The sequence below is a fragment of the Streptomyces sp. NP160 genome (assembly GCF_006335115.1).
GTDB lineage: Bacteria > Actinomycetota > Actinomycetes > Actinomycetales > Quadrisphaeraceae > Quadrisphaera.
The window spans coordinates 55,528-169,825 of the sequence record NZ_VDMJ01000009.1; the positions used below are offsets into that span (position 1 = coordinate 55,528).

At 75.9% G+C, this 114,298-nt stretch carries 108 protein-coding genes, 1 other RNA gene and 2 pseudogenes (2 of these 111 running past the window's edge); 28 read left to right on the forward strand and 83 right to left on the reverse strand.

Going from position 1 to position 114,298, the window contains the following annotated elements; all coding sequences use genetic code 11:
• The 6 genes from FHN55_RS06515 to FHN55_RS06540 all read right to left on the reverse strand — a co-directional run.
• A protein-coding gene (locus FHN55_RS06515) for an acetolactate synthase large subunit (protein WP_139711437.1) crosses the window boundary here: on the reverse strand, positions 1–989 show its 5' portion. The gene continues 874 nt to the left of window position 1, outside the view; 989 of the gene's 1,863 nt are visible here — the first part of the coding sequence; its start codon is at positions 987–989; the stop codon falls past the left edge of the window.
• Positions 990–1,293: 304 nt separating this feature from the next.
• Positions 1,294–2,988, reverse strand: coding sequence for a dihydroxy-acid dehydratase (gene ilvD / locus FHN55_RS06520; protein WP_139711438.1), 1,695 nt, complete (start codon positions 2,986–2,988; stop codon positions 1,294–1,296).
• Positions 2,989–3,052: 64 nt separating this feature from the next.
• Positions 3,053–4,024 carry a 2-hydroxyacid dehydrogenase gene (locus FHN55_RS06525; protein WP_257570744.1) on the reverse strand — a complete coding sequence of 324 codons (972 nt, stop codon included), beginning with the start codon at positions 4,022–4,024 and terminating at the stop codon, positions 3,053–3,055.
• A gap of 39 nt (positions 4,025–4,063) precedes the next feature.
• Complete coding sequence (locus tag FHN55_RS06530; RefSeq protein WP_139711439.1) at positions 4,064–4,711, reverse strand: response regulator transcription factor; 648 nt, start codon at positions 4,709–4,711, stop codon at positions 4,064–4,066.
• A complete protein-coding gene (locus tag FHN55_RS06535; protein WP_139711440.1) occupies positions 4,708–6,147 on the reverse strand; it encodes a sensor histidine kinase in 1,440 nt (479 codons plus the stop codon). Before FHN55_RS06535 ends, FHN55_RS06530 begins: the two co-directional genes overlap by 4 nt.
• Positions 6,148–6,164: 17 nt before the next feature.
• On the reverse strand, positions 6,165–6,893 hold the full coding sequence (locus tag FHN55_RS06540; RefSeq protein ID WP_139711441.1) for a hypothetical protein: 729 nt from the start codon (positions 6,891–6,893) through the stop codon (positions 6,165–6,167).
• A 105-nt stretch (positions 6,894–6,998) separates the two neighbouring features.
• Between FHN55_RS06540 and FHN55_RS06545 the strand changes: the two genes are divergently transcribed.
• A complete protein-coding gene (locus FHN55_RS06545; protein ID WP_139711442.1) occupies positions 6,999–8,279 on the forward strand; it encodes a sorbosone dehydrogenase family protein in 1,281 nt (426 codons plus the stop codon).
• On the opposite strand, the gene FHN55_RS06550 is transcribed toward FHN55_RS06545, so the two are convergent.
• The 13 genes from FHN55_RS06550 to FHN55_RS06610 all read right to left on the reverse strand — a co-directional run bounded on the left by FHN55_RS06550 (position 8,238) and on the right by FHN55_RS06610 (position 25,813).
• Positions 8,238–10,142, reverse strand: coding sequence for a bifunctional diguanylate cyclase/phosphodiesterase (locus tag FHN55_RS06550; RefSeq protein WP_180357684.1), 1,905 nt, complete (start codon positions 10,140–10,142; stop codon positions 8,238–8,240). The genes FHN55_RS06545 and FHN55_RS06550 overlap by 42 nt on opposite strands.
• A 38-nt stretch (positions 10,143–10,180) precedes the next feature.
• On the reverse strand, positions 10,181–12,439 hold the full coding sequence (locus tag FHN55_RS06555; RefSeq protein ID WP_139711444.1) for a bifunctional diguanylate cyclase/phosphodiesterase: 2,259 nt from the start codon (positions 12,437–12,439) through the stop codon (positions 10,181–10,183).
• A gap of 18 nt (positions 12,440–12,457) precedes the next feature.
• The gene (locus tag FHN55_RS06560; RefSeq protein WP_180357685.1) at positions 12,458–13,675 is read right to left on the reverse strand and encodes an aminotransferase class I/II-fold pyridoxal phosphate-dependent enzyme; all 1,218 of its coding nucleotides are present in this window, start codon (positions 13,673–13,675) and stop codon (positions 12,458–12,460) included.
• 148 nt (positions 13,676–13,823) lie between these two features.
• Entirely contained in the window at positions 13,824–15,353 is a 1,530-nt protein-coding gene (gene gatB, locus FHN55_RS06565) for an Asp-tRNA(Asn)/Glu-tRNA(Gln) amidotransferase subunit GatB (protein WP_139711446.1), read from the reverse strand.
• Positions 15,350–16,933, reverse strand: a complete 1,584-nt coding sequence (gatA, locus tag FHN55_RS06570; protein ID WP_139711447.1) for an Asp-tRNA(Asn)/Glu-tRNA(Gln) amidotransferase subunit GatA — start codon at positions 16,931–16,933, stop codon at positions 15,350–15,352. The genes gatB and gatA overlap by 4 nt, the downstream gene beginning before the upstream one ends.
• Positions 16,930–17,250 (reverse strand): Asp-tRNA(Asn)/Glu-tRNA(Gln) amidotransferase subunit GatC, encoded by a 321-nt coding sequence (gene gatC / locus FHN55_RS06575; RefSeq protein ID WP_139711448.1) that lies wholly within the window; start codon positions 17,248–17,250, stop codon positions 16,930–16,932. Before gatC ends, gatA begins: the two co-directional genes overlap by 4 nt.
• Positions 17,251–17,377: 127 nt before the next feature.
• Positions 17,378–18,388, reverse strand: coding sequence for a hypothetical protein (locus tag FHN55_RS06580; RefSeq protein ID WP_139711449.1), 1,011 nt, complete (start codon positions 18,386–18,388; stop codon positions 17,378–17,380).
• A gap of 57 nt (positions 18,389–18,445) precedes the next feature.
• A complete protein-coding gene (locus tag FHN55_RS06585) occupies positions 18,446–19,264 on the reverse strand; it encodes a pentapeptide repeat-containing protein (RefSeq protein ID WP_139711450.1) in 819 nt (272 codons plus the stop codon).
• The gene (ligA, locus tag FHN55_RS06590; RefSeq protein ID WP_257570745.1) at positions 19,257–21,458 is read right to left on the reverse strand and encodes an NAD-dependent DNA ligase LigA; all 2,202 of its coding nucleotides are present in this window, start codon (positions 21,456–21,458) and stop codon (positions 19,257–19,259) included. Before ligA ends, FHN55_RS06585 begins: the two co-directional genes overlap by 8 nt.
• Positions 21,459–21,520: 62 nt before the next feature.
• On the reverse strand, positions 21,521–22,399 hold the full coding sequence (locus FHN55_RS06595; RefSeq protein ID WP_139711451.1) for a type II CAAX prenyl endopeptidase Rce1 family protein: 879 nt from the start codon (positions 22,397–22,399) through the stop codon (positions 21,521–21,523).
• 21 nt (positions 22,400–22,420) lie between these two features.
• A complete protein-coding gene (locus FHN55_RS06600) occupies positions 22,421–23,485 on the reverse strand; it encodes a methionine synthase (RefSeq protein ID WP_139711452.1) in 1,065 nt (354 codons plus the stop codon).
• Positions 23,482–24,609, reverse strand: a complete 1,128-nt coding sequence (mnmA, locus tag FHN55_RS06605) for a tRNA 2-thiouridine(34) synthase MnmA (RefSeq protein ID WP_257570746.1) — start codon at positions 24,607–24,609, stop codon at positions 23,482–23,484. The genes FHN55_RS06600 and mnmA overlap by 4 nt, the downstream gene beginning before the upstream one ends.
• Positions 24,610–24,619: 10 nt before the next feature.
• Complete coding sequence (locus FHN55_RS06610) at positions 24,620–25,813, reverse strand: cysteine desulfurase family protein (protein WP_257570747.1); 1,194 nt, start codon at positions 25,811–25,813, stop codon at positions 24,620–24,622.
• 37 nt (positions 25,814–25,850) lie between these two features.
• On the opposite strand from FHN55_RS06610, the gene glgX reads away from it, so the two are divergent.
• A complete protein-coding gene (gene glgX / locus FHN55_RS06615; protein WP_139711454.1) occupies positions 25,851–28,172 on the forward strand; it encodes a glycogen debranching protein GlgX in 2,322 nt (773 codons plus the stop codon).
• Here glgX and FHN55_RS06620 read toward each other — a convergent pair.
• From FHN55_RS06620 to glgP, 5 genes are all read right to left on the reverse strand, one after another.
• A complete protein-coding gene (locus FHN55_RS06620) occupies positions 28,088–29,233 on the reverse strand; it encodes an ABC transporter substrate-binding protein (RefSeq protein WP_139711455.1) in 1,146 nt (381 codons plus the stop codon). The two genes, glgX and FHN55_RS06620, sit on opposite strands and share 85 nt — an antisense overlap.
• A gap of 184 nt (positions 29,234–29,417) precedes the next feature.
• Positions 29,418–30,101, reverse strand: a complete 684-nt coding sequence (locus FHN55_RS06625; RefSeq protein WP_218974409.1) for an AAA family ATPase — start codon at positions 30,099–30,101, stop codon at positions 29,418–29,420.
• Positions 30,098–30,877 (reverse strand): ABC transporter permease, encoded by a 780-nt coding sequence (locus FHN55_RS06630; RefSeq protein WP_257570748.1) that lies wholly within the window; start codon positions 30,875–30,877, stop codon positions 30,098–30,100. Before FHN55_RS06630 ends, FHN55_RS06625 begins: the two co-directional genes overlap by 4 nt.
• Positions 30,874–31,689 carry an ABC transporter ATP-binding protein gene (locus FHN55_RS06635; protein ID WP_139711456.1) on the reverse strand — a complete coding sequence of 272 codons (816 nt, stop codon included), beginning with the start codon at positions 31,687–31,689 and terminating at the stop codon, positions 30,874–30,876. Before FHN55_RS06635 ends, FHN55_RS06630 begins: the two co-directional genes overlap by 4 nt.
• 18 nt (positions 31,690–31,707) lie before the next feature.
• On the reverse strand, positions 31,708–34,272 hold the full coding sequence (gene glgP, locus FHN55_RS06640) for an alpha-glucan family phosphorylase (protein ID WP_139711457.1): 2,565 nt from the start codon (positions 34,270–34,272) through the stop codon (positions 31,708–31,710).
• 248 nt (positions 34,273–34,520) lie between these two features.
• Between glgP and FHN55_RS06645 the strand changes: the two genes are divergently transcribed.
• The 5 genes from FHN55_RS06645 (at position 34,521) to glgB (ending at position 42,830) form a co-directional block, all read left to right on the forward strand.
• Positions 34,521–36,596: an alpha-1,4-glucan--maltose-1-phosphate maltosyltransferase gene (locus FHN55_RS06645; protein WP_180357695.1), complete on the forward strand. Its 2,076-nt coding sequence runs from the start codon at positions 34,521–34,523 to the stop codon at positions 36,594–36,596.
• Positions 36,593–38,299: a maltose alpha-D-glucosyltransferase gene (treS, locus tag FHN55_RS06650; protein WP_218974410.1), complete on the forward strand. Its 1,707-nt coding sequence runs from the start codon at positions 36,593–36,595 to the stop codon at positions 38,297–38,299. Before FHN55_RS06645 ends, treS begins: the two co-directional genes overlap by 4 nt.
• The gene (locus FHN55_RS06655; protein WP_139711459.1) at positions 38,296–39,813 is read left to right on the forward strand and encodes a maltokinase N-terminal cap-like domain-containing protein; all 1,518 of its coding nucleotides are present in this window, start codon (positions 38,296–38,298) and stop codon (positions 39,811–39,813) included. The genes treS and FHN55_RS06655 overlap by 4 nt, the downstream gene beginning before the upstream one ends.
• A 105-nt stretch (positions 39,814–39,918) precedes the next feature.
• Complete coding sequence (locus tag FHN55_RS06660) at positions 39,919–40,353, forward strand: DUF4383 domain-containing protein (protein WP_139711460.1); 435 nt, start codon at positions 39,919–39,921, stop codon at positions 40,351–40,353.
• Positions 40,354–40,466: 113 nt separating this feature from the next.
• Positions 40,467–42,830: a 1,4-alpha-glucan branching protein GlgB gene (gene glgB, locus FHN55_RS06665; RefSeq protein ID WP_139711461.1), complete on the forward strand. Its 2,364-nt coding sequence runs from the start codon at positions 40,467–40,469 to the stop codon at positions 42,828–42,830.
• A gap of 90 nt (positions 42,831–42,920) precedes the next feature.
• On the opposite strand, the gene FHN55_RS06670 is transcribed toward glgB, so the two are convergent.
• From FHN55_RS06670 to FHN55_RS06690, 5 genes are all read right to left on the reverse strand, one after another.
• Positions 42,921–43,934 (reverse strand): tetratricopeptide repeat protein, encoded by a 1,014-nt coding sequence (locus FHN55_RS06670; protein WP_139711462.1) that lies wholly within the window; start codon positions 43,932–43,934, stop codon positions 42,921–42,923.
• Between the two features lie 23 nt (positions 43,935–43,957).
• The gene (locus FHN55_RS06675; protein ID WP_139711463.1) at positions 43,958–44,926 is read right to left on the reverse strand and encodes a hypothetical protein; all 969 of its coding nucleotides are present in this window, start codon (positions 44,924–44,926) and stop codon (positions 43,958–43,960) included.
• Entirely contained in the window at positions 44,923–45,612 is a 690-nt protein-coding gene (locus FHN55_RS06680) for a hypothetical protein (protein ID WP_218974411.1), read from the reverse strand. The genes FHN55_RS06675 and FHN55_RS06680 overlap by 4 nt, the downstream gene beginning before the upstream one ends.
• 48 nt (positions 45,613–45,660) lie before the next feature.
• The gene (locus tag FHN55_RS06685) at positions 45,661–45,990 is read right to left on the reverse strand and encodes a thiamine-binding protein (protein WP_139711465.1); all 330 of its coding nucleotides are present in this window, start codon (positions 45,988–45,990) and stop codon (positions 45,661–45,663) included.
• A gap of 65 nt (positions 45,991–46,055) precedes the next feature.
• Positions 46,056–46,316, reverse strand: coding sequence for a hypothetical protein (locus FHN55_RS06690; protein ID WP_139711466.1), 261 nt, complete (start codon positions 46,314–46,316; stop codon positions 46,056–46,058).
• Between the two features lie 107 nt (positions 46,317–46,423).
• Between FHN55_RS06690 and nucS the strand changes: the two genes are divergently transcribed.
• Together nucS and FHN55_RS06700 are read left to right on the forward strand one after the other, a co-directional pair.
• Entirely contained in the window at positions 46,424–47,119 is a 696-nt protein-coding gene (gene nucS / locus FHN55_RS06695) for an endonuclease NucS (protein WP_139711467.1), read from the forward strand.
• Between the two features lie 196 nt (positions 47,120–47,315).
• Complete coding sequence (locus FHN55_RS06700; protein WP_139711468.1) at positions 47,316–47,648, forward strand: hypothetical protein; 333 nt, start codon at positions 47,316–47,318, stop codon at positions 47,646–47,648.
• A 32-nt stretch (positions 47,649–47,680) separates the two neighbouring features.
• Here the strand turns inward: FHN55_RS06700 and FHN55_RS06705 are convergent, their stop codons facing one another.
• The 19 genes from FHN55_RS06705 to FHN55_RS06795 form a co-directional block, all read right to left on the reverse strand.
• Positions 47,681–48,124: a DUF2550 domain-containing protein gene (locus FHN55_RS06705; protein ID WP_257570749.1), complete on the reverse strand. Its 444-nt coding sequence runs from the start codon at positions 48,122–48,124 to the stop codon at positions 47,681–47,683.
• A 15-nt stretch (positions 48,125–48,139) separates the two neighbouring features.
• Entirely contained in the window at positions 48,140–48,415 is a 276-nt protein-coding gene (locus tag FHN55_RS06710; RefSeq protein WP_139711469.1) for a F0F1 ATP synthase subunit epsilon, read from the reverse strand.
• On the reverse strand, positions 48,412–49,875 hold the full coding sequence (gene atpD / locus FHN55_RS06715) for a F0F1 ATP synthase subunit beta (protein WP_139711470.1): 1,464 nt from the start codon (positions 49,873–49,875) through the stop codon (positions 48,412–48,414). Before atpD ends, FHN55_RS06710 begins: the two co-directional genes overlap by 4 nt.
• 38 nt (positions 49,876–49,913) lie before the next feature.
• On the reverse strand, positions 49,914–50,813 hold the full coding sequence (locus FHN55_RS06720) for a F0F1 ATP synthase subunit gamma (protein ID WP_139711471.1): 900 nt from the start codon (positions 50,811–50,813) through the stop codon (positions 49,914–49,916).
• A gap of 44 nt (positions 50,814–50,857) precedes the next feature.
• A complete protein-coding gene (gene atpA, locus FHN55_RS06725) occupies positions 50,858–52,486 on the reverse strand; it encodes a F0F1 ATP synthase subunit alpha (RefSeq protein WP_139711472.1) in 1,629 nt (542 codons plus the stop codon).
• A gap of 66 nt (positions 52,487–52,552) precedes the next feature.
• Positions 52,553–53,362, reverse strand: coding sequence for a F0F1 ATP synthase subunit delta (locus tag FHN55_RS06730; protein ID WP_139711473.1), 810 nt, complete (start codon positions 53,360–53,362; stop codon positions 52,553–52,555).
• On the reverse strand, positions 53,362–54,003 hold the full coding sequence (locus FHN55_RS06735; RefSeq protein WP_139711474.1) for a F0F1 ATP synthase subunit B: 642 nt from the start codon (positions 54,001–54,003) through the stop codon (positions 53,362–53,364). Before FHN55_RS06735 ends, FHN55_RS06730 begins: the two co-directional genes overlap by 1 nt.
• Positions 54,004–54,038: 35 nt before the next feature.
• Positions 54,039–54,245, reverse strand: coding sequence for an ATP synthase F0 subunit C (locus FHN55_RS06740; protein WP_139711475.1), 207 nt, complete (start codon positions 54,243–54,245; stop codon positions 54,039–54,041).
• Between the two features lie 79 nt (positions 54,246–54,324).
• Positions 54,325–55,104, reverse strand: coding sequence for a F0F1 ATP synthase subunit A (gene atpB / locus FHN55_RS06745; RefSeq protein ID WP_139711476.1), 780 nt, complete (start codon positions 55,102–55,104; stop codon positions 54,325–54,327).
• Positions 55,105–55,246: 142 nt separating this feature from the next.
• Positions 55,247–55,696 (reverse strand): hypothetical protein, encoded by a 450-nt coding sequence (locus FHN55_RS06750; RefSeq protein WP_139711477.1) that lies wholly within the window; start codon positions 55,694–55,696, stop codon positions 55,247–55,249.
• Between the two features lie 42 nt (positions 55,697–55,738).
• On the reverse strand, positions 55,739–57,031 hold the full coding sequence (locus tag FHN55_RS06755) for an MraY family glycosyltransferase (protein ID WP_139711478.1): 1,293 nt from the start codon (positions 57,029–57,031) through the stop codon (positions 55,739–55,741).
• Positions 57,028–57,690: an L-threonylcarbamoyladenylate synthase gene (locus FHN55_RS06760; protein ID WP_139711479.1), complete on the reverse strand. Its 663-nt coding sequence runs from the start codon at positions 57,688–57,690 to the stop codon at positions 57,028–57,030. The genes FHN55_RS06755 and FHN55_RS06760 overlap by 4 nt, the downstream gene beginning before the upstream one ends.
• A 13-nt stretch (positions 57,691–57,703) precedes the next feature.
• On the reverse strand, positions 57,704–58,657 hold the full coding sequence (gene prmC / locus FHN55_RS06765) for a peptide chain release factor N(5)-glutamine methyltransferase (protein ID WP_257570750.1): 954 nt from the start codon (positions 58,655–58,657) through the stop codon (positions 57,704–57,706).
• Positions 58,658–58,660: 3 nt separating this feature from the next.
• Positions 58,661–59,746: a peptide chain release factor 1 gene (gene prfA, locus FHN55_RS06770; RefSeq protein ID WP_139711480.1), complete on the reverse strand. Its 1,086-nt coding sequence runs from the start codon at positions 59,744–59,746 to the stop codon at positions 58,661–58,663.
• 97 nt (positions 59,747–59,843) lie between these two features.
• Positions 59,844–60,053 carry a 50S ribosomal protein L31 gene (gene rpmE / locus FHN55_RS06775; RefSeq protein WP_139711481.1) on the reverse strand — a complete coding sequence of 70 codons (210 nt, stop codon included), beginning with the start codon at positions 60,051–60,053 and terminating at the stop codon, positions 59,844–59,846.
• A gap of 178 nt (positions 60,054–60,231) precedes the next feature.
• The gene (rho, locus tag FHN55_RS06780; RefSeq protein ID WP_139711482.1) at positions 60,232–62,397 is read right to left on the reverse strand and encodes a transcription termination factor Rho; all 2,166 of its coding nucleotides are present in this window, start codon (positions 62,395–62,397) and stop codon (positions 60,232–60,234) included.
• Between the two features lie 395 nt (positions 62,398–62,792).
• A complete protein-coding gene (thrB, locus tag FHN55_RS06785; protein ID WP_139711483.1) occupies positions 62,793–63,740 on the reverse strand; it encodes a homoserine kinase in 948 nt (315 codons plus the stop codon).
• The gene (gene thrC / locus FHN55_RS06790) at positions 63,737–64,825 is read right to left on the reverse strand and encodes a threonine synthase (protein WP_139711484.1); all 1,089 of its coding nucleotides are present in this window, start codon (positions 64,823–64,825) and stop codon (positions 63,737–63,739) included. Before thrC ends, thrB begins: the two co-directional genes overlap by 4 nt.
• Positions 64,825–66,168: a homoserine dehydrogenase gene (locus tag FHN55_RS06795; protein ID WP_218974413.1), complete on the reverse strand. Its 1,344-nt coding sequence runs from the start codon at positions 66,166–66,168 to the stop codon at positions 64,825–64,827. Before FHN55_RS06795 ends, thrC begins: the two co-directional genes overlap by 1 nt.
• 98 nt (positions 66,169–66,266) lie before the next feature.
• On the opposite strand from FHN55_RS06795, the gene FHN55_RS22580 reads away from it, so the two are divergent.
• Positions 66,267–66,647, forward strand: coding sequence for an SdpI family protein (locus FHN55_RS22580; protein ID WP_180357686.1), 381 nt, complete (start codon positions 66,267–66,269; stop codon positions 66,645–66,647).
• Between the two features lie 15 nt (positions 66,648–66,662).
• On the opposite strand, the gene FHN55_RS06805 is transcribed toward FHN55_RS22580, so the two are convergent.
• The 10 genes from FHN55_RS06805 to FHN55_RS06850 all read right to left on the reverse strand — a co-directional run bounded on the left by FHN55_RS06805 (position 66,663) and on the right by FHN55_RS06850 (position 76,787).
• Positions 66,663–67,160, reverse strand: coding sequence for an SRPBCC family protein (locus FHN55_RS06805; protein WP_139711486.1), 498 nt, complete (start codon positions 67,158–67,160; stop codon positions 66,663–66,665).
• Between the two features lie 32 nt (positions 67,161–67,192).
• Positions 67,193–67,504 carry a transcriptional regulator gene (locus FHN55_RS06810; RefSeq protein WP_139711487.1) on the reverse strand — a complete coding sequence of 104 codons (312 nt, stop codon included), beginning with the start codon at positions 67,502–67,504 and terminating at the stop codon, positions 67,193–67,195.
• Positions 67,501–67,932, reverse strand: a complete 432-nt coding sequence (locus tag FHN55_RS06815) for a hypothetical protein (RefSeq protein ID WP_139711488.1) — start codon at positions 67,930–67,932, stop codon at positions 67,501–67,503. Before FHN55_RS06815 ends, FHN55_RS06810 begins: the two co-directional genes overlap by 4 nt.
• A 178-nt stretch (positions 67,933–68,110) precedes the next feature.
• Entirely contained in the window at positions 68,111–69,994 is a 1,884-nt protein-coding gene (locus tag FHN55_RS06820) for a DEAD/DEAH box helicase (protein WP_218974414.1), read from the reverse strand.
• A complete protein-coding gene (locus tag FHN55_RS06825; RefSeq protein ID WP_139711489.1) occupies positions 69,991–71,454 on the reverse strand; it encodes an MFS transporter in 1,464 nt (487 codons plus the stop codon). The genes FHN55_RS06820 and FHN55_RS06825 overlap by 4 nt, the downstream gene beginning before the upstream one ends.
• The gene (locus FHN55_RS06830; RefSeq protein ID WP_139711490.1) at positions 71,451–71,789 is read right to left on the reverse strand and encodes a DUF3039 domain-containing protein; all 339 of its coding nucleotides are present in this window, start codon (positions 71,787–71,789) and stop codon (positions 71,451–71,453) included. The genes FHN55_RS06825 and FHN55_RS06830 overlap by 4 nt, the downstream gene beginning before the upstream one ends.
• Before the next feature lie 54 nt (positions 71,790–71,843).
• Positions 71,844–72,392 (reverse strand): YqgE/AlgH family protein, encoded by a 549-nt coding sequence (locus FHN55_RS06835; RefSeq protein ID WP_139711673.1) that lies wholly within the window; start codon positions 72,390–72,392, stop codon positions 71,844–71,846.
• Positions 72,393–72,442: 50 nt separating this feature from the next.
• Positions 72,443–72,784 (reverse strand): VanZ family protein, encoded by a 342-nt coding sequence (locus tag FHN55_RS06840; RefSeq protein ID WP_139711491.1) that lies wholly within the window; start codon positions 72,782–72,784, stop codon positions 72,443–72,445.
• The gene (locus FHN55_RS06845; protein WP_139711492.1) at positions 72,781–74,235 is read right to left on the reverse strand and encodes a diguanylate cyclase; all 1,455 of its coding nucleotides are present in this window, start codon (positions 74,233–74,235) and stop codon (positions 72,781–72,783) included. Before FHN55_RS06845 ends, FHN55_RS06840 begins: the two co-directional genes overlap by 4 nt.
• Before the next feature lie 134 nt (positions 74,236–74,369).
• Positions 74,370–76,787, reverse strand: coding sequence for a phosphoketolase (locus FHN55_RS06850; protein ID WP_373995708.1), 2,418 nt, complete (start codon positions 76,785–76,787; stop codon positions 74,370–74,372).
• Positions 76,788–76,868: 81 nt separating this feature from the next.
• On the opposite strand from FHN55_RS06850, the gene FHN55_RS06855 reads away from it, so the two are divergent.
• Positions 76,869–77,480, forward strand: a complete 612-nt coding sequence (locus FHN55_RS06855) for an isochorismatase family protein (protein WP_218974415.1) — start codon at positions 76,869–76,871, stop codon at positions 77,478–77,480.
• Positions 77,481–77,486: 6 nt separating this feature from the next.
• Here FHN55_RS06855 and FHN55_RS06860 read toward each other — a convergent pair whose 3' ends face one another.
• Positions 77,487–78,212, reverse strand: coding sequence for a hypothetical protein (locus tag FHN55_RS06860; protein ID WP_139711493.1), 726 nt, complete (start codon positions 78,210–78,212; stop codon positions 77,487–77,489).
• Positions 78,213–78,340: 128 nt separating this feature from the next.
• On the opposite strand from FHN55_RS06860, the gene FHN55_RS06865 reads away from it, so the two are divergent.
• Both FHN55_RS06865 and FHN55_RS06870 read left to right on the forward strand, forming a co-directional pair.
• Complete coding sequence (locus tag FHN55_RS06865) at positions 78,341–79,543, forward strand: sensor histidine kinase (protein ID WP_180357687.1); 1,203 nt, start codon at positions 78,341–78,343, stop codon at positions 79,541–79,543.
• Positions 79,540–80,208, forward strand: coding sequence for a response regulator transcription factor (locus tag FHN55_RS06870; protein WP_139711497.1), 669 nt, complete (start codon positions 79,540–79,542; stop codon positions 80,206–80,208). The genes FHN55_RS06865 and FHN55_RS06870 overlap by 4 nt, the downstream gene beginning before the upstream one ends.
• A 12-nt stretch (positions 80,209–80,220) precedes the next feature.
• Here the strand turns inward: FHN55_RS06870 and FHN55_RS06875 are convergent, their stop codons facing one another.
• Positions 80,221–80,970: a ZIP family metal transporter gene (locus FHN55_RS06875; RefSeq protein WP_139711676.1), complete on the reverse strand. Its 750-nt coding sequence runs from the start codon at positions 80,968–80,970 to the stop codon at positions 80,221–80,223.
• Between the two features lie 163 nt (positions 80,971–81,133).
• Between FHN55_RS06875 and FHN55_RS06880 the strand changes: the two genes are divergently transcribed.
• The gene (locus tag FHN55_RS06880; RefSeq protein WP_139711498.1) at positions 81,134–82,087 is read left to right on the forward strand and encodes a DUF4349 domain-containing protein; all 954 of its coding nucleotides are present in this window, start codon (positions 81,134–81,136) and stop codon (positions 82,085–82,087) included.
• On the opposite strand, the gene FHN55_RS06885 is transcribed toward FHN55_RS06880, so the two are convergent.
• Positions 82,039–83,184: an esterase family protein gene (locus tag FHN55_RS06885; protein WP_139711500.1), complete on the reverse strand. Its 1,146-nt coding sequence runs from the start codon at positions 83,182–83,184 to the stop codon at positions 82,039–82,041. The two genes, FHN55_RS06880 and FHN55_RS06885, sit on opposite strands and share 49 nt — an antisense overlap.
• A 125-nt stretch (positions 83,185–83,309) precedes the next feature.
• Between FHN55_RS06885 and FHN55_RS06890 the strand changes: the two genes are divergently transcribed.
• Positions 83,310–85,142, forward strand: a complete 1,833-nt coding sequence (locus tag FHN55_RS06890; protein ID WP_257570766.1) for a bifunctional lysylphosphatidylglycerol flippase/synthetase MprF — start codon at positions 83,310–83,312, stop codon at positions 85,140–85,142.
• Positions 85,139–86,002 (forward strand): hypothetical protein, encoded by an 864-nt coding sequence (locus FHN55_RS06895; RefSeq protein ID WP_139711503.1) that lies wholly within the window; start codon positions 85,139–85,141, stop codon positions 86,000–86,002. The genes FHN55_RS06890 and FHN55_RS06895 overlap by 4 nt, the downstream gene beginning before the upstream one ends.
• An 18-nt stretch (positions 86,003–86,020) precedes the next feature.
• Here the strand turns inward: FHN55_RS06895 and FHN55_RS06900 are convergent, their stop codons facing one another.
• Together FHN55_RS06900 and FHN55_RS22585 are read right to left on the reverse strand one after the other, a co-directional pair.
• On the reverse strand, positions 86,021–87,025 hold the full coding sequence (locus FHN55_RS06900) for an endonuclease/exonuclease/phosphatase family protein (protein WP_180357689.1): 1,005 nt from the start codon (positions 87,023–87,025) through the stop codon (positions 86,021–86,023).
• Positions 86,995–87,405 (reverse strand): YchJ family protein, encoded by a 411-nt coding sequence (locus FHN55_RS22585; protein WP_180357690.1) that lies wholly within the window; start codon positions 87,403–87,405, stop codon positions 86,995–86,997. The genes FHN55_RS06900 and FHN55_RS22585 overlap by 31 nt, the downstream gene beginning before the upstream one ends.
• On the opposite strand from FHN55_RS22585, the gene FHN55_RS06905 reads away from it, so the two are divergent.
• Complete coding sequence (locus FHN55_RS06905) at positions 87,404–87,916, forward strand: pyridoxamine 5'-phosphate oxidase family protein (protein ID WP_139711506.1); 513 nt, start codon at positions 87,404–87,406, stop codon at positions 87,914–87,916. The two genes, FHN55_RS22585 and FHN55_RS06905, sit on opposite strands and share 2 nt — an antisense overlap.
• An 88-nt stretch (positions 87,917–88,004) precedes the next feature.
• On the opposite strand, the gene ssrA is transcribed toward FHN55_RS06905, so the two are convergent.
• Positions 88,005–88,376: a transfer-messenger RNA gene (gene ssrA, locus FHN55_RS06910) on the reverse strand.
• 102 nt (positions 88,377–88,478) lie between these two features.
• Here ssrA and FHN55_RS06915 point away from each other — a divergent pair.
• A complete protein-coding gene (locus tag FHN55_RS06915; RefSeq protein ID WP_139711508.1) occupies positions 88,479–88,949 on the forward strand; it encodes a DUF6992 family protein in 471 nt (156 codons plus the stop codon).
• 419 nt (positions 88,950–89,368) lie between these two features.
• Here the strand turns inward: FHN55_RS06915 and FHN55_RS06920 are convergent, their stop codons facing one another.
• The 3 genes from FHN55_RS06920 to smpB all read right to left on the reverse strand — a co-directional run bounded on the left by FHN55_RS06920 (position 89,369) and on the right by smpB (position 91,899).
• The gene (locus FHN55_RS06920; protein WP_218974416.1) at positions 89,369–90,046 is read right to left on the reverse strand and encodes an SPFH domain-containing protein; all 678 of its coding nucleotides are present in this window, start codon (positions 90,044–90,046) and stop codon (positions 89,369–89,371) included.
• Between the two features lie 328 nt (positions 90,047–90,374).
• Positions 90,375–91,298: an NADP-dependent oxidoreductase gene (locus FHN55_RS06925; RefSeq protein WP_139711510.1), complete on the reverse strand. Its 924-nt coding sequence runs from the start codon at positions 91,296–91,298 to the stop codon at positions 90,375–90,377.
• A gap of 58 nt (positions 91,299–91,356) precedes the next feature.
• Positions 91,357–91,899, reverse strand: a complete 543-nt coding sequence (smpB, locus tag FHN55_RS06930; RefSeq protein ID WP_139711512.1) for an SsrA-binding protein SmpB — start codon at positions 91,897–91,899, stop codon at positions 91,357–91,359.
• 448 nt (positions 91,900–92,347) lie between these two features.
• On the opposite strand from smpB, the gene FHN55_RS06935 reads away from it, so the two are divergent.
• Both FHN55_RS06935 and FHN55_RS06940 read left to right on the forward strand, forming a co-directional pair.
• The gene (locus FHN55_RS06935; protein WP_139711514.1) at positions 92,348–93,406 is read left to right on the forward strand and encodes a GGDEF domain-containing protein; all 1,059 of its coding nucleotides are present in this window, start codon (positions 92,348–92,350) and stop codon (positions 93,404–93,406) included.
• Between the two features lie 317 nt (positions 93,407–93,723).
• Positions 93,724–93,987 (forward strand): hypothetical protein, encoded by a 264-nt coding sequence (locus tag FHN55_RS06940; protein ID WP_139711515.1) that lies wholly within the window; start codon positions 93,724–93,726, stop codon positions 93,985–93,987.
• A gap of 297 nt (positions 93,988–94,284) precedes the next feature.
• Here the strand turns inward: FHN55_RS06940 and FHN55_RS06945 are convergent, their stop codons facing one another.
• Both FHN55_RS06945 and FHN55_RS06950 read right to left on the reverse strand, forming a co-directional pair.
• Complete coding sequence (locus FHN55_RS06945) at positions 94,285–95,190, reverse strand: DUF4253 domain-containing protein (RefSeq protein WP_139711517.1); 906 nt, start codon at positions 95,188–95,190, stop codon at positions 94,285–94,287.
• 347 nt (positions 95,191–95,537) lie between these two features.
• The gene (locus tag FHN55_RS06950) at positions 95,538–96,347 is read right to left on the reverse strand and encodes an AraC family transcriptional regulator (protein ID WP_257570751.1); all 810 of its coding nucleotides are present in this window, start codon (positions 96,345–96,347) and stop codon (positions 95,538–95,540) included.
• A 49-nt stretch (positions 96,348–96,396) separates the two neighbouring features.
• Between FHN55_RS06950 and FHN55_RS06955 the strand changes: the two genes are divergently transcribed.
• Positions 96,397–96,852, forward strand: coding sequence for a DUF2000 family protein (locus tag FHN55_RS06955; protein WP_139711521.1), 456 nt, complete (start codon positions 96,397–96,399; stop codon positions 96,850–96,852).
• Between the two features lie 150 nt (positions 96,853–97,002).
• Here the strand turns inward: FHN55_RS06955 and FHN55_RS06960 are convergent, their stop codons facing one another.
• From FHN55_RS06960 to prfB, 4 genes and pseudogenes are all read right to left on the reverse strand, one after another.
• A complete protein-coding gene (locus FHN55_RS06960) occupies positions 97,003–98,298 on the reverse strand; it encodes a M23 family metallopeptidase (RefSeq protein ID WP_139711522.1) in 1,296 nt (431 codons plus the stop codon).
• A gap of 8 nt (positions 98,299–98,306) precedes the next feature.
• Complete coding sequence (gene ftsX / locus FHN55_RS06965; protein WP_139711523.1) at positions 98,307–99,221, reverse strand: permease-like cell division protein FtsX; 915 nt, start codon at positions 99,219–99,221, stop codon at positions 98,307–98,309.
• A gap of 89 nt (positions 99,222–99,310) precedes the next feature.
• Positions 99,311–99,988: pseudogene (gene ftsE / locus FHN55_RS06970) on the reverse strand (cell division ATP-binding protein FtsE); the annotation flags it as partial.
• A gap of 123 nt (positions 99,989–100,111) precedes the next feature.
• The gene (gene prfB, locus FHN55_RS06975; protein ID WP_139711525.1) at positions 100,112–101,251 is read right to left on the reverse strand and encodes a peptide chain release factor 2; all 1,140 of its coding nucleotides are present in this window, start codon (positions 101,249–101,251) and stop codon (positions 100,112–100,114) included.
• A 34-nt stretch (positions 101,252–101,285) separates the two neighbouring features.
• On the opposite strand from prfB, the gene FHN55_RS06980 reads away from it, so the two are divergent.
• On the forward strand, positions 101,286–102,218 hold the full coding sequence (locus FHN55_RS06980; RefSeq protein WP_139711526.1) for an NAD(P)-dependent oxidoreductase: 933 nt from the start codon (positions 101,286–101,288) through the stop codon (positions 102,216–102,218).
• Positions 102,219–102,268: 50 nt separating this feature from the next.
• Here the strand turns inward: FHN55_RS06980 and FHN55_RS06985 are convergent, their stop codons facing one another.
• From FHN55_RS06985 to FHN55_RS07000, 4 genes are all read right to left on the reverse strand, one after another.
• Positions 102,269–102,976 carry an AIM24 family protein gene (locus tag FHN55_RS06985; protein WP_139711527.1) on the reverse strand — a complete coding sequence of 236 codons (708 nt, stop codon included), beginning with the start codon at positions 102,974–102,976 and terminating at the stop codon, positions 102,269–102,271.
• A 100-nt stretch (positions 102,977–103,076) separates the two neighbouring features.
• Positions 103,077–103,274 (reverse strand): hypothetical protein, encoded by a 198-nt coding sequence (locus tag FHN55_RS06990; protein ID WP_139711528.1) that lies wholly within the window; start codon positions 103,272–103,274, stop codon positions 103,077–103,079.
• A 41-nt stretch (positions 103,275–103,315) separates the two neighbouring features.
• A complete protein-coding gene (locus tag FHN55_RS06995) occupies positions 103,316–103,573 on the reverse strand; it encodes a WhiB family transcriptional regulator (RefSeq protein WP_139711529.1) in 258 nt (85 codons plus the stop codon).
• A 117-nt stretch (positions 103,574–103,690) separates the two neighbouring features.
• Positions 103,691–103,969, reverse strand: coding sequence for a hypothetical protein (locus FHN55_RS07000; RefSeq protein ID WP_139711530.1), 279 nt, complete (start codon positions 103,967–103,969; stop codon positions 103,691–103,693).
• A 295-nt stretch (positions 103,970–104,264) separates the two neighbouring features.
• Here FHN55_RS07000 and FHN55_RS23600 point away from each other — a divergent pair.
• Positions 104,265–105,251 (forward strand): annotated as a pseudogene (locus FHN55_RS23600) (MFS transporter); the annotation flags it as partial.
• Positions 105,252–105,379: 128 nt separating this feature from the next.
• On the opposite strand, the gene FHN55_RS07010 reads toward FHN55_RS23600, so the two are convergent.
• Positions 105,380–107,524: an ATP-dependent DNA helicase UvrD2 gene (locus FHN55_RS07010; protein WP_139711531.1), complete on the reverse strand. Its 2,145-nt coding sequence runs from the start codon at positions 107,522–107,524 to the stop codon at positions 105,380–105,382.
• 22 nt (positions 107,525–107,546) lie between these two features.
• Here FHN55_RS07010 and FHN55_RS07015 point away from each other — a divergent pair, with 22 nt between their 5' ends.
• Positions 107,547–108,218, forward strand: a complete 672-nt coding sequence (locus FHN55_RS07015) for a nucleoside/nucleotide kinase family protein (RefSeq protein WP_139711532.1) — start codon at positions 107,547–107,549, stop codon at positions 108,216–108,218.
• Here the strand turns inward: FHN55_RS07015 and FHN55_RS07020 are convergent.
• Together FHN55_RS07020 and add are read right to left on the reverse strand one after the other, a co-directional pair.
• Positions 108,208–108,504, reverse strand: coding sequence for a hypothetical protein (locus tag FHN55_RS07020; RefSeq protein WP_139711533.1), 297 nt, complete (start codon positions 108,502–108,504; stop codon positions 108,208–108,210). The genes FHN55_RS07015 and FHN55_RS07020 overlap by 11 nt on opposite strands.
• A 63-nt stretch (positions 108,505–108,567) precedes the next feature.
• Positions 108,568–109,632, reverse strand: a complete 1,065-nt coding sequence (gene add, locus FHN55_RS07025; RefSeq protein ID WP_139711534.1) for an adenosine deaminase — start codon at positions 109,630–109,632, stop codon at positions 108,568–108,570.
• A 100-nt stretch (positions 109,633–109,732) separates the two neighbouring features.
• Here add and FHN55_RS07030 point away from each other — a divergent pair, with 100 nt between their 5' ends.
• Both FHN55_RS07030 and FHN55_RS07035 read left to right on the forward strand, forming a co-directional pair.
• Positions 109,733–109,993, forward strand: coding sequence for a mycoredoxin (locus tag FHN55_RS07030; protein ID WP_139711535.1), 261 nt, complete (start codon positions 109,733–109,735; stop codon positions 109,991–109,993).
• Positions 109,994–110,073: 80 nt separating this feature from the next.
• A complete protein-coding gene (locus FHN55_RS07035; protein WP_257570752.1) occupies positions 110,074–110,616 on the forward strand; it encodes a uridine kinase in 543 nt (180 codons plus the stop codon).
• A gap of 104 nt (positions 110,617–110,720) precedes the next feature.
• Here FHN55_RS07035 and nudC read toward each other — a convergent pair whose 3' ends face one another.
• Positions 110,721–111,683 carry an NAD(+) diphosphatase gene (gene nudC, locus FHN55_RS07040; RefSeq protein WP_139711536.1) on the reverse strand — a complete coding sequence of 321 codons (963 nt, stop codon included), beginning with the start codon at positions 111,681–111,683 and terminating at the stop codon, positions 110,721–110,723.
• A gap of 23 nt (positions 111,684–111,706) precedes the next feature.
• The gene (locus FHN55_RS07045) at positions 111,707–112,063 is read right to left on the reverse strand and encodes a DUF3140 domain-containing protein (protein ID WP_139711537.1); all 357 of its coding nucleotides are present in this window, start codon (positions 112,061–112,063) and stop codon (positions 111,707–111,709) included.
• An 89-nt stretch (positions 112,064–112,152) separates the two neighbouring features.
• Between FHN55_RS07045 and FHN55_RS07050 the strand changes: the two genes are divergently transcribed.
• Both FHN55_RS07050 and FHN55_RS07055 read left to right on the forward strand, forming a co-directional pair.
• Entirely contained in the window at positions 112,153–113,091 is a 939-nt protein-coding gene (locus tag FHN55_RS07050; RefSeq protein WP_218974417.1) for a phosphotransferase, read from the forward strand.
• 3 nt (positions 113,092–113,094) lie between these two features.
• The gene (locus FHN55_RS07055; RefSeq protein ID WP_139711538.1) at positions 113,095–113,916 is read left to right on the forward strand and encodes an endonuclease/exonuclease/phosphatase family protein; all 822 of its coding nucleotides are present in this window, start codon (positions 113,095–113,097) and stop codon (positions 113,914–113,916) included.
• A gap of 12 nt (positions 113,917–113,928) precedes the next feature.
• Here the strand turns inward: FHN55_RS07055 and FHN55_RS07060 are convergent, their stop codons facing one another.
• On the reverse strand, positions 113,929–114,298 hold the end of the coding sequence (locus tag FHN55_RS07060; RefSeq protein WP_139711539.1) for a nitroreductase family protein. The gene runs 422 nt beyond the window's last position; only the last 370 of its 792 coding nucleotides appear in the window; its start codon lies off the right edge, out of view; its stop codon occupies positions 113,929–113,931.

Sequence of the window (114,298 nt, forward strand, 5' to 3'; positions counted from 1 at the left end):
TTGCCGATCTCGGCGGGGTCGATGTCGGCGTGGACGATCGCGGCGCCGGGGGCGAAGCTCGAGAGCAGGCCGGTGACGCGGTCGTCGAAGCGGGCGCCCAGGCTGACGATGAGGTCGGCGCGCTGCAGGGCCGTCACCGCGGAGACGGTGCCGTGCATGCCGGGCATCCCGAGGTTGGCCGGGTGGGAGTCGGGCAGGGCGCCGCGGGCCATGAGCGTGGTGACCACGGGGGCCCCGGAGAGGTCGACCAGGCGGCGCAGCTCGGCCGAGGCGCCGGAGCGGATGACGCCACCGCCCACGTACAGCACGGGGCGCTTCGCCTCGGCGATCATCCGGGCTGCCTCGCGCACCTGCTTGGCGTGCGGGCGGGTGGTCGGGTGGTAGCCCGGCAGGTCCAGCTCGGCCAGCGAGGCCGGCCACTGGAAGGTGGTCATCGCCTGCTGGGCGTCCTTGGTGACGTCCACGAGCACCGGCCCGGGGCGGCCCGTGGAGGCCAGGTGGAAGGCCTCGGCGATGACGCGGGGGATGTCGGCGGGGTCGGTCACCAGGTAGTTGTGCTTGGTGATCGGCTGGGTGATGCCGACGATGTCCGCCTCCTGGAAGGCGTCGGTGCCGATCGCCTTGGAGGAGACCTGGCCGGTCACGGCGACCATCGGGACCGAGTCCATGTGGGCGTCGGCGATGGCGGTGACGAGGTTGGTGGCGCCCGGGCCCGACGTCGCCATGCAGACGCCGACGCGGCCGGTGGCGGCGGCGTAGCCCTGCGCGGCGTGGCCGGCGCCCTGCTCGTGGCGCACCAGCACGTGGCGGAGCTTCGTGGAGTCGAGCAGCGGGTCGTAGGTGGGCAGGATCGCCCCGCCCGGGAGGCCGAAGACGACCTCGACCCCGGCGCTCTCGAGGGAGCGCACGATGCTCTGCGCCCCGGTCATGCGCTCGGTCGTGCGCTCGCCCTGCGGGGCGGCTGCGCCCTCGGTGCTGGCGGTGCTCATCGGTCCTCCTGGTGCTGCTGTGCTGCTGGTCCTGCGTGGACGACGTGCTCTAGCTGAGCGAGCAGCCCGGCACCTCCAACCCGCCGGGCATGGAAAGACCCCCCGGCTCCGGTGTCAGCGGAGTCTGCGGAGGGTCGCGCGCGGCGGGACGTCGACGACGGCGTCAGCTCGCGCGCTGCGCGAGTACGACGACGAGGATGCCCATGCCGCGAGAGTAGACCCGCAGCGCCGTCCCTGTCAGCCACCGGGACGGAGCGTCTCATGATCTGAGACACGCCGTCCCGGTGGCTGAGCCGGCCGGGTCTCAGGCGAGGACGGCGCCGCCGCTGGCCGAGCCCACGAGCTTGGTGTACTTCGCCAGCACCCCGCGGGTGTAGCGCGGGGGCAGCGGCTCCCAGCCCTCGCGCCGCGCGGCCAGCTCGGCCTCGTCCACCAGGACGTCGAGGGTCTTGTTCTTGACGTCCAGGCGGATCCGGTCGCCGTCGCGCACGAACGCGACCGGCCCGGCGTCGACGGCCTCCGGGGCCACGTGGCCCACGCACAGCCCGGTGGTGCCGCCGGAGAAGCGCCCGTCGGTGAGCAGCAGCACGTCCTTGCCCAGTCCCGCGCCCTTGATGGCGCCGGTGATGGCGAGCATCTCGCGCATGCCGGGGCCGCCCTTGGGGCCCTCGTAGCGGATGACCACGACGTCGCCGGCGGTGATGGTGCCGTCCTCGAGGGCGTCCATCGCGGCGCGCTCCCGGTCGAACACGCGGGCGGTGCCCTCGAAGACGTCGGACTCGAACCCGGCCGACTTCACCACGGCCCCGCCGGGGGCCAGCGAGCCGTGCAGGACCGTGATGCCGCCCGTGGGGTGGATCGGGTCGGCCAGGGCGCGCAGCACCTTGCCGTCCGGGTCCGGCGGGGCGATGTCGGCGAGGTTCTCCGCCATCGTCTTGCCGGTCACGGTCATGACGTCGCCGTGGAGCAGGCCCGCGTCGAGCAGGGCGCGCATGACCACCGGGACGCCGCCGATCCTGTCGACGTCGGTCATGACGTGCTGGCCGAAGGGCTTCACGTCGGCCAGGTGCGGCACGCGCGAGCCCACCCTGTCGAAGTCGGCGAGGGTCAGGTCGACCTCGGCCTCGTGGGCGATGGCCAGCAGGTGCAGCACGGCGTTGGTGGAGCCGCCGAAGGCCATGACCACCGAGATGGCGTTCTCGAACGCCTCCTTGGTCATGATGTCGCGGGCGGTGATGCCCTTCGCGAGCATCTCCACCACGGCCTGGCCGGAGCGGCGGGCGAACCCGTCGCGGCGGCGGTCGGTGGCCGGCGGGGCGGCCGAGCCGGGCAGGCTCATGCCGAGGGCCTCGGCGGCGCTGGCCATGGTGTTGGCGGTGTACATGCCGCCGCAGGCGCCCTCGCCCGGGCAGATCGCCTTCTCGATGGCGGTGACGTCCTCGCGGCTCATGAGCCCGCGGGCGCAGGCGCCGACCGCCTCGAAGGCGTCGATGATCGTGACCTGCTTCTCGGTGCCGTCGGAGAGCTTGGCGAAGCCCGGCAGGATCGAGCCGGCGTAGAGGAACACGCTGGCCAGGTCGAGGCGGGCGGCGGCCATGAGCATGCCCGGCAGCGACTTGTCGCAGCCGGCCAGCAGCACCGAGCCGTCGAGGCGCTCGGCCTGCATGACGGTCTCCACTGAGTCGGCGATGACCTCGCGGCTCACGAGGGAGAAATGCATGCCCTCGTGGCCCATGGAGATGCCGTCGGAGACGGAGATGGTGCCGAACTCCAGCGGGTAGCCCTGGGCGGCGTGCACGCCGTCCTTGACGGACTTGGCGAGCCGGTCCAGCGAGAGGTTGCAGGGGGTGATCTCGTTCCACGACGAGGCCACGCCGATCTGCGGCTTGGCGAAGTCGTCGTCGCCGAGGCCGACGGCACGGAGCATGCCGCGGCTGGCGGTGGCCTCGAGCCCGTCGGTGACCTGGCGGGAGCGGGGCTTCATGTCGGCCTGGGTCATGCCCGCGATCCTACGGTCCCGTAGGGAGCACCCCCACCAGCCCCGACACCGCCCCCGCGCGACCTCAGCCGACGACGACGTTGAGCGGGTCCCGTCCCGCCGCCAGCCGCTCCACCTGGGCGCGGAGCAGCCGCAGCGCCCGCGGCCGCATGGCCGTGGTGTTCCCGCCCACGTGGGGGGCGATGAGCACGTTCGGCGCAGCCCACAGCGGGTGGTCGGCGGGCAGCGGCTCCGGGTCGGTGACGTCGAGGGCGGCGTGCAGCCGCTCGGCGCGCAGCTCGGCCAGCAGCGCGTCGGTGTCGACGATCGGGCCCCGCCCGACGTTGACCACGAGCGCCTGGTCGGGCAGGGCGGCCAGGAACGCGGCGTCGACGAGGCCCCGGGTGCTGTCCGTGAGCGGCAGCCCGATGAAGACCACCTCGGTGGTGGGCAGCAGCTCCGGCAGCTCGTCGGTCCCGTGGACCCGGCCGCGCTCGTCCGTGCGGGCGGTGGTGGCCACGCGCACGAGGTCGACCTCGAAGGGCTCCAGCCGGTCGGCGATGGCCCCGCCGATGCCGCCGGTGCCGAGCACGAGCACACGGCGGTCGGCCAGCGAGGGGCGCTGCACGGGACGCCACCGGCCCTGCTCGGCGTCGCGGACGGCGTCGTCCAGGCCGCGCAGCTTCGCCAGCGCCAGGGCGAGGGCCAGCTCGGAGGTGGACGCGTCGTGGATGCCCGCGCCGTTGGCCAGGCGCACGCCCTCGGGCAGCCTGCCCAGCAGGTTGTCGTAGCCCGCGGAGGTCGTCTGCAGCAGCTGCAGGGCGGGCAGGGTCGCCACGGTCTCCAGCGCGCCGGCGGGGTGCATGTACGGCAGCACCACGTAGGCGACGCGGTCGGCGTCGTCCCCGAGCGCCTCACGCGGGTCGGAGTCGACGTCCCAGACGAGGCTGCGGACCCCGGCGGGCAGGTCCGGCGCCAGCGCCTCCTGCCAGTCCGCGTCGGGCAGGGTGATCAGCAGCTCGCGGTCCTGGCTCGTCCGGCTGGTCTGGTCGCTCACGAGCGCCAACCCTGTCAGCCGGGCCGCCGGTCCTGCCACTCAGCGCCCGCGGGCGCCTCCGAGCCCGGCGTCGCGCGCCATGGCCACCGCCTGCGCCCGGTCGGAGGCCCCCAGCTTGGTCAGCACCGAGGACACGTGGTTGCGCACCGTCTTGGCGGACAGGAAGCGGGTGCTGGCGATCACCTCGGTGGACCTCCCCCGCGCGAGGTCGGACAGCACCTCCCGCTCGCGCGGGGTCAGCTGGGGGAAGGGGACCCCGGCCGCTCCCGCGGCCCCGCGGGCGAGGGCTCCCGCGAGCCGAGGGGCCAGGGCCGCGTCGACGACGAGCGTGCCGTCGAGCACGGCCGCGAGCGCCCGCTGCACCGCCTCGCTGCGGGCTCCCTTGAGCAGGTAGCCGTGCGCACCGGCGCGCAGCGCCTCCACCAGCGCGACGTCGTCGTCGACCATGGACAGCACCAGGGCGCGCAGGTCGGGGACGTCCCGCCGCAGCCGCCGCACCACCTCCACCCCGTCGAGGCCCGGCAGGTGCAGGTCGACGACGGCGACGTCGGCGGGCGCCTCCACCGCCACGGCCAGCAGCTCCTCGCCCGTGCCGACGGAGGCGACCACCTCCACGCCGAGCTCGGCAAGCAGCAGCGCCAGCCCGTCGCGGAAGACGGGGTGGTCGTCGCACAGCAGCACCCTCACGGGACGACCACGGGACGCCGGGGTGCCGGGCGGGCGGGGGACGACGGGGCCGACACCAGGGGCAGCACGGCGGTGACGACCGTGCCCGTCCCGCTGCCGGGCTGGCCGACGCCGAAGGCACCACCGCAGGCCGTCGCCCGGTGCTCCATCGACGCCAGGCCCCGGCCGCCGGTGCGCGGTGCGCTGCCCAGGCCGACGCCGTCGTCGCTGACCGCCAGCACCAGCTCCCTCCCGCGCAGCGCCACCTCCACGTCCACCGGGGAGGCGCGGGCGTGCCGCACGGCGTTGGTCAGCGCCTCCGCCGCGATGCGCAGGGCGCACGACGCCACCGCGGGAGGCACGTCGCCGAGGTCGCGGGTGCGCAGGCGGGTCCGCGGGCCGCTGCCCCCGCCGACGTCCAGCGACGCGACCAGGTCGGACAGCGCCTCGGCGAGCGGCCGGTCCGCCGCGGTCGGCGCCAGGTCGGCCAGAGCGCGGCGCAGCGCCACCACCGCCGCCTCGTCGACCGCCCGGATGCGCTCCACCAGCTCCTCGGCGCCCTGGCGGCCGGCCCGCAGCCGGAGCAGGGCGGTGTCCGCGTGGGCGCCGATCGCCGAGAGGAGCGGCCCGAGGTCGTCGTGGAGGTCGTCGCTGAGCCGCTCGCGCTCGACCTCGCGCGCGTGGGCGAGCAGCGCGCGCGAGGCGCGCAGCTCGTCCACGAGGTCCTGCACGAGCAGGTCCGCCACGGCGAGCGGGACCAGCGGCGCAGCGAGCACCTGGAGCAGGGCGTCGAGCGCGGGGACGGCCGAGGCCACCACCAGGGCCAGCGCGCTGGCGGCGGTCGCCGCGAGCAGCGGGAGCCGGCGGCGTCCCCGCCGGTCCGACCGCACCCACGCCGCCACCTGCAGCCCCAGGCCCGCGGTGGTCACGGCCAGCAGGGCGGCGCCGCTGAGGGCCACCACGGCCCCGGTGCCGGTGGCGAGCCCGGCGCACGCCGCGGTGCAGACGGCGACGGCGGCACCGACGAGGCCGCGCCGCACCCGCTCACCCCGGCGCCCCAGGTCGACGGGGTCGAGCAGCAGCAGCGGCACCAGCGCGACGGGGAGCACGGTCGCCGGTGCCCAGGTCCACTCTCCACCCCAGCGCGCCCACGCCCTGCCCGCCTCGGGCCCGGCCACGCTCCAGGCGCTGCCGGTGGTGGTCACCGCGGCGCTCGCGGCGACGACCAGCGCCACGGCCGCGACACCACCGGGCCGCGCGGACCGGGCGAGCACCACGGCCAGTCCCGACCACGCCAGGGCGATGACGACGTCCTCGAGGGTGTGGCCGCCGAGCAGCCCGGCCGGCGCCGTGACGGCCACGACGACGGACGCCGCCAGCGCCCAGGCGCCCAGCACCGCTGCCACCGCGGTGGTGGCCGCGGTGGCCGCCGAGGAGCTGGCGCGCCGGCTGCTCACACGCGACAGGGTGGGGCTCAGCGCTGCTGCCCGACAAGGGCCCGCGCCCTCGACGGGGACCGCAGCAGCACCGCCGCGACGGCGGCGGCGAAGGGCACCAGCAGTAGCCCCGTCAGCAGCCCCGCGGGGACGAGGAAGGCGCCGACGAGACTGACGGCCATGACCACCGGGGCCACCCGGCCGACGGTGCCCGACCGCAGCAGCGCGACGGCGACCACCAGGAGGCCGACGGCGAGCGCGAGGAGCACGTGGTAGCCGAACAGCACGTCCGTCACGCCGGTGTCGAGGTGCTCCCACACGGCGAGCCCCGCCTCGGGGGTGACGTCGGGGTGCGTGGCGCCTGCGGTGACCAGCGCCTGCGCCGTCTGGTACCCGGCGTTGCCCGTCGCTCCCACCACGAGCGGGACGAGGGCGACGCGGAGCAGCACGGCACCGCGAGCGCCGCGAGGCACGAGAGCGACCAGCGGTCCTGCGAGCAGCACGAACAGCAGGGAGCCGAGTCCCGAGACCAGACGCCACGCGATCGTCTGGTCGCGGGCGTCGCGCATGACGTCCAGGGCCGCGGCGTAGTCACCCGGTCCGACGGCGTCCAGCGCGGCCGGTTGCAGGGCGGAGCCGACGAGGTGGACGACGGGGCCGGCCAGGGCGCCGGCGAGGACGACCCGGCCCAGCCGGGAGGGCCGGTCGTGCGTGCGCGGGGTGGTCTGCGGAGCGGTCGGCGCGGGAACGTGCTCTGAGGTGTCCACGGGACGAGGCTCGCGAGCGCGCGACCTGGTCCACCAGGGGCACCCGTCCCGGTCGTCCGGGCGCACCCGACTGGCCGTGCGACCTGCGGCGGGTGAGGCTGGGGCGTGGATCACGGACGACCCTCCCGCCGCCGCGGCGCACCTGCGCCCGCCGTCCTCCTGGCTGCCGCGGCGGTCGTGCTGGCGGGGTGCTCCGGGCAGGACGCCGCGGCGCCTGCGCCGGTGTCCACCGAGCAGCTGCCGGCGCCCTCGTCGTCGTCCTCCCCGGCGCAGGGGCAGGCCTCCCCGCAGGGCAGCGCCGGCGGCACCCTCCCCGCCGCGGTGGCCGCGGGCCACGCGCTGCGCGGGACGCCGGGGGCCGCGCAGGACGTGGTGACCGGCCTCGACGTGCCGTGGAGCGTCGCGGTGCTCCCCGACGGCAGCGCGCTGGTCAGCGAGCGCGACACCGCCCGCGTGCTGCGGGTGGCCGGCGAGGACGGCGGGTGGTCGGCCCAGCAGGTGACCGCGTCCGGGCCGGGCGGAGCGGTGCCCGACGTCGAGCCCCGCGGGGAGGGCGGGCTGCTCGGCCTGGCCATCTCGCCCACCTTCGCCGAGGACGGGTGGGTGTACGCCTACACGACCACCGCCACCGACGACCGGGTGGTGCGGATGCGCCACACCGCCGACCCGGCGGGCGGGCCGGGGTCGCTGTCGGCACCGGAGCCGGTGCTCACGGGCATCGAGTCGGCCACCGTCCACCACGGCGGGCGCCTCGCCTTCGGCCCCGACGGGATGCTCTACGTCACCACCGGCGACGCCAGCGCCCCGTCCACCGCGCAGGACCAGCAGGCCCTCACCGGCAAGGTGCTGCGGCTGACCCCCGACGGGCAGCCGGCGCCCGGCAACCCCGTGGCGGGCTCGCCGGTGTGGACGTGGGGCCACCGCAACCCGCAGGGCATCGGGTGGGACCCGGCGGGGCGGATGTTCGCCGCGGAGTTCGGGCAGAACACCCAGGACGAGCTGAACCTCCTGGAGCCGGGCCGCAACTACGGCTGGCCGCTGGTCGAGGGCGCCGTGGCGGGCCCGGCGGGCGGCGAGCAGGACGTCACCGACCCCGCCTTCACCGCGCCGCTGGTCACCTGGCGCACCGCGGACGCCTCCCCCAGCGGGCTGCTGGTCACGGCCGACGCGGTCTACGTGGCAGCGCTGCGCGGGCAGGAGCTGTGGCGGGTGCCGCTGGCCGACGGCCGGCTGGGTCAGCCGGAGCGGGTCTTCGGCGGCGAGCACGGGCGGGTCCGCGACGTGGTCGCCAGCCCCGACGGGGCGCTGTGGGTGCTCACCGACAACACCTCGCGCGGGACGCCCTCAGCCGGCGACGACCGCCTGCTGCGGGTCCCCCTGGCCTGAGTCCGCCGCTGGGTCCGGCCCTTGGCCCAGGGCGCGCGGCGGGGCGGCGAGGTGCTCGAGCAGCTGCTCGGGCGCCAGCGCCCTCGACCACAGCCAGCCCTGCCCGAGGCGGACGCCGAGGTCGAGGACCATGCGCGCCTGCGCCTCCTCCTCGATGCCCTCGGCCACCACCTCCAGGTCGAGGGAGCGCGAGACGGCCACCACCGCGGACAGCAGGGCCCGGGAGCGCTCGCTGGCCGTCGCCGCCACCACGAGCGACCGGTCGACCTTGACGTACGTGACCGGGAGCCGGTCGAGGTAGCCGAGGGAGGAGTAGCCGGTGCCGAAGTCGTCGATGGCCAGGCGGACCCCCGCTTCCTGCAACTCGCGCAGCGTGGGAGCGGCGGGGTCGTCGCGGGCCAGGAACACCGACTCGGTGACCTCCACGGTGAGGAGGTCGAGCGGGACCCCGGCCTCCCCCGCGGCGGCGCGCACCCCGTCGGCGTAGCCGCAGCGGCGCAGCTCGTGCACCGAGGCGTTGACGGCCACGCGCAGGCGGCGCTCAACGCCACCCGCGGCGACGTGGGCCTGCAGGCCCTTGCGCAGCACGCACCCACCGAGCTGGTGGACGAGGCCGGCGGCCTCGGCGACGGGCACGTACTCCTCGGGCGAGACGACCCCCAGCTGCGGGTCGGTCCACCGGGACAGCAGCTCGAAGCCCGTCGTCGCGCCCGAGGCGATGTCGACCACGGGCTGCAGCCCCACCGCGAGCGCGTCCGCGGCGAGCGCCTCCCGCAGCGCCGCGGCCACCTGGTGCTGGCGCCGCGTGCGCTCCACGAGCGCGGCGTCGTGGACGCCGACACCCCCGTCGCAGCGCGCCTTGGTGGCCCTCAGCGCAGCCGCGGCGTCGGACAGCACAGCAGCGGGGTCGGTGGCGCCCGGGACGGCCTCGGCGACGCCTGCGCTGGCGGTGAGGGGCCGCTCGTCCGCCAGGGACGCGGAGCGCACCGCGGCCAGGGCCGCCTCCGCGCGGACGCGGCCGTCAGCGGCGCTCCCCGGGCCGCGCAGCAGGAACTGGTCACCGCCGGTGCGGTGCACGGTCCACCCCGTCGGGACGGTCTCGCGCAGGACGCGGGCCACGGTGCGCAGGGCTGCGTCACCGCACGCGGAGCCGAACTGGGCGTTGTACTCGTAGAAGGAGTCGAGCCCCAGCTTGACCACCACGGTGGGCCCGTCGGGCGCGGTGCGCTCGCGCTCGAGCAGCTCGACCAGGGCCCGGCGGTTGGGCAGACCGGTGAGGTCGTCGGTGAGCACCTGCCGGCGCAGGTCGCCCACGAGCTGCGCCCGTCCGCGGCGCAGCAGCAGCTCGCGCAGGGCACCGGTGATCACGACCAGGCACAGCAGGGAGCCGCTCGCCGCGTCCAGGTAGGCCCCGCCCGGGCCGGCGGTGAGCGCCACGGCGAGAACGGCGGACGCGGTGACCGCCGCGCTGGTGAGGGCACCGGAGCGGACGGCGCGGTCCTCCGGGAGGAGCGCGCCGCGTCCCGCCCGGCGCCGGGCGAGGGCGACCAGGACCGCGGTGGCGGCCAGGGTGCACACGGCCAGGAGCGCGAGCGCAGCCAGGGCGGAGGTGGCGGGAGGCAGGTGCTGCGCGGACCGCTGGGCGCGCAGGAGCCACACCACCACGGCTGCGCTGGCCCCCGTGACGAGGGCGTCGAGGGCGGTGGTCCGGCGCTCGAGCCGCGGTGAGCGCGGCAGGGCGATGAGCACCGCGGGGACGGCGAGGACGGCGAGGAGCGACGCGACAGCGAGGGCTTGACCGGGTGCGAGCCGTGCGAGGGCGGCGCTCAGCCGGCTCCGCGGGGAGGCGGGGGCTGCGGTCACCCTGCAGTCCTCGGTCTCCCGCGCGAGGGACTTGAGGGCTAGAGCGCGGCCGACCGCTCGGCGACGTGCTGGGCCACCAGCTCGGGCGGGAGCGGGCGCGACCAGTACCAGCCCTGGCCTCGCTGGACGCCCAGACCGCGCACGACGGCGGCCTGCTCGGCCGTCTCGACGCCCTCGGCCACCACCTCGAGGTCCAGCGCCCGGCACAGGGCCACCACGGCCTCCAGGACGGCGCGCGGGCGGGACCTGTCGACGCCGCTCACCAGGGACCTGTCGATCTTGACGATGTGCACCGGGAGGCGCTCGAGGTAGGACAGCGAGGAGTAGCCGGTGCCGAAGTCGTCCACGGCCACGCGCGCCCCGGCGGCGCCCAGCTCGGCCAGGACGGCCACGGCAGGGTCGTCGGTGGTCATGAAGAGGCCCTCGGTGACCTCCACGGTCAGCAGGTCCACGGGGACCCCGGCGTCCGCGAGGGCACCGAGGACGCCGTCGACGTACCCGGGGGCGCGCAGCTCCAGGGGCGAGGCGTTGACGGCCAGGCGCAGGCGGCGCTCGACACCTCCCGCCTGCTGCAGGGCCACGAGGCCGGCGCGCAGCACGGCCGCGCCCACGGCGGGCACCAGCCCGGCCTCCTCGGCCACGGCGATGAACTCGTCGGGGCGCACGTCCCCCAGCTCGGCGTCCCGCCAGCGGGCGAGCGCCTCGAAGCCCGTGGTCGCCCCTGTGGCGACGTCGACGACGGGCTGCAGCGCTGCGGTGACCGTGCCCGCGGCCACCGCCTCCCGGAGGCGCTCGCGCACCTGCAGGCGACGCGCGCTGCGCTCGTGAGCCGCCTCGTCGTGCACGTGGACGCGGCCGCGTCCCGCGGCCTGGGCCTCCCGCAGCGCACCGGTCGCCTCAGCGACCGCCGTGAGCGGGTCCGTCTCGCCGTCGGCGGCCGACGAGACCCCGGCGCAGGCCGTCACCGCCACGGCACCGGCCACGGCCAGCTCCACCGGGGCGGCGACGGCGTCGAGCAGTGCAGCGGCCACCCGGGTGCCGCGGGCCAGGTCGCCGGGTCCCGCGGCGACGAACTCGTCGCCGCCGTAGTGGTGGGCGGTCCAGCCGGCCGGCAGGGCCGCGGACACCCGCTGCGCCAGCACGCGCAGCAGCTGGTCACCGGCGGCGTGGCCGAGGCGCGTGTTGACCTCGCGGAAGCCGTCGACGTCCAGCACCACCGCGGTGACGCGGTCCCCGCGCCCGGGGTCCCCGGCGAGCTCGGGGTCCTGGGCGAGCTCCGCCAGGCGCGCCGAGAGGGCGTGGCGGTTGGCCAGGCCGGTGAGCGGGTCGTGCAGGGCCTGGTGCCGCAGCTCCTCCACGAGCCGGCTCCGCTGGCCCCGGTGGACGAGCTCACGCGTGACGAGGGAGGCGACCACGACACCGAAGAGCACACCGGTGACCGCGTCGACGGGCCGGTCGCTGACCGTGCTGCTGACGAGCGCAGCGAGCACCTGGACGATGACGAGCGCGGTGGTGACCGCGCCGGTGCGCACGTCGGCGCCGAAGGCCTCCAGCCGGGGTCCGCCGAGGCGCTGGCGACCGGCCGCGGCGAAGCCGGCGGCCACCAGCGGCCAGGCGGCGCAGGCGGCAGCGGTCGCCGACCACGGCCAGGTGCCCCCGGGCTGCACGAGGTCGTGGGTGTTGACGAGGTCAGCGCTCACGAAGAGGCCCACGCCGAGCGCCACGAGGGCGGCGCCGCGGTCCAGGCCGGCCACGGCCAGCTGCACGCACAGGCCCAGCACGGCGAGGTCGGCCAGCACCACGGCACCGGCGGTCAGGGCCGCGGTGCCCGAGGGGTCCAGCGGGAGGAAGGCCACGCGCCACAGCAGGGCGGCCCCGGTGGCAGCGACGACCGCGCCGTCCAGGGCCAGCTGCCGGCGGCGGCCCGCGTAGCCGCTGGGCCGCGGCAGCGCCATGACCGCCACCAGCGCCAGGGGCGCGGCGAACGTCTGCAGCGCGTCACCCGGCGTCGGCTGCTGCGGCAGGCCCGGCTGGCGCAGCGCCAGCAGGGCGATCCAGGCCTGGCCCGCGGCCCACAGCCCCACGGCGAGGCCCATGGTGCGCTCGGCGCCCCCAGCACCTCGGCGCAGGAGCATCGACAGGGCGGCGGCCAGGCCGACCAGCGCCGACGCCGCGGCGCCGACCGGGAAGGCGTGGACGGTGCCAGCCGCCCCGGCGACGACCACGGTTGCGGCGGCGAGCACTCCCACCGCGACCAGCGCGACGGCGGTCAGCGACCGGGGCGAGGTTCCTCCCACCCACCAGTGGTCGGCGCGTCAGGCGCCCGTCTTGAGCGCTCCCGCGCCGCGGAGGTCGACGACGCGGGCGCGGGGCGCCGGCAGGCGCTCCGGGCGCGCCAGCCCGGCCGCCACCGCGGCGGCGCCCCGGGCCAGCTGCTCGTCGGTGTGGGTGGACATCACCGACAGGCGCAGCAGCGCCCCTCCGCGCGGCACGGCGGGATGCACCACGGCGTTGGTGGCGGCGCCCGCGGCGAAGACGCGCCGCCAGACCTCGACCACCTCGCGCTCCTCCCCCACCGGCACGCCCACCACGGCACCGCGCGAGGCCACGACCGGCACCCCGGCGGCGGCCAGCTCCTCCCGCAGCTGCGCGGCGCGGTCGGCGAGGGCGGCGACGCGCTCCGGCTCGGCGCGCAGCACGCGCACCGCGGCCAGGGCGGCGGCCACCGCGGCGGGGACCTGCCCGGCGGCGAACAGGTACGGCGCGGCGGAGCCCCGCAGGCCCTCGGCGACGGCCGCGCTGGTCAGGACCGCGCCGCCGCAGGAGGCCAGCGCCTTGCTCGTCGTGAGGGTCACGGCGTCGACGTCACCGAGCACCCCGGCCTCCTCGCACGCCCCGCGCCCGAGCGCCCCGAGCACCCCGACGCCGTGCGCCTCGTCGACCACCAGGCGCGCGCCGTGCTCCCGGCACAGCGCCACCAGCTCGCGCAGCGGGGCGCAGGTGCCCTCCATGGAGTACACCCCGTCGACCACGACGACGACGCCCGCGTCCTCCTCGAGCGCACCGAGCCGGCGCCGCAGCGCGTCGAGGTCGTTGTGCCGCCACCGCAGCACGCGGGCCGCCGAGGCCGCGGCGCCCGCGTGCAGCGAGGCGTGCGCCGCGGCGTCGAGGAGCAGGGCGTCGCCGGGTCTTCCCACGGCTGAGAGCAGGGCGAGGTTGGCGGTGTAGCCGCTGGTGGTGACCACGCAGGCCTCGACGCCGTAGAAGTCGGCCAGCTCCGCCTCCAGCTCGAGCACCAGGTCCGTGGTGCCGTTGAGCAGGCGACTGCCCGACACGCCGGTCCCGTAGCGGTCGACCGCGTCCCGGGCCGCCGCGCGCACCCGGGGGTCGTCAGTCAGGCCGAGGTAGTTGTTGGAGGCGAGGTTGACGCGCTCGCGGCCGTCGGTGAAGACGACGACGGGCCCGGAGGCCCCCGCCGCCGGGACCGCGTAGGGCGAAGCGCCTCCCTCGTGCGACTGCCGGACGTGGCGCACGAAAGGAGCGACGGACGCCGGGGCGAAAGGATCGCGACGAGTCACAAGAGATGACGCTAAGTGACGTGGAGATCGTCCTCCGGGCAACGCCCACGGCCGTCCCCCGGACGACGGGCACGGCGTCGTCCGGGCCCGTCGTCCGGTCCGCCTAGCCTGCGGCGACGCGCTCCAGCACGAGCTCGCGGACGCGGGCCGCGTCAGCCGACCCGCGGGTCGCCTTCATGACCGCGCCCACGATGGCCCCGGCCGCCTGCACCTTGCCGTCGCGGATCTTGCCGGCGACGTCGGGGTTGGCGGCCAGCGCCTCGTCGACCGCAGCCAGCAGCGCGCCGTCGTCGGAGACCACGGCCAGGCCGCGCGCGTCGACCACCTGCTGCGGGTCGCCCTCGCCGTCCAGCACGTGCTCGAGCACCTGCCGCGCCAGCTTGTCGTTGAGCTTCCCGCCGTCGACGAGGCCCTGCAGCTGCGCCACCTGCGCCGGCGTCACCGGCAGCTCCTCGAGGGACGTGCCGCGGGTGTTCGCGGCGCGGCTGAGCTCGCCGGTCCACCACTTGCGGGCCGCGGCGGGCGGCGCGCCCTGGGCCACCGTGGCCTCGACCAGGTCGAGCGCGCCGGCGTTGAGCAGGTCGCGCATGTCGAGGTCCGTTAGGCCCCAGCCGGTCTGCAGGCGGCGGCGGCGCGCGGCGGGCGGCTCGGGCAGCGCGGCGCGCAGCTCCTCCACCCAGGCCGGGTCGGGCGCGACCGGCACGAGGTCGGGCTCGGGGAAGTAGCGGTAGTCCTCGGCGTCGGACTTCACCCGGCCCGACGTGGTCAGGCCGGTGTCCTCGTGCCAGTGCCGGGTCTCCTGCACCACCGAGCCGCCGGCGAGCAGCACGGCGGCCTGGCGGCCGACCTCGTAGCGCACCGCGCGCTCCACCGAGCGCAGGGAGTTGACGTTCTTGGTCTCGGTGCGGGTGCCGAGGCGGCTGTCGGGGGTCTCGCGCAGGGAGAGGTTGACGTCGCAGCGCATGGAGCCCTGCTCCATCTTCACGTCGGAGACGTCCAGGCCGCGGAGCAGGTCGCGCAGGGTGGCCACGTAGGCGCGCGCCACCTCGCCGACGCGCGCACCGGCGCCCGTGATGGGGCGCGTGACGATCTCGATGAGCGGGATGCCGGCGCGGTTGTAGTCGACCAGGGAGTACTCGGCGCCGTGGATGCGCCCCGTGGCCCCGCCGACGTGCGAGGACTTGCCGGTGTCCTCCTCCATGTGCGCGCGCTCGATCTCGACGCGGTGGGTGAAGGCCGGCAGCGAGCCGTCCTCCGAGGCCGGCACCTCCACGTCGAGCCAGCCGTCGAAGGCGATGGGCTCGTCGTACTGGCTGGTCTGGAAGTTCTTCGGCATGTCCGGGTAGAAGTAGTTCTTCCGCGCGAACCGGCACTGCGCGGCGATGGAGCAGTTCAGCGCCAGGCCGATCCTGACGGCGGACTCCACGGCCTTGGCGTTGAGCACCGGCATCGAGCCCGGCAGGCCCAGCGAGGTCGGGTCCACCTGGGTGTTCGGGTCCGCGCCGAACTCCGTCGGGGCGCCGCTGAACATCTTGGTGGCGGTGTTCAGCTCGACGTGCACCTCGAGCCCGACGACGGGGTCGAAGCGGGTCACGGCGTCGTCGTAGGCGATGAGGTCTGCGCTGGTGCTCATGCGGTCGCTCCGGCAGTGGTTCCGGCGGGTGTCGGTGCGGCGGTCCAGGCGGGCACGCGGTCGAGCAGCTTCCCGCCCCACGCGGCGTGCAGGCGGGCCTCGAGGGCGCCGCCCACGCGGTACAGCCGCGCGTCCTCGCGGACCGGGGCCAGCAGCTGCAGCCCGACGGGCAGGCCGTCCTCGGGGGCCAGGCCCACCGGCAGGCTCATCCCGGGGATGCCCACGAGGTTGGCGGGGATGGTGGCGACGTCGCCGCGGTACATGGCCAGCGGGTCGTCGAGCTTCTCCGCCAGCCGGAACGCCGTGGTGGGCGCGGTGGGGCTGACGAGGACGTCCACCTGGGCGAACGCGGCGGCGAAGTCGCGCTGCACCAGCGTGCGGATCTTCTGCGCGCTGCCGTAGTACGCGTCGTAGTAGCCGCTGGAGAGGGCGTAGGTGCCCAGGATGATGCGGCGCTTGGCCTCGGCGCCGAAGCCCTTGGCGCGGGTGGCCGCCATGACCTGCTCCGCGGTGACCTCGGAGGGGTCCACGCCCTCGGGCACCACCCGCAGGCCGTACCGCATGCCGTCGTAGCGGGCGAGGTTGCTGCTCGCCTCGCTCGGGAGGATGAGGTAGTACGCGCCGAGCGCGTGCTCGAGGTTGGGGCAGCTGACCTCCACCACCTCGGCGCCCGCGGCGCGCAGCTGGTCGAGCGCCTCGGCGAAGCGCTGCAGCACCCCGGCCTGGAAGCCCTCGGCGTGGCCGGTGCCGCCCAGCTCGGTGACCACACCGACGCGCACACCGGTCAGGTCACCGCGAGCGCCCTCGCGGGCCGCGGCGACGACGGCGGGGACGGGGTCGGTCAGGGAGGTGGAGTCGCGCGGGTCGTGCCCGCCCATCACCTCGTGCAGCAGCGCCGTGTCGAGGACGGTGCGCGCGCACGGACCGCCCTGGTCGAGGCTGCTGGCCAGGGCGATGAGGCCGTAGCGCGAGACGCCGCCGTAGGTCGGCTTCACGCCCACCGTGCCGGTGAGCGCAGCGGGCTGGCGGATGGAGCCGCCGGTGTCGGTTCCAGTGGCCAGCGGCGCCTCGAAGGCCGCCAGGGCCGCCGCGGAGCCGCCGCCCGAGCCACCGGGGATGCGGTCCGCCGCCCACGGGTTGCGGGTGGGGCCGAAGGCGGAGTGCTCCGTGCTGGACCCCATGGCGAACTCGTCCATGTTGGTCTTGCCGAGGGTCACCAGGCCGGCGGCGCGCATCTTCTCGACGACGGTCGCGTCGTACGGCGGCACCCAGCCCTCGAGCATGCGCGAGCCCGCGGTGCTGGGCATGCCGCGGGTGACCATGACGTCCTTGACGGCCACCGGAACGCCCGCCAGGGCGTGCAGCTGCTCGCCGCGCCCGCGGGCGGCGTCCAGCTCGGCGGCGCGGGCGAGGGCTCCCTCGGCGTCGACGTGGAGGAAGGCGTGCACGCCGGACTCGACCGGACCGTCGACCTCGGCGATCCGGTCCAGGTGCGCCTGCGTGAGCTCGACGGAGGTCACCTCGCGGGCGGCGAGGGCCTCGGCCATCGCGGCGGCGTCGAGGCGCGTGAGGTCGCTCATGCGTCCTCCCCCAGGATGCGCGGCACGCGGAACCTGTCGTCCTCGGCCTCAGGAGCCGCGGCCAGCGCGTCGCTGGCGGTCAGGACGCCTCCGACGACGTCGGGGCGGGTGACGTTGGTCAGCGGCACCGGGTGGCTGGTGGCCGGGACCGGCTCGCCCGTGGCGCGCTCGGCGGCGGCGACGGCACCGGTGACCGAGGCGACCGCGTCCACGATGGCGGTCAGCTGGTCGGCGAGGTGGTCGAGCTCGGCGTCGGGCATGTCGATGCGGGCCAGCCGCGCCAGGTGCGCGACCTCCTCGCGGGGCAGGGCGGGCATGGGAGCCGAGTCTAGGAGGGTCGGCGCACCCCGGTCGCCCGGCCGCCCTCCCCCACCCCCGTCGACGATCGAGGACGTCGCGCACGCGCGGGCGGTCGCGACGTCCTCGATCGTCGGGGACGGGTCGTCAGGACTGCTGGTCGGTCGGCTGCTCGGTCGGCTGGTCGGTCGGCTGGTCGGTCGGCTGCTCGGTCGGCTGGTCGGCGGGCGGGGTGCTCGCCTGCTCCGGCTGGTCGGCGTCGGAGACCCCGGCGGTGGCGATGCCCTCGGGGGCCTCGGGGGCGGCGGTCACCTCGGTGGCGGTGGCGGAGGTGGCGCGAGGACGGCGGGTGCGGGTGCCCGTGCCGCGGGGGGCGCGCGTCGTCGTGCCGGTCGCGCCGGTCGTGCGGCGGGTGCGGGTGGCGCGCGGCGGGGTGTCGGCGGCCTCCGCCTCCGGGGTGTCCACGACGACGCCGGGCTCCCCTGCGCCGGCCGAGCCGGCAGGAGCCGCAGCGGCGCTGGTGCGCCGGCTGCGGGTGCCCGTGCCCCGGGGCGCGCGGGGCGTCGTGGCCCGGGTGCCCGTGGCCCGGGTGCGGCGCGCCGGCGCGGGCGCCTCGGCAGCGGCCGCCGGCTCAGCTGGAGCGTCCGAGGACGACTCCGGGGACGACTCCGGGGACGACTCGGCGGGTGCCGGCTCGGCGGGCGCCTCGGCGACTGCCGGCTCGGTCGCGGCGTCGGCGGCGGTCGCGGCGTCGGCGGCGGTCGCGGCGTCGGCGGCGGTCGCGGCGTCGGCGGTGCCCTGGCGGCGGGCGGCCTTGCGGGCCAGCTGCTCGTGCTCGCGGCGCGCCTCGTCGGCGGCGACGTCGGCGGAGTGCGCCGCCTTCTCGGCCTTCTTGGCCTTGCCCTTGAGGTCCTCGAGGGAGGCCTTGGCCTTCTCCAGCGCCTTCTCCGCGGCGGCCAAGGAGGCGCGGGCCTCCTTGCGCGCCGCCTTCGCGGCGGCGACGGCGGCGGCGGCCTCGTCCCTGCGGCCGACGGCCTCCTCGCGACGCGCCGCGCTGGCGTCCTTGGCGGCCGACGCGCTCTCCAGCGCGCTCTGCGCCGCGCGCACGCGGTCCGCCAGCCCCACCGAGGCGCTCTTGCCCTTGCTCTTCTTGGCCATGGAGGTACGTCCTACACCCTCTGACCTGCGGTGTCGCGCCGGGACCGCTCGTACCGATCAGCGCCAGACGGGCAGCGGGCCCTCCGGCAGGCGCGTGGAGGCGTCGCCGCGCGCGGCGTCGAGCTGGGCGGTGGTCACGAACAGCGCTCCGGTGAGGTCCGCACCGCGCACGTCGGCGCCGCGCAGGTCCGCACCCAGCAGGTCCGCCCGCCGCAGGTCCGCGCCGCGCAGGTCCGCACCCAGCAGGAGGGCTCCGCGCAGGTCCGCCCCGCGCAGCCGCGCTCCGCGCCACCGCCGCCCCGAGAGGTCGGCGCCGCGGTGCCGGGCGGTCCGCCCCGGCACCTCGGCGCGCAGGGCGCGGCTCGCGTGCTCCAGCAGCGGCCCGGCGGCGCGCCTCTGCTCGCCGACGTCGACCGCGGCCAGCTCCTCGCGCCCCGTCCGGGCCAGCTGCTCCACCCGTTCGCGCAGGGCCGCCACCTCGTCGCGCAGCGGTCCGGGCAGCAGCAGGGACTGCGCCTCGGTGAGGTGCCACAGCACCTCGTGCAGGCCGCGCAGCGCCGCGAGGACGCCCGGAAGGTCCGGCGCCTCGGTCAGCAGGTCCGCCGGTGCCGGCGGTCCGCCCGGGCGCTGCCCGAAGACCACCTGCACGGCCCGCTGCCCGGCGCCGAAGCAGTCGAAGGCCACGCAGCCGGGGAACCCGCTGGGCACGAGCCGGGCGTGGATGCCGCACCGGGCGTCGGCGCGCAGGTGGGGGCACGGCGTGCCGGCGGGCTTGTCGACGGCGAAGTCCGCCGACCTGCTGAAGGCCGGCAGCACGCAGCACAGCGCAGCGCACCGGCCGCAGTCCGCCCGCAGGGCCGACCTGCTGTCAGGCACCGGGCTCCCCGGCGGGCTCCTCGGCGGGCTCCTCGGCCTCCTGCGCGGGCGGCGGACCGTCCGCGAGCAGCCGCTCGAAGCCCTCCTCGTCGAGGACGGTGACGCCCAGCTGCTCGGCCTTGTCGGCCTTGCTGCCCGGGCTGTCGCCCACCACCACGAAGGACGTCTTCTTCGAGACCGACGACGACGCCTTGCCGCCGCGGGACAGGATCGCCTCCTTGGCCTCGTCGCGGCTGAACCTCGACAGGGACCCGGTGACGACGATCGTCAGTCCCTCCAGCGTCTTCTCGACCCCGGCGACGGGGGCGTCCTCCATGGACACGCCGGCCCGGGCCCAGGCGTCGACGACGGCGGCGTGCCAGTCCACGGAGAACCACTCGACCACGGCCTCGGCGATGGTCGGGCCGACGCCGTCCGCGGCGGCGAGCTCCTCCTGGGAGGCGGCCCGGATCGCGTCCATCGAGCCGAACCGCTGCGCCAGGGCCCGGGCCGCGGTGGGCCCGACGTGGCGGATCGACAGGCCCACCAGCACGCGCCACAGCGGCCGGTCCTTGGCCGCCTCGAGGTTGGCGAGCAGGCGCACCCCGTTGGCGTTGAGGACGCGCCCCTCCCCCTCGCCCTTCTTCGGTGCGCGGGTGAACAGCGGCAGCACCAGGAGGTCGTCGGCGGAGAGGGCGAACAGGCCTCCCTCGTCGGGCAGCACCTGGCGGCCGTCGTCGCCGGACTCCGTCAGCGCCGTGGCGGCCTCGTAGCCCAGGGCCTCGATGTCGAAGGCCCCGCGCCCGGCCACGTGGAAGACGCGCTCGCGCAGCTGCGCGGGGCAGGTGCGGGCGTTGGGGCAGCGCAGGTCGGCGTCGCCCTCCTTCTCGAAGCGCAGCTCGGTGCCGCACTCGGGGCAGTGCGTGGGCATCTCGAACGCGCGCTCGGAGCCGTCGCGCAGCTCGGCCACCGGCCCGACGACCTCGGGGATGACGTCGCCGGCCTTGCGGACCACCACGGTGTCGCCGATGAGCACGCCCTTGCGGACCACCTCGGAGCCGTTGTGCAGCGTCGCCAGCTGGACGGTGGAGCCGGAGACCTTGACGGGCTCCATGTGGGCGAACGGGGTGACGCGGCCGGTGCGGCCCACGTTGACGCGGATGTCGAGGAGCTTGGTGGTGACCTCCTCCGGCGGGTACTTCCAGGCGATCGCCCACCGGGGGGCGCGCGAGGTGGCGCCGAGGCGGCGCTGCTGGGCCACCTCGTCGACCTTGACCACCACGCCGTCGATCTCGTGGGCGATCGCGGCGGCGTCGTGGCGGTGCTCGCCGTAGTGGTCGATGTACGCCTGGACCTCCTCGAGGGACTCCACGACGCGGTAGGCCGGAGAGGTCGGCAGGCCCCAGGAGCGCAGCAGCTCGTAGGTCTGCGACTGGCTGGCGGGCTCCAGCCCGCCGCGCACGCCGAGGCCGTGCACGATCATCGACAGCGGCCGGGAGGCGGTGACGCGCGGGTCCTTCTGGCGCAACGACCCCGCGGCGGCGTTGCGCGGGTTGGCGAAGGGCGCCTTCCCCGCGTCCACCAGGGAGGCGTTGAGCGCTTCGAAGTCGGCCACGGGGAAGAAGACCTCCCCGCGCACCTCGAACTGCTCGGGGAAGGTCGAGGGGTCTCCGCTGAGCTGCTGCGGCACCGCGTCGATGGTGCGGATGTTGTTCGTGACGTCCTCGCCGGTGCGCCCGTCACCGCGGGTGGCGGCCAGCACGAGGCGCCCGCGCTCGTAGCGCAGGTTCACGGCGAGGCCGTCGATCTTCAGCTCGCACAGCCACCGGACGGCCGGTGCGTCCTCGCGGCCGTCGGACAGGTCCCGCTGCACGCGCCCGGCCCAGGTGGCCAGCTCCTCGCGGGTGAAGACGTTGTCGAGGCTGAGCATCCGCTCGAGGTGGTCGACCGCGGTGAACTCGGTGCTGAAGGTCCCGCCGACCACCTGCGTCGGGGAGTCGGGCACGCGCAGGTCGGGGTGGGCGTCCTCCAGGGCCTCCAGCCGGCGCAGCAGCGCGTCGAACTCGCCGTCGGCGATGGTCGGGGCGTCGCGCACGTAGTAGGCGAAGCGGGCGGCGCGCACCTGCTCGGCCAGCTCGTCCCACTCGCGGCGCGCCTCGGGCGGAGCGCTGGGGAGCTCCTGCACCGTCTCCTGCGCCGTCTCGTGCTCTGTCACCCGCCCAGTCTGCCGAGCGCCTCGGACAGCGCGACCGAGGGCCGGACGCCCAGCCGGAAGCGCTAGCGACGACCACCCCGGCGGCGCAGCGCCACCACGCCGAGCACCGCCGCGGTCAGCGCCAGGTAGCCCATGACCAGCAGCTCGGGGCCCTCTCCGGTGCGCACCGCCAGGCCCGTGGTCGCCGGGTCGCCCAGCAGCAGCCGGTTCACCACGAGGAACGCGAGGTGGTACCCCACGCACGCCCACACCGACCCCACCACCGCCCGCACCAGCAGCAGGACGACGCCGAAGGACGCCACCAGCACGGCGTAGGAGACCGGGTCCTGCCCGCCCGGCGCGAAGGTCGCGGGCGGCACCCCCACCCCTGACCACTCCCCCAGCTGAGCCGTCGCCCAGATCGCGGCGGCCGGCGCGAGCACGAAGGCGGCCGTCGTGACCACTCCCGCCAGCCAGCCCGGCAGGTGCCCGCGCAGCCCGCCGAAGACCCCGCCGCGCAGCGCAAGCTCCTCCGGCACCGCCTCGAGCGCAGCGGCCAGCAGCAGGGTCACCACGAGCCACAGCAGCAGCCGGGGCACGTCCACGCCGGTCACCGCGAAGCCGCCCGCGCCTCCGGCCAGGTGGTCGGCCAGCAGCACCAGGCCGGCCGCTCCCAGCCCGACCGCAGCCCCGGCGAGCGCGAGCACCGGCCGGCGCATCCCGAGCACGGACTGCCAGCGCGAGCGGCCGTGGGCCGCGAGCACCAGCGGCACCGTCACGGCGAGGACGACGACGGCGGGCACCGCGCGCGCGGCGTCGCCCGAGACCCCGGCGCCGCGGGCGGCGGCCAGGGCGACGCCGGACAGTCCGAGGGCGAGGACGAAGGAGACCCAGGAGGCGGCGGCGCGGGCGAGGTCACCCGTCAGCCTGTCCCCTGAGGAGCCGGAGCGAGCGGAGGGCACGGCTCCACCCTGCCGGGTGGCTCAGGCCTCGGCGAGCACCTCGCCCAGCGCGTCGGCCGCGGCTCGCAGCCGTCCCAGCGCCGCCGTGGCGGCGGCCGGCGGCAGCGCGGCGAGCCCCGTCGTCGTCGTCACCACCACCTGGGCCAGCTGCGAGGCGGGCAGCCCGAGCCGGTCCCACGGGGTCCGCACCGCCTCCAGCAGCGCGGACACCTCGGGCAGTGCCGCACCGCCCGCGAGCGCGGGCACGTCGAGCACGCCGAGGTGCAGCTCGTGACCGGACTCGAGCGCCTCGGCGAGCTCCTCCCACGCGGCGCTGCCCAGCGGCCGCGACACCGGAGCGGCCACGACGAGGGCGTCCGCGCCGGCGGTGCGCAGCAGCGGCCAGACGCCCGAGCCGCCCGAGGGCGACGAGGGCGCGGTGCAGCGCAGCGCGGTCCGCACGCCCGCGGCGCGCAGGGCGCCGGTGAGGTCTCGCAGCCCGTCGCGCGCCCGCTGGGCGTCGACGGCGCGCAGGCGCCCCCAGCCGCTGGCCGTCGGCACGCGCCCCTCCAGGACGGCGGGCAGCGACGGCTCGTCCACCTGGACCAGCAGCTGCGCCGCGGGCACGAGGCGCTGCACGTCGGCGGCGTGCTGCAGCACGCCCTCCACCAGCGAGCCGAGCAGGTCGCGCGCCGCACCCTCGTCGACCACGGCCCGCTCGCCGCGGGGCAGCCAGACGGACGCGGCCAGGCTCCAGGGCCCGACCACCTGCAGCTTCAGCGGGCCCTCGTAGCCGTCGGCGGCCTCGGCCAGGGCGTCGAGGTCGGCGGTGCGGAAGGAGGCGGCGCGCTGGGCGTCGCGGCCCGGGTGGTCGACCAGGCGCCAGCCGACGGGCTGCAGGTCGACCGGCATGTCCACCAGCAGCGCCGCCGTCCGGCCGGTCGGGTCGGCGCCGGGCCCGCGGGCGGGCAGCTCGGGCGCGAAGGGCAGGTGCCCGCCGCCCAGCTCGCCGAGGACGGCGCGGGCGGCCTCCAGCGGGTGCTCCCCCGGCCAGGCGCCGGTCGCCGTGGCGCGAGGAGCGGTGGGCGCCGGAGGCGAGGAGGTCATGCCCCCAGGGTCGCGCGCTCCGCCCGGACCGCCGCGGCCAGGGTGGCCGAGCCCACCACGCGCGTGCCGTCGTAGAGGGCCAGCAGCTGGCCGGGGGCCACGCCGCGGACGGGCTCGTCGAGCCGGACGCGCACGCCGTCGTCGTCCAGCGCCTCGACGGTGCAGGCCAGCTCCGCGCCGTGGGCGCGCACCTGCGCGCCCAGCCGCTGGCCCGGCTCGGGAGCCGGGCCGCACCACACGGCGCCGTCGCCGGAGAGGACGTCGACGTCGAGGTCCTCGGCGGGGCCGACCACCACGCGGCGCTCGGCGACGGACACCGACAGCACGTAGCGCGGCTTGCCGTCCGCGGCGGGCACGCCGAGGCGCAGGCCGCGGCGCTGACCGACGGTGTAGCCGGCGGCGCCGTCGTGCGTGCCGACGCGGCGGCCCGAGCCGTCCACCACGTCCCCGGGCTCCCGCGCGCCCTCCGGCAGCCGGGCGCCGAGCCAGGCGCGGGTGTCGCCGTCGGGCACGAAGCAGATGTCGGTGCTGTCGGGCTTGTCGGCCAGCGCGAGGCCGCGCGCGGCGGCCTCGGCGCGCACCTCGTCCTTGCTGGTGGCGGTCCCGAGCGGGAACAGCGCGGTGGCCAGGCGCTGCGGCGGCAGCACGGCCAGCACGTAGGACTGGTCCTTGGCGAGGTCGTGGCTGCGGTGCAGCTCCCGGCCGCCCGTGGTCGTCCCCGGTCCGTCCTCGAGCCGCGCGTAGTGGCCGGTGGCCACCGCGTCGAAGCCGAGCGCGAGCGCCCGGTCGGCCAGGGCGGCGAACTTCACCTTCTGGTTGCAGCGCACGCACGGGTTGGGGGTGCGCCCGGCGGCGTACTCGGACACGAAGTCGTCGACGACGTCGCGGCCGAAGCGCTCGGACAGGTCCCACACGTAGAACGGCACGCCGATGACGTCGGCGGCCCGGCGCGCGTCGCGGGAGTCCTCCACGGTGCAGCAGCCGCGCGCCCGGCCGGGCGTCGCGCTGGGCGACGCGCTGGCCAGCGCGAGGTGCACCGCCACGACGTCGTGCCCGGCGTCCACCGCGCGGGCGGCCGCCACGGCCGAGTCGACGCCGCCGGACAGCGCCGCCAGCACCCTCACCGCGCCGCGCTCACGAGCCGGCGAGCGCGAGGCCCGCGGTGCGCGCGCGCTCGACCACGGGGCCGAGCACCTCGGCGACGAGCGCCACGTCGGCGGCGGTCGAGGTGCGGCCCAGGCTGAACCTCAGCGCCCCGGCGGCGTCGGCGTCGGACAGGCCCATCGCCCGCAGCACGTGGCTGGGCTGCGGCACGCCGGCGGTGCACGCCGAGCCGGTGGAGCACTCCACCCCGCGGGCGTCGAGGAGGTAGAGCAGCGCGTCGCCCTCGGCGCCCGGCACGGTGACGTGCAGGATGCCGGGCAGGCGGTCCTCGGCGCGCGAGGCGCCCCGCACCACGGCGTCGGGGACGGCGGCCAGCACGGCGGCCTCGAGCTGGTCGCGCAGGGCGCGCAGACCCGCGGAGCGCTCGGCCAGCGTCGAGACGGCAGCGGTGGTGGCCACCGCCAGGCCGCGCGCGGCGGCGGCGTCGACGCTGCCGGAGCGCACGCCGCCCTCCTGCCCGCCGCCGTGCAGCACGGGCACCAGCGAGGTGCCGCGGCGCAGCACGAGGCCGCCGACCCCCGTGGTGCCGCCCAGCTTGTGACCGGTGAACGACAGCGCGGTCAGGCCGGAGGCGGCGAAGTCCACCGGCACCTGGCCGACGGCCTGCACGGCGTCGGAGTGCACCGGGACGCCGTGGCGCGCGGCCAGCTCGACCACCTCGGCCAGCGGCTGCAGCGTGCCCACCTCGTTGTTGGCCCACATGACGCTGACCAGCGCCACGGAGGCCGGGTCGCGCTCGAGGGACTCGCGCAGGGCGTCCACGCGCAGCCGCCCCTCGCCGTCCACGGGCAGCTCCTCCACCTGGGCGCGCAGGCCCGCGGGGTGCTGGCCGAGCCAGTGAGCCGGGTCGAGCACGCCGTGGTGCTCCACGGAGGAGACCAGCACGCGCGTGCGCCGCGGGTCCTCCCCCTGCCGGGCCCAGAACAGGCCCTTGACCGCGAGGTTGTCGGACTCGGTGCCGCCGCCGGTGAGCACCACCTCGCCGGGGCGCGCGCCGAGCGCGGCCGCGACCTCCTCGCGGGACTCCTCCACCACTCGCCGCGCGGCGCGCCCCGAGCTGTGCAGGGCGGAGGCGTTGCCCGAGCGCGTGAGCTCGGCGAGCACCGCCTCGGCCGCGGCGGGCAGCACGGGCGTGTCGGCAGCGTGGTCCAGGTACGCCGTCACGCACCGAGGGTACGTCCATGCGGCAGAGTCATCCCCCATGACCAGCGCGGAGACCACGGCCCTGGGCGTCCACCCGACGCCGGCGGGGGCGAGGGCGGCCGTCGTGGCGTCCCACGCCGACGCCGTCCACGTCTGCCTGCTCGACGACGACGGCGCCGGCGGCTGGGCGGAGCGGCGCGTGCCGCTCACCCGGAGGCCCGGCGGTCTGTGGACCGGGGAGCTGCCGGGCGTGCGCGCGGGGCAGCGGTACGGCCTGCGCGTCGACGGCCCCTGGGACCCGCGCGCCGGCCTGCGGCACGACCCGGCCAAGCTGCTGCTCGACCCGCACGCCCTGGCCGTCGAGGGCGAGCTGCGCTGGGGGCCGGAGCTGTTCGCGCACGAGGTGGACGGGCCGCAGTGGCTGCCCCGCACCGGCGACCCCGCCGCCCAGCGGCGCAGCGGGCTCGACAGCGCGGGGTCGGTGCCGGTCGGCGTCGTCGTCGAGGCCCCGGTGGCCGACCAGGCGGCGCGGCCGCGCACCCCGTGGTCGCGCACGGTCGTCTACGAGGCCCACCTGCGCGGCCTCACGCAGCGGCACCCCGACGTCCCGCCGGAGCTGCGCGGCACCTGGGCGGGCCTGGCGCACCCCGCCGTCCTCGAGCACCTCACGCGGCTGGGCGTCACGGCGGTGGAGCTGCTGCCGGTGCAGGCGGTCGGGAACGAGGTCTCGCTGGCCCGGCGCGGCCAGGCGAACTACTGGGGCTACTCCACGCTGAGCTGGTTCGCCCCGGAGCCGCGCTACGCCAGCGCGGCCGCGCGCGCCGCGGGACCGGCGGCCGTGCTCGCCGAGGTGCGCGACGCCGTGGCGGCGCTGCACGCGGCCGGCCTGGAGGTGCTCCTCGACGTCGTCTACAACCACTCCTGCGAGGGCCACGCGCACGACGGTCCGTCGCTCTCGCTGCGCGGGATCGACTCCGCCGGCTACTACCGCCTGGACGGCTCCGGCCGCGACGTCGACTCCACCGGCTGCGGCAACAGCCTCGACTTCGGCCGGCCGCAGTGCGTGCGCCTCGCCATGGACTCCCTGCGGCACTGGGTGACGGCGTTCGGGGTGGACGGCTTCCGCTTCGACCTGGCCCCCACCCTCGGCCGCGGCCTGGACGGCGCCTACCGCCCCGACGCCCCGCTGCTCCTCGCCATGGGCGCCGACCCCGTGCTGTCCGACGTCAAGCTGGTCTCCGAGCCGTGGGACCTCGGGCCCGACGGGTGGCGCACGGGTGACTTCCCGCAGCCGTTCGCCGAGTGGAACGACAGGTTCCGCGACGGCGCCCGGGAGTTCTGGCTGGCGGTGCCGGGCAGGGCCTCGCGGGGTGAGCCCACCGGCTCGGGCCTGGGCGAGCTGGCGCTGCGCCTCACCGGCTCGGCGGACCTGTTCGGCGGCGGGCCGAACGACCGCGGGCCGATGGCCTCGGTGAGCTTCGTCACCGCGCACGACGGGTTCACCCTCGCCGACGCCTGCGCGTTCGACCACAAGCACAACCTCGCCAACGGCGAGGACAACCGGGACGGCACGGACTCCAACCGCTCCTGGAACCACGGCATGGAGGGCTGGCCCGGCGAGGGCGGCACCGCCGCCGGGCCGCTGGCCGACCTGGACGACGCCCACCCGGTCGACCCGGACGAGCTCATGGTGACCGCCCTGCGGCGCCGCTCGATGCGCAACCTGCTCGCCACGCTGGTGCTCTCCGCCGGAGTCCCGATGATCACCGCCGGTGACGAGCTGGGCCGGAGCCAGGGCGGCAACAACAACCCCTACTGCCTCGACGACGAGACCTCCTGGGTGGACTGGCACCTGGCGCCCTGGCAGGAGCACCTGCTGGAGACCACCCGCCAGCTGCTGGCGCTGCGGGCGGCGCACCCGGTGCTGCACGCCGAGCAGCCGCCGCGCCCCGCCCGCGCGGCCGCGGTGCCGGGCGCCCCGCAGCTGACCTGGTGGGACGCCGAGGGCGGGCCGATGGACCCCGAGGACTGGCAGGACCCGCAGAACCGCACCGTGCAGGTGCACCTGGGCGCCGCGCAGACCGGCGGGGAGGACCTCCTGCTCGTCCTCGCCGGGGACCTCGACGACGGCGACCTCGTGCTGCCGCCCCAGGCGGGCGTCGCGGGCTACCGGCTGCTGTGGGACAGCGCCGTCGAGCGCTACCCCGCCGGCGCGCTCGGGGCCCTCGACGCGGTGGGGACGAAGGTGCCGGTCAGCGCGCTGTCGACCCGGCTGTACCGGCCGGTCGCCTCACCTCAGGACGACGCCGACGCCGACGAGGTCGAGCCGGCCGAGGGCCAGACCACCGCGCCGTCGGAGCCGACCACGGCCCGCAGGTAGGAGTCGTCGAAGACGCTGGCCGGGTCCGGGACGCTCTCCAGCTCCCCGGACCCGACCAGCACCTGGCCCTCGGCCGTCAGCGCCGCAGGGTCGACGTAGCCGATCGGCTCGCCGGCCGGCGTGGAGTCCGCGACGAGCTTGGACTCGGTGGTGAACACCTGCTCGTTGTGGGTGACGTCGAACCCGCTGCTGCCGCCGGACTTCTCGGCAGCGGCCTGCACGCACTGCTGCAGCTGGGTCTGGCAGACCTCGTGGGCGTGCAGCAGCGCGCGGACGAAGTCCTGCACGGCGGTGGGGTGGGCCTGCGCGAAGGCCGGGTTGGCGATGAGCTGGCCGAAGGACCCGACCACGCCGTAGTCCTCGGGGTTCCACTGGGTGACCTGGTCCCCCATGGCCGCCAGCGTGAGCGGCTCGTTGGACTTGTACCCGGTGAGCGACTGCACCTGGCCGCGCACGAGCACCGTCGGGTCGTAGCCGACCTTCACCTGCTGGACCGAGTCCAGGTCGACGCCGGCGGTGACGAGCATGGCGCGCAGCGGCGCGGGCAGGCTGCCCTTGTGGCCCAGGGTGGTGCCGTCGAGCTGCGTGAGGTCGGTGACGCTCGGCTCGGTCATGAGGGTGGCGATCGGCACGTGCCCGAAGGTGGCGACGCCGACGACGTCCGCCCCACCCGCCACCGCGAGCATCGCCTCCGCGGCGCTGCCGACGCCGGACAGCTGCGCGCGGCCGGCGGCGGTGAGCTGGGCGCCCTGGGCGGTGTCGCCGCTGCCGGGCTGCAGCTGCACGTCGAGGCAGACGTCCTCGAAGAAGCCCATCGACTCCGCCGCGACGGCCTCGAGGATGGTGGTGGACGCCTGGTACTGGTAGCCGGTGAGGTAGGTGACCGTGCCGGCGTCGCGGTTCTGGGCGCAGCGGTCGGCGTCGATGACGCCGCTGCCCGAGGCCGAGCCCCCGGGCGCGGCCGGCGCGTCGGACGAGCCCGAGCAGGCGGACAGCAGGAGCACGGCGGTGCACGCCGCGGCCAGGGCGGCGAGCGGTGAGCGGCGTCGGAGCGTGGTCACAGCGCCGATTGTCGGGCCTCGCTCCCCCTCGCGGCGCCGCGGACGCTCGCGAGTGCGGAGTCCGGGGTCNNGACCCCGGACTCCGCACTCGTGGAGGTGCTGGGCTCAGCCGGGGATGCCGCCGGTCAGGAGCCGGCGGAGCCCGCCGTGGCCACCGCGCGCTGCGGGAGCCGGAGCAGGGCCCTCAGCCCTGCCGACGTGGTCGTCCTGACCGGACGGCAGACCCGCCTGTCCCCGCGATCCAGAGCGCCGCGCCCACGCGGCCGGCCAGGGCCTCCACCGACAGCGAGCCGCTCACCTCCAGCACCGGGAGGCGCAGGTCAGCGCACTGGCCGCGCAGCCGGTCGGTGAAGAGGGCGTCGCGCGCGAGCAGGTTCGCCAGCGCCCGCGGCGGATCGCTGGTGCGCCACGCGACGTCGTCCAGCGAGCCCCGCTCGGCGAACGCGCGCCGGCGGAACGCCGGGGTGGGGAGCAGCCACAGCGCGTGGGACGGCTCGGCGAGCAGCGGTGCGACCAGCGGCGGCAGCAGGCGGAAGCCCTCCACGAGCACCGGACGGTCGCCGGGCAGCGCGGCGACGTCGTCGAGGAGCAGGTCGAACGCCTCCCCGCGGTACCAGTGGAAGCTCTCGAGCATCTGCTCCGGCGTCCTGCCGAGCCACCGCGCGTCCAGCGTCGCGGCGGCGAAGCGCGCCAGCTCGGGGCTGCCGGCGGGGTCGGCACGCCGGGCGTGGTCGGCCATGAGGGCGTCGCTGTCGACGACGACGAGCGACGGGTCCCTCGCCGCGAGCGCCCGGGCCACCGTCGACTTCCCGGCGCCGCTGCCCCCGCCCAGCCAGCGCACGTGCCCGAGGGCGGCCGGCACGCTCACCGGCGGCCGGGGGCGTAGCGCGCGAGGACGCGGCGCTCGACGAGCACCACGGCGCCCAGCAGCAGCACGCCCATGACCGCCAGCACGATGATCGCCGCGTACACGGGCGCCAGCTGGTAGCTCGCCGCCGAGGTGGTGATGAGCGTGCCGAGCCCCGAGGACGAGCCCGCCGCCACGAACTCGGCCACCACCGCGCCCACCACCGACAGCGGCAGCACCACGCGCAGCGCCGTGAACAGGGCCGGCAGCGCGGAGGGCAGCCGCAGCCGCAGGAGCACCTCGCTGCGGGAGGCGCGCAGCGACCGCAGCACCATGAGCGCGTCCGGCGGTGCCGCCCGCAGGCCCTGCAGCAGCGTGACGAGCACGGGGAAGAACACGACGACGGCGGTGACCAGCACCTTCGGCGTCCGGCCGAAGCCGAACGCCACCACGAGAGCTGGGGCGAAGGCCACCACGGGGGTGGTGTTGAGGACCACCGCCAGTGGCAGCACGGCCCGCGCCAGCAGCGGCACCTCGCTGAGCACCACCGCCAGCGCCGCGGCCAGCACGCCGCCGAGCAGCACGCCCAGCAGCGCCGTCGACAGCGTGGTCCAGGCGTCGGCCAGGTAGGTGCCGGGAGCTCCGGCCAGCTCGGAGAGCACGTCGGCGGGCAGCGGCAGCAGGTAGGTCTGGCCCTGCGCCACCAGGTGGGCGGCCAGCAGCTGCCAGACCGCCGCGAGCACCACGAGCGCCACCACCGCGGGTGCCCAGGCGGACGGGCGCCACCAGCTCCTCACGAGGCCTCCGACGGGCGGCCCGCCGACCAGGCGGCGGCCAGCTCGCGGCGCAGGCGGTCCTCGACCGCGTGCATCGCCGGGCCACCCAGGTCCCCGCCGGCGCGCGGGCGCGGCAGCCCCACCTCCACGACGTCGACCACGCGCCCCGGGGGCCCCGCCATCACCACCACGGTGTCCGACAGCACCACGGCCTCGCGCACGGAGTGCGTCACGAAGAGCACGGTGGTGGGCACGTGCTCCCACAGGGCCAGCAGCTGGCGCCGCAGCGCCTCGCGGGTGATCTCGTCGACGGCGCTGAACGGCTCGTCGAGCAGCAGCACCCGGGGCCGCATCGCCACCGCTCGCGCGAGGGCCACGCGCTGCTGCATGCCGCCGGACAGCTCGTGCGGGTACGCCTCGAGCACACCGCCCAGGCCCACCTCGCGCAGCACCTCGACGGCGTCACCGCGCTCGGCGCTCCCACCGCCGCGGCGCAGGCGCCGGTCGGCGGCGCGGTTGACGCGCCGCGGCAGCTCGACGTTGCCGCGGACGGTCAGCCACGGCAGCAGCGCGGGGGTCTGCGGCACCAGGCCGATCTGCTTGTCGGCGGCGGCGGCCCCGGGCGGGCGCCCGCAGACCAGCACCTCGCCGTCGTCGGGGTCCTCCAGGCCGGCGACGGCGCGCAGCAGCGTGGACTTCCCGCAGCCGCTCGGCCCGATGAGGCTGGTGAAGCTGCGCTCGGGCACGTGCAGGTCGAGGCCCGCCACCGCCTCGACGGACCCGCGGCCCGCGGCACCCGGGTAGGAGCGCCGCAGGCCGCGGACGTCGATCACCGCTCGGTCAGCCGTCGGTCAGGCGCTGGTGACGAGCGCGGTCTCGGCCGGGCTCGCCTGCGCGCCGTGGCGCGGCAGCACGCGCACGGTGTACCCGAACGCGCCGGAGCGCCGCAGCACCACGGTGCCGCTGAACAGGTGGCGGCCCTCCTCGTAGCTCTCCTCGAGCGCCAGGGCCGCGGTGGAGGTCTCGACCAGCTCGTCGTCGACGTCGACGCGCCCGTGCACCACCTGCACCTCGACGTCGGACGGCGAGAGCTGCCCGAGGGAGACGTACGCGGCCACGCGCACCTCGTCGCCCACCTCCGGGGAGTCGCTGACCCCGCCGGACTCGACGTGGTCGACGCGCACGCCGCCCCAGGTCGCGCGGACGCGGCCCTTCCACGCCGCAAGGTCGCGGGCCCCGGCGAAGTCGCCGGCGGCGAGCGCGGACCCCGAGGTGGCCGCAGGCACGTAGAGGGTGTTCACGTAGTCCTGCACCATGCGCGTGGCCTGGACCTTGGGCGCCAGCGTGCCGAGGGTGTGCTTGACCATCTCCAGCCAGCGGCCGGGCAGGCCGTCGGCGTCGCGGTCGTAGAAGCGCGGCGCCACCTGCGTCTCGATGAGGTCGTACAGCGCGGCGGCCTCGAGGTCGTCGCGGCGGTCGGGGTCCTCGACGCCGTCGGCGGTGGGGATCGCCCAGCCGTTCTCGCCGTCGAACCACTCGTCCCACCAGCCGTCGAGGATCGACAGGTTGAGGCCGCCGTTGAGGGCGGCCTTCATGCCGGAGGTGCCGCACGCCTCGAGGGGGCGCAGCGGGTTGTTGAGCCACACGTCGACGCCCGGGTACATGGTCTGCGCCATCCGGATGTCGTAGTTGGGCAGGACGACGATGCGGTGCCGCACGCCGGCCTCGTCGGCGAACTGCACCATGCGCTGCAGCAGCCGCTTGCCGGAGTCGTCGGCGGGGTGGCTCTTGCCGGCGATGACCAGCTGGACCGGGCGCTCCGGGTGGGTGAGCAGCGCCCTGAGCCGGTCGGGGTCGCGCAGCATGAGCGTCAGTCGCTTGTAGGTGGGCACCCGGCGGGCGAACCCGATGGTCAGCACCTCGGGGTCGAGCGCGCCGTCCACCCAGGCCAGCTCCGCCGGGGAGGCCCCGCGGCGCAGCCAGGAGGAGCGCACGCGGCGGCGGGCGTCGGCCACCAGCTGGGCCCGCAGCTCCCCGCGCAGGGCCCACAGGGCCGCGCCGTCGAGGGAGGCCGCGCCGCCGGACTGGTTCGAGGCGTCCTCGCCGCCGCCGGAGGCGGCCAGCAGCTCCACGACCTTGCGGTCCACCCAGGTGGGCGCGTGCACGCCGTTGGTGATGGAGGTGATGGGCGTCTCGGCAGCCTCGAAGCCCGGCCACAGGCCGGCGAACATGCCGCGGGAGACCTCGCCGTGCAGGGCGGACACGCCGTTGGCGCGCTGCGCCAGCCGGAAGCCCATGACGGCCATGTTGAACACCGACGGGTCGCCGCCGGCGTAGTCCTCCGCTCCGAGCGCCAGCACCCGGTCGAGCGGGACGTCGCCGAGGAAGCCGGAGCCGCCCAGGTGCTCGGACACGGCGTCGCGGCCGAACCTGTCGATGCCCGCCGGCACGGGGGTGTGGGTGGTGAAGACGGTGGCGGCGCGGACGGCCTCCACCGCCTCGTCGAAGGTGAGGCCCTCCGCCGTCAGCTCGCGGATGCGCTCCACGCCGAGGAACCCGGCGTGGCCCTCGTTGGTGTGGTACACCGCCGGCTCGGGGGCGCCGGACAGGCGCGACCACAGGCGCAGCGCGCGCACGCCGCCGGCGCCGAGCAGCAGCTCCTGCTGGAGGCGGTGGTCGCCGCCGCCGCCGTAGAGGCGGTCGGTGACGTTCGCGGCGGCCTCGTCGTTGCCGGTGACGTCGGAGTCGAGCAGCAGCAGCGGGACGCGGCCGACGTCGGCCTTCCACACGTGGGCCAGCAGCGTGCGGCCGTGCGGGAGCGGCAGCGAGATGACGGCCGGAGTGCCGTCCTGCTCGCGCAGCTGCGTCAGCGGCAGCCCGTCGGGGTCGGAGACCGGGTAGGTCTCGGTCTGCCAGCCGTCGCGGGTGAACGCCTGCTTGAAGTAGCCGGCCTTGTAGAGCAGACCGACCCCGACGATCGGCACGCCGAGGTCGGAGGCGGCCTTGAGGTGGTCGCCGGCGAGGATGCCCAGGCCGCCGGAGTACTGGGGCAGCACCGAGGTGATGCCGAACTCCGGGGAGAAGTAGGCGATGGCGGCCGGACCGCCGGAGGAGGCGACCTCCTGCTGGTACCAGCGGTCGCCGGTGAGGTAGGCCCGCAGGTCCTGCTCGGCCGCGCGCACGGCCGCGACCACGGAGCGGTCGGCCGCGAGCTCGGCGAGGCGCTCGGGCGACAGCGAGCCGAGCAGCGCGACCGGGTCGTGGCGCAGGGCCCGCCACTTCTCCGGGTCGAGGCTCGCGAAGAGGTCCTGCGTCGGGGCGTGCCAGGACCACCGGAGGTTGGTGGCCAGCTCGCCGAGGGGCGCCAGCGCCTCCGGCAGGGCGGTGCGGACGGTGAACCGTCGGATCGCTCTCACAGCCGCCGAACCTATGCCAGCGCGTGCCGGGACGGCGAGGGGTGATCAGGCCGGGGTGCGGTCCGGGGCCCCCGCGGGGGAGGTGCGCGGGCGCGCCGCCGGGACCCGTGCCGCCCCGGGATCTCGGCTGTCGTCCGCACCAGCGCCTCGATAGGTTCGCCGTCGTGACCGCTGAGTCCCCCGCCGACACCAGGGCCGACACCGCGGCGCGCCCGCAGCAGCCCCCGCAGCAGCCCGCGCAGCCGCTCATCGGCCCCTCCCCCAGCGGGCTGGGGCGCATCCCGGTGATCGACACCAGCCCCTCGGTGGACGGTGGCCGCTGGGCCGCCAAGGCCGTCGTCGGCGAGGCCGTGCCGGTCCGGGCCACCGTCTTCCGCGAGGGCCACGACGCCGTGAACGCCTCCGCCGTCCTGGCGCGCCCGGACGGCTCGGTGCGCACCCGCACCACCATGACCCCGCTCGGCCCCGGCACCGACCGCTGGGAGGCGTGGGTGGTCCCGGACGCCCCGGGCGACTGGACGTTCTGGGTGGAGGGCTGGAGCGACCCCTACGGCACGTGGGACCACGACGCCACCATCAAGGTGCGCGCCGGGGTGGACGTGGAGCTCATGCTCGTCGAGGGGGCGATCCTCCTGGAGCGCGCCGCCGCCCGCGACGACCTGCCCGAGCATGTGGTGCAGACCCTGCACGGCGCCGCGTGGGCCCTGCGCGACACCGGCCGCCCGGCCGAGGTGCGCCTGGCCGCGGGCACGGCCGAGGAGGTCAAGGCGGTCCTCGCCGACCACCCCCTGCGCGACATGGTCTCGCCCGGCCCGCGGATGCAGCTGCGCGTCGAGCGCGAGCGCGCCCTGGTCGGCGCCTGGTACGAGATCTTCCCGCGCTCGGAGGGCGCCTGGCGCGACGAGTCCGGCGCCTGGCACAGCGGCACCCTGCGGACCGCGACCGCGGCGGTCGACAGGGCCAAGTCGATGGGCTTCGACGTCATCTACCTCACGCCCATCCACCCGATCGGCACCACCAACCGCAAGGGCCGCAACAACACCCTGACCACCGAGCCGGGAGACCCGGGCTCGCCCTACGGCATCGGCTCCGAGGCCGGTGGCCACGACGCGATCCACCCCGACCTGGGCACCTTCGACGACTTCGACCACTTCGTGCGGTACGCGAACGACCGCGGCCTGGAGGTGGCGCTCGACATCGCGCTGCAGGCCTCACCGGACCACCCGTGGGTGCGCGAGCACCCGGAGTGGTTCACGCGCCGCTCCGACGGCTCCATCGCCTACGCGGAGAACCCGCCCAAGAAGTACCAGGACATCTACCCGGTCAACTTCGACGACGACCCCGAGGGCATCTACGCCGAGGTGCTGCGCGTCGTGCTCCTGTGGGTGGAGCACGGGGTCAAGCTGTTCCGCGTCGACAACCCCCACACCAAGTCCGTGGTGTTCTGGGAGTGGCTCATCGCGAGGGTCCGCGAGGTCGACCCGGACGTGCTCTTCCTGTCCGAGGCCTTCACCAAGCCGTCGATGATGCGGGCGCTGGCCAAGGTGGGCTTCGCGCAGAGCTACACCTACTACGCCTGGCGCAACACCCGCGAGCAGCTCACCGACTACCTGCTCGAGCTGACCACCGGGGGCGACGAGCCGGGCGAGGGCGACGCCGCGCACGGCGGCACCGCCGACTACCTGCGGCCCAGCTTCTGGCCCACCACCCACGACATCCTCACGCCGTACATGCAGTACGGAGGGCCCGCCGCGCACGCGCTGCGCGCCGTCATCGCCGCCACCGCCGTGCCCACCTACGGGATCTACTCCGGCTACGAGCTGGTGGAGAGCGTGGCGCGCCCGGGCGCGGAGGAGCACGTCGACAACGAGAAGTACGAGTACAAGCAGCGCGACTGGGACGGCGCGGCCGCGTCCGGCCGCTCGCTGGCGCCGCTGCTGGCCAAGCTGAACTACGCCCGCCACCACCACCCCGCCCTGCAGCGGCTGCGCGGCCTGTCCTTCCACACCGCCGACGACGACGACGTGCTCGTCTACTCGCGCCGCGTGCCGGCGGAGCAGTCGCCCACCGGCGCGGAGGACGTGGTCCTCGTCGTCGTCAACCTCGACCCGCACTCGACGCGCGAGACCACGGTGCACCTCGACATGGCCGCCCTCGGCCTGGCCCCGTGGGACCCGTTCACGGCGCGCGACCTGGTCAGCGGCGACACCTGGACCTGGTGGGAGAACACCTACGTCAAGCTCGGGCCGGACACCACCCCGTTCCACGTCGTGTCGGTGACCCGCGTCGCGCCGGGTGACGGGGGCGAGGGAACCGCCGCGTGAGCGTGCCAGGGCTCAACCTCACCTCCACGGGGCTGCGCCACGACCCGGCCTGGTACAAGCGGGCCGTCTTCTACGAGGTGCTCGTCCGGGGCTTCGCCGACTCCAACGGCTCCGGCGCGGGCGACTTCACCGGGCTGCTCGGCAAGCTCGACTACCTGCAGTGGCTCGGCGTCGACTGCCTGTGGCTGCCGCCGTTCTACGCCTCGCCGCTGCGCGACGGCGGGTACGACATCAGCGACTACCAGCAGGTCCTGCCCGAGTTCGGCACGCTCCCGGACTTCGTGGAACTGGTGACGCAGGCGCACGCCCGGGGGCTGCGCGTGGTGGTCGACCTCGTCATGAACCACACCAGCGACCAGCACCCGTGGTTCCAGGCGTCGCGCTCGGACCCCGACGGTCCCTACGGCGACTTCTACGTGTGGTCCGAGACGGACGAGGGGTACTCCGACGCGCGGATCATCTTCGTGGACACCGAGACGTCCAACTGGACCTTCGACCCGGTGCGCCGGCAGTACTTCTGGCACCGCTTCTTCAGCCACCAGCCGGACCTGAACTTCGAGAACCCGGCCGTCATCGAGGCGATGCTCGACGCGGTGCGGTTCTGGCTGGACCTCGGGATCGACGGGTTCCGCCTCGACGCGGTGCCCTACCTCTTCGAGGAGGAGGGCACCGACTGCGAGAACCTGCCGCGCACCCACCAGTTCCTGCGGCAGCTGCGCTCCGTCGTCGACTACGAGTACCCCGGCCGCGTGCTGCTGGCGGAGGCCAACCAGTGGCCGCGCGACGTGGTGGAGTACTTCGGCACCGAGGAGGAGCCGGAGTGCCACATGTGCTTCCACTTCCCGGTGATGCCGCGCATCTACTACGCGCTGCGCGACCAGCGGGCCGCCCCCATCACCGACATCCTCGCCGACACCCCGCCGATCCCGTCCACGGGCCAGTGGGGCACGTTCCTGCGCAACCACGACGAGCTGACGCTCGAGATGGTCACCACCGAGGAGCGCGCCGCCATGTACGGCTGGTACGCGCCCGACGCCCGCATGCGCGCCAACATCGGCATCCGGCGGCGCCTGTCCACGCTGCTGGACGGCTCGCGCCCCGAGCTCGAGCTCATCACCGCGCTCCTGCTCAGCCTGCCCGGCAGCCCGTGCCTGTACTACGGCGACGAGATCGGCATGGGCGACAACATCTGGCTGCCCGACCGCGACGCCGTGCGCACCCCGATGCAGTGGACGCCGGACCGCAACGCGGGCTTCTCCTCCGCCGACCCGGGCAAGCTGTACCTGCCGGTGGTGCAGTCGCTGACCCACCACTACCAGCACGTCAACGTGGAGGCGCAGCTCGCGCAGCCCTCCTCCCTGCTGCACTGGACGCGCGCCATGCTCGCGCTGCGCCGGGCGCACCCCGTCTTCGGCCTGGGGTCCTTCGAGGCGCTGAGCGCCGACAACCCCGCCGTCCTGGCGTTCCTGCGGGTCCTGGACGCCGGCACCCCGGGCATCGGCAGCGACGCCCCGGAGACGGTGCTCTGCGTGATGAACCTGTCGCAGACCCCGCAGGCGGCGGTGGTCGAGGTGCCCGGCCTGGCCGGCGCGCACCTGGTGGACCTCTTCGGCGGGGCGCGCTTCCCGGGCGTCCCCGAGACCGGCTCGGTCCAGCTGACGCTGGGCTCGCGAGACTTCTACTGGCTGGGGGTACGCACGTGACCGCTTCTCCGCACACGGGGACCGCACCGACGACGGGCACGCACCTGCACGACCTGCTGGGGCCGTGGGTGCCGCACCAGCGCTGGTACCCGGCCAAGGGCCGGGAGGCGCGCACCGAGGTGGTCGGCCGCATCCTGCTGCCCTGGGCGGACCCCGAGGACGTGCGCGTGCTGGTGCACGTGGTGCGGGTGACCACCGCCGCCGGCGGCCCGCCCGGCTCCTCGGGCCACGTCGACGTCGTGCAGGTGCCGCTCGTGCACCGCCGCGCCCCCCGCACCGGGCCCGACGCCGCCGCGTCGCTGCTGGGGGTCCTCACCGACCCCGACGGCATCGGCTGGTACGTCTACGACGGCCCCCACGACCCCGCCTACGTCGAGGCCCTGCTCGCGCTGCTGGCCGGCCAGATCCGCGGGGTGGCGCTGGACGCCTCCGGCGAGCAGGCCGACCACGCCGGCACCGCCGTGGGGCACCACCCCGAGGGCAGCGCTCCCCCGGAGCCGGGCAGCGCCGCGCGCGTGCTGCGCGGGGAGCAGTCCAACACCTCGATCATCGTGGAGCCGGAGGACGGCTCCGCCCCCGTCATCGTCAAGGTCTTCCGCACCCTGCACCAGGGCCGCAACCCCGACGTCGAGGTGCAGGCCTCGCTGGCCCCCGCCGGCGTCTCCGCCGTCCCGGCGCTGGCCGGCTGGGTGGAGGGCACCTGGCCGGCCTCCCCCGACGCGTCCGCCCCGCTGGTCTCCGGTGACCTGGCGGTCGCCTCGGAGTTCCTCGTCGGCGCGCAGGACGCCTGGCGCGAGGCGACCGCGGCCGTCGTCGAGGGCACCGACTTCTCCGAGCGGGCCCGGGCGCTGGGCGCCGCCACCGCCCAGGTGCACGCCGCCCTGGCCGAGCAGCTCCCCAGCCGTCCAGCCGCCGACGACGACGCCCGCCGCCTGGCCGACGGCTGGCGCCAGCGCCTGGAGTGGGCGCTGGCGGAGGCCGACGTGCTGGCCGACCGGGCGCCGGCGCTGCGCGAGCGCGTGGGCGCCGCGGGCTCCCTGGACGCCGCGGCGCTCGGCGTGCTGCAGCGCGTCCACGGCGACTACCACCTCGGCCAGGTGCTGGACGTGCCGCAGCGCGGGTGGGTGCTGCTGGACTTCGAGGGCGAGCCGCTGCGGCCGCTCGCGGAGCGGACCCTGCCCGACCTCGCGCTGCGCGACGTCGCCGGCATGCTGCGCTCCTTCGACTACGCCGCCCGGCAGACGACCGTCGGCCTGCCCGACGGGCCCGGCGCCGACGCCGCGCGCGAGGCGGCCGCCGCGTGGGCCGAGGCCTCCCGCGCGGCCTTCTGCGAGGGCTACGCCTCGGTGACGGGAGCGGACCCGCGCGGAGCCGGGGCGCTGCTCGACGCGCTCGAGCTCGACAAGGCCCTCTACGAGGTGGTCTACGAGGTGCGCAACCGCCCCGCGTGGGTGGCCGTGCCCCTGGCCGCCGTCGACAGGCTCCTCGCCGGCCCGGTGCGCGCAGACGGGTGACCTCCGGCGGCGCACCCCGGCGCCGCCCAGTCCCCCGCGGGTGGCCCTCCGAACCCCCTCCGAGAGCGGCGCACGCCGCTCGCACCCTTGTGGAGGGAGACTCCCGTGTCCCAGAGCACCACCACCGGCGGCCGCGGCACGAACCGCCTGGTCGCCCTCGTCTTCGGAGCGGTCTACCTGCTCGTGGGCCTGGTCGGCTTCGCCCTGACGGGCCTCAGCGGCTTCGCCGACCCCGCGGGCGGGCGGACCCTCGTGGTCTTCGAGGTGAACCCGCTGCACAACGTGGTCCACGTGGCCATCGGCGCCGCCCTGCTGCTGGCCTCGCGCCGGCTGTCGGCGGCCCGCGCGACCAACGGCACGATCGGCGCCGTGTACCTGCTGGTCGGCGTGCTGGGGCTCTTCATCGCCTCCCCGACGAGCCACCTCAACCTGCTGGCGCTCAACCACGCCGACAACGTGCTGCACCTGGCCAGCGCGGTGCTGCTGCTGGGCGTCGCGGTCGGCGCGGACCGGCGCGCGCGGGTCACGGCCGCCGCGTGAGGCCCACCGCGGCGACCGCCTTCCCGGCGGTCGCCGCGGCCGCGGCCCGAGGTCGGCGCCGGCGGCGGACCACGGCGTAGCAGCGACGCTGACCTCGTGCCAGGGTGAGGGTCATGGACACCAGCCCGGCTCCCTCCAGCCTCGACGTCGAGCTCCTGCGCCAGGTGGCGCGGGGTGAGAGCCCCTTCCCCCACGACGTCCTGGGAGCCCACCAGGCGCCCGACGGCACCATCACCGTGCGCACCCTGCGGCCGCTGGCCGAGCAGGTGGTCCTGCTGACCCCGGACGGCGTCCGCACCCCCTTCGCCCACCAGGCCGACGGCGTGTGGGCGGCGGTCATGCCGGGCGACGCGGTCACCGACTACCGGGTGGAGGTGACGATGCCGGGCGAGCAGGCCCAGCTCCTGGACGACCCCTACCGCTTCCTGCCCACCCTGACCCCCTTCGACCTCCACCTCATCTCCGAGGGGCGCCACGAGGACCTCTGGACCGTCCTGGGCGCCCACGTGCGGCACTGGCCCGGGGCCATGGGCGCCGTGGACGGGACCTCCTTCGCCGTCTGGGCGCCGCGGGCGCGCGCCGTGCAGGTCGTCGGCGACTTCAACGGCTGGGACGGTCGCCAGAGCGCGATGCGCTCCCTGGGCAGCTCAGGGGTGTGGGAGGTCTTCCTGCCCGGGGTGGGCGTGGGCACCCGCTACAAGTTCCGCATCCAGACCCAGGCCGGGGGGTGGGTCGAGAAGGCGGACCCGATGGCCCGCGCCACCGAGGTCCCGCCGCTGACCGCGTCGGTGGTCACCGAGTCGACGTACTCCTGGACCGACGACGAGTGGCTGGCCCAGCGGGCCCGCACCGACGCGACCGCCGCTCCGATGAGCGTGTACGAGGTGCACCTGGCCTCCTGGCGCCCGGGCCTGGACTACCGCGAGGCCGCCGACCAGCTGGCCGAGTACGCCTCCGCCGCGGGCTTCACCCACGTCGAGCTGCTGCCCATCGCCGAGCACCCCTTCGGCGGCTCCTGGGGCTACCAGGTCACCGGCTACTACGCCCCGACCTCGCGCCTGGGCACCCCCGACGACGCCAAGTACCTCGTCGACAGGCTCCACCGGGCCGGCCTCGGCGTCATCCTCGACTGGGTGCCCGCGCACTTCCCCAAGGACGAGTGGGCGCTGGCGCGCTTCGACGGCGAGCCGCTGTACGAGTACCCGGACCCGCGCAAGGGCGAGCACCCCGACTGGGGCACCCTCGTGCCGGACTACGGCCGCCCCGAGGTCCGCAACTTCCTCGTGGCCAACGCCGTGTACTGGCTGCAGGAGTTCCACATCGACGGCCTGCGCGTCGACGCCGTCGCCTCGATGCTCTACCTCGACTACTCCCGCCAGAGCGGGCAGTGGGTGCCCAACCGCTTCGGCGGCCGCGAGCACCTGGAGGCCATCGAGTTCCTCCAGGAGGTCAACGCCACCGCCTACAAGCGGGTGCCCGGCATCGTCATGATCGCCGAGGAGTCCACGGCCTGGCCGGGCGTCACGCGTCCCACCGACGCCGGCGGCCTGGGCTTCGGCTTGAAGTGGAACATGGGCTGGATGCACGACTCGCTGCGCTACCTCGGCGAGGACCCGGTCAACCGCAGCTGGCACCACGGCGAGATGACCTTCGCCATGGTCTACGCGTACTCCGAGAACTACGTGCTGCCCATCAGCCACGACGAGGTCGTGCACGGCAAGGGCTCGCTGCTCCGCAAGGCCCCCGGTGACCGCTGGCAGCAGGTGGCCACGCTGCGCGCCTTCCTGGCGTTCATGTGGGCCCACCCGGGCAAGCAGCTGCTCTTCATGGGCCAGGAGTTCGGCCAGGAGGCCGAGTGGTCCGAGGGCCGCGGCCTGGACTGGTGGCTGCTCGACCAGCCGCTGCACGCGGGCGTCCTGGCGGCCCTCACCGACCTGAACCGGGTCTACAAGGAGACCCCGGCGCTGTACGAGCTCGACACCGACCCCGCGGGCTTCTCGTGGATCAGCGCCGACGACTCCTCGCACAACACGTTCTCGTTCATCCGCTGGGACACCCAGCGCCGCCCGCTGGTCTTCATCGTCAACTTCGCGGGCGTGCCCCACGAGGACTACCGCCTCGGCTTCCCGGGCGCGGGGCGCTGGACCGAGGTCATCAACACCGACGACAGCCGCTACGGCGGCTCCGGCGTGACGAACGGCGGGTCTGTCGAGGTGGCGCCCGAGCCGCACTGGGGCCAGCCGGCCTCGGCGCTGGTGCGCATCCCGCCGCTGGGGGCGGTGTGGTTCACCCCCGAGCAGTGGCCGCCGGCCGAGGGGGCCTCGGCCGTGGCGGCGTCCGAGCCGGCCGAGGAGGAGCAGCCGACGGCTGACGTCTCCGAGGCGGAGGCCCGTGAGACCGACGGCGCGGCCCTCGACGAGCTCGTCGTGGCGGCAGACCCGCCGGAGTACCTCAAGAACGAGGACGAGAAGGCCTGACCTCCCCGCCCTCCCGAACGACGAGGCGGCCGCACCCCCCCGGGGGTGCGGCCGCCTCGTCCGTCGTGCTGGGGTCGGGCCCGGCCGGGCTCAGTAGAGCGCGGCCGCCAGGCTGCGGCGGGCCGCGGCGACGCGGGGGTCCTCGGCCCCCACCACCTCGAACAGCTCCACCAGGCGAGCCCGCACGGCGTCCCGGTCGTCGCCGTGGGAGGTGCGCACGAGCGCGACCAGCCGGCGGAAGGCCCCCTCGGCGTCCCCGGCCAGCACCTGGTGGTCCGCGGCGAGCAGGCCCGCCTCGAGGTCCGCGGGGGCGGCGTCGGCGGCGGTGAGGGCCTGCGCGGCCTGGGTCCCGCGGGTGCGGCGGCGCAGCTCGATGCTGGCCAGGCCGACGGCGGCCTCCGCGTCCGCGGGCGCCTCGGCGAGCGCCCGGCGGTAGGCGTCGGCGGCGGCGTCGAGGTCGCCGCGGGTGATGGCCTCGCGCGCCTCGGCGTGCAGCGGCGGCACGGGCGGCTCCGCGGGGAGGCCGGCACCGTCGGCGCCGTCGGCGCCACCACCGCCGGCACCGGGCACGCGGCCGGTGACGCCGTTGGCAGCGGCCACCTTGAGCAGCTCGTCGAGGACCTGGCGCACCTGCGGCTCGGGGTAGGCGCCCTGGAACAGCGGCACGGGCTGGCCGGCGAGCACGGCGACCACGGTGGGGATCGACTGCACCTGGAACGCCGCGGCGATCTGCGGGTTGGCGTCGACGTCGACCTTGGCCAGCAGGAACGCCCCCGCGTACTCCTCGGCGAGGCGCTCCAGCACCGGCGAGAGCTGCTTGCACGGCCCGCACCAGGTGGCCCACAGGTCCACCACCACGGGCACCTGCGCCGACAGCTGGACGAGCGAGGCGAACTCGGCGTCGGTGACGTCGAGGACCACGCTCGCAGCCCCTGCCGGGACCTGGCCCTCCGGGGGCGCCGCGCCGTCCGCGGGCGCGGCCGTCGGGGCGGCCGCGGAGGCTGCCGGTGCGGCCGGGCGCTGGGGGCGGTTGGCCAGGCCAGAGAGGTCGACGGCGCCGCGCAGGTTCAGGCGCGGGCCGGGGCGGCTCGCCGGGGTGCTCATGCCCCCATCCTCCCCCAGGCGCCTCAGCGCACGACCACCCCGGTGGTGCCCCGCTGGCCCGCCACCAGGGCCGCCTGGCCCGAGGTGGGGACCCGCAGGACGACGACCTCGGACGTGCTCACCTCCAGGCCCTGCGGGGCCGTGTCGCGTCCCGCCAGCGCGGCGAGGTCCGGCGGCAGCGTCTGGCTCACGCCGGCCGCCCGCGGGGTGAAGCTGCGCCTGCCGGACAGCACGCCCACCACGAGAGCGCCGCCGTCGGTGGTCCGCAGCGACCACAGGGCGCCCTCGCGCGGGGTGTGCGACGCGGCGTAGTCGACGTAGGCGGACACGCCGTCCCGCTCGGCCTGCTGCTCGCTGAGCACCTGCGCGCGCAGGGGGTCGTCGGCGAGCGACGCGGCAGCGGGCGCCTCGGCGCCGCGCGTCAGGACGTCCGCGTAGCCCTCGAGGGCCTGCGCGGGCGTGAGGGCCAGCCCCGCGGCGTCGGCGGCCAGCGGCACGGCGGCGCCGCCGGTGGTCGCGGGCTGCGGCAGGGAGGCCCCCGGCAGGACGGCCGCGGACGCCACCACGCGGTACGGGTCGCGCGGGCCGTCCTGCACGAGCACCACCACCTGCGGGACGGCACCGCCGCCCGGCTGCAGGGCGGTCAGGAACCAGCGCGGCCACTCCCCCGGCGGCGGGACCGCCGTGAGGAGCCGGTCGCCCGCCAGCGGCGCCGGCTCGGGGCTGGTGGGCACCTGCGCGCGCACGGTCAGCGCGGCCCGGCGCACCTCGAGCTCCGCGCCGGCGAAGCGGGCGTCCAGGCCGTCGGGGCGCACCTGCGCCACCGCGCCGAGGATGCGCGCCAGCTGCGGCGCGGCCACGGCGGCCGACGGTGCCCCGGTCCCGTCGGAGGTGCCTCGCCCGGCCTCGTGACCGCTCGTGCAGCCGACCGCCACCAGGAGCAGCGCCACGGCCGCGCTGAGACCGGCGACGACGACGCGGGCGCGCCTCACGCGGGGGTCCCTGCGCCGCGGCGCGCGCCGACCGCGGCGACGGCGGCGCAGGCCGCACCGGCACCGAGGACCACCCAGGCGGGCGGCGGCACCGGCCGGCTGCTCCAGGTGACCTCCACGCGGGCCGGGGCGGGCGAGGCCCCGTCGGAGGCCACCAGCACCGCCTGCGCGCCGGCGCCCAGCGCGCTGGAGGGCCCGAGGCGAAGCTGCGCCCGTCCCTCCCCGCGCTGCTGGGCGGTCCAGAGGTCGCTGCCGGCGGGGTCGGGCGCGGACGCGGCGCCGTCGGCGCGCTCCACGCGGACGCCGCCGTCGTCGTCGAGCCCCGTCGCCGAGGAGCTGGTGGTGCCCCGGGCCCAGGCCGCCACGTCACCGGCTCCGCCCCGGGCCAGGAGCACGGGACCGTCCCCGCGGGCGGTGACCACCACCTGCCCGTCGCGGGAGGCCAGCAGCTGCGGCGACAGGACGACGAGCGGTGTCGCGGGTGCGAGCGGGAGAGCGGCGCTGACGCTCTCCACCGGGCGGGCCACCGTGGCCAGCAGACCGCCGGCGCCCAGGAGCAGCACCGCCAGCAGCGCCAGCAGCGCCGTCCGCCGGCGCCCGGGGCCGCCGGGTGCCGCACGAGACGCCCGGAGCTCGCGGCGGGTGCCGTGCCCGGCCACCGGCGCCTCCCCCGAGACCCCCGCCACCTCCGACACCCCTGCCACCGGCACCGCACCGGTCACCGGGTCACCGCGTCACTGGCCGCGGCCGGGCTCGCCCTCGGCGCGCTCGACGGCGGCCTCGAGCCTGTCCAGCTTGCCCTGCAGCTCGCCCGTCCGTCCGGGGCGGATGTCGGCCTTGAGGACGAGGGACACGCGGGGGCTGCTGGCGGCGACGGCCTCGCAGGCGCGGCGCACGACGTCCATGCACTCGTCCCACTCGCCCTCGAGCGTGGTGAACATCGCGTCGGTGCGGTGCGGCAGCCCGCTGGAGCGGACCACCCGCACCGCCGCGGCGACCGCCTGGGTCACCGAGCCGTCAGAGTCGCTGGCGGCGGTGGGCGCGACGGAGAAGGCGACGAGCATGCGGCCCACGGTAACCACGCGACGCCGCCCGCGCGGGTGGATCGGCGACCGGGTCAGCGACCGGGTCAGCCGGGCCGGCGGTGCGCCCGGGACCGCCAGCAGGACCGGTGCCAGTGCCGGCGCTCGGACGGCCCGACGCCGGGAGGCGCGTCGGCGGGCCAGGCCACCACGTGCGCCGTGCCGGGCGGGATCAGCTGGTCGCACCCGGGGCAGCGGTACGGCTTGAGCGCGGCGGCGCCGGGCACCGCCCGCACCAGCCAGTCGCCGTCCGGGGCGCTCTCCCCCGTGGCCCACCCGACCGGGCGGGTGGGCTCGGGCGCACCCACCTGGCGCGCCTGCGACCGCGCGCCGCGCCGGCCGGCGGAGCGCTGGACGGGCTGAGGACGACGGCGCGGCACCACCCCATCTTCGAGGCTGGGTAACCTGCGCGCTCGTGCGCCTCGTCATCGCCCGCTGCTCGGTCGACTACGAGGGGCGGCTCAACGCCCACCTGCCCCTCGCCACCCGCCTGCTGCTCGTCAAGGCCGACGGCAGCGTGCTCGTGCACGCCGACGGCGGATCGTACAAGCCCCTGAACTGGATGAGCCCGCCGTGCTCGCTCGCGGTGGGACCCGCCACGGGCCCCCACGCCGAGGCGGGCGCCCAGGAGGTCTGGACGGTCAGCGCGTCGAAGACGGAGGACCGGCTCGTGGTGGCCGTGCACGAGGTCCTGCACGACTCCACCCACGAGCTCGGCACCGACCCCGGCCTGGTCAAGGACGGCGTGGAGGCGCAGCTGCAGAAGCTGCTGGCCGAGCAGGTCGAGCTGCTCGGGGAGGGCCACCAGCTGGTGCGCCGCGAGTACCCCACGGCCATCGGCCCGGTCGACCTGCTGGTGCGCTCCCCCCACGGCGGCACGGTGGCGGTCGAGGTCAAGCGCCGCGCGGAGATCGACGGCGTCGAGCAGCTCACCCGCTACCTGCAGCTGCTCAACCGCGACCCGCTGCTGGCGCCCGTCGAGGGCGTGCTCGCCGCCCAGGAGATCCGGCCGCAGGCCCGGGTCCTGGCCACCGACCGGGGCATCCGCTGCCTCGTGCTCGACTACGACGCGCTGCGCGGCGTGGACGACGTCGAGTCCCGCCTCTTCTGACCCCCGCCCTCTTCGCACTTTCCGCGGAAAGTGCGCCACACACCCCCGCCCGTCGCGCACTTTCCGCGGAAAGTGCGCTACAGACCCCCGCCGATCCCGCACTTTCCGCGGGAAGTGCAAGAAGACCCGGGGCAGCGGCGCCACCGGCGCGGGGGTCCCCCTGGTGCGCCGTGTGCGGCTGTCGCACCATGGGCGGATGGGTGTGAGCGCGAGCGGCACGGCGCTCGGGGCGTGGACGACGTTCGGCCTGTCCCTGGTGATGCTGGGCGTCCTGGTGCTCGCCCTGCGCTGGACCTTCTCCCGCGGCCACTCCCTCGTGGCGCGCCAGCCCCGCGCGGGCAAGGCCAGCGAGTACGGGCTGCTCGTCGTGGTGAGCGAACCGGGCACGTTCGTGGAGGCCGAGGTGGACCGCCAGCGGCTGGTCTCGGCGGGGCTGCGCGCGACGCTCGCCCCCACCACCGACGGGCCGCGGGTGCTCGTCTTCCCGGAGGACGCCAGCATCGCCAGGGCGCTGCTCGAGGCGGCCTGAGGGCCGCCTCGGAGCGCCAGGACTCCGCGCGCTCAGAGCGCCGGGTGCCCGGGCGCCCCCGGTGGCGCCGCCTCCAGCCAGGACGTGAAGCCCGTCGCCGCGTCGGGGCTCATGCCCAGCTCGAGGCAGGCGCCGCGGTGGGTGCACCGCACCACGACGTCGCCCGGCTGCAGCGCGAGGCCCTCCTCCGCGCCGGGTGAGCGGCGCCCGACCACCTCGAGGTCGGTGCGCGCCCAGGTCGAGCGCGGTCCCGGCCGCAGCGACAGCACGCTCCACCACTGCACGTGGTGGCTCCCGAACCTGCCGATGCCCACCGTCCACGCCCGCCCGCGCCGGCGCACCGCGCACTCGAAGCTGCCGGGCACCTTGACCAGCGCCCGGCGCCGCAGCGCCACCCCCACGAGCAGGAGGGCGAGCAGCACCAGGGCCGACGCCGCGGCGACCGCGACGTCCAGGAGGAGGGTCTCGAGGGGCAACCTGTCAGCTGGCTGTCAGCTGGAGGCTCGATCGCCCACGCGGGCGCGCTCGGCGACGACGAGCACGGTGTCATGCTCGACGGACAGGAAGCCACCGTCGACCTGGGCGGTGACGCCACCGCTGCCGCCGACGCCGTCCACGCGGACCTCGCCCTCGGCGAGGACCGCGAGCATCGGCTCGTGACCGGTGAGGATGCCGATCTCACCCTCGAGGGTGCGGGCGAGCACCATGCTGGCCTCGCCCGTCCACACCTCGCGCTCGGCCGAGACCACCTGCACCTGCAGGCTCACTCGCCGGTCTCCTTCTTGATCTGAGCCCACTTCTTCTCGACGTCCTCGATGGAGCCGACGTTGAAGAAGGCCTGCTCGGCGACGTGGTCGTACTCGCCGTCAGCGATCATCCGGAACGACTCGACGGTGTCCTTCAGCGGCACGGTCGAGCCCGGGACGCCGGTGAACTTCTCCGCCATGTAGGTGTTCTGGCTGAGGAACTGCTGGATGCGGCGGGCGCGGTTGACGACGACCTTGTCCTCCTCGGACAGCTCGTCGACGCCGAGGATGGCGATGATGTCCTGCAGCTCCTTGTTGCGCTGCAGGATCTGCTTGACGCGCGTCGCCGTCTGGTAGTGGTCCTGGCCCAGGAAGCGCGGGTCGAGGATGCGGCTGGTCGAGCTCAGGGGGTCCACGGCCGGGTACAGGCCGCGGCTCGCGATCTCGCGGGAGAGCTCGGTGGTCGCGTCGAGGTGCGCGAACGTCGTGGCCGGGGCCGGGTCGGTGTAGTCGTCCGCCGGCACGTAGATGGCCTGCAGCGAGGTGATCGAGTGGCCGCGGGTCGAGGTGATGCGCTCCTGCAGCACGCCCATCTCGTCGGCGAGGTTGGGCTGGTAGCCCACGGCGGAGGGCATGCGGCCCAGCAGGGTCGACACCTCCGAGCCGGCCTGGGTGAACCGGAAGATGTTGTCGATGAAGAGCAGCACGTCCTGGTTCTGGACGTCGCGGAAGTACTCGGCCATCGTCAGGGCGCTCAGGGCGACGCGCAGGCGGGTGCCCGGCGGCTCGTCCATCTGGCCGAAGACCAGCGCGGTCTTGTCGAAGACGCCGGCCTCCTCCATCTCGCCGATGAGGTCGTTGCCCTCGCGGGTCCGCTCGCCGACGCCGGCGAACACCGACACACCGCCGTGGTTCTGGGCGACGCGCTGGATCATCTCCTGGATCAGCACGGTCTTGCCGACACCGGCGCCGCCGAACAGGCCGATCTTGCCGCCCTGCACGTACGGGGTCAGCAGGTCGATGACCTTGATGCCGGTCTCGAACATCGTGGTCTTCGACTCGAGCTGGTCGAAGGCCGGGGCCTTGCGGTGGATCGGCCAGCGGTCGGTGATCTCGAGGGTCTCGCCGTCGGCGAGGTTGAGCGGCACGCCGTTGACGTTGAAGACGTGGCCCAGGGTCACGTCACCGACCGGCACCGAGATGGGGCTGCCGGTGTCCTTGACCTCCATGCCGCGCACGAGGCCGTCGGTGGGCTTGAGCGCGATGGCGCGGGCCTGGTTGTCACCGATGTGCTGGGCGACCTCGAGGGTCAACGAGGTCGCCTCGCCCAGCAGCGTGTAGTCGATCGTGAGGGCGTTGTAGATGTCGGGCATCCCGTCCGCGGGGAACTCGACGTCGACGACCGGTCCGGTCACCCGGATGATGCGGCCGGTCGCCGGGGCAGCGGCGGAGTGGGGGCGCTCGGTGGTGGTCGCGGTCATCTCGGTGCGGTCCTCTCAGCGGACGATCTAGGCGGTGGTCAGCGGGCCGAGGTCATGGCGTCAGCGCCGCTGACGATCTCGGAGATCTCCTGCGTGATCTCCGCCTGGCGGGCCTGGTTCGCCAGCCGGGTGAAGTCCTTGATGATGTCGTCGGCGTTGTCGCCGGCGGCCTTCATCGCGCGCTGGCGAGCGGCGTGCTCGCTGGCGGACGCCTGCAGGAGCAGGTTGTAGATGCGAGCGCTGATGTAGCGCGGGAGCAGCGCGTCGAGCACGGTCTCGGGGTCCGGCTCGAAGCTGTACAGGGGCAGCACCTCGTTGCTCGGGGGCGCCTCGACGCCCTCGACCACCTCGAGGGGCAGCAGGCGCAGGGCCTGCGGCTCCTGGGTCACCATCGACAGGAAGCGCGTGGAGACCACGTGGATCTCGTCCACGCCGCCGTCCGCACCCGTCTTCTGGAAGGCCGCCACCAGGGCTTCGCCGACCTCGTCGGCCAGCTCGTAGGTGGGCGACTCCGAGGACCCGGTCCACTCGGCCTCGATGGTCCGCCGGCGGAAGCGGAAGTACGTCACGCCCTTGCGGCCCAGCACGTACAGCACCGGCTCCACGCCGCGCTCGCGCAGCGTCGCGACCAGGCGCTCAGCCTCGCGGAGCGTGTTGGAGGAGTAGGCGCCCGCCATGCCGCGGTCGCTCGTGACGACGAGCACCGCGGCGCGCTTCGGGTCCTCCCGCTCGGTGAGCAGGGGGTGCTCGGCGTCGGTGTAGGTGGCCACCGCCGAGACCGCCCGCGTCAGCGCCCGGGCGTACGGGCTGGAGGCGGCCACCGCCTGGCGCGCCTTGGCGATGCGCGACGTCGCGATGAGCTCCATCGCGCGGAAGATCTTCTGGATCGACTGGGTCGACTTGATGCGACCCCGGTACTCACGCAGCTGCCCGGCCACCGGAGCCTCCTCTCGTCGTCGTCGTCATCGTCAGCGCGGTCACGTCAGGACTTCTGCCGGACGATCTGCTCGTTCTGGACGTCGTCCAGAGCCTCCTCGGACGAGGACTCCTCGGAGCCGCCGCCCTGCTCGGAGGTGCGGAAGCCGGCGTTGAACTCGTCCACGGCCTTGGTGAGCGCGGCGACGGTGTCGTCACCCAGCTGCCCGGTCTCGCGGATGGTGCTCAGCGCGACGTCGTTGCGGCGCAGGTGCTCCAGCAGCTCGGTCTCCCAGCGGCGGACGTCCTCGACCGGGATCTTGTCCATCTTGCCGTTGGTGCCGGCCCAGACGGAGACGACCTGCTCCTCCACCGGGAACGGGGAGTACTGCGGCTGCTTGAGCAGCTCGGTCAGGCGCTCACCGCGGGCCAGCTGGTTGCGGCTGGCGGCGTCGAGGTCGGAGGCGAACAGCGCGAACGCCTGCAGCGACCGGTACTGCGCCAGCTCCAGCTTCAGCGTGCCGGAGACCTTCTTCATCGCCTTGATCTGCGCGTCGCCACCCACGCGGGACACCGAGATGCCCACGTCGACGGCGGGGCGCTGGTTGGCGTTGAAGAGGTCGGACTGCAGGAAGATCTGCCCGTCCGTGATGGAGATGACGTTGGTCGGGATGTACGCCGACACGTCGTTCGCCTTGGTCTCGATCAGCGGCAGGCCCGTCATGGAGCCGGCGCCCAGCTCGTCCGACAGCTTCGCGCAGCGCTCCAGCAGCCGGGAGTGCAGGTAGAAGACGTCGCCCGGGTAGGCCTCGCGGCCCGGCGGGCGGCGCAGCAGCAGCGACACGGCGCGGTAGGCCTCGGCCTGCTTGGACAGGTCGTCGAAGATGATCAGGACGTGCTTGCCGCCGTACATCCAGTGCTGGCCGATGGCCGAGCCGGTGTAGGGGGCGAGGTACTTGAAGCCGGCCGGGTCGGACGCCGGGGAGGCCACGATGGTCGTGTACTCCATGGCGCCGGCGTCCTCGAGGGCGCCGCGCACGGAGGCGATCGTGGAGCCCTTCTGGCCGATGCCCACGTAGATGCAGCGGACCTGCTTCTTCGGGTCGCCGGACTCCCAGTTGGCCTTCTGGTTGATGATCGTGTCGAGCGCGATCGCCGTCTTGCCGGTCTGGCGGTCGCCGATGATGAGCTCGCGCTGGCCGCGGCCGATCGGGATCATCGCGTCGATGGCCTTGATGCCGGTCTGCAGCGGCTCGTGCACCGACTTGCGCTGCACCACCGACGGGGCCTGGAGCTCCAGGGCGCGGGTGGTCTCGGCCTTGATCTCGCCGAGGCCGTCGATCGGGTTGCCGAGGGGGTCGACCACGCGGCCGAGGAAGGCGTCGCCCACGGGGGCGGACAGCACCTCACCGGTGCGGTGCACGGCCTGGCCGGCCTCGATGCCGGCGAACTCGCCGAGCACGATGGCGCCGATCTCGCGCTCCTCGAGGTTCAGCGCGAGGCCGAGGGTGCCGTCCTCGAAGCGGAGCAGCTCGTTGGCCATGGCCCCGGGCAGGCCCTCGATGCGCGCGATGCCGTCGCCGGCCTCGCTGACCGTGCCGATCTCCTCGCGGGAACTGCCGCTGGGCGAGAAGGAGGAGACGAAGTCCTCCAGCGCACCGCGGATCTCCTCAGGCCGGATGGTGAGCTCCGCCATCGTCTGTCCCTGCTCCCTGTTCGTGGGTGGTTCGTCAGTGTGTCTAGTGTCCCCGCCGCAGCGGGGTCAGCCGACCACGCGGCGGCGGGCGGCGGCCAGGCGGCTGGCGGTGGTGGCGTCGAGGACCTCGCCGCCGACCTGCACGCGCAGGCCGCCGAGCACCTCGGGGTCGACCTCGACCTGGACCTGCACCCGCTTGCCGTACACGCGGGCGAGCCCGGCGGCGAGGCGGTCCTGCTGCACCGCGGTGAGCGGCACGGCGGCGGTCACGACGGCCAGCAGGCGCGCGCGCCGGGCGGCGGCGGCCTCGAGGAGGTCGTCCAGGGCGCCGGAGACCCGGCGGCCCCGCGGGGCGGTGACCACCTGGCGCACGAGCGCCGCGGTGGTGGGGTCGGCGCGGCGGGCCAGCAGGTCGTCGACCAGGGCTCCGCGCTGCGCCGGGGTGGCCCGCCCGTCGTCCAGGGCCGCGGTGAGGGCGCGGTCCCCGGCCACGAGGCGGGAGAAGCGGAACAGCTCGTCCTCGACGGTGTCCAAGACCCCGTCGGACTCGGCCCCGGCCAGCATCGCCTGGGTGCCGAGGGCCTCCAGGGCGTCACCGAGGTCGCGCTGCTCGGACCAGCGGGCCCGCACCAGACCGGACACCACGTCGAGCGTGGGACCGGAGACCTGGGAGGCGAGCAGGCGCTGGGCCAGGGCCGCGCGGTCGGCCTCGGCGCGGGAGCTGTCCGTCAGCGCCCGGCGCAGCCCGACCGAGGAGTCGAGGAGGCCGGCCACCGCGTACAGCTCCTGGCCGAGCGCAGAAGCGCCACCCCGAGCCAGGAGCGGCTCGAGCCGCTCCTGGGCCGCGGCGAGGGAGTCTCGCGAGGCGCCGCGCATCAGCGGCCCGTGCCCCGCGGCGCGGCGTGGGAGCCACCCGTGACCCCACCGGTGCTCGGCGCGGCCGGCTCCGCGGTGGTGGCGCTGGCGCGCACCTCCTCGGGCGAGGACTGCTCGAGCTCGGTGAGGAAGCGCTCCACGATGCGCGACTGGCGCGCCGAGTCGGTGAGGGACTCGCCCACGATGCGTCCGGCGAGCTCGGTGGCCAGGCCACCCAGCTCGGTGCGCAGCGACGTCACGGCTGCCTGGCGCTCGGCCTCGACCTGGCGACCCGCCGACTCGGTGATGCGCTCTGCCTCGGCGGCGGCGCGCTCGCGCATCTCGACGATGATCTTGGCGCCCTCGGCGCGCGCCTCCTCACGGATGCGCGCGGCCTCGGCACGGGCGTCGGCGAGCTGGGCGCGGTACTCCTCCAGCGCCGCAGCAGCCTCGGCCTGAGCCTTCTCGGCCTTCTCCATGCCGCCCTGGATGGCTGCCTGGCGCTGGGCCAGCATCGTCTCCAGACGCGGCACGGCGACCTTGTAGGCGACCACCAGGAGGATGATGAAGCAGATGGTCCCGGCGATGATCTCGCCCGGGTGCGGGATGACCGGGTAGGCCTCAGCCCAGAACCCCGTCTCCGCGGTGAGGACCGGTGTCATGCTCTGCTCTCCTCCTGCTAGCTACGGGCCCGGCGTCAGCCGAAGACGAACGCGAGCGCGATGCCGAAGATGGCGAACTGCTCGCAGAGCACGAAGCCGAGGATGGCGATCGTCTGGAGCATGCCGCGCGCCTCCGGCTGGCGGGCGACGCCGCTGACGTACGCGGCGAAGATCAGGCCGACGCCGACGCCCGGCCCGATGGCGGACAGGCCGTAGCCGACGATCCCGAGACTGCCTTCCATAGATCCGTTCCTCTCGTTCTACCGCGCGGTCGATCGACCGAGCGGTCGTGGTGGGTGGTGGGGGGTCCTGTGGTGTCTCTCAGTGGTCGTCCGCGTAGGCCTCAGCGATGTACAGCGAGGTCAGCAGGACGAAGACGTAGGCCTGCAGGAACGAGACGAGGATCTCGAAGGCCGTGATGAACAGGAAGATGGCGAAGGTCGGGATGGAGACGACCTTCAGGAACGCGCCGCCGTGCAGGAGCATGTACTCCCCGCCCAGGGCGAAGAGCAGCAGCAGCGTGTGGCCGGCGAACATGTTGCCGAACAGACGCAGGGCCAGCGTGACCGGGCGGATGACCAGGAAGGTCAGCAGCTCCAGCACGAAGACCACGGGCACGGCGGCGATGGGCAGCCCCGCCGGCACGAGGTGCCGCAGGGTGCCGCCCACGCCGTTGCGGCGCAGCTGCGCACCGATGTAGACGAACCAGACGCCGATGGCCAGGACCAGCGGGAAGCCGATCCGGCTGAAGGTCGGGTACTGGACGAACGGCGTGATGCCCATCAGGTTGTTGACGAGCACCAGCGTGAAGATGGCGAGCAGCAGCCCGAGGTACGGGCGCACGTGGGCGGCGCCGATGACGTCGCGCCCGACGGAGTTGCGCACGAAGCCGTACACGCCCTCGAGCGCCCACTGGCCGCGGCCCGGGACCAGCGACAGGCGGCGGGTCCCCAGCACGAGCACCAGGCAGATGGCCGCGGTGGTCAGCACGATGAGGAACATCGGACGGGTGATGGCGAACGCGCCGTCACCGATCAGCGGCTGCCAGAAGTCGGCGGGACTCGGGGGCACGAAGCCCGCTGAAGCCGGCACACCGATCATCCGTGGGCATCCTCTCGGTCGAAGTGCGGCCGGGTGGGTGCGATCTCGAGCGGGCTACGTCGTCCGCATCCCTGAGCACCACCTGCGTGAGCGGGAACACCGTATCGGACGGCGGAGGTGCTCCTGACCGTCCGGGTGCCCGTCACCGGGAGGACGAGCGGTCGGCGGCGCCGGAGCTGTCGGCCGGCTGGTCGAACAGCAGGGTGCGGACGCGCGTGAAGGCCCAGACCTGCCCGACCGTCCACGCCAGCGACACCGCGCACGCCGAGACGGCGAACGCGACGGGCGACAGCCAGGTCGCGTCCTTGAAGAGGACGAGGAAGAGCCCCAGCAGGAGCACGACGGTCATGTAGCCGACCATCGCGATGCCCAGCACGATGACGGGCTCCAGGTGGCGCACCTTCTGCAGCACCAGCGTGCTGGCCGCGAACGTCACCCCCACCAGCAGGGCTGCGGTGACGGCGCCGGCGGCCCCGAGCCCGCCCGCCACGACCGAGAAGACCACCACCGCCACGACGGCGACGGCGGCGGCGGGCAGCGAGCCGCCGAGGAGCATGGCGCGGTAGGGGTCCTGCGGGCGCGAGGCCTGCACGGGCGTCTCCAGACGTCAGAAGGCGGTGGGGCGCACCCGATCCTAGACGCGGGGAGGCGGTCCCCCGGTCGGCGCGGAGCGCCCCTGGGGCTGCGCCCCGGTGCTGCGCTGCGGCTCCGCGGGGGGCCGCGGACGTGACGGACGCCTCACCCGATCGGACGCCGCCTCCGTCCCGGGAGCGGTCTCCGGGGGCGCCCCGCCACCGCGCTGCCTCAGGAGCACCGGGCCGTGCGTGCGCGCCCGCCGCCGCGCGGGACCGAGCGTCACCAGCCCCGCGATGACCAGCGCCGCGCCCCAGCCGGGCAGCGCCAGCTCGAGCGGGACGAAGGCCAGGGAGATGGCGCCGAAGGCGACCACCGCGGTCCACAGCCACAGGACGAGCACCGCCCGCCCGTGGGTGTGGCCGAGGGAGAGCAGGCGGTGGTGCAGGTGCAGCTTGTCGGCGGCGAACGGCGACTGCCCCGCCAGCACGCGGCGCACGACCGCCCAGACGAGGTCGGTGAGCGGGAGCAGCAGCACGGCGATGGGCAGGAGCACCGGGAGGAAGACCGGCGCCACCTGGGCGCCGCTGATCTGGCCGATGACGGCCGGGTCGACCTGGCCCGTGACGGAGACCGCTGACGCGGCGAGGAGCAGGCCGATGAGCATCGAGCCCGAGTCGCCCATGAAGATCCGCGCCGGGTGGGCGTTGTGGGGCAGGAAGCCCAGGCAGACGCCGACGAGCACCGCGACCGTCAGCGAGCCGAGGTTCGCGTAGTTCTCCTCGTTGACCGTGCGGGTGAACAGGTAGGAGTAGATGAAGAAGGCGGCACCGCCGATGCCCACCACCCCCGCCGCGAGCCCGTCGAGCCCGTCGACGAAGTTCACGGCGTTGATGCCCACGACCACGGCGAGCACCGTGACCGCCAGGAAGAGCCCCGCGGACCCGACGATGAGCCCGCCGCCCCAGGGCAGGCTGTACAGCTGCACCCCCTGCCAGGCCATGAGTCCGGCGGCCAGCACCTGACCGGCCAGCTTGGTCAGCGGGTCCAGGCCCCAGACGTCGTCGGCGACGCCCAGCAGGCTGACGATGGCCGCCGCCCCGAGCACGGCCCAGGGCGCGCGGTTGTCGAGGAAGAGGTTGTCGAGGAAGGGCATCCCGCTGGCGGCCGCGAAGGCCACCACCACCCCGGCGAGCATCGCCAGCCCGCCCAGCCGCGGCGTCGGCACCGAGTGGACGTCGCGGTCGCGCACCGCCGTCATCGCCCCCGCCCGCTCGGCGACGCGCCGGGCGATCGGGGTGGCGAGGTAGGTGGTGCCCGCTGCCAGGAGCAGCAGGAGGAGGTAGGCCCTCACCCTGTCGGCTCGTCCTCGTCGTCGACGGGGACCACCATGCGCAGCGCCGTCGTGGGCACCGCGCCGCGCCGGAGCACGCGCAGGCGATCACCGGTCGCGTCCACGATGGTGGAGGGCGGGGCGTCGGTGCGGGCGGGCTGCCCGTCGTCGAGGTAGGCGGCCACGGAGTCGCCCAGCTGGGCCTCCGCCTCGGCGGCCGTCGTCGCCGCGGGTTGGCCCGTGCGGTTGGCGCTGCTCACCGCGAGCGGGCCGGTGGAGCGCAGCAGCTCCCTCGCCAGCTCGTGGTCGGGGACGCGGACGGCCACGGTGCCGCCGGTGTCCCCCAGGTCCCAGCGCAGCGACGGCTGGGCGCGGCACACGAGCGTGAGGCCGCCCGGCCAGAACGCCTCGGCCAGCGCCCGCGCCTCCGGCGGCACGCCCGTGGCGAGGCCGTCGAGGACGGCGACGTCGGAGACGAGCACCGGCGGGGGCATGGCCCGCCCGCGGCCCTTGGCGGCCAGCAGGCGCGCCACGGCGTCGGCGTCGAAGGCGTCGGCGGCGATGCCGTGCACCGTGTCGGTCGGCAGCACCACCAGCTCGCCGCGGGCGAGGGCGTCGCGTGCGTGGCGCAGGCCCGCCTCGCGGGCGGAGGGCTCGGTGCAGTCGTAGCGGCTGCTCACGCCGACCAGTGTGTCACTGCGACGCGCCGGAGCCTGGCGGCGCGCAGGCCGCGGCGGGCTGGGCGCGGTGGGCGCTCGTCGCCCGGGGCCTGCCCCCCGGGTCGTCGTGCGTCGCCGCGCCGTCCCACTGCGGTGGGGCCAGCAGCTGGCGCAGGGCCTCCCCCTGCACCTCGGCGTGCTCGACGACGACGAGCCCGCCGGGCCGCAGCAGCGCCGCCGCGCGCGCGACCACGCCGCGCGGGACCAGCAGGCCGTCCTCGCCGCCTCCCCACAGCGCGAGCGCCGGGTCGTGGTCGCGGACCTCCGGCTCGCGGGGCACGGCGCCGGGCGGCACGTACGGGGGGTTGGAGGCCACCACGTCCGCGGTCCCGTCGAGCTCGGCCAGCACCTCCGCCGAGGTCGCGTCACCCAGGACCAGGCGCACCCGCTCCCCCGCCGGGTGCGCGTCCAGGTTGCGCCGGGCCCACGCGTGCGCGCCCGGGTCGAGCTCGACGGCGACCACGCGGGCGGCCGGCACCTCCGCGGCCACGGCCAGCGCCACGGCTCCCGAGCCGGTGCACAGGTCCACCACGAGCGGGGCCCGGCCGCTGGCCACCACCCGCTCCGCGGCCCGGACGGCGAGACCGGCGGTGGTCTCCGTCTCCGGGCGGGGCACGAAGACGCCCGGGCCCACGAGCAGCTCCAGGCCGCGGAACGGCGCCCGTCCCAGCAGGTGCTGCAGGGGCTCGCGCGCCTCGCGGCGGGTCACCAGCGCGGCGAGCCGGCCCGCCTGGTCCGCGGTCAGCGCCGTCCCGCGCAGGGAGGCGGCGCGCAGCTCGCCCAGCCCCAGGCCCAGCACGCCGGCGGCGAGGAGGTCGGCGTCGACGGCCGGGGAGGGCACGCCCGCCGCCGCCAGGCGCGTCCGGGCGGCGCGCAGCACCGCGGACAGGTCCCCGCCGCGGCGCACGTCGTCGTCGGTGGTGGACACCGCTCAGGCGCCCGCGTCGGCGAGGCGCGCCGCGAGGTCGGCGTCGACGCAGGACTGGACCACCGGGTCGAGGTCGCCGGCGAGCACCTGGTCGAGGTTGTGGGCCTTGTAGCCGGTGCGGTGGTCGCTGATGCGGTTCTCCGGGTAGTTGTACGTGCGGATCCGCTCGGACCTGTCCACCGTGCGCACCTGGGAGCGGCGGGCCGCGGACGCGGTCGCCTCGGCGGCCTCCTGCTGGGCCGCCCGCAGGCGCGCCCGCAGGATGCGCATCGCCTGCTCGCGGTTCTGCAGCTGGCTCTTCTCGTTCTGGCAGCTCACCACCGTGCCCGTGGGCAGGTGGGTGATGCGGACGGCGGAGTCGGTGGTGTTGACGCTCTGGCCGCCGGGACCGGAGGACCTGAAGACGTCGATGCGCAGGTCGTTCGGGGAGAGCTCCACCTCTCCGGCGTCCTCGACCTCGGGGACGACGAGGACGCCGACGGCGGAGGTGTGGATGCGCCCCTGGGACTCCGTCACCGGCACGCGCTGCACCCGGTGGACGCCGCCCTCGAACTTCAGGCGCGCCCAGGGGCCGTCCGGGCCGTCGTCGCCGCTGCGGCGCTTCACCGCCACCGAGACGTCCTTGTAGCCGCCCAGGTCGGAGTCGGTGGAGGAGAGCACCTCGGTGCGCCAGCCCGTGCGCTCCGCCCAGCGCAGGTACATCCGCAGCACGTCGCCGGCGAACAGCGCAGACTCCTCGCCGCCCTCGCCCGCCTTCACCTCGAGGATGACGTCGGAGCCGTCCTCCGGGTCCCGCGGGGCCAGCACCTCGCGCAGGCGCTCGGCGGTGGCGCGCTCGGCCTCCTCCAGCGCGGGGAGCTCCTCGGCGAAGGCGGCGTCCTCCGCCGCGAGCTGGCGGCCGGCGGCCAGGTCCGCGGCCGCCGCCTCCCGCGCCGCGGCCGCCGCGGCGACGCGTCCCAGCTCCGCGTAGCGCCGGCCCAGCGCGCGGGCGCGGGGGGCGTCGGCGTGCACCGCGGGGTCGGCGAGCTGGCGCTCGACGTCGGCGTGCTCGGCCAGCAGCGCGGAGAGGCGGTCGACGGGGGTGCTCACGGGGTCTCCTGGGCGTGCGGGCGGGTGGTCGGCGGGCGGCCAGACGACGAACGCCGGCCCACCCCGCGGGGTGGGCCGGCGTCCGAGGGAGCCGGTGTCAGCTCTTCTTGGCGTAGCGCTGGTTGAAGCGCGCGATGCGACCGCCGGTGTCGAGGATCTTCTGCTTGCCCGTGTAGAACGGGTGGCAGGCGCTGCACACGTCCGCGCGGATCTCGCTGCCGGGGGCGGCGCTGCGCGTGGTGAACGTGTTCCCGCACGTGCAGGTCACGGTGGTCTCGTGGTAGTCCGGGTGGATCTCGCTCTTCACAGCATCTCCTCGGTGTCGGTGGCCGCCGGGTCGTGCTGCTCCCTCGGAGCGGAGCGCACGTGAGCCGGAGCCGGCGAGCAGTCTGCCAGCAGGACTGGCACTCCTCATAACGCAGCGGACCCCGCGGGGCTTCCCGCGGGGTCCGCTGCGCCTGACGGCCGGTCCGTCCTGGCGGAGGTCAGTCCTTCGCCGGCGGGCGCGCTGCGCCCGCCGTCGGGGTCTGGGCCTTGACCTGCATGAGGAACTCGGTGTTGCTCTTGGTGTCGCGCAGCTTGCTCAGCAGCAGCTCCAGGGCCTGCTGGCTGTCCAGCGCGGTGAGCACGCGGCGCAGCTTCCACATGACCGCCAGCTCCTCGCGCCCGAGGAGGATCTCCTCGCGGCGCGTGCCGGACGGGTTCACGTCGACCGCGGGGAAGACCCGCTTGTCGGCGAGGCGCCGGTCGAGCCGCAGCTCCATGTTCCCGGTGCCCTTGAACTCCTCGAAGATGACCTCGTCGGCCTTGGAGCCCGTCTCGACCAGGGCCGAGGCGAGGATCGTCAGCGAGCCGCCGTTCTCGATGTTGCGGGCCGCACCGAAGAACTTCTTGGGGTGGTACAGCGCCGCCGCGTCGACACCGCCGGAGAGGATGCGCCCGCTCGCCGGCGCGGCGAGGTTGTAGGCGCGGCCCAGGCGGGTCAGCGAGTCGAGCAGCACGACGACGTCGTGGCCCAGCTCCACCAGGCGCTTGGCGCGCTCGATGGCGAGCTCCGCCGCGGCGGTGTGGTCGGAGGCGGGCCGGTCGAAGGTGGAGGCGATGACCTCGCCCTTCACGGTCCGCTGCATGTCCGTGACCTCCTCGGGGCGCTCGTCGACGAGCACGACCATGAGGTGGACCTCGGGGTTGTTGATGCTGATCGCGTTGGCGATGGCCTGCATCATCAGCGTCTTGCCGGCCTTGGGCGGCGAGACGATGAGCCCGCGCTGGCCCTTGCCGATGGGGGCGACCAGGTCGACGATGCGCGTCGCCAGGACGCCCGGCTCCGTCTCCAGGCGCAGGCGCTCGTTCGGGTACAGCGGCGTCAGCTTGCCGAACTCCGGGCGGCGGCGCGCCTCGTCGGGCTGCATGCCGTTGACGGTGTCGAGGCGGACCAGCGCGTTGAACTTCTGGGCACCGCGGCCGCCGCTGGTGTGCTGCTGCGCCTGCTCCCCGTCCCGGGGGGCCTTGACGGCCCCGGTGACGGCGTCGCCCGGGCGCAGACCGGACTTCTTCACCTGGCCCAGCGGCACGTACACGTCGTTCGGGCCGGCCAGGTAGCCGGAGGTGCGGATGAACGCGTAGTTGTCGAGCACGTCGAGGATCCCGGCCACCGGGACGAGGACGTCGTCCGGAGAGACCTCGACCGGCGCCTCGGCCTCCAGGCCCGGCTCGGTGCGCCCGCGGCGTCCCTTGCGGTCGCGGTCGCGGTAGCGCCCGCGGCGGCCCCGGCGCCCGCGCAGGTCGTCGTCGTCCTCGTCCTCGCCGGGGACGGCCTGGTCGACGCGCTGCTGCGGCGGTGCCGCCGTGCGCTGGACGGGCGCGGTGCGGTCGTCGGCGCGGACCTGCTCCCCGCGCTCGCGGCGGGCGCGGTCGTTGCGCTCGCTGCGCTCGGCCAGGGCGCGGTCGAGGTCGAGGCGGACCTCCTCGGCGCGGTCCCTGGCGTCGCGCTCGGACGTGCGCTCAGGACGCTCGGAGCGCTCGGCCCGCTCGGGGCGCTCAGCCCGCTCCGGGCGCTCAGCCCGCTCCGGGCGCTCAGCCCGCTCGGGGCGCTCGGTCCGATGGGTGCGCGCCTCAGCGAGGTCTGCGAGGTCGGGCAGGAGCGCCTGGACCTCCTGCGGCGGCTGCTCTGTGCGCTCGGAGCGCTCGGAGCGCTCTGAGCGCTCGCGGGGGGCCCGGGTGCGACGGGCAGGACGCTCGCCGCTGGCCTCGGCCACCTCCGCCGCGGGCGCCACGGCCCGGGGAGCCTCGGTGGCGGGCGCCTCGACCTGGGGGGCTGCCTCGGCGGCGGGCGCCTCGGCGGCCGGTGCCGCGGCCGCTGCCTCGGTGGGCGCCTGCTCCGGGGAGCGGCGCTGCCGGCGGACGGCGGTGGTGCGGGCGGGCGCGGGCGCGGGCGCGGCCTCGTCACCGGCCCGGCCACCCGACTGGGCGGCCTTGATGACGTCGAGCAGCTCGCTCTTGCGCATCCGGGCCGTTCCGGAGACGCCCAGCTGCACCGCCAGGGCCTGCAGCTCCGGCAGGCGCAGACCGGTGAGCCCGGTGCGGCGCGCGCCCGAGTCGGTCGCTGCGCCGTTCTCAGCCGGCGCGGCGATCTCGGTGGTGTCGGTCACGAAGGTCCTTCCCCCTCGTCAGCGCCTCGGTGGACACCGGAGGCGGGTCACCGGGCGTCCAGAGAGGAGCCGGTGCGGAGTGTCGCCGTGCGGGCCCCAGCTCGCAGACCCAGCGCGGAGCTCAGGTCCAGCAGAGCGGTGAGGTCCCGTGGTTCTCCACGGCAGGTGATTCGACCCGTGGGGCCAGCAGGAGGCGGCGACATCGGCGCCGCGGCGCAGACCAGCAGGGCTGCCCTCACGATAGCACCCGGCCGGAGCAGCCGCCCTCGAGCTGGAGGGTGCCGTCCCGGTGCCGGCCGATGTCACCCGAACAGCCGCGAGGCCCCCGGTGTTCCGCCCTCCTCATCGGCGCTGCCGCGCGCACCCTGAGGGCTTCTGCGGGAACCGCGCGCCGGTCAGCCGGCCAGGACCTCCACCAGCGCGCCGTCGCGTGCGACGCCCGGCTCCAGGGCCGACCACCCGGGGCGGGTCACCACCAGGGCGCGGGCGTCCTCGGCGGCGGCGGCGCCCGGGCACAGCACGAGCACCGAGGGCCCGGCGCCGGAGACGACGGCGGCGTGGCCGGAGGCGCGCAGGTCCGCCAGGAGCGAGGCGCTGGGCGGCATGGCGGCCGCGCGCTGCTCCTGGTGCAGCCGGTCCTCCGTGGCGGCGAGCAGCAGCTCGGGGCTGCGGGTCACGGCCTCCACCAGCAGCGCGGCGCGCCCGGCGGTGTGGGCGGCGTCGCCGTGGGGGACGTGCAGGGGCAGCATCGCGCGGGCCCTGGCCGTGGACAGCTCCGCGTCCGGCACGCACAGCAGCGGCACCACGTCGGCGTGGGGGTCGACGCGCACGGCGCGCCACGGGCCGTGCGCGCCGTCGCGCCAGCCCAGCGTCAGACCGCCCAGCAGCGAGGCCGCCGCGTTGTCGGGGTGGCCCTCGAGGCCGCAGACCAGGTCGAGGAGGGCCTCCGGCGGGAGGGGGACGTCGAGGAGGGCGGACCCGGCGGCAGCACCGGCGACGACCGCAGCGGCCGAGGAGCCGACACCGCGGCCGTGCGGCACGCCGTTGCGGCTGGTCACCCTCAGGTGGGGCTGGTCCGCGGCGGGCACGCCCGCGGCGTGCAGCGCGGCCCGCACCGAGCGGACGAGGAGGTTGCCCTCGCCGCCGCGGATCGCGTCCGCGCCCTCGCCGCTGACCCGCACCTCGGCGCCCGGGGGGCCGGTGGGGGTCTCGGCGGGCACCTCGACGACCACCTCGTCGCGCAGGCCGAGCGCCAGGCCGAGGGCGTCGAACCCGGGCCCCAGGTTGGCGCTGGAGCCGGGCACGACCACGCGCACCCGGCGCCCGGGGGCCGGGGTGCTCACGCCAGCGCCCGCGCCCGCTCCAGGCCGAGCGCACCCGCGGCGGAGTCGGCGTCGACGCCCACGCGGACGGGGCGGACCTCGCTGCCGTCGGCCTCGCGCAGGGCCCACTGGGGGTCCTTGAGGCCGTGGCCGGTCACCGTGACGACGATGGTGAGCCCGCTCTCCACCAGGCCCGCTGCGTGCCGCTTGAGCAGGCCGGCGACGCCTGCGGCGGAGGCGGGCTCCACGAAGACGCCGTCCCGGGAGGACAGCAGCCGGTGCGCCGCGAGGATCTCCTCGTCGGTGACGGCCTCCACCACGCCGCCGGACTCGTCGCGGGCGGCAACGGCCTGGTCCCACGAGGCGGGGTTGCCGATCCGGATGGCGGTCGCGATGGTGTCGGGCGACTCCACCGGACGGCCCTCGACGATCGGCGCCGCGCCAGCGGCCTGGAAGCCCCACATGCGAGGACGGCGCGTGGCCGGCCCGTCGGCGGAGTACTCGGTGTAGCCGCGCCAGTAGGCGGTGATGTTGCCGGCGTTGCCGACGGGCAGGCAGTGCACGTCGGGGGCGTCGCCGAGGGCGTCGACCACCTCGAACGCAGCCGTCTTCTGCCCCTCGATGCGCGCCGGGTTGACGGAGTTCACCAGCTCGACCGGGTAGTCCTCGGCGAGGTCGCGGGCCAGCCGGAGGCAGTCGTCGAAGTTGCCGTCCACCTGCAGCAGCGTCGCGCCGTGCGCCACGGCCTGGCTGAGCTTGCCCATGGCGATGCGGCCGTCCGGCACGAGCACGCCGCAGGACAGGCCCGCCGCCGTGGCGTACGCGGCCGCCGACGCGGAGGTGTTGCCCGTGGAGGCGCAGATGACCGCGCGAGCGCCGTCGGCGGCGGCCCGGGTCATGGCCACGGTCATGCCGCGGTCCTTGAAGGAGCCGGTGGGGTTGCAGCCCTCGACCTTCAGCCGCACGTCGCACCCCGTCAGCTCCGACAGGTGCCGGGCGCGCACGAGCGGCGTGCCCCCCTCGCCGAGCGTCACCGCGGGGGCCCCGGCCACGACGGGCAGACGCTCCCGGTACTCCTCGACCACCCCGCGCCACTGGTGCGCCATCAGCTGTCCCCTTCCACCCGCAGCACCGAGGCCACCGAGGCCACGGCGTCCAGCTCCGACAGGTCCGCCACGCACCCGGCCAGGGCGGCGTCGGCGGCGGTGTGCGTGACCACGACGAGCGAGGCCGAGCCGCCCTCGCCGGCCACCGCCCCGGCCGCGGGGCGCTGGCGCACGGTCTCGATGGAGACCCCGTGCGCGGCGAAGACCTGCGCGACGGCTGCGAGCACGCCCGGGCGGTCCGCCACGACGAGGCGCACCTGGTAGCGGGTGCGCACGGCGTCCGTGGGGAGCACCGGCAGGTCGGCGTGGCCCAGCACTCGCGGGCCCTGGCTCCCGTCCTGGCGGTGGCGCGCGAGCGTCACGAGGTCGCCCAGGACCGCGCTCGCCGTCGGGCGCCCGCCGGCGCCCTGGCCGTAGAACATGAGGTCGCCGGCCCCGGCTGCCTCGACGAAGACGGCGTTGTACGCGCCGCGGACGCTGGCCAGCGGGTGCTCGCGGCTCAGCAGCACCGGGTGCACCCGGGCCTGGACGCCCTCCACCTCGTTCCCGGCGTCGTCCACGCCGGTGGTGCGCTCGGCGACGGCGAGCAGCTTCACCACCGCACCGGCCTCCCCGGCCGCGGCGACGTCCTCGGCGGACACCGAGCGGATGCCCTCGCGGTGGACGTCGTCGATGGTCACGGCCGTGTGGAAGGCGAGCGTGGCCAGGATCGCCGCCTTGGCGGCGGCGTCCCAGCCGTCGACGTCGGCCGTGGGGTCGGCCTCGGCGAAGCCCAGCTCCTGCGCGCGCGCCACGGCGTCGTCGAAGGACTGCCCGTGGGTGTCCATCTGGTCGAGGACGTAGTTGGTGGTGCCGTTGACGATGCCGAGCACGCGCTCGACGCGGTCGCCGGCGAGCGACTCCCGCAGCGGCCGGATGATCGGGATGGCCCCTGCCACGGCGGCCTCGAAGTACAGGTCGACCCCGGCGGCGTCGGCGGCGGCGTGCAGCTCGCCCCCGTGAGCGGCCAGCAGCGCCTTGTTGCCGGTCACGGCGCTGGCACCGTGCTCGAAGGCCCGCAGCAGCAGGCTGCGCGCCGGCTCGAGGCCGCCCACCAGCTCGACGACGACGTCGGCGCGGGCGACCAGCGCCTCGGCGTCGGTGGTGAGCAGCGCCCTGTCGACGACGCCGTCGACACCCGGCCGGGGCGCGTCGGCGTCGCGCACGGCGATGCCCACCAGGTCGATCGCCGCCCCTGCACGGGCCGACAGCTCGGCGACGCTCGCCGAGCCCGGCGCCAGCGCCACCGCCACCTGGCTGCCCACCGAGCCGCAGCCCAGCAGCGCCACCCGCACCCGCTCCACACCCGCTCCTGTCAGAGGCTCGATCACGGGTCGTGCCCGCGGCGCGCCAGTCTCCCAGACGGCCGGGGCCGCTGTGCGCCCCGCGTACCCTTCCGCGGGTGGAGGACTCGGTGCCGGTGTGGACGGTGGTGCTGGTGGGCGCCGTCCTGCTCGCGGCGGGCGGCCTCGTGCCGTACGTGGTGGCGCGGGCCGCGGCCGGCGGGCTGGGGCGCAACCGCTGGGTGGGCGTGCGCACGCCGGCCACGCTGTCCGGGGACGAGCCGTGGCGCGCGGGGCACGCGGCAGCGCGGCCCTGGGCGGCCGCTGCAGGGGGCCTGCTCGCGCTGGCCGGCCTCGGTGCGCTCCTGGTGGGTGCCACGACGGGCTCGGCCGGCGTGTTCGCGACCGTGGTGGTGGGCGGCGCAGCGCTCGCAGCGGTGGTGCTGGTGGCCGGGGCGGTGCGCGCCGACGCCGCCGCGCGCGGACCGGCGCACCGCTGACCTGCGCGGAGGCGGTCAGGCCCCCAGCCTGCGGGCGATCTCCGCGTTCCGGTCGGCCAGGAGCCCGACCAGCGTCCGGCGCACGAGCACTGCGTCGGCGAGGCGCCCCAGCGGACCCAGCGGGCTGGTCCAGGTCATGCGGTCGGTGGACCGCGTGCGCGGCGAGCCGTCGGCCGCGGCGGGCAGCGGGGTGAAGAGGTGCTCGTGGCGGAAGCTGGAGAAGGCGCCCGAGACCATCGCGTCCACGAAGCTCGCACCGCCGCTCGACGTCCGCTCGGTGACCTCGAGGATCTGGGTGGTGTGGCGCAGCGGCACCACGCCGTAGAGCCTCAGCGACCAGCGCACGCGCTCCCCCGCACCGATGCGCCCGCTCGTGCGGCTCCCCGGGCCGGCAGGCACCGGGTGCACCCGGTGGCGGCGGCCGGCCGCGAGCTCGACGTCGAGGTCGAGCGAGACGTCGAGCACGGTGGCGACGTCGCCGGGCAGGTCGGTGGACGCCTCGATCGTCGGCACCTGACCACTGTGGGCGCCGCGCGCGCCGGCGGCTAGCCGAGGCCGTGCCCGAGCAGCGCCCGGAGCGCCTCCAGGTGGGCCTGCAGCGCCGCGCGGCCCTCGCGGGTGAGGGCCAGCCAGGTGCGCGGCCGCCGCCCGACCCGGCCCTTGGTCACCTCGACGTACCCGGCGGCCTCCAGGGCCGCGACCTGCTTGGAGAGCACCGAGTCCGAGACCTCGACGGCGTCGCGGACCTCGCCGAACTCGGCCCTGTCGACCCCCGACAGCGCTGAGACCACGGAGAGGCGGACCGGGGAGTGGATGACGTCGTCGAGCTGGTGGCGGGGGTGGGAGGTGCTGGTCACCTGCGCGACCACCGCAGGGCGACGAGCGCGGTCGCGAGCAGGGGCAGCGCGCTGACGAGCGCCGCGGGCAGCCAGTAGGCGGCCTCCCCGTGGCGGGAGCCCCCGATGACCAGCACCAGGCCGTAGACGACCCCCCAGCTGCCCCAGGCCAGGCCGTGCAGCCAGCCCTCGCGCCACAGCCGGACGGGGCGCGTGGCGGCCCACCCCACCCCGAGCGAGACCAGGAGCACCCAGCCGATCATCGCGGTGGTGGTGCCGGCGTCCCCGCCCAGCCCGATGAGGGTGACGACGGCAGCGCTGCCGACGGCGAAGGCTGCGAAGTAGGTGGCCAGCCACCGGCCCCGGGCCGCGAGGCCCCGGCGCGCGGCGTCGGCGCCCGCCAGCGCGCTGAGGGCCTGGTCGGCGGTGAGGTGCGCGTGCTCGCTCATGTCGACGAGTGTGGCAAGTACTTTCCACTCTGGCAAGTACTTGCCGGCACCGATGCCGCACTGGCGCACCCGAGTGCGCGATCGAGGGTCGCCGAAGCCGCACTCGGGTGCGCGAGTGCGCGATCAGGGGTGGCCCAAGCAGCACTCGGGTGCGCGAGTGCGAGGAAGGGGGACGGGGTCAGAGCTGGGCGAGCAGGAAGTCCCGGCGCTTCTCCAGCACCTCCACCGAGGCCGAGGCCGACGCCGGCCCCGGCACGGCCCTGCGCAGCGCCACGTGCACCCGGGCGTGCGGCTCCCCGGAGCGCGAGGCCACGCGCGCGACCAGCTGGTTCACCTCGCGGCGCAGCTCCGCCGCGGCCCGCCAGCCGGCCTGGCCCTCGTCGGGCTCGAAGCGCCCCGCAGCCGAGTCGGAGCCCCCGGCGGCGCCGGCACCGCGGCCGCCCCCGCCGTCGTCGTCGCCGAGACCGCCGAAGAGGTCGTCCTGCACGGCGGCGGCCGCCGCTGCGCGGCGGTGCTCCTCGTCGCGCTGCGAGAGCAGGTGCGCGGTCTGCTCGGGGGTGAGCATCCCCGCGAGCAGACCCAGGTGCTCGCCGTCCTCCTCCGAGAGCTCCGCGGGGGCCGAGCCCGCGAGCACCGCGCGGCCGCCGTGCAGCACGTGGGCGAACTGCGCGTCGGCGTCCAGGGCCCGCCACTCCCGGGTCTCGCCCGCGGCGCGCTCTCGCGGCGGCAGCGGGTCGAGGTCCTCGCTGGCCTCCGCGGGCGGCGGGATGACGTGGTTGCGCTCCTCCTCCATCGACGCCGCCAGCGTCAGCAGCGGGCGCACCGCCGGGAGGAAGACCGTCGCGGCCTCGTGCGGACCGCGGCTGCGGACCACGCGCCCGACGGCCTGGGCGAAGAACAGCGGCGTGCGGTAGCTGGTCATCCACGCCAGCACGGCCGCCCGGGGCACGTCGACGCCCTCGGAGACCATGCGCACGCAGACGGCGATGCGGGTGGCCCCGGTGCCGAACTTCTCGATCTTCTTGGACGCCGTGGGGTCGTCGGACAGGATCAGCTCCGGCTTCTGGCCGGTGACCTTCTTGACGATGGCGGCGTAGGCGCGGGCGTCGTCCTGGTCGGAGGCCAGCACCAGCCCCGCGGCGTCGGGCATGCCGTGGGCGCGCAGGTGCGTGATGCGCTCGTCGACGGCGGCGATGACGTGCGGCACCCACTGGCCCTTGGGGTCGAGCACGGTCTTCCAGGCGGTGGCCTCGACGCTCTTGGTGCTCGGCTCGCTGAGCGACGCGGCGATGACCTCCCCGGCGCTGTTCCGCCAGCGAGCGGTGCCCGTGTAGGCCGCGAAGACCACAGGCCGGACCACGCCGTCGCGCAGCGCCTCGCGGTAGCCGTAGGTGTAGTCCGCGGAGCTGCGCAGCTCCCCCGGCTCGCCGTCGGGCACCTCGGCGTACTTCACGAACGGGATGCGCTCCCCCGGCTTGGTGCGGAACGGCGTCCCGGTCAGGCACAGGCGGCGCGCGGCCCGGTCGAAGGCCTCCTCGGCCGCCTCGCCCCAGGAGAGCCCGTCACCGGCGTGGTGCACCTCGTCGAGGATGACCAGCGTCTTGGCGGCGGTGCAGCGGGCGGCGTGCAGCGCGGGCTTGCCCGCCACCTGCGCGTAGGTGGTGACGTAGCCCTTCGTGCCCGCCCGCACCGGCCCCACGGCGTTGGTGAGCGTGGGGTCCAGCACGATGCCGGCGGCGTCGGCGGCCTCCGCCCACTGCGTGCGCAGGTGGTCGGTGGGGGCGACGACGACGACGCGGGCCACCTCCCGGCGGGCCAGCAGCCGGGACGCCAGCGTCAGGGCGAACGTCGTCTTGCCGGCGCCCGGCGTCGCCGTGACGAGGTAGTCCGTGGGCCTCTCGGCCTCGTAGCGCCCGAGCGCCTCGGACTGCCACGCGCGCAGCGGCCGCCCGCCGTGGGACTCCACGGGGCCGACCACGGCTCCGGGGTCGCCGGGAGCCTCCGCGGGCAGCAGGTGCGCGGAGGCTGACAGGCGGGCTCGCTGGAGCGGGGAGGAACTCACGGCCCGGCCACGCTAGCCGCTCGGTCGGCCGTCCCGGGCTCGTTCGGCCAGCCGCCGGCGGGCCGCACCCGCAGCGCCACGGCGGCCGCCATCAGCCCCACCAGCGACAGCCCGCCGAAGACCAGCGCGAACGTGGCTCCGCCGTCGGCGCTGGGGGCGCCGCCCGCTCCCGCGAGGTCCCCGTGCAGGTCCGGCGCGGCGCCCAGCCGCGCCGCGAACACCGCGCCGGCCACGCCGATGCCCACCACGGCGCCGAGCGCGTCGGACAGCTGCAGCGCCGCGCTGTGGCGCCCGCGCAGGTCCGCCGGGCTGAGGGACAGGGTCAGCACGCTGGTGCTGGACAGGGTCAGGCCCATGCCCAGGCCGCCGAGCGCCCAGACGCCCAGCACGGCCAGCCCCGGCAGCAGGTGCAGCGACGGCAGCACGAGCAGCCCCACGGCCCCGGCCACGAGCAGGCCCCCGAGCGCCATGAGGCGCGACCTGTCCACCCGCAGCCCGCGCCGCCCCTGCAGCGCCGAGCCGAGCGTCCAGCCCAGCGCGGCGCCCGTCAGCGCCAGCCCGGCCAGGGTCACGGGCAGCCCGCGCTCCAGCACGAGCATCAGCGGCACGTACGCCTCGGCGCCCATGAACCCCGCCGTCATGAGGCCGCGCACGGCGATGACGCTGGGCAGGCCGCGCTCGGCCCGCAGGGTGCCGGCGGGCAGCAGCGCGGGGAGGGCGACGACGACGGCGAGCACGCCCACCACCACGGACACCACGGGCAGGAGGCGCAGCGGCACGAGCTCGGCGGCACCGGCCTGGGCGAGGCCCGCGCCGGCGGCCACGCCCAGGCCCCTCAGCGCGCGGGAGCGCTGGCTGAGCAGTCCCTGACGCGGGGCGGCCCCCGGGTCGGCGGCGGGCGCGCCGAGGTGCCACAGGCGCGGCAGCAGCACCGCGCCCACCACCACGGCCAGCGGGGCGACGAGCAGGAACACCGCGCGCCAGCTCCACGCCGTGGCGAGCCAGCCCGCCGCCAGGGGACCGACGACGGCGGGCACGACCCACGCGGAGCTGATCCAGGCGAACACGCGGGGGCGCACGGCCTCGTCGAAGACCGCGCCCACCACGGCGTACAGGGAGACCACGAGCAGCCCGCCGCCGAGCCCGGACACGGCGCGGCCGAGGAGCAGCAGCGTGAACGTGGGCGCGGTGCCGCACAGCACCAGCCCGCCGGCGAAGGCCAGCAGGCCGGCCACCACCGGGGTGCGCGGCCCGCGGGCGTCGGCCCAGCCTCCGGCCAGCACGGTGCCGAGCAGGCTGGCGGTGAGGAAGAGGGAGAAGGCGAGGCCGTAGCGCCTCAGGCCGCCCAGCTCGTCGGCGACCACGGGCATGGCCGTGCTGACCGCCATCGCCTCGAAGGCGACCAGCGTGACCAGCGCGACGATGCCGGCGAGCGCGACCCGCAGCTCGCCGCGGATCACTCCCCGGCGCCGGAGCCCTTGCCCGACCCCTTGCCGGAGCCGCCCTCGCGGGCGCGCATGCCCTCGATGACCTCCTTGCACATCGGGCAGACCGGGAACTTGTTCGGGTCGCGCCCGGGGACCCAGACCTTCCCGCACAGGGCGATCACGGGCTCACCGGTGAGGGCGGACTCGAGCACCTTCTCCTTGCGGACGTAGTGCGCGTAGCGCTCGTGGTCGCCCGGCTCGACGGGCTGCTCCACCAGCTCGCGGTCGAGCAGCGCGGTGCCCGAGGAGGAGGTCCGCGGGTCCGCCGTCGCGGGGCTGGCGCTGGGGTCCGACAGCGGCTCGCTCATGCGCCACAGCGTACGTCCCGCAGCCGCAACGACACCGCGCGACGGCGCGCCCCGTCAGTTGAGCGAGGGGTCCGACGGGTAGGACGCCACCCAGGCCAGCCGGCCGCCCTGCCGGCGCAGCACGGCCGCCCACAGGTCCTGCGGGGCGGCGGTGAAGGCGTCACCGACCTCGCCGTCCACGACGTACCAGGAGCCCTCCTCGACCTCCTGCTCGAGCTGGCCCGCGCTCCAGCCCGCGTAGCCCGCGAAGATCCGCAGACCGGCCACGCCGGGCGCGACCACCTCGGGCGGCGCGTCCAGGTCCACGACCCCCACCGAGCCGACGATGCGGCGCACGCCGAGCGGCTCGGCGTCGTCCCCGGGGGCCCGCACCAGCCCCAGGGCCGAGTCGAGGCCCACCGGGCCGCCGCGGAACAGCCGGCCGGGGGCGGTGGTGTACGGCTGCCAGTCCGGCAGGACGGCGTCCACCGCCGTCGTCGTCGGGCGGTTCACCACCACGCCGAACGCGCCGCCGTCAGCGGTGTGGTCCAGCAGCAGGACGACGCTGCGGCGGAACTCCTCACCGGTCAGGGCGGGCGTGGCCACGAGGAGCCTGCCGGTCATCGACCACCCGTCGACCCCGGCTCCGGCCTTCTCCTCGCCCCTCCCGAGCGTCACGCGACCAGTCTGCCCCGTCTCACCGGGAGCAGCAGCCCCACCAGCACGCCGGCGGCGTCGGCGAGGGCGTCGAGGGGGTCCCCGCTGCGGTTCGGGAGCACCCAGTGCTGCAGCAGCTCCGAGACCACCGCGTGGGCGAGCAGGACGACGACGAGCACGCGCACCGGCGCCCCGGCGCGGCGCCCGGTCCACGCGACCAGGGCGAAGACCGACAGGTGGACCAGCTTGTCGACCACCGGCCCCACCAGGGGCACCTGGTCGGTGGACGGCGCGCGCGGTGCGTAGAGCACCACCAGCTGCACCAGCACCGCCGCGGCGAAGAGCAGCCGGGCCCTCACCGCCCGGAGCGCTCTCCGGAGCGCGCGCGCTGGGCGCGGCGGCGGCGCTTGTCCTCGTACATGGCCGCGTCGGCGGCGGCCACCGCCTCGGCCACGGTCCGTCCCGGCTCGGCGCGGGCGGCCCCCACGGAGACGCGCAGCGGCAGGCCGTCCGCGGTGCGCGCGGCCTCCACCCCCGCGCGGAGGCGGGCCACCAGCGCGTCGACGTCTCCGACGCGGGGCACGAGCACGGCGAACTCGTCACCGCCCACGCGCGCCACCACGTCGGAGCTGTCGCGCAGGCACGCGCGCAGGGCGGCGCCGCAGGTGCGGAGCAGCTCGTCGCCGGCGGCGTGGCCGTGGGCGTCGTTGACGCGCTTGAGGTCGTCGAGGTCGAGCAGGGCCACCGCCACCGGCACCCCGGCGTCGACGAGGCCCTGCGCCGCGGCGAGCTCGGAGTCCCACCGGTGGCGGCTGCCGACGTCGGTGAGGGCGTCGCGCCCCAGCTGCAGCCGGGTGTCGGACAGCTGCTGCTCGACCTTCTGCCGGGCCAGCACCACCGCCAGCACGGTGCCGGCGGTGTGGACGAGCTGGGTGGCGATGCGGCGGCGCAGCGGGCTGAACGGCTGGGCACCGGTCCCGGCGCGCACCGCCAGCACCCCGCCCGTGGGGCCCGCGGGGTGGTCCGCTCCGCCCAGCGGCAGCACGAGGGCGGCCACCGCGCCGTCCTCGGGGCGCAGCGGCGCGCCACCCCCCGCGGCCTGCGCCGCCGCGAGCACGGCGGCGTCGTCGGCCTGCTCGAACGGGCTGCGCGCGTCGTGGCCCGCGGGCGGGCGCGCGCTGCGCACCACGGCGGCAGGTCCGCCGTCGAGCCACACCGCCGCCAGGCGGCAGCCGAGGGCGTCGAGCAGCACGTGCGCCACCCGCTCGACCGCCTCCGCGGGCGGGCGGCGCAGCGCCCCGGTGAGCTCCTGCACGGCGTGGAGCGCGCGCAGCTCGTCGACCACGGGCCCGTCCACGGCTCCCGTGGACACCGGCGCACCGTCCTCGCGCAGCTCCGGCGGCCCGGGTGGCGCGGGGTGCTCCGCGAGGGCCATCACCAGGTGGCGGGCGGTGTCGCGGAGGGCCTCGTCGGAGCTGGCGAGCAAGCGCTCGCTGCGGGCGGCCGAGGCGAGGACCACGACGGCGTCGTCACCGCACGCCACCAGCGCCGCTGTGGCGGCGCGGTGGCCCGCGGCCACGACGGCCGGCTCCACCGAGAGGACCCTGACCACCGCGCCGCTGCGGAGCGCCCGGGCCACGAGGTGGTCCTCGCCCCCGTCCGCGCCGGCGTCGCCGCCCCCGGCCCGCGCCCCGGCGCCGAGCCCGGCCTCGTGGCGCCAGCGGCCGTCGGGTCCGGGGCGCAGCAGGAGGACGTCGTCCGCGCCGACGGACGCGGCGAGCGCGCCGGCGGATGCGCTGCTCCCGTCCACTCCGGCCTCCTGCCAGCCCTCGACCACGGCAGGGCTGCGCGCCCCCCGGTCCGGGAGTATCTCGCAGGTCGCAGGCACCTCACGGCCGCCGGGCATCCCCCACGCACGCAGAGCAACCACCCGGTCACCATAGGTCAGAGAGACGGGTCCCAGCGGAACCCGCTGATCTCTTCCGGGTCCTCCCCGGTCTCGTACGCGTGCGCCCGGGCCGCCAGCCGCGCGTCGGCCATCTCCTGCCGCAGCCCGGCGTGCCGGACGCCGAGCCCCGGCACCCGGTCGATGACGTCCATGACGAGCCGGAACCGGTCCAGGTCGTTGCGGTGGACCATGTCGAACGGCGTGGTGGTGGTGCCCTCCTCGATGAAGCCCCGCACGTGCAGGTTGTGGTGGCCGGTGCGCCGGTAGGTGAGCCGGTGCACGAGCGTCGGGTAGCCGTGGAAGGCGAACAGCACCGGTCGGTCGGTGGTGAACAGCGCGTCGAACTCGCGGTCGGGCATGCCGTGCGGGTGCTCCGAGGAGGGCTGCAGCCGCATGAGGTCCACCACGTTGACGAAGCGCACCTTCAGCTCCGGCAGCCGCTGCCGCAGGATCGCCGTCGCCGCGAGCGCCTCCTGGGTGGGGATGTCGCCGGCGCAGGCGATGACGACGTCGGGCTCGACGTCGTCGTCGTTCGACGCCCACGCCCACCGGCCGAGCCCGCGGGTGCAGTGGGCCACGGCCTCGTCGACGGTGAGGTAGTCGAGGGCCTGCTGCTTGCCGGCGACGACGACGTTGACGTAGTGCTCGCTGCGCAGCACGTGGTCCATCGTCGAGAGCAGCGTGTTCGCGTCCGGAGGCAGGTAGACCCGCGTGATCTCGGCCTTCTTGGTGACCACGTGGTCGATGAAGCCCGGGTCCTGGTGGGAGAAGCCGTTGTGGTCCTGGCGCCAGACGTGGCTGCTCAGCAGGTAGTTCAGGGAGGCGAGCGGGCGCCGCCAGGGCAGCTGGCGCGTGGTCTTCAGCCACTTGGCGTGCTGGTTGACCATCGAGTCGACGATGTGGATGAACGCCTCGTAGCTGGTGAACAGGCCGTGGCGCCCGGTGAGCAGGTAGCCCTCGAGCCAGCCCTGGCACAGGTGCTCGGAGAGCACCTCCATGACCCGCCCGTTCCGCTGGACGTGGCTGTCGCCGTCCTGGGGGCCGTCGGCGAGCTGGCGGTCGGTGACGTCGAAGACGGCCTGCAGGCGGTTGCTGGCCACCTCGTCGGGGCCGAAGAGGCGGAAGGTCTCGGGGTTGGCGGCCATGACGTCGCGCAGCCAGTCGCCGAAGACGGAGGTGGGGCTGTGCATCTGCTCCCCCGGACGCGGCACGTCCACGCCGTAGGAGCGGAAGTCCGGCAGGCGCAGGGGCTTCTTGACCAGGCCGCCGTTGGTGCGCGGGTTGGCGCTCATGCGCCGCTCGTCGCGCGGGCGGTTGGCCAGCACCGCCTCGGTGGGGGCGCCGTCGTGGCCGAAGAGCTCCGAGGCCCGGTAGGACTCCAGCCAGGCGCGCAGCTGCTCGCGGTGCCCCTCGTCGGAGCGCACCTCGGACAGCGGCACCTGGTGCGCGCGCCAGGTGCCGGCCACGGGCTGGCCGTCGACGTCGTGCGGGCCGGTCCAGCCCTTGGGGGTGCGCAGCACGAGCACGGGCCAGCGGGGCCGGTCGCCCGGGTCGCCGTCGTGCGCGGCGGCGTGCTCGCGGGCGGCTCGCTGGTTCTCGGCGATGGTGTCGAGGGCGGTGTCCAGGGCCCACGCCATGCGCTGGTGGACGGCGGTGGCGTCCTCGCCGTCGCCGGGGCCCGAGACCCACAGCGGGTCCCAGCCGGTGCCCCGCAGGTACTGCTCGAGCTCGTCGTCGTCCATGCGGTCGAGCACCGTCGGGTTGGCGATCTTGTAGCCGTTGAGGTGCAGCACGGGCAGCACGGCGCCGTCACGAGCGGCGTCGAGGAACTTGTTGGCGTGCCACGAGGCCGCCAGCGGGCCGGTCTCGGCCTCGCCGTCGCCGATGACGCAGACCGCCACGAGGCCGGGGTCGTCGAAGACGGCTCCGGTGGCGTGCACGAGGGCGTACCCCAGCTCACCGCCCTCGTGGATGGACCCCGGAACGTCGGCCGCGGCGTGGCTGGGGATGCCGCCGGGGAAGGAGAACTGCTTGAACAGCCGGCGCATCCCCTCCTCGGTCTGGTCGACGTCGGGGTAGGCCTCCGTCCACGCCCCCTCCAGCCAGGCGTTGGCGACCACCGCCGGCCCGCCGTGACCGGGTCCGGCCACGAAGAGGGCCTCGGTGTCGCGGTCGCGGATGGCGCGGTTGACGTGGCTCCAGACGAAGTTCAGCCCCGGGGTGGTGCCCCAGTGCCCGAGCAGGCGCGCCTTGACGTGGTCGGAGCTGAGCGGCTCGCGCTGCAGCGGGTCGGCCTGCAGGTAGATCTGGCCGACCGACAGGTAGTTCGCCGCCCGCCACCAGTGGTCGACGGCGGCCAGCGCCGCCTCGTCCAGGACGTCGGGGACGAGGTCGCCCCCGGGGACGACGGGCACGGCGGGGCGCGTGGCGAGGTCGGTCACGCTCCCCCACCTACCCGCTGGCGGGGTCCTCACGCCGTGGGACAGGCTGGGTCCGTGACGGCTGCAGCGCAGGAGCGCTTCGCGTACGGACCGGGCACCGCGCTGGTGGTGGTGGACGTCCAGGTCGACTTCGCCGACCCGGCCGGATCCCTGTACGTGCGGGGCGGTGAGGACGTCGTCCCGCTGGTGAACGCCGAGGTGGAGTCCGCGGTCGCCGCTGGGTCACCTGTGGTGTTCACGCAGGACTGGCACCCCGAGCACACCCCCCACTTCGCCGCCGACGGCGGGATCTGGCCGGTGCACTGCGTCGCCGGCACCCCGGGCGCGGAGCTCCACCCCGACCTGGTCGTGCCGGAGGCCGCACCGCGGGTGCGCAAGGGCACCGGCGCGGAGGACGGCTACTCCGGCTTCTCGGAGCTGGACCTCGCCTCCGGGCGCCGCGAGGCCACCGTGCTGGGAGACCTGCTCGACGCGCACGGGGTGGAGCGGATCGTCGTCGTCGGGCTCGCCGGCGACTACTGCGTCAAGGCCACGGCCCTCGACGGCGCCGTCCGCGGGCTGGCGGTCCGGGTGCCGCTGGAGCTGACCCGCTTCGTGCAGCTCGCCGACGGCGACGACGAGCGCGCGGTCGCCGAGATGCGCTCCGCCGGCGTCGAGGTGCTCTGAGGGACCTCAGGCCTCCCGGCGGTCGCGCAGGAGCACCGGGGCGCATCCGACCAGCGCCGCGGCGGCGACCACCGCGAAGACCGCCTCCCAGGGGTTGGGCCAGCCGCTGGCCAGCCACGACCCCACCGCGGCCGCGGTCCCGGTGGCAGGCACCCACAGCGGGACGACCCGGGCGCGCCACAGGCCCCACAGCAGCAGGGGCCTGCCGACGTACCAGCCGGCCAGCAGCAGCAGGAACCCGACCGCGACCCCCGGCGAGGACTCCACCGCCTCCGCAGCGGCGAGCGCGGCGCCGTCGGGCAGACCGGCTGAAGCCAGCGCCACCAGGTCGAGCTCGCCCAGGCCGACGGCGACCATGCCCACCGTCCCAGCGCCGGTCATGACCGCACCGGTCACCGCCAGCCCGGCGCGCCGGCCTGACCTCGCGGCAGCCCCGCCGAGGGCCGCCACGGCGGGCAGGAGCACCAGCCCGGTCGCCGCGAGCGCGAGGCCCCACGCGGTCCAGCGCCCGGGCGCGGCCTGCGCGGCGGCCAGGGCGCCGGCCGCACCGTCGCCGGTGACCTCGGGGTCGAGGAGGCCCACCGCGACGAGCAGGGCCGCGCCGATGACGAGGGACGCGCCCGCCAGGCGGGTGCGCCGCAGCGGCCTCCCGGCGGCCGGACCGCCAGCCGGACCGCCAGCACTGCCTGCGGCGGTGGTGGAGCTCCTCGGGGACTGCTGGGTGCGGGTCATGCGGGCCTCCCTGTCGGTGGAGCCCGGACGCTAGGGACGGCGGGTGCCCCGCGGACCCGCCGCGCGCGGGAGGCGCCTCCTCCCTTCGACGGATGACGCCGCAGCCCCCACGGGCCTACCGTTCCGCGGTGCCCGGGGCGGCGGTGGTGCGGCGGTGGGAGGTCGCCCTGCCGCTCGCGCTGGCGGCGGCCGCCCAGGCGGAGCTGCACCTGCCCCACAGCGCCGACCCCGGCCCCCTGGAACCGGGCAACGCCGTCGTGGCCCTGCTGGCCACCGCTCCCCTGGCCCTGGCCCGCCGGGCACCGGTGGCCCCGGTGGTCGCCGCCGGCGCCTGGGCCGCCGAACCGCTGCTGCTGCCGGTCTCCAACACCTTCGCCCTGGCGCTGTCGGCGGTGGTGCTCGCGCCCCTGCTCGCTGTGCTGGTGGCCCGCAGCCCCGGCCGCGCCGCGCTCGCGGCGGGGTCCGTGGTGGCGCTCGTGGTGGCGCAGGGGTTCCTGGACGGCAGGTTCGGGCTGGGCGGCGCGGTGTCCAACGGCGTCTTCGCCGGCTCCGCCGCGACCCTCGGGGCGGTGCTGCGCCGCCACCGCACCTCGCGCGCCCGGGCCGAGGAGCGGGCCCGCGACGAGCGCCGGGCCCGGGAGAGGGCCGACGCGGCCCTGGCCGAGGAGCGGGCCCGGATGGCCCGGGAGCTGCACGACGTGGTCGGGCACGCCCTCAGCGTGGTGGTCCTGCAGGCCCGTGGCGCGCGGCGCGTGCTGCCCACGGACCCGGCCACCGCCGCGCAGGCCCTCGACGAGGTCGAGCGCGCAGCCGGACGCGCCCTGGCGGAGATGCGGCTGCTCGTGGGGGTGCTGCGCCCCGGCGGAGGGGACGGCTCGGCTCCGCACCCAGGTCCCGGTGAGCTGCGGGCGCTGGTGGCCTCGGTGCGCGCCACCGGTGCCCGGGTGAGCGCCGACCTGCCCGACCCCGCGTCGCTGCCCGCCGGCGCCCTGGGCGTCACGGTGCACCGCATCGCGCAGGAGGGACTGACGAACGCCCTGCGGCACGCTCCCGGCCACGCCGTCCACCTGTCCGTGCGCGCGCAGCCGGACGTCGTCGTCGTCGAGGTGCTCGACGCCCCGCCGGGTGGGCCCGCGGGGACCGGCCCGACGCCTCTGGTCCCGGGAGTGCCGGGTGGTGCGGGCCTGCTCGGCGTGCGCGAGCGCGTGGAGCTCTTCGGCGGGGAGCTGGCAGCCGGCCCGACGTCCGAGGGCGGGTGGCGCCTGCGGGCAGCGCTCCCCACGGGCGCGCCCTCCGTGCTGCCCGGCGTCGACGGGGCGGTGGCCCGGTGACGCTCCGGGTGCTCGTGGTGGACGACGAGCGGCTGGTGCGCGCGGGGTTCCGCATGGTGCTGTCCACCGAGCCGGGGGTGGAGGTGGTGGGCGAGGCCGCGGACGGGGCCGAGGCCGTGGCGGCGGCACGGGCGCTGCGGCCAGACGTCGTCCTCATGGACGTCCGCATGCCGCGCGTCGACGGCGTGGAGGCGACGCGGAGGATCGTCAGGCTCGACCCGGCGCCAGCGGTGGTGGTGGTGACCACGTTCGACCTGGACGAGCACGCCTACGCGGCGCTGCGCGCCGGCGCGAGCGGGTTCCTGCTCAAGGACGCTCCCGAGCAGCAGCTGGTCGCGGCGCTGCGCACCGCGGCGGAGGGCGTCTGCCTGCTGGCGCCGTCGGTCACCCGCCGGCTGGTCGAGGCGCTGGCACCACCGCCACCGCGCCCCGGGGGCAGGGGCCCGGTGGAGCGGGCCGGGCTGACGCCGCGGGAGACGGAGGTGCTGCGCCTGGTGGCCACGGGCCGGTCGAACGCCGAGATCGCCGCGCACCTCGGCGTCGGGGAGGCGACGGTGAAGAGCCACGTCTCCAGCGTGCTGGCCAAGCTGGGCCTGGTGAGCCGCTCGCAGGCGGTGGTGGCCGCCTACGAGTCCGGGCTGGTGCGCCCCGGCGGGCCCAGCTAGGGCTGCCGGGCCTCAGGCGCGGGAGACGGTGAAGGCCAGGAGGAAGCCGAGCGCGGTGATGAGGCCCGTGAGCAGGTGCGTGCGCTCGAACGCCTCCGGGACCATGGTGTCGGCCACCATCGCGAGGATCGCACCGGCGGCGACGGCGGTGATGACCGCGACGAGCTGGGCCGGGGCGCCGTCCAGCAGCAGCGCCCCCAGCATCGCCGCCAGGCCGCTGGCCAGCGCGATGCCTCCCCACACGCCGAAGACGTAGCGGGCGCTGCGCCCGGCGCGGCGCATGCCCGCCGCGCTGGACAGGCCCTCAGGGACGTTCGAGATGAACACCGCTGCGAGCACGCCCACGCCCACGCCACCACCGCTGAGCAGCGACAGGCCCAGCACCACCGACTCCGGGACGCCGTCCAGCAGGGCACCGACGGCGATGGCGGCACCGCTGCCGGAGTCCTCGTCCTCGCTCGGCTGCTCGTCACCCGAGCGCTTGCGGTGTCGGGCGCCCAGCCTGGCCAGCAGGGCGTTCGCGGCCACGTAGACGACCGCCCCGCCGAGGAACCCGCCCGCGGTGGCGGCCAGGCCTCCGGAGCGCTCGGCCTCGTCGACCAGCTCGAAGGCCAGCGCCGAGATGAGCACACCGGCACCGAAGGCCATCACCGACGCGACCACCCAGCGCGGCACCGGGACGAACCACGCCACCGCGGCCCCCAGCACCAGGGCCAGCCCTCCGACCAGCCCCCACGCCCCAGCTTCCAGCCACACCGGCACCGCACCGCTCCCGTCACCCGTCCCACGGCCCGGGGTCTCGAGCGACGACACCCGCGACGCTAGGCACGCCGCGCCCGGACCGCAGGTCGAGGTGGCGGTCACGATCGCGTCACGGCGTCCGCGGCGGTGCAACGGGCCGCTGCGCCAGCGGCGTCCTGCGGGCATGACCAGGCGCAGCGCTCCCCTGTCCGGTGTGGTCGCGCTCGGCGCGGCCGCCGCCATCGCCCTGTCCGGCTGCACCGCGGGCGGCGGCTCGGCGGGCTCCGGCGCCGGGGGTGAGGCGGCCCCCGCCGCCGGCGCCGTCGGTGACGTCGGCACGTCCGGCGGGGGCGACGCGGGCGGAGCCGCCGCGGCCGCCGCCGCCCCGGGCGCGGGGGCGGGCGGGGAGCTGGCTGCCGACGCCGCGCGGCAGGTCATCACCACCGCGTCGGCGAGCCTGGTCGCGGACGACGTCGCCGCCACCACCGGCCGCATCGCCGTGCTGGTGGAGGGTGCGGGCGGCCGCGTGGAGGAGCGCGCGGTGCAGACCCCCGAGGGCGGCCCGGCCTCCGCCAGCCTGGTGCTGCGGGTGCCCGCGGACCGGCTGAGCACCACCGTGGACGGGCTGGAGCGCTTCGGCGCGGTGAGCGACGTGACGGTCAGCGCCACCGACGTCACCGCCCAGGCCACCGACCTCGACGCGCGGATCGCCGCCCTGCGCACCTCCACGGACCGGCTGACGCAGCTGCTCGCGGGAGCATCCAGCACCGACGCGCTGGTGGCCGCCGAGAGCGCCCTCACACAGCGCCAGGCCGAGCTCGACTCGCTGGTGCAGCAGCGCTCCCTGCTGGCCGGACAGGTGCAGATGGCCACGCTCACGCTGTCCGTCCAGGGGCGCGCCGCAGCGCCGGAGGCGGGTCCGAGCGACTTCGCGGACGGGCTGGGGTCCGGGTGGCGGTCCCTGGTCTCGACGCTCGGCGCGGCCCTCGTGGTGGCGGGCGTGCTCCTGCCCTGGCTCGTGCTGGCGGCGCTGCTCGGCGCCGCGGTGCTGGGGGTGGGACGGCTCGCGCGGCGCCTGCAGCGCCGCGGTCAGGGGGCCGCGGTGCCCGCGGGGGCGGACGGCGACGAAGCACCCTGACCCGCCTGGCCCCGCGCCGGCGCGAGGCCCAGCTGGTCGAACGTCCACACGAGGCCGTGGGCGATGCCGAGGGCCGCGAAGTCCCAGTCGTGCTGCTGCCCGGCCTCGACGTCGTGCTGGACCGGCAGGCCCTTCGCCTCCAGCTCGGCGACCAGCCGCGAGGTCTCGCGCGCCGAGACCGGGTCGCCGTCCTGCGCGGTGCCCAGGTACACCGGCGTCCTGCGGGTCATCGTCAGCTGCGGCAGGTAGCGGTCCGGGGAGACGGCCCGGTACTGCGCCTCGGAGGTGAGGGCTTCGCGCCCGCCCCGGCCCGGGTTGCCGAAGGCCTCCAGGCCGATGATCGCGCCGAAGACGTCCTGGTGGCGCAGGCCCAGGTCGACGGCGCAGTAGGCGCCCATGGACATGCCCGCGTCCACGCGGTGCTCCGGGTCGGCCCGGGTGGCGTAGTGGGCGTCGACGTAGGAGACGACGTCGAGGACGTGCGTCTCGACCTGCGGGCCGCCCGGCCGGGTGCTGTCGAGGCACTCGGTGTCGTCGGTGTCCGGCGCGGTGAGGTCGGGGGCCACGAGCACGACGGGCGGGATGAGCCCGTCGTGGATGAGCACGTCGGCGGTGTGGGCGACGTCCCCGGCGGTGAACCAGTCCGCGGAGGAGCCCGGCTCGCCGTGGAAGAGGTAGACCACGGGGTAGCGCGTGCCGCCCGACGCGCCGGCACCGCCGCCGTCGTACCCCGGTGGCGTGTACACCCACGTCTGGCTGGGCTCCAGCCCCGACCCGGCCCGCAGCGGCACCGAGACCTGCGTGACCGTGCCGTCGGTGTCGGGCACCCGGCCGCTGGCGAGCGCCTCCACCGCCTGCGCCGAGGGCAGGTAGCCGGTCCACGCGTTGACGCCGGCGGCCACCGCCGCGGCGAGGGCCACCGCGGCGGCCACGCCCGGCAGCCAGTGCCGGCGCCCCCGCGACCGCAGCCGGACGCCGAGCAGCACCAGGCCCAGCGCCAGCGCGGCGAGCACCGCCGCCGGCCACCAGGTGCCCAGGAGGCCCTCGCGGTGCTGCAGCTGCTGCAGCACCGCGTCCGGCAGCGCGTCCTGGACCATCGCCGATCATCATGCGCTGCGCGCACCGGGTGCGCTCGGCAACCACCTGTACGACACCTGGGTGTTCTGGCGGCCGCCCTTCAGCCCCCCGTCACGGGTGTGGTTCAAGATTCCCTCTCGTGGACATGCTCGTGCGCCGAGACCGCCGACGCCGCGTCGCAGCGCTCCTGACCGCGGCGGTGGGAGCGCTGGCCCTGCTGTCGGCCGTCCTGCCGCCGCTGCGCGACCGCCTGGAGACGCTCATCGGGCTGACGCCGTTCCTCGTGCCCGCCACCGCGGCCGGGGTGACGGCCCTCGCCGGCTGCACCCTGCTCGTGGTGGCCCGCGGGCTGCGGCGCGGCAGCCGCCTGGCCTGGGTGGCGGCGCTGGCCCTGCTGGCAGTGCTGACGGTGCTGCACCTGGTCAAGGGCATCGACGTGGAGGAAGCCGTCATCACGGCAGCCGTCGGCGGCTACCTGGCGACCCAGCGGCGCGCCTTCCCCGTGCTGCCCAGCCGAGCCGTGGCCGTGAGGGCGGTGGGGCTGAGCATCGGCGGTGCCCTGGTGGCCGTCCTCGTGGCCGCCGCGATCGCGGTGAGCTTCGGCGGGCACCGCCACCACCACCAGTTCGGGGAGACGGCCCGCGAGGCCGCCGGTCGTCTCGTCGGCGTGGAGGAGGCGCGGCGAGTGGGTGTGCCCGCGGGCGTCGTCCCCGGGCTGGGTCCGGCCTCCAGCCGCGTGCTGCCCGTGGTGGGCGTGGGCCTGGTCTGCTCCGCGCTGTGGCTCCTGTTCGCGCCGCGCCGCGCCCCGCGGCTGTCCCGGCACGACCACGACCGCGAGCGCGAGCGCGCCCGCCACGTGGTCGCCCGCTGGGGCGGTGACACGCTGGCCTACTTCGCGCTCCGGGACGACAAGGACTGGTTCTTCTCCGGCTCCTCCGTGGTGGCGCACTCGGTGCGCGGCGACGTCTGTCTGGTCTCCCCCGACCCGGTGGGGCCTCCCGAGGAGCGGGAGGCCGTCTGGGCCGACTTCCGCGAGTACGCCGAGCGCAACGGCTGGACCGTGCTGGTGATCGGGGCCTCGGAGACCTGGCTGCCGGTCTACGAGCGCACCGGCATGCGCGGGGTGTACCTCGGCGACGAGGCCGTGCTCGACTGCCGCACCTTCACGCTGCAGGGCGGCCACATGAAGTCGCTGCGCCAGGCGTTCAACCGCGTCGGCCGCGCCGGCGTCACCTACGGCTTCCACTCCCCCGCCTCCCTCACCCCGGAGCTGCGCGCCGAGCTGGCGGCCCTGAGCGTGCAGAGCCGGCGCGGGGAGGCGGAGCGCGGCTTCTCCATGACGCTGTCGCGGCTGGCCGAGCCCGTCGACCCGGACCTGCTGCTGACGCTGGCGCACCAGGCGCTCGAGGGCGGCGGCAGCCGCCTCGTCGGCTTCATCCAGTGGGTGCCCGCCGCCGACGTCGACGGCTGGTCCCTCGACGTCATGCGCCGCTCCACCGACGAGGACCTCCCCTCCGGCATCGTCGACGCGATGATCATCGCGACCGCCGAGCACGTCCGCGACGCCGGCCAGAAGGGCCTGGGGCTCAACTTCGCGGTGCTGCGCACGGTGGTCAGCGGCGAGCAGGAGGGGCGCGTGCCGGAGATCGCCCGCCAGGTGCTCACGCGCCTGGGCAGCCACTCCCAGATGGAGTCGCTGTGGCGCTTCAACGCCAAGTACGACCCGGCCTGGCGCGCCCGCTACGTGGTGGTCGACGACCTCGCCCAGCTGGCCACCGACGGCCTGGCGATGGCCCGCGCCGAGGGACTCACCGGCGAGCTGCCGCTGGTCTCGGCGATCCCCCGCCTCGGCGAGCAGCTGCAGGGCGTGGGCACCGCCCTGCTCGAGCGGCTGCCCGGTCGTTCGCGCGACGAGGACCCCGAGGACGAGGACGAGGACGACGACGCCGCGCCCGGCGGCGGCGCTTCCCCGCGATGAGCGGCGCTGCGGCCCTGGGCCTGGCGGCGGCCCTCGTGGCCGCCGCGGGGTACGGGCTGGCGTCGGTGCTGCAGGCCGTCGGGGCGCGCCGCGCCGAGGCCGCCGCCGCGCCGGGGGCGGGTGCCGCGGCCGCTGGCCTGGCGCGCCAGCCCGCCTACCTCGTGGGCGTGGTGCTGGACGGCGCGGCGTGGCTGGTCTCGCTCGTGGCGCTGCGCGCGCTCCCGCTGTTCGCCGTCCAGGCCCTGCTCGCCGGCTCCCTGGCGGTCACGGCCGTGGTCGGCGCCCGGGTGCTGGGCGTGAGGCTGGGACGCAGCGGCGCGGTGGCCGTCGCCGTCGCCGTCGTCGGGCTGGCGCTGGTGGCCGGGGGCGCCCGGCCGGGCCGGCCCGAGCCGGCACCGCCCGGGACCGCGGGCTGGTGCCTGGCGGTGGCCGTGGTCCTCGCGCTGCTGGCGGCCGTGCCGGCCAGCTGGGGCGGGCGCTGGCTCACGGGCCGCACCGGAGCGCTGGTGCTGTCGACCGCGGCCGGCGTCGGGTACTCCGTGGCGGCGCTGTGCGCGCGGCTCGTGGAGCCCGCGACCCCTCTCGGGCTGCTGGCGGAACCGGCGACGTGGGCGGTCGTGGTGGCCGGGGTCGCCGGGACGCTGCTCTACGGCAGGTCGCTGGCCGGGGACGGCGTCGTGCTCGCCACGGCGGCGCTGTGGGTGGTCGAGGTGGTGGTCGGCGGGGCCGCGGGGCTCCTGCTGCTCGGTGACGGCGTCCGCGCCGGCTGGACGCTGCCCGTGGTGGTGGGCGTGGTGCTCGCCCTGGTGGCGTGCGTGCAGCTCGCCCGCCCCGCGGCGGCCGCGGGCCCGCCCGGCTGAGCCCGCGCCGGGGCGGCGTCAGCGCGGCAGCGCGAGGTCGGCCAGGACCGGGGAGTGGGTGCTCGGGCCCCGGCGGCCCTCCCAGGTCCTCAGCGGGACCAGGCCCGCCACCAGCACCACGTCGACCCGCGCGAGGCCGGGTCCCGGGCCGCGCGTCAGCTGGGGGCGGCGCCCGACCTCGGCCTGGACGTCCTCCAGGCCCTGCCCGGTGAGCACGCGCAGCGGCCGGTTCAGCTCGGAGGAGTTGATGTCGCCCGCCACCACCACCAGGTCGCCCTGCGCCTGGCGCTGCGCCGCGAGGTCGGCGTAGCGCTGCGCCTCCGCCACCCGCACCCGCGCCGACTGCGAGGTGCCGCCGGCGGGGTTGTAGCCGTCCGCGTCCCCGTCGCAGAGCAGGCACGGGCTGGCGAGGTGCACCGACAGCACCGACGTCGGCCGGCCCTCGACGTCCAACCGCACCAGGTCAGCCGGGCGCGCTCCGGCCGGCAGGCCCGTGACGGGCTCCACGGCGGTCACGGGGAAGCGCGAGAGCACGGCGTCGCCGTCGCGCTGCCGGTCGTCGAGCGGCCCGAAGGAGCGGTACGGGTAGGCGTCGGCCAGCTGCCGGTCGAGCGCGCCCACCTGCCGCGGCGTCAGCTCCTGCAGCAGCAGGACGTCGGGGTGGTGCTGGGCGGCCAGGGCGAGCACGCCGTCGGTGCCGGCGCCGTGGGTGGCGTTGTAAGTGGCCACGCGCAGGTCGGCCGGGCCGCCCGGGGGCACGGGCCAGAGCAGCGGCCCCCACGTGCTGGCCGCCACCACCGCCGGCGCCACGAGCGCGGCCGCGCCCCGCCACCACTGCCTCGCCAGCGCCACCGCCAGCAGCGGCACGGCGGGCAGGAGCCACCAGAACGCCACCAGCGCGATCGCGTAGGTCTCGGCGGTGGAGTCGCCCAGGACGGCGACGGCGAGCAGCGCCAGGCTCGCCGCGGTCCCGTAGCGGCCCGCCCAGGCGCTCAGGCCAGCTCGCCGTCGAGGTAGGTCCACCGGCGCTGCTCGCGCACGAAGCGGCTGCGCTCCCGCAGCACGCCGCGTTCGGCGCCGCTGCGCCAGCGGGCCTCGAAGAGCACGGTGCCCTGGTCGTCGAAGGGACCGCCGCCGGCGGTCTCGACCACGTCGAGGCGCAGCCAGCGCTGCTGCTCGTCGAGGCGGAGCTCGTCGGGCCCGGGCCTGGTGGAGGCGTGCCAGGTGCGGGCCAGGTACGCCGTGTCCCGCAGCGCGAACGCGCTGTACCGCGAGCGCATGAGCGCCTCCGCGGTGGGGGCGTCCGCCGCGCCGCGGTGGAACCGGCCGCAGCACGCGTCGTAGCGGTCACCGGACCCGCACGGGCAGCGGGTGTCGGAGGTCGTCCCTACGGTGCCCGCCATGACGTCCAGTGTGGGGCCGCACGCGGAGCGGCCGACGATGCCCGAGGGCTACGGGCTGCCCGAGACCACCGACGGGGTGCTGGAGTGGGCCGCCGTCGAGGAGCGGCTCGTGGCCGCGCAGCACTACTGGCTGGCCACCGTGCGGCCCGACGGGCGCCCGCACGTCGTGCCCCGCTGGGGGGTGTGGGTGGACGGGCGGTTCTGGTACGACGGTGCGCCCACCACCGTCCACGCCCGCAACCTCGCCACCAACCCGGCGTGCACGCTCAACCTGGAGAGCGGCGCGCAGGCGGTGGTGGTCGAGGGTGAGTCGCGTTCCGCCCGCGCCGACGCCGACGGACTCGGCGCGCGGCTGGCGGGGGCCTTCGTGAAGTACCACGACGCCGGCTACTCCCCCGGCGCGGACGCGTGGGCGGGCGAGGACGGCGGGGGCCTGCGCGTGCTGGTGCCGCGGCGGGCGCTGGCGTGGTTCTCGTTCCCCACCGACTGCACGCGCTTCACCTTCGGCTGACGCAGGCGGTGACGTGTGAAGGGCCCGACCTGGTGGTCGGGCCCTTCACGGGGTGGGGTGCCGCTCTTCGGGACTTCTGGAGAGCGACGAGTGGAGGTGGCGGGAATCGAACCCGCGTCCGCCGTCGTACCCCCAGGGCTTCTCCGGGTGCAGACCGTGAGTCGTTCTGCTCGGCCCCAGCGCTCACACGGACGTTGCGCTGACGGGCCCAGTCACCTTGGTTTCCCACCGACCCCGGTGACACTGGTCGGTGGTGGAGCCCCCTAGCTGACGCCGGTACCCGGGCCGGGAGCACTCCCGGGCCGACGGACTTTCACCTCAGCTGATCAGGCAGCGAGAGCGAAGTCGGTGCTCTTGGAATCGGCACCTATGGGTTTGCAAGGAACGTTAACGAGATGACCTTGCCTTCTCGACCCGCTTCCCCTGGTTCGACGATGCGACGTCGAGACCTGGCACCCCCTGTGGAGTTGTGCAGAGCACTCTACGCGCTCCGTGGTGTGCAACGCCTCCGAGCACCTCGCCTGTTCCCGCACACGTCGGCGCGCAGCCCCAGACTGGTGGGGTGGACGACGACGAGGTCGGTCAGGTGGTGGCGGTCGAGCGGCAGCTGCAGCGCTCGCTCGGCGCGTGGGTCGGGGTGAGCGCGGTGGGCGGTGCGGCCGCGATCGCGGTGGGGCGGTCGCGCGAGGACCCGCTGCTGCGCGCCTTCGGCCTGCAGACGCTGCTGTGGGCGGCGGTGGACACCGGGGTGCTCGCGGCCAGCGCGCGCGGCGGGACCGCACCCGCGGGTCGGCTGCGGAGGCTGCTGCTGGCCAACACCGCCGCCGACGTCGGGTACGTGGGCGTCGGGGCGGCACTGGCGGTGCGCCCGGACCGCGTGCCGCAGCGCCTGCGCGCGCGGAGCGGGTCGGGCCGCCGACGCACCAGCGACGCCGCCCTGCGCGGCCACGGCCTGGCGGTGGTGGTCCAGGGCCTGGCGCTGCTGGTCATCGACTCCGCGGCGGTCGCCCGCCTGCGCCCGTCCCGCTCCTGACCACTGCCCTGCACCGGGACGATCATGCAACTGCGCGCCACTCCCACGCGGTGATCGTGGCGATCGGTCGGCCGCTGCCGGTCCAACGGCCGATCGATCGCCAAGGCCCGGACAGCGGAGCGCGATCGCACGCCCCCGGAGCCGGGGACTGGACAGGCTGAGGTCCGGCTACAGGCCCTGAGGCGGCGCTCGGCCTGCACACCGGGTCTCAGACTCCCCACCGAGCGCGGCGACCTGGCGCGCAGGCGCATGATCGACACCGTTTGCTGGCCGGGGGCGGGGCCAGCTCGGTGACGGGACCACGCAGATGGCCCCTTGGGCGCGCAGATGGCCCCTTGGGCGCGCAGATGGCCCCATCGGTGGGATTGATGGGGCCATCTGCGCATCGATGGGGCCATCTGGGCACCGCTGCGGGCGGGTCAGGAGGTGGTCGGGTCGCCGACGCGGACGACGACCTTGGACCCCATCCCCTTCGCAGCCTCCTGGACCGTCCGCAGCTGCAGCAGCGCCGGGTTCTCGGCCAGCACCCGCGCCGCGTTGGCGAGCGCCCGCGTGGCCGCGACCTCACCGCGCGCCCGCTCGAGCGCGGCCTGGCCCTCCTGGACCGCGGTCGCCGTGGCGAGCAGGGCCCGGCGCAGCTCCCCCGGCACGCTGACGTCCCGGACCGACGCCTCGGCGACGGTGACACCCAGCCGGGCGGCCTCCGCGGCGACGCGCGGCGTCAGGACCTGCGCCGCCGCCGGGCGCTCGGCGAGCAGCCCAGCCAGCGGAGCCGACGCCGCCCAGTCGCGCACGGCCAGCTGCAGCGCCATCCGCAGCTCGGCGACCGGGTCCGCGGACGCGTCGAGGAAGGCGACCGGGTCGGTGACCGCCCACCGGGCGGACGCGCTGACGCGCACGCCCGGGACATCAGCCGCAGCGAGCTCCTGACCGGTGAGGACGAGCAGCTGGTCGCGGACGTCGACCACCTCGACCGTGCGCCGGTGCCACCGGCCGCGCAGCCGGTGCCGTCCGGCACCGAGGACGGCGACGACGCGGCCGTCGTAGCGGACCACCGCCCTGCAGCCCTCCCGGACCACCTGGTGCTTGGTGAACACGCTGCTCGCCTCCGTCCGTCGTCGTCGTGAGCAGCACGACGGCGACCGGGGCCTAGCGGCCCGGACGGGCGCCGACGGCGCACAGGTCCGAGCACAACTCGCCGCCCCCTCGCGGGCGCGGCAGGGCCACCGGTCGCCGTCCGGTGAGAGAGGTCCTGAGCCTCAGCGCGTGACGAGCGCCAGCATCCGTGTGCTGCGCTGCCCGCTGGTGCGGGACGCGACCGGTGATCCACCGGGGCGCCGCTGGTCGGGCAGCTCGACCATCATGACGACGACGGCGACCCGCCGGCCAGGGGTTTTCCGCGGCCGACGCGGACGCGGCGGAGGGTCAAGGGGTGAGCACGAGCTTGCCGCGCACGTGGCCGTCCACCTGGGCCTTCCACGCGTCAGCGGCGCGCTCGAGCGGGAACGCCTCCTGCACCTCCACGCGCACCGCGCCCTCGGCCACGAGGGCCGCCAGCTGCGCCAGCTGCTCAGCGTGGGGGACGACGAAGCAGTAGACGCCGCCGGCCTCGGCCACGGCCTGCGGGTCGACGTTGGACGCCGTGCGCGCCGGGTCCTTCGCGAGCTCCGCGGACTGGCGGATCGCGTCACCGCCGATGTAGTCGACGGCGGCGTCGACGCCCTCGGGCGCCAGTGCGCGCACGGCGTCGACGAGCCCGTCGCCGTAGAGCACGGGCTCGGCGCCGAGGGAGCGGACGAAGTCGTGGTTGCCCTCGCTCGCCGTCCCGATGACCCGCGCGCCCCGGGCCTTGGCGATCTGGACGGCGAGGTGCCCGACCCCGCCGGACGCGGCGTGCACGAGCACCGTGTCACCCGAGCCGGCCCGCACCGCCTCCAGCGACTGCAGAGCGGTGAGCCCGGCCAGCGGCAGCGCACCGGCGGCCTTCCAGCTCACCGACGGCGGCTTCAGCGCCCAGTGCCGCTGGTTGCCGGCCACGAGCTCGGCGTAGCAGCCGTCGCGGACGAAGTCCTTGCGGAGGTAGCCGAGCACCTCGTCACCGGGGGACAGGTCGTGCACCGCGGGGCCGACGGCCTCGACGACGCCGGCGGCGTCCCACCCGGGGATGGTCGGCAGGAACGACGGGAAGGCGCCCTGAAGGTACCCGGCGCCGATCTTGAAGTCGACGGGGTTGACCCCGGCGGACTCCACGCGGACGAGCACGGAGTCGGGGCCGACCACGGGGTCGGGCTGCTCGCCGACCTCCAGCACCTCGGGACCGCCGTAGGACGAGTGGTAGACAGCGCGCACGGCTCACCACCCTGCGCCGCGCCCCGCTCCCCCGCGACTCGGAGGTGGACGAGGAGCGCTACTCGCCGATGCGGGTGCGGTTGCGCATGGCGCGCTGCGCCTCGCGCTCGTCGGTGGCGGTGCGCAGCGCCTGGCGCTTGTCGAAGGTCTTCTTGCCCTTCGCCACGCCGATCTCCACCTTGGCCCGCCCGCCGCGGAAGTACAGCTGCAGCGGCACGAGCGTGTAGCCGGACTGGCCGGCGGCCTGCGCCAGCTTGTCGATCTCCGCGGCGTGCAGCAGCAGCTTGCGACGGCGGCGCGGCTCGTGGTTGGTCCACGTGCCCTCGGTGTACTCGGGGATGTGCACGGCCTCCAGCCACGCCTCGCCCCGCTCGACCTCGGCGAACCCGTCCACCAGCGACGCACGGCCCTGGCGCAGGGACTTCACCTCGGTGCCGGTGAGCACGAGCCCCGCCTCGAAGACGTCCTCGATGGCGTAGTCGAAGCGCGCGCGGCGGTTCGAGGCCACCACGGTGCGCGTGGTGGTGTCACGGCCGGTGGCGGCAGCGGGCTTGTTGGTCTGCGGCGCGTGCCACTCCCCGCGCCCACCTCGTCCGGCCATCCGTCCAGTCTACGGAAGCCCGCCACCGGGTTCTCGGCCGTCATCGGGCGACACCACGGCTGCCGATGGCGGTGGAGGGCCACGGCTGCGGTTCCAGGGCTGGTCCCAGGAGGTCCGACCACCAGACCGGGTCGTGGACGGACGAGGCCAGTCGCGCTGCGCACGGGCTGCGGGCCGCTCGGCGAGGCAGAGCCGTCGGAACCTGCAGCGGTCCACTCGCCCTCCGTCCGCCGGTCCTGTCCGAGACGGACCACCGAACGGGTCGAACACGACTCGCGCACCCCCCGTGACGACGACGGGGGCTCAGCGGCACGGGATCCGGTCGTTGAGCAGTGGCTGGCCGGCACGCGAGTGTGGTTCCAGGGCTGCGGCGCCCGTCCGCCAGTGGCGAGCTCTGGCCGACAGTCATCCGTCTCAAGGTGGCGTCGGCAGGTGCCGACGTGGAGGAGTGGCCTGGTTCCAGCCCTACACGCCCACCACCGCCACGCGGTGGCTGCGGGCGACCCTGCTGGTCTTCGCCGCCATCCCCTTGCTGAGCGCCCCGTGGAACCATCCTTCGGCGGCGGTCCTGGCCGTCCCGGTGCTGATGAGCGTGGTGTGCGCCGCGGCAGCTGTGGCCACCTCGCGGGGATGGCGCCCAGGACGGTGGGCGTGGGCGGGATGCCTGCTGGCCAGCACCGTCCTCATCACCCTGTCCGACCTGGCGACAGAGGACGCTGCCGCGACCGGGCTGGTGGTCTTCCTGGTTCCGAGCGTCCTGGCAGCCGCACTGCTGGAACGACGTGGAGCGTGGACCACTTCCACGTGGTCAGCTGCCGGCGCCCTCATCGTCTGCGGGCGCCTGCTCCCGCCCCAGCAGGCGGTCACCACCTGGGCCACTCTCGCAGGAGTGCTGGCACTGCTCACGGCTCTGCTGACGCGCGCAGCTCACCACAACCACCACCTCAACGCTGAGCTGCGCCGCCAGGCAGCAGTGGACTCACTGACCGGGCTGGTCACCCGGAGAGTCCTCGACGGGGCCCTGTCAGCGGCCCTGCACGGTGCAGCAGCAGCACGAGGCAACGGCCTGCTGGTCATCGACCTGGACCACTTCAAGGTCGTCAACGACACCTACGGCCACCACGCCGGCGACGAGGCCCTCAGGCACTGCGGTGCCGTCCTCGCGGCAGCGGTCGGCCCCGCCGCCGTGGTCAGCCGCCTGGGTGGTGACGAGCTCGCAGCACTGGTGCCCGGTGCTACGTACGACCAGGTCGCCGCCCTGGCCACCGCGGTGGTGCAGAACGTGCGGGCTGCACCGCTTCGCGTGGTCGGACACGAACCGATCACGTTGACGGTCAGCGTCGGCGGTGCGCACAGCCCCACCAACGCCACCAGCAGCGAGGATCTGTACAGGGCAGCTGACCGGGCCCTGTACGTGGCGAAACGGGCTGGGCGAGACCAGGCGCACACCGCGAGCCTGGACCGTGCCGTCGGCGAGGTCAGCGCTTCTGCTCCCGTCACAGGCTGAGGGGCGGCGTGCCCGGACGACGGCCGACAGCGTCCGCTCGGCGGGTGGTCAGCGAGACACCCGCGCCCTCGACGGCCGATCCGTCCGGACACGACTTCCAGGCAGTGCCCACCTGACCGGTCCCACCGCGGCGATGTGGCGCTCACGTCCGTCTCGAGCCGTGACCGGTCAGCTCTCGCCCGAGCCGCCGTCACCGTCGCAGCGACAGCGACAGGACCCCAGGACGATCCACGACGCCGCTCCGCGCGCAGAACCACATGACGCCTGGACACCTCAGGGGAGGGTGTGCAGCAGGTGCATGGCTAGGCTCCCCCAGCATGGTCGCCACTGCGCAGCGCCGGACCTGGCGATGGACCTGGCTGCTGATCGGGTGGGGCCTGGTCGCGGTAGGGGTCGCCCTGCACGCTGCGGCGGCCGCCACCACCGCCGCCGTTGACCCGCTCGTCGACGTGGTGACCTCTGCGGTTCAGCACGGCTGGGTGCGCGCAGCCGCATGGGCGGCGGTGACTGGAGGGGCCTTCTTGGTCGTGACCGGATGGTCCCGGCGCCCGTCTGAGCCCGTGGATCTCGAGGAGTCCTGAACTCCCCGCCCCCGGGAGGAAGTCAGCGCTCGGGTCGGCGGCCCTGTGGCACTCAGGGATCCGTTCCGAGACGCCTCGGAGCCCGCGTCGCCGAGGAGCGCTGAGGCGCCCGGAGCGCCCGGTCACCGGTGCTCGTTGCTTCTCCGTGTGCGAGGCGGTGTTCACCCTGCCGCTCACCTCTGGGCCGGGAGCACCGGTAGATCCTCATCGACGTCGCAACGCGCCTCGGCCCCGCTGCTGGCTGGTCGGCCCGTGGCTGAGGGACGCCCGCGCGCGCGAGCAGCGGCAGCCGGCCCGTCAGGACCAGTAGAGGCGCCACCAGCTGGCGCCGACGAGCGCCGGCGCCAGCAGATCGGCGGCCGCGGCGACCGGGCCGGGCAGGTCGTCCGTGGCCAGCAGCGGCGCGGCGGCGACGAGCTCGCGAGCCAGCTCCCGCGCCAGTGCGAGATCGGCGGGCGGGCGGGCCACGCGCAGCACGAGGTCCTCGTCCAGGAGCCCGACGACCTCCGCGCCCCACCGCTCCTCCCAGTGCCGCAGCGCGCCCGCGAGGTCGAGGGCGGCCAGGTCGGCGCCGCCGGGCGCCCAGCCGAGGACGGCGGGCACCTGCCACGCCGCGGTCGCGGGCAGCAGGGCGACGGGATCGTCGCCCTGCTGCGGCGCGAACGCGCCGACGAGCTCGGCGCGCACCGAGGCCACCGCTGCCGGGGACGGCGGCCCGTCGCCGTCGCGCTCGTCGTCGTCGGCCCGCAGGAGCTCCCACCGGTCGGCGAGCCACGCGCGGCCGTCGGCGGCGATGGCGGTGGCGGCGAGCTCGTCTGCGGGCGCGGGCGGGTCGCCGAGGGCGTCGTCGTCAAGGGCGTCGTCGAGGACGACGGGCCACCACGGCACCTCCCGTTCGGCAGCCCGGGTGGCCAGCGCGTCGCGCAGCGCAAGCGGAGGGGCGCCCTCAGCCTCGACCACCCACGCCCGGACGCCCGCGAGGTCGCGCGTCGCCGGTACCCCCGCGCCCGCCACCCCGGCCAGGAGCGCCACGACGTCCGGCGGCGGTGCGCTGGCGCCGCCGGGCCCGACCAGGCGGCCCCGCGCGGCGCCGCCCGCGGCCGCGGCGGGGGCGGCCCCGGCGCCTCGGGAGAGCGCAGTGGTGATGTCCTCGGCGGGTACCCCGGTCAGGGCGGCGCGCAGCCGGGCAGCGAAGGACGGCACGCCGGCGGACCCTAGCGGCGCAGGTGGTCCGCGAGGAAGGCCGTCGTCCGCTCCACGGCGCGCTGAGCCACTTGTGGTCAGCGCCGTCGAGCAGCTCCAGCTGCACGGAGGCGCCCGCTGGGACCAGCGCGACCGTCAGCCGCTCCGTGCGCTGTCGGTGCTTGAGGACACACGCCGCGACGACGCAGGTCCTCGTTGGCGGATCGTCCAGGAAGCAGCCCGGAGTCCGATCCGTCTCGCCCGGGCAGCGGTCGTCAGCGAGACGGTGCCCGGAGCGCGGTCTCGCTGCGGGCCTGCGCGTCCTCCCGGCGACACCGGTCAGCTCGTCCCACGGCGGGCCGTGCGGGTCAGGTCTGGCCGGCCCGGGTGAGGGGGCGGGTGGCCCCGGTGAAGGTGCCCGGCGTCGTCCCGAGCGTGCGGCGGAAGTGCCTTGTCAGGTGGGCCTGGTCGTGGAAGCCGGCCAGCGCCGCGGCCTCGGTGGGCGTGTGACCGCCCAGCAGCATCCGCCGGGCCAGGTCGACCCTGCGGCCCACCACGTAGCGGTGGGGCGGGATGCCGTAGGCCCCGGAGAACACCCGCACCAGGTGGCTCGGGTGGGCCCCCAGCAGCCGGCCCGCCTCGACCAGCGTGAAGGTCTCGGTCAGCCGGTCTTCGAGCATCTCGCGCAGCCGCCGCGCGAGCGGCGCGTCGCTGACCGGGCTGGGCGCCTGGCCGAGGTGCCCGAGCAGGCTCTCGCGCAGGTGGAGCAGCGCTGCCTCCGCGCTCAGCGCCTCGCGGGAGTCGAGCACGGACGCGTGGAACTCAGCGGCGGCCGCCAGCGCGGCCTCCCCTGCGGCGGTGGGCAGCGCTGCCGCCGCGCCCACGGCCCACGACGGCAACCAGCTCTCCTCGACGTACAGGACCCGCTTGCGAAAGGCGCGTCCACGCATCGCCGAGCGCCCGTCGTGCGGGACACCCGGGGGAAGCAGCGTCACCGAGGCGGGGGCAGCCAGGTGCGACTCGCGACCCAGGGCGTAGGTCACAGCGCCGTGGTCCACGAGCAGCACCGTCCACTCGGCGTGCGTGTGCGCGAGATAGGCGTGGGTCTCGAAGCGGGCGTGCAGCACCTCGCGGACGAGGGGCACCGGCGGGCGCCACACCTGGACCTGCTCGGCCACGTCAGGAACGTACAAGACCCCGCCGCCGGCCCGGCTGCACGCTGGCGTGGTGGACACAGCACCAGCAGCGCCCGCGCCCGTCGTCGTCGAGCCTGAGGTGTTCGACACCAAGGTGGTCATCGTCCTGCGCGAAGGGCTGCTGCCCTGGCAGGAGCTCAACGTCACCGCCTTCCTCGCCAGCGGCATCGCGGCCAGCGCGCCGGGCCTGGTGGGTGAGCCGTACCGCGACGCGGACGGCGGCACCTACCTGCCGATGCTGCGCCAGCCGGTGCTGGTGATGACGGCCACCGGTGAGCAGCTCGCCACCGCTCGGGCGAAGGCGGCGCGGCGGGAGGTCCCGACGGCGGTCTACACCCGCGAGCTCTTCTCCACCGGCCACGACGCCGCCAACCGGGCGGCCGTGGCCGCCGTGGCTGCCGACGACCTCGACCTCGTGGGACTGGCGGTGCGCGGGCCCCGCAACGCGGTGGACCGCATCACCAAGGGTGCGCGCTTGCACCCCTGATGCCGCTGCCGGCGCCGGCGGGAGCGCTGCACCCGACGACGTGCCGCTCCGTCTCGAGCAGCGCCTCGCCATGGCCGCGCTGCTGACCGGTCGAGGCTCCCGTCCGTGAAGGCGCACCCCTGGCCGGTGGCACCGGCCCTGCGCCTGCGGTCAGAGCCAGCCGGCCATGGCGTCCGTCGGGGACCCGTCCACGCGCACCTCGAAGTGCAGGTGGCACGCGGTGCCCACGCCGGTGCTGCCCGAGTAGGCGACGAGGTCACCCTTCTTCACGTCCTGCCCCGACCGCGCCACGAAGCGCGACAGGTGCGCGTACGCGGTGGCGACGTCGCGACCACCGATGGTGCCGTGGTCGATGACCAGGATGTTGCCGTAGCCCGTGCCCGGCCCGGCGCGCACCACCTCGCCGTCGGCGGCGGCGTACACCGGCGTGCCGCAGGCCGCCCTCAGGTCCGTCCCGGCGTGCAGGCGGCGCACGTGGTAGACGGGGTGGATCCGGTAGCCGAAGCCCGAGGTCACCGTCATGGACGCCAGCGGGTTGCCCAGGACGCCCCGCTGCGGCGCGGCCGAGCCTCCGCCCCCGCCCGAGCCGCCTCGGGCCCTGGCGCGGGCGCGCAGCTGGGCGGCGATGTCGTCGCTCTCGGCCTGCGCCTGCGACACCTGCTGCTCGTACGCGCGCTTCTGCGCCTCGATGTCGGCGAGCGCCTGCTCCTTGGTCGCCTCCAGCGCCGCCAGCTCGTCGGTCGCGGCCTGGGCCTGCGCCTCCGCGCGCTGCGTCTCCACCAGGTGGTCCGCCGCCTGCTGGCGCAGCTCCGCCATCTGCTGGCGCACGGCCTCCAGCCGCTCGGCGCGGTGCTGCTGCTCGGCGCGGACCTGCGCGAGCCTGGCGGTGGACCCCTGCTGCACGCGGGTCGCGGCCTCGACCAGGGCGAGGCGGTCGGCCAGCTCGCTGGGGCCCTCGCCGCCCATGACGGCCGCGGCGAGGCCGGCGTCGACGCCACCACCTCGGTAGGTGGCCGAGACCAGGCGCGAGACGCGCTTCTCGGCCTCGGCGAGGTCCGACTCGCCCTGCGCCAGCTCCTGCACGGCCACCTGCTCGGCGGCCTCGGCGGCCGCCAGCTGCCCCGCCAGCTCCACGTCGCGGTCCTTGGCGGTGCGCACCTCGGTCTGCGCGGTCTCCAGCGCCGCCTGCGCCGCGGGCTGGCGGGCCTGCACGTCGGCCAGCTCGGCGGCAGCCCGCTCGGCGCGCTCGCCGGTGTCGGCCAGACCCTCCTGCGCCTGCGCGAGGGCGTCCTTGAGCTGCTGCTGCTTGGCCTTGAGCTGCGCGACGGTGTCCGCGCTGGCCGGAGCCGCGCCTTCCCCGACCCCGGCCGCGCCGGCCGCACCGACGAGCAGGGCGACCGCCAGCGCGAGCGCTGGCAGCCGTCGTCGTCGTCCTGATCCCCCCACGAGACGGCTCAGACGCGCAGGTAGCGCGACAGGGTGGTGACGGACGCGGTGCCGGCCAGCAGCACGGCGATGCCCAGGAGCACCGGCGCCACCAGCCACACCTGGTGGGTGCCGACGTAGCCGAACAGCGGCAGCGCCTCGACCAGCCAGCCCTGCACCCCGAAGCGCACGGCGGCGTACAGCGCGCCCACCGCCAGACCGGCGCCGACGACGGCGGCGAGCACGCCCTCGAGCAGGAACGGCAGCTGGATGAGCAGCTTGGACGCCCCGACCAGGCGCATGATGCCCGTCTCGCGGCGGCGGCTGAAGGCCGACAGCCGGATGGTGGTGGCGATGAGCAGCGCCGCCGCGACGATCATCACGACGGCGAAGCCGCCGGCCACGGCCGTGGCCACGTTGAGCACCGTGAAGAACGGGTCGAGGACGCGGCGCTGGTCCTGCACCTCCTCCACGCCCGGCGTGCCCGCGAAGAACTGGGTGACGACCTCGTACTTGGTGGGGTCCTTGAGCTTGACCCGGTAGGACTCGTTGAGCTGGTCCTCGGTGGCCGAGTCGGCGATGGCGGTGCCCTTGAACTGCTGCTGGAACCTCTTGTACGCGTCCGCCTTCGACTCGAACTGCACCGACTCGACGTACGGCGCGAGCGTGGGCGACTGCAGCTCGGTCAGCACGGCCTGCCGCTGCGCGGCCGTCACCTCGCCGCTGGTGCAGGTGGGCGCCTCGGAGTCCTTGGCGCACAGGAACACGGAGACCTGGACGCGGTCGTACCAGTAGTCCTTCATCTGCCCGACCTGCAGCTGCAGCAGGCCGCCGGCACCGACGAAGACGAGCGAGACGAAGGTGACGAGGACCACCGAGACGGTCATGGCCACGTTGCGGCGCAGGCCCGTGAGGATCTCGCCGGCCAGGAAGCGCAGCCTCACCAGGCCACCCCCTGCGGACCGGTCTGGACGGGCTGGACGGTCGGGACCGCGGGCATCTGGGCGCTGACCATGCCGGTGACCGGGGCCAGGCCGTAGCCGCCGGCCACCTCGTCGCGGACGACGACGCCGCCCTCCAGCTCCACGACGCGCTTCCTGCTCGCGTCGACCAGGCCGTGGTCGTGGGTGGCCATGACGATGGTGGTGCCCGTGCGGTTGATCCGCTCGAGCAGCTTCATGATGCCGTCGCTGGTGGCCGGGTCGAGGTTGCCGGTGGGCTCGTCGGCCAGGAGGATCGCCGGCCGGTTGACGAAGGCGCGGGCCACGGCCACGCGCTGCTGCTCACCACCGGAGAGCTCGTGCGGCAGTCGCCGCTCCTTGCCCGCCAGCCCGACCAGCTCGAGGGTCTCGGGCACCACCTGCGCGATGTGGTGGCGGCTCTTGCCGATCACCTGCAGCGCGAAGGCGACGTTCTCGAAGACGGTCTTGGACGGCAGCAGGCGGAAGTCCTGGAACACCACGCCCATCTGGCGGCGCAGGTGCGGCACCTTCCAGCTGTTGAGGCGGGCGACGTCGCGGCCGGCCACGTAGACGTGGCCGCGGGTGGCGACGTCCTCGCGCAGCACCAGCCGCAGCAGCGTCGACTTGCCCGAGCCGGAGGCGCCCACGAGGAAGACGAACTCGCCGCGCTCGACGTCGAGGCTGACCCGGTGCAGCGCCGGACGTCGCGACCGCGGGTAGGTCTTGGAGACGGACTCGAAGCGGATCACGGTCGCCTGCCAGCTCGGGTGCGGGGATGCGTCCTCGAGGTTAGGCAGGCGCAGGCGCCCGAACCGGGCATCTCGCCCGGCGTGTCGCGCTCCGGCGCGTCAGTCCCTCCGGCAGTTCCGCCGTCAGTTCTCGGAGGCGCGCTCGCGCTGGCGGCGCCAGCGGATGCCGGTCTCCAGGAAGTCGTCGATCTCGCCGTCGAAGACCGAGGCGGGGTTGCCGACCTCGTGCTCGGTGCGCAGGTCCTTGACCATCTGGTACGGGTTCAGCACGTAGGAGCGCATCTGGTTGCCCCAGCTGCCGGAGTCGTCGCCCTTGAGCGCATCGAGCTCGGCCTGGCGCTCCTCACGCGCCTTGACCAGCAGGCGCGCCTGGAGCACGCGCAGCGCCGCCGCCTTGTTCTGCAGCTGGCTCTTCTCGTTCTGGCACGACACGACGATGCCCGTGGGGATGTGCGTGAGGCGCACCGCGGAGTCGGTGGTGTTCACCGACTGCCCGCCGGGCCCGGAGGACCTGAAGACGTCGACGCGCAGGTCGTTCTCAGGGATCTCGATGTGGTCGGTCTCCTCGGTGACCGGGAGCACCTCCACGCCGGCGAAGGAGGTCTGCCGGCGGCCCTGGTTGTCGAACGGGCTGATGCGCACCAGCCGGTGCGTGCCCTGCTCCACCGAGAGGGTGCCGTAGGCGTAGGGCGCGTGGACGGCCATCGTGGCGGACTTGATGCCCGCCTCCTCGGCGTAGGAGGTGTCCATGACCTCGGCCTTGTGGCCGTGGCGCTCGGCCCAGCGCAGGTACATCCGCAGGAGCATCTCGGCGAAGTCGGCGGCGTCCACGCCCCCGGCCTCGGCGCGGATGGTGACGAGCGCCTCGCGCTGGTCGTACTCGCCGGACAGCAGCGTGCGGACCTCCAGCTCGCCCAGCGCCTTGCGGATGCTGCTGAGCTCCTTCTCGGCCTCCGCCCGCGTCTCCTCGGCCGTCTCGGCGTCGCCCTCGGCGGCGGCCTCGTCGGCCATCTCCACCAGGGTGTCGAGGTCGTCGATGCGCGAGCCCATCTTCTCGATGCGCTCCAGCTCGGACTGGGCGTGCGACAGCTTGCTCGTCACCGCCTGGGCGTTCTCGACGTCGTCCCACAGGTCGGAGGCCGAGGCCTGCTCGGTCAGCTGGGCGACCGAGGCCTTGAGGGCGTCGACGTCGCTGACCTCGCGGACCGCGCGGTAGGTGCTGCGGAGGGAGGAGATCTCAGCGGGGAGGTCGACGGCTGCCACGACCGGCAAGGGTACGACGGCGGATGATGCGCCCATGAACGAGCAGACCGCTGAGCAGCAGCCACTCGTCGTCGTCCCCGAGGCCGAGGGCGTCGCGGCGCTCTCAACGGCGGGTGTGAGGGCGGTGGTCGTGGCCCCGGACGCGGACGTGCCCGCGGAGGCGCGGGGCGCGTCGGTGCTGGTGGTGGGCCCGGCCGAGTCGGCTGCGGAGGTGGAGGCGGCACTCGCGCAGGTGGCGCAGCTCCCGGACCTGAAGCTGCTCGTCAGCCTGGGCCAGGGCAGCGAGCAGTGGGGCGACCTGCCGATGAGCGTCTCCATCGCGACGGCGCGCGGCGCCCACGGCGGCTCGACCGCGGAGTGGGTGGTCGCGGCGGTGCTGGCGCAGCTGCGGCTGCTCCCGGAGCACCTCGAGGCGCAGAGGGAGCACCGGTGGGGCGGTCGGCAGGCGCGCACCCTGATGCGCTCGGAGGTGCTGGTGCTCGGTGCGGGCGACCTGGGCGAGAACGTGCGCGCCCGTCTGCTGCCCTTCGGCGCGTCGGTCACCGTGGCCGCGAGGTCGGCACGCGACGGTGTCGTGAGCATGGAGGCTGCGCGCGAGCTGCTGGGCTCGACCGACGTGCTCGTCGTCGTCCTCCCCTTGACCGACGCCACGCGCCACGTGGTCGACGCGGAGCTGCTGGCGGCGCTGCCCGACGGAGCCCTGGTGGTCAACGCCGGGCGCGGACCGCTGGTCGACACCTCCGCGCTGCTCGCGGAGCTGCAAAGCGGGCGGCTGCTCGCGGCGCTCGACGTCACCGACCCCGAGCCGCTGCCCGCCGACCACCCGCTGTGGGACGCGCCCGGCCTGCTGCTCACGCCGCACGTGGCGGGCAACACCGAGGGCGCCGGGGAGCGGGCGTGGACCCAGGTGGCGGAGCAGGTCAGTGCGTACGCGCGCGGGGAGCGCCCGCCGAACCTCGTGCGCTGACGGGCCCGCTGCGGCCCGCCTGGAGCATGACGACCGTGGACGGCGGCGGGTCAGTTCATAAGGTCGTTGAGGAAGCCGCCCTGCTGCTGACCGCCCTGCGCGGCGACGGGACGGCCCTCGCTGGGCTGCACCAGCACGAAGCCGGGACCGTGGAAGAGGTACTGGAACGCCTCACCGGAGCCGCCGCGCAGCAGCGAGCGCACGTTCATGCTGTTCACCAGCTGGGGGCGCAGGTGGCTGGACCAGGCGACGGCGGCCTGGATGTCCACGCCGGTCGGCTGCTGGGAGCAGTCGAGCAGCACCGGCGGACCGTCGCTGGTGAGAGCGACGACGCCGTGGCCGCTGACCTCCACGTTCCACATGCCGCCGGAGAGCCGGCCGGCGCCCTGGACGCGGCGGATGTCCCAGTCGAGGTTCGCGTCGAAGGCGAGGAGGTTCTTGCCGTCCACGCTGATCCCGTCGCCCTCGAGCAGGATCAGGTGCACGTGCTCGGCGGTGTTGGCGAAGAAGACCTCACCCTGGCCGGACACGCGCATCAACGGGGTGTCCTCGTTGGTCACGAGCTTCTTGATGAACTTGGCCATGGTGCCCGAGCCCTCGTGGTCGAAGCGCACGGCGCCCTGGTAGGCGACCATCGAGCCCTTCGCCGCGAGCACGTCCTGGCTGAGCGAGACCCGCAGCATCGCGGAGTTCTGCAGCACCCAGCGCTCGCTGGTCTGCTTCTCGGCGGTGGCGGCGTCGAAGAGGTTGCTGCGCACGGGGAAACCCTGGCAGCCCGGGCCCCGGAGGTCCAGTGCCTCCGGGGCCCGCGACCGGCTGACGGGCCGACCGAGCGGTCGCCGGGCCCGTCAGCGGGCTTCACGCGGCGGGCGCCGGACGGGTCGCGGCGCGCCGGGCGGCGCGCTCGACCAGCCGCTGCGCCCGCGCGACGAGCCGCACGGCGCGTGCGGCGTCTCGCTGGGACGCCTCCAGGCGGGACCAGCACGCCTGGGACCGCAGCTCCGCGCTGCGCTGATGGTGCTGGGACAGCACCTGTTCGGGGTGGAAGGTGTGCACGACGGGCTCCTCGGGGGTGGCCCCCGGGCGCCGCCGCCGGGTCAGGCGACGGCGCCCACGGGCTCGGGCAGGGGGTGCTTGCGGGGGCGGCCGCGGGGCCGCTTGCGGGGCACGACGACTCCGGACAGGACCAGCTCGCCGCCCCAGACGCCCCAGGGCTCGGAGCGGGCCAGGGCGCCGTCGAGGCACTCGGCACGCAGCGGGCAGCCGGTGCACAGCGCCTTGGCGGCCTCGACGTCCTGCGGGAGCTCGGCGAACCAGAGCTCCGGGTCGTTGACCCGGCAGGGCAGCGACGACATGGGGGGTTCCTCTCGGTGTGGCGGTGCTGCGGAGCGGGAGAGGAGACCGCTGGCAGCACGAAGGCCGCGGTCCCCTGGGTCGGGGATCCGCGGCCTGTCGCCGGGAGAGGAGCGGACCTAGCTGGTCAGCACCTGCCGGCGGACAGGGAGGAGCCCCGAGACGGGCGGGTTCGAGATGAGGGCGCTGCCCACGGCGTCGGGACGCTGGCGCAGCGCGTGGCCGTAGCCGGCGCCGAGGCGCTCGCCACCGAGGAGGCCGACGAGGGCCCCCTTGCCGGGGCCGTCGGCGCCGGTGCGGGCGGACGCGGGCACAGCGGTGCCCCGGAACCCACCGGTGGTGGGCACGCGGAGGTCGAAGGACGTCACCCCGAACTGGTGATCCATGAGACCCGACATCGCGCACACCTCCTTCGTCCGCGCACCGCCCGTTGCGGGGGGTGCTGATCGCGTGTCCACCAGGCTAGGGGGCCTCGTGTGAGCCGCACAACAGGTTTTTCCGAACTCGTCCTCGATCAGCTCCCCACGGGCCCGCGCAGCACTCCCGCGAGCGGCTGACCAGCACCGTCGCCGTCGCAAGCGGACGGCAAGGTCCCGCGAGGAACCTGCCGGGGTGATCATCGACCACCTGCGTCACCGCCGCGCCCGCCGCCTCGTGGGGCTGGCCCTCGTGTGGGCGGTGCTGTCGGAGGCCGTGCCGCTGTACCCGCTGTACTCGCTGCTCTTCGCCGACCACGGGCTCAGCGAGGCCCAGATCTCCGGGCTGTTCGCGGTGTGGGCCGTCACCACGGTGGTCGCCCAGGTGCCGTGCGGAGCCCTCGCCGACCGGTTCTCGCGTCGCGCGGCCCTGGTGCTCTCGGGTGTCCTGCAGGCCGCCGGCTACGTCCTGTGGACCGCCTGGCCCGGCCCGGCGGCCTTCACGGCCGGCTTCGTGCTGTGGGGGCTGGCGCTGGCGCTGTCGGTGGGAGCGCTCGAGGCGCTCGTGTGGGACGGGCTGGCCGCCGCGGGCGAGGAGCACCGCTACGCGCGGGTCATCAGGCGGGTGCGCGCCGCGCAGCTGCTGGGCCAGCTGCCGGGCACCCTCGCCGCCGTCGCGCTGGCGTCCTGGGGCGGCTACCCCGCCGTCGGCTGGGCGAGCGCGGCCTCCTGCGTGCTCGCGGCCGGCGTCGCAGCCCTCGTGCGCGAACCGCCGCGCAGCGCCGCCGGACCGCCGGAGGACGCCGACCTCGGGGAGACCGCTGCAGCGCCTGGCGCCCTGCGCCAGGGACTCGGTGTGCTGCTGCACCACCGGCGCCTGGCGGGGGTGGTGCTCGTGGTGGGCCTGCTGACGGGCCTGGACGCCGTCGACGAGTACACCCCGCTGCTGGCGCGCGCCTGGGGCGTGCCGGACGCGGTGAACCCGATCGTCGTCCTCGTCATCCCGATGGCCGGGGCGCTGGGCGCCGCGCTCGGCGACCGGCTGGCCGGCGCACGGCCCCTGGCGCTGGGGCTGTGGCTCCTCCTCGCAGCAGCCGGCCTGGAGGCCGCGGACCTCGCGCACCGGGCCGCAGGCACCGCCCTGGTCGCGCTCGGGTACGGCGCCTACCGAGCGGTGCTCGTGGTGGCGGACGCACGCCTCCAGGAGCACGTGGTCGGCGACGCGCGGGCCACGGTGACCTCGGTGGCCGGTGTGGTGAGCCAGCTGGGCAGCCTGGCGCTGTTCGGGGCGTGGGCCCTGTGGGGCCTGCCGGGCGCTGTGCTGCTCTTCGGCCTCTGCGCCGTCGGGGCGTGGGTGGCGCTGCGGCCACCGGTGGTCCTGCTGCCGGAGGCTCAGCCGCTGGAGACGGCGTCGCCCAGCACGCCGAGCACGGCCTCGCCGTACCGCTCGAGCTTGGCCGGGCCGACCCCGGGGATGCGGGCCAGGCCGGCGGTGTCCGAGGGCGTCGTCTCGGCGATGGCCACCAGCGTCGCGTCGGTGAAGACCACGTAGGCGGGCACCTTCGCCTCCGACGCGGTGGCCGAGCGCCAGGTGCGCAGCGCGTCGAAGACGCCCTCGTCGTAGGTGGGCGGGCAGCTCTCGCACCGGCCCACCTTCCGCTCCGCCGGGGTGTTGAGCGCGAGGCCGCAGGACCGGCAGACCCGCGCCAGGCCGGGGCCCTTCTTCGAGCGCCCACCACCGCCGCCGGCACCGCCACCGCCGCCCCGGCGCCGCTCGCGCTCGGCGGGGTCGACGGGGCGCAGCCCGTCGAGGAAGCGGGACGGCGTGCGGCTGGCCCGTCCGCCGGGGGTGCGGGCCCGACCCCACGACACGGCCAGGTGCTCGCGGGCGCGGGTGATGCCCACGTACAGCAGCCGGCGCTCCTCCTCGACCTTGTCGGGGTCGTCGGCGGAGAAGCTGATCGGCAGCAGGCCCTCGCTGACGCCGACCAGCCACACCGCGTCCCACTCGAGGCCCTTCGCGGCGTGGAAGGAGGCCAGCGTGACGCCCTGGACCGTGGGGGCGTGCTGCGCCGCGGAGCGCTCGTCGACCTCGGTGACGAGGTCGGCCACGCGGGCACCGGGCCGCGCCGCGGCGACGTCGTCGGCGAGCGCCGCGAGCGCCTGCAGCGAGGCCCACCGCTCGCGGGCGGCGCCGGCCGCGGTGGGCGGCTCGGCGGTCCAGCCGGCGCTGGCCAGCACGTCGCGGACGGCCTCGCCGAGGGGGCGGCTGCCGTCGTCGGAGCGGGCGGCGCCGCGCAGCAGCAGCACGGCCTGGCGGACCTCGGCGCGGAAGAAGAACTTCTCCCCGCCGCGCAGCTGGTACCCGACGCCGGCGTCGGTCAGCGCCGCCTCCAGGGGCTCGGACTGGCCGTTGGTCCGGAACAGCACCGCGATCTCCGCCGGCGGAGTGCCCGCGTCGATGCGCCGGCGCACCGCGGCGGCCACGCCGGCCGCCTCGGCGACGTCGTCGTCGTACTCGGTGAAGGTGGGGTCGGGGCCGGCCGGGCGCTGCGCGACCAGCTCCACCCGGGCCCTCACCGCCGCCGCGGGGGCCCGGTCGAGCAGGCGGTTGGCCAGCGCCACCACCTGCGGGGTGGAGCGGTAGTCGCGCACCAGCCGGATGACGGAGGCGCCGGGGTGGCGCTTCGGGAACTCCAGCAGGTGCGCCGGGGTGGCGCCGGCGAAGGAGTAGATGGTCTGGCTGGCGTCGCCGACCACGCAGACGTCCTCGCGGCCGCCGAGCCACAGGTCGAGCAGGCGCTGCTGCAGCGGGGAGACGTCCTGGTACTCGTCGACGGTGAAGTGGCGGTACTGGCGGCGCACGCTCTCGGCGACGTCGCCGCGCTCGGCGAGGATGCCGCACGTCAGCAGCAGCACGTCCTCGAAGTCCATGGCGCCGCGGTCGGTCTTGACGTCCTCGTAGGACTGCATGACCCGGCTCATCGCGCCGGGGTCGAGGCCCGCCGGCGGGGTGCGGCCGGAGCGCGCGACCGCCGCCGGGTAGGCCTCGGGGGTGAGCAGCGCGACCTTGGCCCACTCGACCTCGGCGGACAGGTCGCGCACGGCCGTGCGGTCCACCGACAGGCGCAGCCGGCTCGCGGCCTCGGCCACGAGCCGCGCCTTGTGCTCCACGAGCACCGGCAGCGGGCCGCCGACCGCCGTGGGCCAGAAGTACTGCAGCTGCCGCAGGGCTGCGGCGTGGAAGGTGCGCGCCTGCACCGCCGGCACGCCGAGGTCGCGCAGGCGCGAGCGCATCTCCCCCGCGGCCCGGGACGTGAAGGTGAGGGCGAGCACGCTGCGCGGGTCGTAGACGCCGGCGTGCACCCCGTGCGCGATGCGGTGGGTGATGGCGCGGGTCTTGCCGGTGCCCGCCCCGGCCAGCACGCACACGGGTCCGCGCAGCGCGGAGGCCACCGCCCGCTGCTCCGGGTCGAGCGAGGCGAGGACGGCGTCGGCGAGGGTCGCGTGGGTGGCCGCGGTGATGGACGTGGACATGACCCGGCCATGATGGCTGACCGTGCCGACACCGCGGTCCCACCGTCCACAGGCGACCTCGACGACGACGGACGCGCTCGTCCAGCGCGCCCGCGCCCTCGTGGCCGCAGCCGACGGGCGGCGCGTGCTGCTGGGGGTGGTCGGGGCGCCGGGCGCCGGCAAGTCCACGCTGGCCGCGCGGCTGGTGGAGGCGCTCTCCCCCGAGCTGGACGGCGGCGCTGCGCTGGTCGGCATGGACGGCTTCCACCTGGCCCAGGCGACCCTGGAGCGCTGGGGCCGGGCGGACCGCAAGGGCGCCCCCGACACCTTCGACGCCGGCGGCTACGTGGCGCTGCTGCGCCGGCTGCGGGCGCGCGACGAGGACGTGGTGCACGCCCCGGAGTTCCGCCGCGAGATCGAGGAGCCGGTGGGCAGCGCCGTCCCCGTGGCCCGCGAGACCGCCCTGGTGGTCACGGAGGGCAACTACCTGCTGCTCGACGGGCCGTGGGCACCGGTGCGCGAGCTGCTCGACGAGGTGTGGTTCCTCGCACCCGACGACGACCTGCGCCTGGCGCGCCTGGTGGCGCGGCACGAGGCCTTCGGCAGGGCGCCCGAGGCGGCGCTGGCGTGGTCGCACGGCCCGGACCAGGCCAACGCCGTCGTCGTCGCCGCGACGGCGCAGCGCGCCGACCTCGTGGTGGGGCTCAGCGACTGAGGGCGGCGGCGCCGGCGCGGACGTCGAGGTGGCGCTGCTGCACGCCGGCCAGGGCGAGGTGCCCCACGACCCCTGCCGCGCCCAGCTCGGTCGCGGCCGCGTCGAGGGCGTCGGCCCAGGCGCTCAGCACCGCGCGCTCGGGGCTGACCGGCGTGACGGCCGTGAGGACGGGCTCGGGGTGGACGACGGCGCGCTCGACGCGCAGCCCCGCTTGTTCGAGGGCGCGCGCCGCCGTGGCCAGGTCGTCTGGGGAGACCTGGCACCGGAGCAGCAGCACCGTCGCCACGCGGGCGATGGTGGTGCGCTCGCGGCTTCGCGTCTCGCTTGTGTCCGTTGTGACCAGGGAGCGTCACGGACGAGGCGCTGCGACTCCGTGGGCAGCGGCCACCGCGTCCACCTCGGCGAGGTGCTCGGCGATGCGCTCCGGGCTGGCCCAGCTGGCCTCGAAGCCGTTCCGCGCGAGCTGCACCACGTCGGCGGCGGACAGGTCGGCCGCCGCCGCCAGCGCCGCGAGGTTCTCCTTGAGGTAGCCGCCGAAGTAGGCCGGGTCGTCGCCGTTGACGCAGACCTTCGCCCCGGCGCGCAGCAGCGCGACGATCTCCGGCGCCTTCATCTGCTCGGTGACGAACCCGTTGGACAGCGGGCAGGCGGTGAAGCCGAGCCCCCTCTCGACAGCCACGGCGAGGAGCTCCGGGGCGTCGACGACGTTGCTGCCGTGGTCGATCCTGTCGACCTGGACGTCCTCGATGACCTGCCGCAGGTGCTCGAGGGTCCCCTCCTGGTCGATGTCGCAGTGCATCGTGAGCTGGTAGCCGGCCTCCCGGGCGCGGGCGAAGACGGCGGCGAAGTCGGCGGGCGGGTGGTTGCGCTCGTCGGAGTCGAGCCCGACGCCGATGATCCGGTCGGCGTAGGGCAGCGAGGCGGTCAGCGTCTCCTCGGCGCTGGCCACGGGGTGGTCGCGCAGGAAGCACATGACGAGCTCGGCGTCGACCCCCAGCTCGTGCGGCGCCCGCTCCACGGCGTCCAGCAGGCCCTCGACCACCACCTCGAACGGCACGCCGCGGCTCGTGTGGGCCTGCGGGTCGAAGAAGACCTCGGCGCGGCGGACGTTCTGCGCCGCGGCGCGGGTGAGGTAGGCGGTGGCGAGGTCGGAGAAGTCGCGCCGGGTGCGCAGCACCTCCATGGCCGGGTAGTAGACGGCGAGGAAGGACGCCAGGGAGTCGAAGACGTGCGTGACGCGGACCTCCTCGACCGTCGTCGTCGACAGCTCCACGCCGTTGCGGGCGGCCAGCTCCAGCAGCAGCTCGGGCTCCAGCGTGCCCTCCAGGTGGACGTGGAGCTCGCACGCGGGCAGGTCGGCGACGAGTGCGGCGAGAGCGGGGTCGAGGGTCCGGTCGGTGCGCGGGGCGGCCATCCGCGCACCCCACCACAGCCCGGGCCGCCCGTGGGATGACGACGGCGAGGTCAGGTGTTGACCCCCTGCGGAAGCCCCGACGACCGACCCGAGGAGACCGATGTCTGCGCCCACGCTGCCCGAGCAGGGGACCATCACCATGTACACGACCACGTGGTGCGGCTACTGCAAGATCCTCAAGAAGGGCCTGCAGCGCGAGGGCATCACCTGGAACGAGGTGAACATCGAGGAGGTCCCCGGCGCCGCCGAGTACGTGCAGAGCGTCAACGGGGGCAACCAGACCGTCCCGACGGTCGTGTTCCCGGACGGCTCGTCGGCCACCAACCCCTCCCTCGCCGAGGTGAAGGCCAAGCTCTCCTGAGGGTCGAGCCGCTCGACGCCGCCGGGCTCGCGCAGCGGGCCCTGGCGGCGCTCGAGCGCTCCCCCGGCCGGCGCCTCGGCGTGGACGCCGCGGTGCCCGGCGACGCCGCCGTCCTGGCCGACGCGGTGGTGAGCGCCCTCGAGGACGAGGGGCGCGCGGCACTGAGGGTGGACGCCGAGGACTACCTGCGCCCGCGCTCGCTGCGCCTGGAGCACGGCCCGTCCGACCCCGACGCCGGCTACGAGGGCTGGTACGACACCTACGCGCTGCTGCGCGAAGTTCTCGACCCGCTGGGGCCCGGCGGTGCCGGCACGTGGCTGCCGGCCCTGTGGGACGCCGAGCGCGACCGCGCCACCCGCCAGCCCCGCCGAGAGGCGCCGCCCGGGGCCGTCCTCGTGCTGACCGGACCGTTCCTGCTGCGCTGGGAGATGTCCGGCGCCCTCGACGCCGTCGTCCACCTGCAGACCTCGTCGGCCGCCCAGCGCCGCCGCCTGCCCGCCGAGGACGCCGACCGCGTGGTCGGCGCGTGGGCGCGCTACCTCGAGGAGACCGACCCCGCCGCGCGCGCTGACCTCGTGGTGCGCTGTGAGGACCCGCGCCACCCCGCGCTCGTGCACCCCTGACCTCGCAGCGCTGGACCGCAGCCGAGCGCCTCGTTGCGGTTCCGGCCCCCCTGCGGACCGCAACCGGGCGCCTGGCTGCGGTCGGCGGTGAGCCCGTGGCGCGGTCAGCGCCAGACGCCGCCGGCGTCCTCCAGCGGGCCGCCGTACCACTGCTCGATGATCCGGCGGGCGATGGAGACCGGCGGCGGCAGGAGCACGTCGCCGTCCCGGACCGCGGCGGCCAGCTCCTCGCGGGTGAACCAGCGGGCGTCGGTGATCTCGACGTCGTCGGTGAGCACCTGCGTGCTCACCGCGGTGCCGCGGAAGCCGAGCATGAGCGAGGCGGGGAAGGGCCAGGGCTGGTTGCCGAGGTAGTCGACGTCGCCGACCTCGATGCCGACCTCCTCCAGCACCTCGCGGCGCACGGCGGCCTCGAGGGACTCACCGGGCTCCACGAAGCCGGCGAGCGTGGAGTAGCGCTTGGCGGGCCACATGTCGTTGTGGCCGAGCAGCAGCCGGTCGTCGGCGTCGACCACCGACATGATCACCGCAGGGTCGGTGCGCGGGAAGTGCTGGCTGCCGTCGGCGGTGCACCTGCGCACCCAGCCGGCCTCCTCCACGGCGGTGGGGGCGCCGCAGCGCGGGCAGCGGGGGTGGACCGCGTGCCAGCGCAGCACCGCCACCGCCTGGGTGAGCAGGCCCGCCTCGAGGGCGTCCAGCTCCGCTCCGAGCGTGCGCAGGTCGGCCCAGTCGTCGCCGCCGCCCGGGTCCAGCGACGGGTCGGCGACCTCCTCGGCGACGTACCAGGTGCCGTCGGGCCCGGTGCCGAGGAGGACGCGGACGCCGTGGGGGGCGCCGCTCGGAACGTGGGACGGCGGCACGAGCGCCAGCCGGGGCCCGCCGCCGCGCTGGCCGCCCTCGCCGTCGTCGTCGCGGGCCACGGGGGTGCGTCCGTCGTGGACGCGCAGCACGCGCGTGGCGTCGTCCTTCCAGAGCGCCTCGAGCAGGCCGTCGTCGCCGCGGCGGGCGCCCTGGCGGTCGGACGCCGAGCGCGACAGGGACAGGTCGGGCAGGGGTGCGGGGGCCACAGCGCCACCGTAGGCAGGCCGGCTCAGGACGGCGGCTTGAGGGGGTCGTGGCCGATCGACATCAGGTGGTGGCGCCAGGAGGCGTCCCCCGCCTGCGGCTCCGCCTCGGGGTCGGTCTCGGCGCGCACGGTGGTCACCACCCGCTGCATCAGGACGAGGTCGTCGGGGGTGAGGTCGCCCTTGCGCTTGCCCAGCACGTGCACCACCTGCTGGCCGGCGGGGCGGCCCGCCTCGTCGGGCGTCGCCTCGGTCTCGGTGCCGGCCGCGTCGGTGCGCAGCCAGTCCTCGAGCTCGCGGCTGGTCATGTTGACCGCCCCGTGGAACGCAGCCCACAGCGCGTCGACGTCGTCGGTGTCCGGGGTCCCGGTGCTGTTCGCCATGCTCCTGGCTACCCGCGGCCAGGTCGGTGAAACCGGACGGCCGGCCTGCGCGGGCACCGCCGCCCGGGCGGCGGCCCTAGCGTTGTCCCGTGCGCCGCGACCCGTACCTCATGGCCGCGCTCGCCAGCGCAGCGCTCCCCGGTGCTGAGCCGACGCGCGTGCAGCTGCTCGACGACCACGGCGCCGACCTCGACCTCGCGCTCGTCGAGGACGACAGCGGCGTCCGACACGTCATCAGCGTCCCCCGCAGCCCCGCGGCCGGGGCCGACCTCGAGCGGGAGGCCGCCGCCCTCGGCCTCCTCGCGCGCCTGGCGGAGCCGGCCCTGGGGGTGCGGCTGCCCTTCGCCGTCCCCGCGGTGGCCGGCTGGACGGCCCTGCCCGAGGGCGGCCGCGCCGTCGTGACCACGTGGGTGCCCGGTCAGGAGGTGGACGTCGCCGCGCTCCAGCCGGGCGCGCTGACCACGTCGCTGGCCCGGGCGCTGGCGGTGGTGCACGCCCTGCCCGCCGCTGCGGTGGACGACGCGGGCCTCCCGGTGTGGAGCGCCTCGGAGGTGCGGGGCCGCCGCCTGTCCGAGCTGGACCGCGCCGCCTCCACCGGGCGGGTCCCCACGCGGCTGCTCGCGCGCTGGGAGCAGGGGTTGGAGGAGGTGCGCTGGTGGCGCTTCTCCCCCGTCGTCGTCCACGGCGACCTCGACGGCACGCGCGTCCTCACCGACGGTTTCGCGGTCACGGGCACCACCGGGTGGGGCTCGCTCAGCGTGGGCGACCCCGCCGACGACCTCGGCTGGCTCGCCGCCGCTGCGCCCACCGAGGCCCTGGACGCGGTGCTCGCCGAGCACGCCGCCGCCCGCCACGAGCCCGTCGACCCGGCGCTGGCCGCCCGCGCCCGGCTGTCCGGCGAGATGGCGCTGGCGCGCTACCTGCTGCACGGCGCGGCCCTGGAGGACGACGACGTGCTCGACGACGCCACCGCCATGCTCGAGGACCTCGACGCCTCCCTCGACGACGGCGACGAGCTGGGGGTCTGAGACGTGCGGGTCGCTGCGCTCAACCTCGCCTCCGGCCGGGGCTCCGCGCCCCTGCGCTCCGGGCTGGCGCCACTGGCTGGCTGCGACGTGCTCGCCCTGTCCGAGGTCGACGACGCCCAGGACCGCTCCGGAGGCCTCGACCAGGCCGCCGAGGCCGCCGCAGCGCTGGGGCTGGAGCACTGGCGGATGGCGCCGACGCTCGCGGGCACGCCCGGGCTGCGACGCGACTGGGCGCCCGTGGCGGGCTCCCTGCGCGGCCCCGCCGGGAACGGCGGGGAGGACGGTGGCGGCACCGGGCTGCGCCGACCGACCTTCGGGGTCGCGCTGCTGGTCCGCCAGCCCGTGACCGCCTGGCACGCCCTGGACCTCGGCACCGGACGGGGCCGGCTGCCGCTCGTCGTCCCCGACCCCGCCAGCGGGCGCACGGGTGTGCTGCTGTTCCCCGACGAGCCGCGTGCAGCCCTCGCCGCGGTGCTCGCCGACGGCACCGTGGTCGCGGCCACGCACCTGTCCTTCGCGCCGCCGACGGCCCTGCGGCAGCTGCGGCGGCTGTCCGGCTGGCTACGCGGGCTCGCTCCCGCCGGGCCCGGCGGCGCCACGCGCCCCGTGCTGCTCGCGGGGGACCTCAACCTGCCCGCGCCGCTGGTGCGCCTGGCCGCGGGGGCGCCCACGCTCGTGCGCACCCCGACGTTCCCCGGGGCCGCGCCCCGCTTGCAGCTGGACCACGTCGTCTCGCTCGGCGCACCCGTCAGCGCGACCGGGCGGGCGCAGGAGCTGTCGGTGGGCGACCACCGCGCGCTCGTGGTCGACGTCGAGCCCGCCTGAGCAGGCTCCGCCCTAGTCGTCCCAGCCGGTCTGCGGCGTCGCGCACGTCTCGCGGTACACGTACTGCGACGGCGCGCGGCGCTCGCTGCTCGACCAGTCGATGGCCGGGCGACGCTGCTCCGGCGGCACGTGCCCGATCCGGTAGACGGCCATGAGGTCCAGGTGGTCCGGGACCTCCAGGAGCGCCTCGATGCGCTCCCACGCCCCCGGGACCTCCATGGGGAAGGAGACGAACTGGATGCCCAGCCCCAGCTCGACCGTGGTGAGCCAGATGTTCTCCACCGCGGCGCCCAGGGAGAACAGCGAGTAGAACGCCGACAGCTCCCCGGGCCGGTGCTCGGCCCTGTCGAGCAGCGCCGCCAGCAGCAGCGGCGAGCCCGCG

Excerpts from the sequence above, each read along its gene's own strand:
- FHN55_RS06580 (WP_139711449.1), bottom strand. The coding sequence starts at position 18,388 with ATGGCCAAGAAGAGCAAGGGCAAGAGCGCCTCGGTGGGGCTGGCGGAC.
- FHN55_RS06835 (WP_139711673.1), bottom strand. The coding sequence starts at position 72,392 with ATGACCGGCAGGCTCCTCGTGGCCACGCCCGCCCTGACCGGTGAGGAG.
- FHN55_RS06890 (WP_257570766.1), top strand. The coding sequence starts at position 83,310 with ATGCTCGTGCGCCGAGACCGCCGACGCCGCGTCGCAGCGCTCCTGACC.
- FHN55_RS07045 (WP_139711537.1), bottom strand. The coding sequence starts at position 112,063 with ATGGCGAACAGCACCGGGACCCCGGACACCGACGACGTCGACGCGCTG.
- FHN55_RS06830 (WP_139711490.1), bottom strand. The coding sequence starts at position 71,789 with ATGAGCGAGCCGCTGTCGGACCCCAGCGCCAGCCCCGCGACGGCGGAC.
- FHN55_RS06700 (WP_139711468.1), top strand. The coding sequence starts at position 47,316 with ATGGGTGTGAGCGCGAGCGGCACGGCGCTCGGGGCGTGGACGACGTTC.
- FHN55_RS07010 (WP_139711531.1), bottom strand. The coding sequence starts at position 107,524 with ATGTCCACGTCCATCACCGCGGCCACCCACGCGACCCTCGCCGACGCC.
- FHN55_RS06895 (WP_139711503.1), top strand. The coding sequence starts at position 85,139 with ATGAGCGGCGCTGCGGCCCTGGGCCTGGCGGCGGCCCTCGTGGCCGCC.
- FHN55_RS06600 (WP_139711452.1), bottom strand. The coding sequence starts at position 23,485 with ATGACCTCCTCGCCTCCGGCGCCCACCGCTCCTCGCGCCACGGCGACC.
- FHN55_RS06670 (WP_139711462.1), bottom strand. The coding sequence starts at position 43,934 with ATGAGCACCCCGGCGAGCCGCCCCGGCCCGCGCCTGAACCTGCGCGGC.
- FHN55_RS06980 (WP_139711526.1), top strand. The coding sequence starts at position 101,286 with ATGAACGAGCAGACCGCTGAGCAGCAGCCACTCGTCGTCGTCCCCGAG.
- FHN55_RS06685 (WP_139711465.1), bottom strand. The coding sequence starts at position 45,990 with ATGCTCGTCGCCTTCTCCGTCGCGCCCACCGCCGCCAGCGACTCTGAC.
- FHN55_RS06905 (WP_139711506.1), top strand. The coding sequence starts at position 87,404 with ATGACGTCCAGTGTGGGGCCGCACGCGGAGCGGCCGACGATGCCCGAG.
- gatB (WP_139711446.1), bottom strand. The coding sequence starts at position 15,353 with ATGAGCACCAGCGCAGACCTCATCGCCTACGACGACGCCGTGACCCGC.
- FHN55_RS06880 (WP_139711498.1), top strand. The coding sequence starts at position 81,134 with ATGACCAGGCGCAGCGCTCCCCTGTCCGGTGTGGTCGCGCTCGGCGCG.
- glgB (WP_139711461.1), top strand. The coding sequence starts at position 40,467 with ATGGACACCAGCCCGGCTCCCTCCAGCCTCGACGTCGAGCTCCTGCGC.
- ilvD (WP_139711438.1), bottom strand. The coding sequence starts at position 2,988 with ATGACCCAGGCCGACATGAAGCCCCGCTCCCGCCAGGTCACCGACGGG.
- thrC (WP_139711484.1), bottom strand. The coding sequence starts at position 64,825 with ATGGCGCACCAGTGGCGCGGGGTGGTCGAGGAGTACCGGGAGCGTCTG.
- gatA (WP_139711447.1), bottom strand. The coding sequence starts at position 16,933 with ATGAGCGACCTCACGCGCCTCGACGCCGCCGCGATGGCCGAGGCCCTC.
- atpB (WP_139711476.1), bottom strand. The coding sequence starts at position 55,104 with ATGATCGGTGTGCCGGCTTCAGCGGGCTTCGTGCCCCCGAGTCCCGCC.
- gatC (WP_139711448.1), bottom strand. The coding sequence starts at position 17,250 with ATGCCCGCCCTGCCCCGCGAGGAGGTCGCGCACCTGGCGCGGCTGGCC.
- FHN55_RS06815 (WP_139711488.1), bottom strand. The coding sequence starts at position 67,932 with ATGAGCGAGCACGCGCACCTCACCGCCGACCAGGCCCTCAGCGCGCTG.
- FHN55_RS07000 (WP_139711530.1), bottom strand. The coding sequence starts at position 103,969 with ATGTCGGGTCTCATGGATCACCAGTTCGGGGTGACGTCCTTCGACCTC.
- FHN55_RS22585 (WP_180357690.1), bottom strand. The coding sequence starts at position 87,405 with ATGGCGGGCACCGTAGGGACGACCTCCGACACCCGCTGCCCGTGCGGG.
- FHN55_RS06860 (WP_139711493.1), bottom strand. The coding sequence starts at position 78,212 with ATGACCCGCACCCAGCAGTCCCCGAGGAGCTCCACCACCGCCGCAGGC.
- FHN55_RS06885 (WP_139711500.1), bottom strand. The coding sequence starts at position 83,184 with ATGGTCCAGGACGCGCTGCCGGACGCGGTGCTGCAGCAGCTGCAGCAC.
- FHN55_RS06730 (WP_139711473.1), bottom strand. The coding sequence starts at position 53,362 with ATGCGCGGCGCCTCGCGAGACTCCCTCGCCGCGGCCCAGGAGCGGCTC.
- FHN55_RS07030 (WP_139711535.1), top strand. The coding sequence starts at position 109,733 with ATGTCTGCGCCCACGCTGCCCGAGCAGGGGACCATCACCATGTACACG.
- FHN55_RS06940 (WP_139711515.1), top strand. The coding sequence starts at position 93,724 with ATGGTCGCCACTGCGCAGCGCCGGACCTGGCGATGGACCTGGCTGCTG.
- FHN55_RS06995 (WP_139711529.1), bottom strand. The coding sequence starts at position 103,573 with ATGTCGTCGCTGCCCTGCCGGGTCAACGACCCGGAGCTCTGGTTCGCC.
- FHN55_RS06740 (WP_139711475.1), bottom strand. The coding sequence starts at position 54,245 with ATGGAAGGCAGTCTCGGGATCGTCGGCTACGGCCTGTCCGCCATCGGG.
- smpB (WP_139711512.1), bottom strand. The coding sequence starts at position 91,899 with ATGGCCGGACGAGGTGGGCGCGGGGAGTGGCACGCGCCGCAGACCAAC.
- atpD (WP_139711470.1), bottom strand. The coding sequence starts at position 49,875 with ATGACCGCGACCACCACCGAGCGCCCCCACTCCGCCGCTGCCCCGGCG.
- add (WP_139711534.1), bottom strand. The coding sequence starts at position 109,632 with ATGGCCGCCCCGCGCACCGACCGGACCCTCGACCCCGCTCTCGCCGCA.
- atpA (WP_139711472.1), bottom strand. The coding sequence starts at position 52,486 with ATGGCGGAGCTCACCATCCGGCCTGAGGAGATCCGCGGTGCGCTGGAG.
- glgX (WP_139711454.1), top strand. The coding sequence starts at position 25,851 with ATGACCAGCGCGGAGACCACGGCCCTGGGCGTCCACCCGACGCCGGCG.
- FHN55_RS06735 (WP_139711474.1), bottom strand. The coding sequence starts at position 54,003 with ATGACACCGGTCCTCACCGCGGAGACGGGGTTCTGGGCTGAGGCCTAC.